Origin of the sequence: Amycolatopsis coloradensis, assembly GCF_001953865.1 — a bacterium.
Taxonomy (GTDB): Bacteria; Actinomycetota; Actinomycetes; order Mycobacteriales; family Pseudonocardiaceae; genus Amycolatopsis; species Amycolatopsis coloradensis.
Genome location: NZ_MQUQ01000017.1, coordinates 1 through 113,137, shown reverse-complemented (window position 1 = coordinate 113,137; position 113,137 = coordinate 1). Strand labels below are relative to the sequence as shown.

The following is a 113,137-nucleotide window of genomic DNA, read 5'->3' as shown; positions in this document are numbered from 1 at the left end:
AGAAGTTCGGCGGGATCGCGCCGGAACGGGAGCTGCCGACGTTCGCGAGGACGTCGTTCACCGGGCGCCGCAAGGATCTCCGGCGGTGGGCGACCGGTTCGCGGCCCGTCGTGCTGTGGCCCGACTCCTTCAACAATTACCTGACGCCGGACGTCCTCGACGCCGCGGCCGAGGTGCTCACCGCGGCGGGCTACGACGTCGTCCTGCCCGACCGCGGCGTCTGCTGCGGCCTCACCTGGGTGTCCACCGGACAGCTCGACGTGGCGAAGAAAGTGTTGCGCCGCACGCTTTCCGTGCTCGAACCGTATCTGCGGGCGGGCTATCAGGTGGCGGGGCTGGAGCCGAGCTGCACGGCTCTCTTCCGTGGCGACCTCGAGGCCTTGCTGCCGGGTGATCCGGTCGCGAAACTGCTCGCCGGGCAGACCAGGACGTTCGCCGAACTCGTCGAGGACTCGCCGCTCGAGTTCCGGTCGCTGGAGGTCGAAGCGCTCAGCCAGGTGCATTGCCACCAGCACGCTGTGCTCGGTTTCGGTGCCGACGAAGCCGTGATGCGTGCCGCGGGTATCCACAATTCCACCATGGATTCCGGCTGCTGTGGCTTGGCGGGCAACTTCGGCTTCGAACGCGGGCACTACGACGTCTCCGTCGCCTGCGCCGAAGACCGCATGCTGCCCGCGATCCGCGGCGCGGCCGAGGGTACCGAGGTGGTCGCGGACGGGTTCAGCTGCCGGACGCAGATCGAGCAGCTCGACGGACGCCGGGCACTGCACCTCGCGGAACTGCTACGGCGTGCGCTGCCCCCGTCGTGAGTGTTCGGGTCGTCAGAGCGAACCGTGCCTGTACCTACGGCGGCTGGGCCGGGACTGGGAACACTCGCCGGAAGCCTTACTGGACGGTTGATCCGTGAAAGTCACGTGAAGCTCAGCGAGGCGCTGTGGCTGTCCGTCCGCGCCGGTGCCGAGAGGGCCGGGATGTTGCTGGCCTACACGGCTTTCATCGGGTTGATCCAGGAGCTGCGGGCGAGCGGCGGAACACTGCTCTCCCCGGCCGGACGGCCGGGCTATCTGGAGTTCATGCGCGGAATTATCACGCGGTGAGAAGGATCTTCGGCTCTTCGGGGAGGTGACCGGCCGGAACCTTCCTGTGGTGCGCCGCACCGCTCATCATCGGCCCATGACAGCCACGTACCCCGCGGCCAAGAAGCACGCCGCGACCCCGATGGGCGCGATCTACGCCGAGTATCCGCCGATGTCCCGGGTCCTCTTCCCCAGCGGCTGCGAGGGCTGGCTGGTGACCCGGTACGAAGACGTCCGCCTGATCTTCTCGGACCCGCGGTTCTCCCGGAACCTGCTCGCCCCCGGCGCGCCCTGCCTCATCGAGCCGGGCGACTTCTCCACCGGCGAGCACAGCATCCTGAACATGGACCCGCCGGATCACACGCGGTTGCGGAAGCTGTCGGCACCGGCCTTCACCGTCCGCCGGATCGCCGCGCTGCGGCCGCGGATCCAGGAGATCGCCGTCGAACTCCTGCGCACGATGGTCGCGCAGGGGCCGCCGGTGGACCTCGTGGAGACGTTCGCCTTCCCCCTGCCCACCGCGGTCATGTGCGAAATCCTCGGCGTCCCGTTCGAAGGCAGGGAACGGTTCCGCCAGTGGTCGCGGGTGATCGTCACGCCGATGGCGTACACCCCGGCGGACGTGGCGCGGGCCCGGCGTGACGGTGCGGAAGACATGGCCGCGCTCGTCGCGGTCAAGCGGGCTAAGCCGGGGGAGGAGGACCTGCTGAGCGTTCTCGTGCACACCCGTGACGAAGACGGCGACCGGTTCACCGAGGCCGAGTTGATCGATCTGGCCACGCAGCTTCTGCTGGCCGGGCACGAGACCACGGTCAGCCTGATCGCGACCGGGATCGTGCTGCTGTCGGCGAATCCGGACCAGTTCGCCGCGCTGCGCGAGGATCCCGATCTGACGGCGGGAGCCGTCGAAGAGATCATGCGCTTCGACGGACCGGCCGACGCGTCGCTGCTCCGGGTCGCGCTGGAGGACGTCGAACTGAGCGGTGGCCTGGTCCGGCGCGGTGAGGCAGTCTTGGCGCACACCGGCGCGGCGAACCGTGACGAGAGCGCCTTTCCCGGCGCGTCGGAGTTCGACATCCGGCGCCGGAACGCCCCGCAACTGGGCTTCGGGCACGGCATCCACTTCTGCCTCGGCGCGGCACTCGCGCGGCTCGAAGGGGAGATCGCGTTCCGGACCCTGCTCGACGGACTGCCGGGACTGGACGTCGCCGTGCCGCTCCCGGAGATCGGGTGGCGGCCGCCGCTTTCGATCCGCGGCCCGGAAGCCGTGCCGGTGACGTGGGCTACCACCAAACGCGGCTGAGGCTCTCCAGCGTCGGCTCTCCTGGTGCCGGGAGAACCTTGAAGTACCACGTGAAATTGCTGTAGACGTGCAAAAGCGCGTACGCCAGGCAGCGCCGCGAGAACCCGTCGTCCGGATCGGCGCCGTACCCGGCGAGCAACCGCTGCAGGAAATCCTTGTCCCCACCGGAAACGAACAGGCCGACGGCGACGAAGTCGTACTCGGCCGCGCCCCGCATCGCCGGTTCGAAGTCGAAGAGCCCGGTCAGCTGCGGGCGTTCGCCGTCGTGGGTGACCATGACGTGGTCTCGCATGAACTCGGTGTGCAGCGGGACGACGGGCGGCGAGCCCAGGTCGACGGAATCAAGGAACGCCGGGATCCGGGCGATCCAAGCCTCGTCGAGGCCGGTCCGGCGGTGATGCTCGACGGCGTTCGCGCGTTGCCCGGCGACGAACGCGGCCCAGTCCGGCGGATCCAGCACGTCCAGTCGCGGGTCGCGCAGCGAATGCAGGGCGGCCAGCGCCTCGCCGAGTTCGGGAGCGAGCCGGTGTTTGTCCTCTGTGGACAGTTTCGGCCAGGCGTCCTTCAGTGTTTCGCCGCGCAGGCGCTCCATGAGCACGTAGCCCCAGCCGTCCCGCTCGCCGACGTCGTGCACGGCGGGCGTCGGGATCGGGAGCTTGCCGTGCAGGACCTCGAGCATCGTCCGCTCGGTGGGGAGTTCGTCCAGATGTACCGGTGGGAACAGCTTGAGCACCAGGTCTTCGCCGACGGCGTAGACCGGCAGCGAGCCTTCGGTGAACGGGACGACTTCACCGAGACCGAGCGACCCGGTCAGTGACGTCACCGCCGGAAGGAGGTCTTGCCTGGTCAGTGCGTCGAACTCGGCTTCGGTGCCGGCGGGCGGGAACGAGGTCACGGCGCTGACCGTAGAACAGCGGGCCGTGGACCGCGAGGTAATTACCCGCTGCGCTCCAGCAGCGTCCGTGCCGCACCGAGCACGAGACGGCAGACGTCGTCGGGATCCGCGCTGGCCAGGGGCTCCTTGCCGGTGATCTCGCGGACCAGGCCGATGCCGAGCAGCCACGCCAGAATGAGGTCGGCCCGCAGATCCGCGTCGTCGGCGTCGGTCAGCGTGGCCAGCACCTTCGCGTACTCCTGGCCGAGTTGCCGCCGGACCGTGGTCGCCGCGCTGTCGTGCCCGGTCGAGCGCAGGTAGGCGTCGAGCGTGCGATCCCGCCTGGTGTCGGACTCCAGCATGCTGCGCAACGCCGTCCCGAGCAGTTCGCCCGGTGGGGTGGTGGCGATCTGCTCGCGTCCGCCGCGCGCCAGTACCTCCTCGAAGAGCGCGTCCTTCGAGCCGAAGTAGCGGAACAGCAGCGCCTGATTGGCTCCGGCGAGCTTCGCGATGTCTCGCACGGTCGTCCGGTCGAAACCGCGTTCGGCGAACAGAGCGGCCGCCGCGTCGAGCAGGGCCGCCTTGGTCGCGGCCGCGTCGCGCTTGCGGACCTGCGGTTCTTCCGTCATCGGGCAAAGGCTAGCCGGACGTCGCACGGTAGGCGCATTGACGCTTTCCGTGCTCGTGGCTAGCGTTGTAAGCAGTTGCTTACAAACCGCCGAGCCGGGGGGTTTCCGGACAAATGACCATCGCTGACGCCGAATTCGTCGCCTATCCCTTCAACCAGGACGCGGGACTCGAACTGGACGAGGCCTACGCCGCCGCCCGTGCCACCGAGGGCATGCTCCGCGTCCGTCTCCCGCACGGTGAGCCGGCGTGGCTCGCCACCCGCTACGCCGACGCGCGTTTCGTGCTGGGCGACCGGCGGTTCTCCCGCGCGATGGCCACGGACAAGGACGAGCCGCGGATGGCGCCGGGCAGGCGGCCCGGCGGGATCCTGAGCATGGACCCGCCCGACCACACCCGGCTGCGCACGCTGGTCGCGAAGGCGTTCACCATGCGCCGTGTCGAACTGCTGCGGCCGCGGGTCGCGGACCTGGCGGCGGGCCTGATCGAGGACATGAAGGCCAAGGGACAGCCCGCCGACCTGGTCGAGGACTACGCGCTGCCGATCCCGGTCGCGGTGATCTGCGAACTGCTCGGCGTCCCCGTCGGGGACCGGCCGAAGTTCCGGGTGTGGAGCGACGCCGCGCTGTCGACCAGCCCGCTGACCACCGAAGAGATGATGGCCAATCAGGACGAGCTGCGGGCGTACATGCACGTGCTCGTCGAAGAGCACCGTGCCCGGCCCCAGGACGACCTGATGACCGCGCTGATCGAAGCGCGCGACGTCCGCGACAGGCTGAGCGAGCTGGAACTGGTCGACATGTGCATCGGCATCCTGATCGCCGGGCACGAGACCACCGCCAGCCAGATCCCCAACTTCGTCTACGCCCTGCTCGAACAGTCGGACCAGCTCGCCCGCCTGCGCGGCGACCTGGACCTGATCCCGGCCGCCGTCGAGGAACTGCTGCGGTTCATCCCCCTGGGTGCCGGAGCCGGTTTCGCCCGCTACGCCACCGAAGACGTCCAGGTGGGTGACGTGCTGGTGAAGGAAGGCGAGCCGGTGATGGTCGCGATCGGCGCCGCCAACCGGGACGCGCTCCAGTTCACCTCGGCGGAAACCCTCGAATTCGGCAGGGAAGCCAACCCGCACCTCGGTTTCGGGCACGGCGTGCACCACTGCCTCGGTGCCCCGCTGGCCAGGCTGGAACTCCAGGAGGCTTTGCGGGCTTTGTTGCGCGATCTTCCCGGACTGCGCCTCGACGGAGATATCGTGTGGAAGACGCAGATGCTGGTGCGGGGGCCCCGCTCCATGCCGATCGGATGGTGACCATGAGCTGGAAAGTCGAGGTCGATGGCGGGACGTGCATCGGCTCGGGGATGTGCGCCGCGCTACTGCCGGAGGTCTTCGAACTCGAAGGCGCCACGGCGACGGTGGTCGAAGGGGAAGTGAAGCCGGACGAGAGCGTGCTCGACGCGGCGGACTCGTGCCCCGCGATGGCGATCGAGGTGACGGAAAGAGGTGAGGTGATCGGGCCGCGGCCCTGATGTCCGCACTTTGACGCGTGGCGGTCGCCGGTGAATGGGCGTAGGACGGCTGGGTGAGCGATGACGGCTTGACCCTTCGTACCCTGACCATCGGCGACCTGCCCGCGTTCGCGGAGCTGCTCGCCCGCGCGTTCAACCTCGATGCCACGGAGAACCTGAAGCACCGTGAAGAGCTCGTGTTCGAACCCGAACGTTCGCACGGCGTCTTCGACGGTGGCGAACTGATCGGGGTGGGGGAGATCCTCACCCGGAAGATCACCGTTCCCGGCGCCGGCCAGACACCACTCGCCGCGGTGACGTCGGTCGGTGTGCTGCCGGGACACCGCAGGCGAGGCGTGCTCACCCGGGTCATGCGGGCACAGCTGGACGGCCTGCACGAGGACGGCGGCGAACCGATCGCCGCGCTGTGGGCGTCGGAATCGGTCATCTACCCCCGCTTCGGCTACGGTCTCGCGGCGCAGTTCTACCGCGCGAAGGTGCGGGCGAAGGCCGCGTATCGGCCCGGTGTCGCACTCCACGCCGAGCGGGTGCGTGAAGTCGGGCGCGAGCAGGCGCTCCCGCTGATCAAGGCGATCTACGAGAAGGAAGCGCCGCAGCGGGTCGGCGCGCTCGACAGGCTCGAATCGACCTGGGAGTTCGTTCTCGACGATCCGGAGCGCCGACGCGAGGGCGCGACCGCGGTCAAGTTCGCGGTCCTGCCCGACGGGTACGCGATGTTCCGGGTCAAGAACGACTGGCATGAAGAAGGCCCGCGCGGGACCTTGCGGGTGGAGGAACTGGTCGCGACCACTCCGGAGGCGTACGCGTCGCTGCACCGCTACCTGCTCGACTACGACCTGATCGGCACCATCGAGGTCTACGCCGCCCTCGATGAACCGCTCATCCACCTTCTCGCCGACCCCCGCAAGATGACCCGGTCCGCCGGTGACTCCCTGTGGGTCCGGCTCGTCGACGTCGATCGGGCCCTGGTCACCCGCCGCTACGGCATGCCGGTGGATCTGGTGTTCGGCGTGCGCGACGCGTTCTGTCCGTGGAACACCGGGAACTGGCGGCTCGTCACCGATGCCGACGGGAACGCCGAAGTGACCAGGGTGGAGGACGCGCCGGATCTCGAACTGGACGTGATCGACCTCGGCGCGATCTTCCTCGGCGGGACCCGGCCGAGCACACTGGCCGCGGCCGGGCGGATCGAGGAACGGACCGCCGGGGCGGTTTCGCGGGCGACCGCGGCGTTCGCCTCCGATCGTGAGCCGTCCTGCCTGGAATCCTTCTAGCGCCGCATTACCTGACGGGTAATCGACTTCGCACGGTCTTCCTTGCGAGGGTGAGCAGGTGCGAAAAATCGAGAGATTCTTTGGTGTGGCGGCGGTTCTGGTCAGTGCGACGGTGATGGGAAGCGGACCGGCGGTGGCGGAGACGAACGAGGGGTGCCCGATCCTGGAGCAGTGGGGTGACCGGGTCGAAGGGGACGTGTCGCCGGGTGCCTGCGCCTTCATCGCGAAACAGACGGAATTCGGCGCGATGCGCTCGGACACGCCTGAGGCGCGGGAAGCTCGCGTTCGGTTGTACGGCTCCATCTTCGCCGCCGACGGGACGCTCGCGGAATCGGGCAGCGCCCCGCCGGTGCGAGGCAGGGCCGCCATCGAGAACAACCTTCGGACCCTGCTGGGTGCCTTCCCGACTTTCCGGTTCACCCCGGTGAAGGTCGTGGTGAACGGCGGCACCGTCTTCTACGAGGCGGCAAACGAAGCCGTGATCAACGGACAGCTGGTGCGCTACCCGGCCGTCTACCGGGTGGTGCTCGAGAACGGCGAGGTCACCGAGGGGCGTCGCTATCACGATCGGACGGAATGGTTCCGCCCGATCGAAGCCGGTGCCCTCCGCGAATTGTTCGCCGGTGTCGCCGACGACTGCCCGAGGCGGGGGCCGTCCTTCACCGGGCCGGGGCTGACGGCGCCGGTGACCGACCCGAAGTGTCATCTCGCCTATCTCGGCAGGCTTTCGAACGCGATGACCGACGTCCGGCTGGCGGCGGATCAGGCGGCCGCGGGTCCGCGTACGAAGTTCCAGGAGTACCGCGGGACCGTGCGGGCGAAGGGGCGGAAGATCGAGTACGGGATGATCGTGGGCACCGGGCCCGGCCTGATGCGGTATTACTTCGACACGCTTCCGCTGAACTACGACGACGCCGAGACGGCCGTACTGTTCGGCAAACTGCTCACGGGCGCAGCACCCCCTGTTCGGTGACCACCGCGGTCACCAGCGCGAACGGTGTCACGTCGAAGGCCGGGTTGAAGACCTGCGCGCCTTCGGGGGCGACCTTCGCCCCGCCGAAACTCAGGATCTCGCCGGGATCGCGTTCCTCGATCACGATCCCGGCGCCGTCCGGCATCTCGGTGTCCACAGTGGACGACGGGGCGACGACCACGAACGGGATCCCGTGGTGCTTCGCCGCGATCGCCAGGCCGTAGGTGCCGATCTTGTTGGCGACGTCGCCGTTGGCGGCGATCCGGTCGGCGCCGACGAGCACGCAGTCGACCAGGCCGCGGCTCATCGCGGCGGCGGCCGCGCCGTCGGGCTGGATCCGGTACGGGACACCGGCTTCGGCCAGCTCCCATGCGGTCAGACGGGCGCCTTGCAGCAGCGGCCGGGTCTCGTCGACCAGCACGGACTCGACCAGCCCGCGGGCGTGCAGGTGCCAGACGACGCCGAGCGCGCTGCCCCAGGCGACCGTCGCCAGGTGTCCGGCGTTGCAGTGACTGAGCAGCCGCAACGGCCGCCGCGCACAGTTTTCGCGCACCACCGTGGCGGCGAGCCGGGAGGCTTCGTGGTTGATCCGCTCGTCCTCGTCGAGGATCTCCAGCGCCTCGGCGAGGACCGCTTCGGGTCCCTCCGGAAGCCTCGCGAGCGCGCGGGACACACCCCAGCTCAGGTTGACCGCGGTCGGCCTGGCCTGGGCGACGCGTTCGGCCTCGGCCTCGACGTCACCTTCCGCGCGGGTCGCGAGCACCACGCCGAGCGCCCCCGCCGCACCGAGCGCGGGCGCCCCGCGAACCGCGAGACGCTGGATGGCGTCGACCAGTTCGCCGACCGTGCGCAGTTCGAGCACGCGGTACTCGGCGGGCAGCGCGGTCTGGTCGATGATCGTGACCGCGTCGCCGGTCCAGTCGATCGTCCTGCGCATGACGCCCCCGTGAAATCCAGTTGGCCGGCCGAGTCCGGTTCGGTCAGGATGCGGTTCGTGACCATTCAACGCCACCATCCGCCTGGTCTGCACCCCACGCCCACCTATCACCACGTGACCATCGTCGAAGGACGGCGGGACATCCACCTCGCGGGCCAGTGCCCGCTCACCGAAGACGGCAAGGTCGTGGAGGGCGACGTGCTCGCCCAGGTCGACCAGGTCGTCGCGAACACCGCCGCCGCCCTCGCCTTCGCCAAGGCGACCCCTGCCGACGTCGTGCGCACGGTGCTCTACGTGGTGACGCCGGACGCGGACGTGCTTTCGGCCGTCTGGGACCGGTTCGTCGGGTCGGAGATCCGGGAGGCCTTCACGACCGCGAGCACCCTGCTCGGCGTCGCACAGCTCGGCTACCCGGGGCAGTTGGTCGAACTCGACGTCACCGCCGCCACGGCTTGAGGCGGGCGCCGCGGACTCGGGACACTCGCCGGGAGTCCCGCCGAACTCGCGTGTGCGGTCTCCAGGCACGTGAGATACGGCTCCGAGCACGTGAGTGCGGGGTTTGACCCAGGTTCCCGCTGGACGTACTTCGGACTCAGGACGCTAGGCGCAGGGCAAGGGCCTTCCGGTAGTTCGGGCGCCCAGGGCGTCGGTACCGAGAGGGTCGAGGTGTTCGTGAGTGGCGATCGGGTTCTCGGGGGTATGGCAAAGGTGTGGTGGCGGGCCGCGTCCGGCGGGACAGTGACCGCGGAGCGGTCCGTGTCCTGAAGGCCACCGTTGAGACGATCAACGTCTCAACGGTGGCCTTACCCGAAACGCCACCCACGCCCCCTGCTCACCGGGATCCTGGGAAGCCGGGTGGTCACGTGATGATCGTGACGACCGGCTCCTCGGCCTTCGCGGCATCGGCGAAGAAGGTCACGAGCACGTCGTAGTAGCTCCGCACGTAGTCCAGCGCGTCAGGCTCGTCCCAGATCGACGGGTAGATTCCCCCGGCCTCGAGGTCCGAGAGTTCGACACCCCGCGCGAGCTGATCGAACCCGGTCCGCGACAGCGCCGCGGAAACCTTCCCCACCTCGTCGGCCGTGAAGTACCGCGCCGGTCCATCGCCGCCTTCTTCCCCCAGCAGCGTCCCGCCCAAGACGAAGTCGACCTCGATCCCGGCTCGCCCGGTCAGGAACCACATCGCGTGCCACGCCTTGTCGACGTCCACCGACCGCTCGGTGTCCCTGGTCTTCTCGGCGTACTCCCAGTACCGATCCGGGTCCTCGATCAGCTCACGCAATTCACCGGACGTGACCCGGAAGTACGCACCGCACATGCCCACCGGTCAGAGCCCCGCCATGAGGTCGGTCTCGGTGATACCCGGCCCCTGGCCAGCACGGATGAACCACTCGACACCGAACGCCCACGCGAAACCCTCGTCGGGCATCGAGAGGAAGAACGAGTCCTCACTGATCTGACTGGCGTGCGCGCGCATCGCGGCTCGTTTCTGCGGCAGGTACGCGGAGACGTCGACCCTCGCGGTCAGCACCGCTTCCGGCTTGCCGAACTCGGCACCACCCTCTTCGAAATCGGGCAGGTCCTCGGCCTTCATCTGCCCGGTCCGCACCGCCTCTTCCATCCCGCGGCGCATCTCGTCACTGTTGCTCGTGGCCTCGTAGACCCGCGGCGTGCCCGCCAGCTCGGCCGCGCGCATGCCGACGCGGTGCACCTGGATGTGGTCCGGATGCCCGTAACCGCCGTTGTCGTCGTAGACGGTCAGGACGTCGGCCCGCTCCTCCCGCAGGATCTCGGCCAGCCGCTGCGCGGCCTCCTCGACGTCGGCCTGCCAGAAAGTGCCGGGCACGTCGTTGCGCGGCTCGCCCATCATGCCGGAATCCGTGTACCCCAGGAACTCCACGCGCTTGGCCCCCAGCACCTCGGCCGAAGCGTGCGTCTCCTGGACGCGGCGCTGCCACAACTCCTCTCCCTCGTCGAGGAACCCGTCGGGCACCTCGCCGACCTCGCCCCTGGTCGCGACGACGAGCACGACACGGTGACCTTCCTCGAAGGCCTTGCGCATGACGCCGCCCGCGACGATGCACTCGTCGTCGGGGTGGGCGTGAAAACTCACCAATGTGGCCATGGTGGGGAAACTACCGGGAGGCACCGACATATTCCGGCGAGGCGGTCTTCTCCGCCGGCAATCGAACAGGGTGTGGTCCGCTACGCCGGGAACACCCGCCCGAGGAACTCCAGCGTCAGAGCCCAAGCCGCCGCGGCGGGCTCCGGCTGATGGAACATCGGCGCGACATGGTTGTGGAACGCGTGCCCCGCCCCCTCGTGGATGTGGATCTCCGCGCCGTCATGTCCGGTGACAGCGGCTTCGAGCAGGCGCACGCCCTCGGCCGGGATGTAGGGGTCGGCCCCGCCGAACTGGAACTGGATCGGGCAAGTGATCTTGTCCAGCAACGAGATCTGTCCCGGAACCTGCGAGCCGTAGTACGACACCGCGACGTCCGGGTCGCCCTCGGCGGCGGCCGCGTAGGCCATCGAGCCGCCGAGGCAGAAGCCGAAGACGCCCGCGCGGCCATCGGTTTCGGGCAGGGAACGCAGCATCGCCAGTGTCGCGAGCACGTCGGTGACCGCGCGTGCCGGGTCGAGCCTGCCCGCGACCGCCATCGACGCCGAGACCCCGGCTTCGTCGTGGGTGGCCGACCAGCCGGGTTCGAGCCGCCAGAACAGTTCGGGCACGGCGACGACGTAGCCGAGCGCGGCCAGGTCGGCGGCGACGGACTTGAGGTAGTCGTCGAGGCCGAAGATCTCCTGGATCAGCACCAGTCCCGGGCCTGAGCCGGAGCCGGGCAGCCAGAGCGGGGCGTCGAACGAGCCGTCGGCGACGGTCACTTTCGTCATCGGGTTCCTTCCAGTGCGTGCACGAGGCAGTCCGTCACCAGGGCGGCCTGCGTGCCGTCGGGGTCGAGGTCGGGATCGAAGATGGTCAGCTCCAGTCCGGCCGCGCCGGGGATCGCGAGCAGACCGCGAAGAAGTTCGACCAGCTTGTCCGGGCTGAGCCCGCCGGGGTCGGGACTGTCCACAGCGGACACGAACTCCGGGTCGAGGGTGTCGATGTCGACGTGGATCCAGAAACCGTCCAGTGGCGCGAAAATCTCGCGTGCGGCGGCGAGCGCGGCGTCGGTGCCGGAGGCCATGACCTCCTGACTGGTCACGATGCGCAGCCCGGCTTCACGCGCCTCGGCGGATTCTTCCGCGCGTACGCCGAGCACGAGGACGTCTTCGTCGCGGACGTAGGGCCCGAGCCCGTCCACATCGGCCAGTTCCGGAGCGCCGCGGCCGGTCACGACGGCGAGGGCCTCACCGCCGACGGAGGCGACGTGGTCGGAGTTGCCGAGGTGCCGGAAGTCGTCGTGACCGTCGAAGTAGACGATGCCGTAGCGCCCTTCGCGGCGCAGGGTCAGCATCGCGGCGAGCGCGATGGAGCAGTCACCGCCGAGAACGACCGGGAAGCCGCCGTCCGCGCGGATCTTCGCGAGCCGCCCGGCGAGGGCCGCCGTGTAGGTCGCGATGCCTGCCGCGTTCCGGGCGCCGCCGTCCGGCGACCAGTCCGGCAGATACCGCGGTGGAGTGACCACGCCGCCGTCGGTCGCGCCCAACCGGGTGAGCAGACCGTGATCACGCAGTGCGCCCGGTGCCTTGTAGCAGCCAGGGACCGCTCCTTCGGCCGGTGGGCGCAGGCCGAGGTTGGACGGCGCGTCGAGTAGTACGAGCTTTCCCATCACCCCACCGTAGTAGTCACGCCTGGGGCCACGCTGTCCGTCCCTTCAGGGTGAAGAGATACCGAGGAGACTCAATGGCGGAGCGGACATGCCGGCGGGCGGCCTGCGCTACCACGGGATGTCGCCGCTGATCTCGCACATCTGCGAACTCGGGCTCATCGACGCGATCGCCATCGGGCAGGAGGACCGTTTCGCCGCCGGGGTGCAGTTCGCCAGGACGGAAGGTGTCTTCCCGGCGCCCGAGCCGACGCACGCGCTCGCCGCGTGTATCCAGGAAGCGTTACGGTGCAAGGAAACCGGTGAGGAGAAGGTGATATTGACCGCGCTGTGCGGCCACGCGCACCTCGACCTCCCGGCGTACGGCGCGTACCTGGCGGGCGACATCGCCGACAACGCGCTGCCCGACTCCGTCCTCGAAAAGTCCCTCGCCAGCCTCCCGTAGCTGTTATGAACGGACCGTTTATAACAGAATTTGTTATAAACGGTCCGTTCATAACACGCGCGGTCGGGTCAGCCGGTGACTTGGTAGCCGGAGGTCCGGTTCCGCCCGGTGTTCTTCGCCTCGTACAGCGCCTGGTCCGCTACGGCGATCACCGCGTCGAGGTCGGTCACGCCCGGCCGGTCGGCGAGGCCGATCGACACGGTCACGTGCTCCGGCAGGTCGTCGGCACGCGACGCCACAGTCGACCGGATCCGCTCCGCGATGGCGTGCGCGTGCACCGCGGGCGTGCCGGGCAGCAGGATCACGAACTCCTCGCCGCCGAACCGCCCGACAAGATCCGTGCCGCGCACCTCGGTACGCAGCGTTTCCGCGATGGCGGCCAGATATCGATCGCCGACGAGATGTCCGTGCCGGTCGTTGATCAGTTTGAACCGGTCGACGTCGAGCATCAGCAGGCTGGTGTGCCGTCCCGCGCGCCGCGCGCGGTCGAGTTCGTCGGCCGCGGCCTCACGCCACGCCTCGGCGTTGAGCAGCCCGGTCTTGGCGTCGCTACGGGCCTGCCGTTTCAGTTGCCGCAGCAACACCCCGCGGTGCAGCACCAGCGTGATCCCCACGACCAGCAGCAGTACCACCGGCCAGTCCCGCAGCGCCCACGCCACGATGACGCCGAGCGCGATCGTCGCCGCTTCGAGCGCGTACTCGAACGGTTTCGCCAGCGCGTCGCGCAGATGGTCGTGCGGGGTGCCGTAGTACACCGCGACGGTCATCAGCACGGTGTTGACCAGCAGGAACACCGCGCCTGCCGCGACGACCAGCCCGAACGACCGCAGGTCGCGGGGGAGGACGTCGAACGGCGCGGCGTACCGGTCGAGGAACGCCGCGGCCGCGAAACCGGAGAGCACGGTGGCCGACGCGGAGAACGTCCGCCGGAACAGCGGATTCGGCTGCCCCCGGAACCAGCGGTAGAAGAACGACACGGCGATGACGAGCGCGGCGAGCGCGGGGTGGATCAGCAGCACCGCGGCGAAGGTCCATACGCTGTCCAGCGAGATGTGGGGCGTCCCCGCGAAACGTTCCCGGACGCGCTCCACGGGGCGTGACAATTCCGTGTGCAGCACGGCGCTGACGATCAGGACCGCGAAGGGGACCGCGTCACCCGGAGTGAACGGCACGCGGAGAAAAGACCAGGCGGATCCGGCGATCGCCGCGACGTCCACCAGAAGGACGAAGCCGATCAAACCGCGGTGGGGTAGCCGCCACAGCGCCCAATTCGTTAGCGCCACGGTGACGAACGTAATCGGTTGGATACTAGGTGTCACTACGCTGTCTGGGTAGGCGTGGGTGCACCACGCGTGACCGGATCGGGATTCGGAGGGGGTGAGCTCCATGCGCGGGCAGAACTGGTGAATACCCGGTTCCGGTCAAAGGGGGTGAAGCGGGGCCACGTGGCGCCATGCCCGGGTGGCCGGAACAGCCACTACGAGACCGGCGAGTGCGACGACCGAGACCGTCGTCGCGGGTGAACCGAGCACGCCGACGAGCAGGCCGCCGGCGATCAGCCCGATTCCCTGCACGGCGATGAGTCCCGACCCGGCGAGGCCGAAAGCCTGGCCTCGTTCGGTGTCGGGTACCAACCGCATGAACGTGGTGCTCGCGGTGACCTGGTAGGCCGCGCACATCCCGGACAGCAGCAGCAGTCCGGCGGCGTAAGCCAGCGATGGCCGGTACCAGAACGCCGCAAGCGGCACGATCGCGCCGAGCGCCAGTATCCCGACCAGCCGCAGCCGGACTTCCGGCCGGACGAGGCGGCCCAGCACGAACACCCCGAGCACGATCCCCGCCGGATGCGCGGCGAGCAGCAACCCCGCCGTCACCGCCCCGCCGCCGATTTCCGCGGCGTAGGGCACGGCGAGCCCTTCCGGCACGATCACGAAACCCGCCAGCCACGCCAGGCCGACCAGGGCGCGCAACCGGCGGTCGTACCAGATCGTGCGGGCGCCCGCACGAAGCCGCCGCAGGGTCGACGTCGCCGGTCCGCCGGAACCCGAAGCGGGCCGGGCCCGGATACCCAGCCGCAGGACGATCGCGGAGATCGCGAACGTCACCGCGTCCAGCGCGAGCCCTCGCCCCGGCCCGATCGCGGCGATGATCGCGCCGCCGAGGGCGAACCCGGCGAGCTGGCCGATCTGGTTGGTGATCTTCAGCAGGGACTGGCCGAGTACGTAGTGATCCCCGCTCAGCACCGACGGCAGGACGGCGGCCTGCGCGGCGGTGAACGGGGCGTTCGCCAGTTGCACCACCACGAGTACGGCCGCGAGTACGGGCAACGGGATGCCGGGGATCGCGAGCACCGCGACCAGCGCGGCACGGACGACGTCGGAGCAGACCATCACCGCCCGGCGCGGGAACCGGTCGGCCAGCCCGCCGAGCAGCGGCCCGCCGATCAGGTCGGGCAGGTAGGTGAGCGCGTAGGTCAGCGCGGGCCAGGTCGCCGACTGGGTCCGCTGGAACACCAGCACCGACAGGGCGACCCTGGCCACCTGGTCGCCGAGGATCGACTGAAGTTCCGCGAACCAGATCGCCCGCAGTTCACCGACCGCGAGGATCTGCCGGAAGGTCGCCGTCGAGGTCACGAGGTGGCCACCCCCGTTCGAGTCGGGTCGCCACTCAGCGTACCTTTCCGGGCGCGCTTGGTGAACGCGTCCAGGTGAAAATTACTCCGTACCGCAGGTGATCTTCGGCTGCGGATTGTAGTGCACGTTCCGGGTGTGCCGCCGGACCTCGCGGCCGGACGCGGCGTCCTTGATGACCCGGGTGTCCGACGTGGTGAAGCCGGGCGCGCCGTTGCTGGGCTTGCAGTTCTCGGCGGGGCCGGGCTTCGTCGGCGGCTCGGACGGGTTGGTGCGGCCGCCCGGGATCGACTCGACGGTGTACTTCTTGGTGCCCCACAGCCGGATCGTGATGTCCGACGGCGACCAGATGGTCTGGATCGCGACGCCGGTGTCACCGTCGTTGGTGAACTTCAGGTCGATCACGCTGCCGCCGCTGTGGTTCTGGAACACGGTCGCCTCGCGGGCGGCGGGGTACCGGCTGATGTAGTAGCTGTGTTCCTTGTGCTCGGTGTCCTTCATGCCGGCGAAGTACGAGGCGTTGTACAGCGTGGTCGCGAACTGCGAGATCCCGCCGCCGACCTCGCGGCCGGGCGCGCCGTCCTTGATGACACCGGCTTCGACGTAGCCCTGTGCCGTGCCGCGCGGCCCGGTGAACCCGTTGAGGCTGAACGTCTCGTTCGGCTTCACGATGGCGCCGTTGACCTTCTGCGCCACGACCCGGATGTTCGTCCCCGAGTCCGGGGCGAAGCCGCCGGTCTTGAACTCGCTGACGACCTCCTTGATGCCGAGCTGGTTGGCCTGCTCGGTGGTCACCTTGGCCGGGGTCTTCTTGTAGGTCACCGGCAGCTCGCGGGGCGCGGCGCGCTTGAGCACGTCGAGCACCGGCTTGAGGCTCGGCTCCCAGTCGACGACGTTGGCGTCCTCGGAGGGCTGGACGGTCGGCTTGCCGCCTTCGAAGACGATCTGCGCGTCTTTGCCCTCTTTTTCGGTGGACTTCAGCTGCGGGCCCGCGGCCTCGATGATCTTGTTGTTGTCCACCTTCGGGTTCAGCACGCCGCCGTCGGCGGGCTCGAAGGTCAGCGCGGCCGCGATGGCGGCGGGTTTGACGACGGCGTCCTTGCCCTCGCCCTTGATCACCATCGGCGACGCCACGGCGGGCTTCGCGATCTGTTCGAGGGCGGCGTGGACGGCCTCCGGGGAGACCTTGACCGGGGTCTGGGTGACCGCGAGCGTGAGCGGCTCACCACTCGCCCAGCGGTCGAGGATCGTCTGCTTGGCGGCCTCGACGTCGAGCTTCTGCCCGGTCTTCGGCTCGACGGCGACCGGCTTGGCCTCCTCGAAGCGGACGGTGCCTTCGACGGGGTCGCGGTCGATCTTGTCGCGCAGGCTCGCCAGCGCGGAGGTGAGCTTCTCGTCCTCGGTGTGCGTGACGACGCCGACCTCGGTGGTCGAGAAGAACGACGCGACCCGCGTGAACGGGTTCAGCGGCTGGTCGCCCGCCTGGTCGAGGGTGGCGGGCCAGTCGAGACGCAGGCCTGCCGTGTTCGGCGCCAGCGACTCCTCGGCGTCACCCGCGACGACCTTCACCGGCCGGGTCAGGCGCGGCTCGATCTTCCCCTTGAGCTCTGTCTCGGCCACGGCGCGGTCCATCCCGCCGACGTCGATCCCGGCGACGGTGACGCCGCGGGGGACGCTGCCCTGGGAGACCAGCACGTCGAGGGCGTACGCGACGACCAGCAGGCCGAACACGCCGCCGCCGACGAAGGCGGCCTTGCGGTAACTGCGACGGCGCTTCGGTGGCGCGGGCTCCTGCGGGGTGGCAGACTCCGCGAACCCGGGCGTGACGACCGGGAGAATGTCCGTCTGCTCGGCATGGGACTCGGGCCAGCGCGGTTCCTGCGGCAACTCTCCACCCTCCACGGTCCGGCGAGCACGCCGGACGTCGTGATCGAACATCCGGGCCTTCCACGCGTTCCGGACGTACGTTCAAGATACGGGGCGGGTTTTGTGGGCCTGCAACTCGCCCGGTTGGGTGATCGGGTCACTCCGTCGGGTGGTCACTGGGCGTCAGATTTCGGGATTTTTACCCACTCCAGCGAGAAAAGCTGAAGTCACAGCCCGCGTCGGCTTGCGTGATGTGTTCGGCGTACGACGCGCCGTAACCTCGTTCGTGGCGCGGGGCGGACGGTGTCCACTGTGCCCGGCGGCATTGCAATTCCGCATCATCGATGTCGAGGCTGAGCCGTCGCGGAGGAACGTCCAAGGCGACCGGGTGGGATTCCGGCGCGACGTGCAGCACACACGCGCCCGAACTGGTGCCACTCATGCGGGCGTCGGAAGCCCGGACCTCTTTGGCCGACAGTGGTGTCTTCAACTCCCGGTAGTCGTCGAAAACCACCGCCGGTCCGGTGTGGACGAGCAGGCGGGGATCCGCGGCGATGTGCTTGATCACCGCGCCCGACGGCGCCAGATTGCCCCGAAGCACCGCGACGCCTCCTTCGGTGGCGGCCGGGTTGTCGCGGGTGCGGATGACGTCGTCGTTGTGCACTCGCGCCGTTTCTAGTGTCTCTCCAAGGGTTTCGCCGGTACCGGGACCCGGCGAGCGATCGCGTCGGCGTACGCGCGCTCGTCGAGGATCTTCGTGATCGTGAGGTCCTCCCGCACCATGTCCACCACCCGTACGCCGCTCGCCGCGGCCATCCGGTGGTGCGCCGAGTCGGCGGCGGGGATCGACGCCGCGCCGGGCAGTGTCAGCCCGAGCACTTCGGCGGCCGAGCCCACGCTCCAATTCGGACAGTTCCTCGCCGCCGATCAGCCCGGCGCGCTTGTCGTCCCGGTACTTCCCCCTGTCGGTGCCGCTGCCGGGCACCTCGTTCCGCCAGTGCCCGCGCTCGCCGCGCCGCGACGCTGTCGGAGACCTTCCAGAAGCCGACACCGATGCTCTACCGCGATCTGCTCTCGATGGAGACCGAAGAACCGGGCAGCGGGAAACCGCCCGCCTGTCACACCCCGCGCTTCACCTGTTCCGCCCGTTCGCGCAAGATGACGCATTTCCCGAGCTGATCTTCCGGGTTGTAGCCGAGTTGCCTGCTCCGGGCCCGGTGGCTGAAACCGCGCGATTCGCTGCCGCCGGACCAGCGATGGCTCCGGAGTTCTTCAGGGTTCCTCATGACCACGAGTATGGCATCTCATATATGATTGTCCGATGGCATCGACCTTCACCCTGCCCGTTTCGCGCACCGAAGTGGTGCTCGACGAGATCCGCCGCGGCATCCTCACCCGCGAGCTGAAACCCGGTCAGGCGTTGGTCGAGGCCGAACTCGCGGCCCGGCTCGGGGTGTCGAAGACGCCGGTCCGCGAGGCGCTGAAGGTGCTGTCGAACTCGGGGCTCGTGACCTTCAGTCCGTACAAGGGCGCGTCGGTGTGTGTGGTGGACGCGGAGCTGGCGAAGTCGGTCTATGACGTCTGTATGGTGCTGGAGCCCGAAGCCGTGCGCCGGTCGGTGGAACGCCGCTCACCGGACCTGATCGAAGACGCCGCCAAGGCGCTGAAGGAGGCGTCGGCGGCGATCTCGGACAAGGACCAGGCCGCGCTCAGCCTGCTCAACCGCCGGTTCCACCGCGCGCTCTACCGCGGCTGCGGCAACCCGCTGATGGTCTCGATGCTGGACGACCTCAAGGACCGCGCCGCGCTGATCAGCGTGGTCGGCTGGGAGGCGAATCCCAGCTGGCGCAAGGAATGGAACGAGCACAAGGCGGTGCTGGCGATGGCCAAGAAGGGCGACGCGGACGGCGCCGCCGGGCTGCTGCGAGCGCATATCGGGGACTTCCTGGACCGGGTCCTCGGGGCGATCGGAGCCGAGTGATGCGCCTGCTGCTTGTCGCCGACACACATCTGCCGCTGCGTGCCAGGGCGCTGCCGGACCAGGTCTGGCGTGAGGTCGAGGCGGCGGACGTCGTCGTCCACGCCGGTGACTGGGTCGACGTCGCCCTGCTGGACGAACTCGAGGCCCGGAGCAAGCGGCTCATCGGGGTCTACGGCAACAACGACGGCGCGGGTCTGCGGGCGAGGCTCCCCGAGGTCGCGCGGGCCGACCTCGACGGCGTCCGGCTCGCGGTCGTTCACGAAACCGGCGGCAAACAAGGACGCGAGCGCCGCTGTGACGATCTCTTCCCGGACGCCGACGTCCTCGTCTTCGGGCACAGTCACATCCCGTGGGACACGGTCACGCCGAAGGGGCTACGGCTGCTGAACCCGGGCTCGCCGACCGATCGGCGGCGGCAGCCGTTCTGCACGTACCAGACCGCCGAGATCCGCGACGGCGAGTTGCGCGATGTCGCTCTGCACGAGCTGCCCTTACGCCGCTGACGGGGTAGACAGGTAGCCATGGAACCGGCGCAGGCGTTGAGGGAGATCGCGTTCCGGCTGGAGCGCGCGGGCGAGCCGACCTACCGGGTGCGGGCTTTCCGGCAGGCGGCTTCGGTGATCGCCAAGGTCAAGCCGGACGAACTGCGCAAACGCGCCGAGGCGGGCACGCTGACCGCGTTGCCGAATATCGGCAAGGCGACCGCGGCCGTCGTCGAAGACGTCCTCGCCGGGCGCCGTCCCGCGTACTTCGAGAAGATCGGCGAGCCGAAACTGCCCGACGGTGGCCCGATGCGGGCGGCGTTGCGGGGCGACTGCCACACTCATTCGGACTGGTCCGACGGCGGGAGCCCGATCGAAGAGATGGCCGAGGCCGCCCGCGCGCTGGGCCACGAATGGATGGTCCTGACCGACCATTCGCCCCGGCTGACCGTCGCCAACGGCCTTTCGCCCGAACGGCTGCGGCGGCAGATGGACGTCGTCGCGGAACTGAACGAGACGATGGCGCCGTTCCGGATCCTGCACGGCATCGAGGTCGACATCCACCTCGACGGCACCCTCGACCAAGAGGAGGACCTGCTGGAGCAGCTGGACTTCGTCGTCGCGAGCGTGCATTCGAAACTGCGGATGCCCGCGAAGGAGATGACGCCGCGGATGCTCGCGGCCGTGCGACATCCCCGGGTCCGGGTGCTGGGGCACTGCACCGGGCGGCTGGTGATGGGGGCGCGCGGGAAGCGGCCGGAGTCGGAATTCGACGCCGAGGCGGTGTTCACCGCCTGCCGGGACAACGGGGTGGCCGTCGAGATCAACTCGCGCCCCGAACGCCGGGACCCGCCGACGCGGCTGCTGAACCTGGCTGTGGACCTGGGCTGCGACTTCGCGATCGACAGCGACGCGCACGCGCCGGGTCAGCTGGACTGGCTGGTCTACGGTTGCGCGCGGGCCACCGAACTGGGGATCGAGCCGGACCGGGTGATCAACACCCGCACCGCCGACGACCTGCTGGCCTCCGGCCGGGACCGCGATTAGTCCTCTACTTGCGGTAGTTCGAGGGCGAACCACCGCAACCAGTCCTCTACTTGCGGCTTTTGCGTCACCGCGTGGCAGCCGAGGCGGTGCCGCAGGGGCGATCATGCGTGCTCGGACGGCGATCATGCGTGCTTGGGCGGCGATCTCGCGTGAGGTGAGTCGCGTCGTAAGTCGGGCAGTGTCGGCCTCCCGGGAACGGGACGGGCGGGTCCATTGTGGACAGTTTCCCCGCACGTCATGCTGCGAAAGCCCGCCGAAAGCCGGTGCGGGACGCTGTCCTGGGCCAGAGTCGCCAAGTGCCGCGGTCAGCGGCGGTCACCGGTGTAGACCACGGCGGCGCCCACCGCGTCCACTCCCGTGATCAGCTCGGCCAGTGCCTTCGGCAGTTCGCGGTGGGTGGCCCCGGCCCACGCCCGCAGCCCGGCGCGGTCGAGTTCCGGTTCGCAGAGATCGTCGAGGCCGATGGTCCAGGCCAGCAGGGCCAGGCAGACCGAATGCGGATCCGGCCGTTCGGTGCCGAGTACGGCGGCCCGCGCCTTGCTGCGCGCGGCGGTCGACATCAGCAGATCGCGCGGTGGGTACCGGTGATTCTTCCGGACGAGCCCCCGGTCGGTCTCACGGTTGATCACTCCCGCGGTCAGCAGATTGTCGGCGACTGTTTCCCCGAGATCGTGACGAAGATGATCGACCCATTCCCGGACGGTGTGCCGCTTGCCTTCGCCGAGGATTTCCGAGAACACCCGATCCAGCGCGGGATGGGCGAGGCCACGCCGCGACAGCGGCCGGATTCGCTTGCGTTCCACGGTGATCCGCTCGGCGAGGAGGAGATCGCAGAGCGCGGAGCCGGCCATTCCGATGCCGAGCCCCGTGCGGCGCAGCGCGGGTTTTCCGGTGAACTCGTCGTGGGCGAGGAAGAACAGGGAATCGACCAAGGTCAGCCGACGCATGAATGCACGCCCTCCGGCGTTGTGGTGCGGGACGGCCAAAGTAGCGGTAGGCGGCGGACCACTGCGACCCGAGGTCCGTTTTTAGCCTGAACGGACGTATCTCGCCGCCTTGTCCGGCCCTAAGGTGGGATGGCCTCTCAAGATCAAGATCAAGAGCACGAACCGACCGTGTTCACCGCCATTCGACGTCCGGGGGGACGGGTCAATGGGTACGCACAGGCCGAGGCGCGTCCTCGGCCACCGGCGGCTCGGTGCCGCCCAGATCGTGTTCTTCGTCGTCGCCGCGGCGGGTCCGCTGTTCGCCATCGCGGGCGGGGTCCCGACGAACTACGCGGTCACCGGAAGCGTCGGTGTGCCGCTGTCGTTCCTCCTGCTCGCCCCGATACTGGGGCTGTTCGCGGTCGGGTACGCGGCGATGAGCCGCTACATCACCAACGCGGGCGCCTTCTATCCCTATGTCGCCAACGGTGTCGGCAAATCCACCGGCGCCGGGATCGCGTTCGTCACGTTGATCTCCTACAACGCCATCCAGATCAGCATCTACGGCCTGTTCGGCTGGTCGGTGTCGACCTGGCTCGGCACGCTCACCGGGTCCCCGCCGCCGTGGTGGCTGTGCGCGCTGGTGATGGCGCTGATCGTCGGCACGCTCGGCATCCTCCGGGTCGATCTCAACGCCAAGGTGCTCGGGGTGGCGCTGTGCCTCGAAGTCGCCGTCGTCGCGATCGTCGACATCGCGTTGTTCGCGAATCCCGCCGGCGGCAGCGTTTCCTTCGTGCCGCTGGAACCGTCGAGCCTGTTCACCACCGGCGTCGGCGCGGTGTTCGCGTTCTCCGCCGCCGCGTTCATCGGCTTCGAGGGCGCGGCGACCTATGGCGAGGAGACCCGCGAACCGAGCCGCACGGTCGGCAGGGCGACGTTCGCGGCGATCGGTCTCACGGCGGTGCTCTACGTCGTCTCGTCGCTCGCGCTGGCCGTGGGGACCGGACCCGACGTCATCGTGACCACCGCGGCCGCACAGGGGCCCGATCTGTTGTTCACCCTGGCGGGCCAGCATCTCGGCGGCACGTTCTCCGACATCGCCTACACGCTCTTCGTGACCGGTCAGTGCGCGGCGCTGCTGAGCTTCCACAACGCCGTCGCGCGATATTTCTTCGCCCTGGGCCGGGAAGGCCTGCTGCCGCGCTCGCTGGCCAAGACCAGCAAACGCACCGGGGCACCGGTGGGCGGTTCACTCACGCAGACCGCGCTCGCACTGGTCGTGGTGGCCGCGTTCGCGATCGCGGGCCGCGACCCGGTCACCGAACTGTTCGTCTGGCTCGGCGCGACGGCGTCGACCGGTGTCGTGGTGATCATGATCGCCGTCTCACTTTCGGTGATCGGCTTTTTCAAATGGCGACGCCACGCCGAAAACGCTTGGCGCCGCTGGATCGCGCCGGGACTGGCGATCCTCGCGTTGTCGGCCGTCCTCGCGCTGATCCTGCTCAACTTCGACCTGCTGCTCGGCCCGGCCGGGAGCTTCCTGTTGCGCTGGGGCTTGCCCGGCCTGATCGTCGTCGCGGCACTGGCGGGTTTCCTGCGCGCGGAGGTGCTGCGGACCCGGGATCCCGAGACGTACGCCGCGATCGGCGGCCCGCTCGAAGACGAGGGAGACGAACGCGAACCCGCACCGCTGAGGTCGGGACGATGATCGTGCGCGCCGCCGCACCGTCCGAAATGGACACGGTGGTCGACGTGCTGTCCGAGGCCTTCCGCGACGACCCGGTCAGTGTGTGGGTCTTTCCCGGCGACGAACGCCGCGCGGTGGCACTGCCGATCTTCCATCGCGCGTTCCTGCGCGAGACGCTGGCCGCGGGCGGCCACGTCGACGTCACCGGCGACCTGTCCGCCGCCGTCCTCTGGACGCCCGGCGGCGGGGAGGACGTGGACGGCGCCGCGTTCTCCGGGCTCACCGGGGAAGAACTGGGCAGGCTCGCCGCGTTGTCCGAGTTGATGACGAAGCACGCCCCGGGCGGCGAGTATCACCACGCGCGGTTCATCGGCGTTCGCGGGAGCGCGCAGCGGCAGGGGATCGGCGCGAGGCTGCTGCGGCACGGGCTCGACCGCAACGGCATCGTGCCCGCGTACCTGGAGGCCAGTAGCCCGGAGAGTGGGAAACTGTACCGGCGCTTGGGTTTCCGTGATCACGGCCCGGCTTTCGCGGCCGAGGGCGGGCCGCCGATGTGGCCGATGTGGCGTGACCAGTGACAGATCTCTCGTCGATTTGTCTATAAAGGACTGGTAAAGTGGCGGGCAGATGACGACGAACCGTGCCCCCGCCTCACGGCACCGTTCCGTCTTCTTTCTGCTGATCTTGCTCGTCTTCGCCTTCGTCACGCCGACCGTCCCCCACGGTCATGGCGGCGTCGCGAAGGAAGACCCCGTCGCCGTCTTCGCGACCCATCCGCTGCCCGCCTTCCATGGCGGCCAAGCCGTTCCCTTCGCCGACGTGCCCGCCGAAACGGCGACCGTCGACCTCCCCGACGCCGGTCTCGCCCCCGAACAGGGTGAGCCCGTCGTCGTCAACCGTGCGGTGCCGCAGGCGGCCGCACGGGCGCCTCCGCGCTGATCCGGTCCCCATTCCGCATCAGCCACCATCGGAGGTCTCATGAGTTCCGGTCATGCCCTGCTGGCCGTCGGCGGGGCGTTCCTCGCCGCCGGTGTCATCGCTAGAGCAGGCGCCCGCATCGGGCTGCCCACCATTCCCCTGTTCATGCTGGCCGGTTTCGTCTTCGGCCCCAACACCCCCGGATTGTCCCTTGTGGACGACCCGAGCGAGCTCGGGGTGCTCGCCGGTCTCGGTCTCGTCTTCCTCCTGTTCTACCTCGGCCTCGAATTCTCCCTCGACGACCTCGCCAAGGGCGGGCGCAAACTCGTCTGGTCCGGGCTGATCTACCTGGTCCTCAACATCGGCGGCGGGCTCGCCTTCGGCTTCCTGCTCGGCTGGGGGACGAGGGAAGCGCTGGTCATCGCCGGCGCCATCGGGATCTCGTCGTCGGCGATCGTCACCAAGCTCCTGCTCGAAGCCCGCCGGATGAACAACCCCGAATCCCGGCTGATCATGGGCATCATCGTGATCGAGGACCTGTTCCTCGCGCTGTACCTGGCGTTGCTGCAACCGGTGCTGTCCGGTGCCGGGAGTTTCGGCTCGGCCATGGCCGATTTCGGCAAGGCCTTCGCGTTCCTGATCGTGATGGCCGCGCTCGCCCGCTGGGGCGGCCGGGTGGTGTCGAAACTGTTCAGCTCGGCCGACGACGAACTGCTGACCGTCTGCTTCGTCGGGGTCGCCGTGATGGGTGCCGCCGTCGCCGAAGAGGTCGGGGTGTCCGACGCCATCGGCGCGTTCATGGTCGGCATGATGCTCGGCGGCTCGAAGGTCGCGCCGCGTATCCACAAGCTGGTCCTCCCGCTGCGGGACGCGTTCGGCGCCCTGTTCTTCTTCATCTTCGGCCTCAGCATCGACCCGAACGCGGTCGGTTCGGTGGTGGTGCCGGTGCTGATCGCGGTGGCGCTGACGATCGTGGCGAACCTCGGCGCGGGAGCGTTGGCCGCGCGGCTGCACGGGTTCGACCGGCAGGCCGGGGTGAACATCGGGCTGACCGTGCTCACGCGCGGCGAGTTCTCCCTGGTGCTCGCCGCGATGGCGACCGCGGCCGGGCTGGATTCGAGGGTCGCGCCGTTCGTCGCGGGTTACGTCCTGCTGCTGGCCGTGATCGGTCCAGTCGCGGTCATCCGTTCGGAGAAGCTCACCTGGTTGCTACCGGCGGGTATCGTCCGGGGCACTTCGACCCGCGAAGGCCGCGATGAGGTGGCACGGGCGACGTGACGAGGAGGCCTGGGTGACGGAACGGTTCGGCGGCTACCAGAACGAAATCTACTTGCAGGGGCTCGGCGGGACCTTCCCGCCGTGCTCCACCGACGCCACGAAGCTGGAGAAGTCGGCGAAGGAGATCCTGGAGCCCGGCCCGTTCTGGTACGTCGCGGGCTCGGCCGGTTCGGGCGCCACCGCGCGCGCCAACCGGGAGGCGTTCGACCGCTGGCGCCTGGTGCCGCGCATGCTCACCGGCTCCACCGAACGCGACCTGTCGACGACCGTCCTGGGGACGCCGGTGCCGGTGCCGGTGCTGCTGGCGCCGGTCGGCGTCCAGTCGATCGTGCACGAGGGCGCGGAACCGGCGGCCGCCCGCGCGGCGGCGTCGGTCGGCCTGCCCTACATCATGTCGACGGCGTCCTCGACGAGCATCGAGGACGTCGCGCGGGCCAGTGGTGAGGGGCCGCGCTGGTTCCAGCTGTACTGGCCGACCGACAACGATGTCTGCGCGAGCATCCTGGCACGGGCGAAGGCCGCGGGCTTCACCACACTCGTGGTCACGCTCGACACCTGGACCCTCGCGTGGCGCCCGAACGACCTCGACCACGCGTATCTGCCGTTCATCAAGGGCGAGGGACTCGGGGTCCCGCTGAGCGACCCGGTGTTCCGCGGCCTGCTGGAGAAGACGCCCGAAGAGGACGCGCCCACCGCGATCCTGCGCTGGATCTCGATGATCACCGGCACCGACAGCACGTGGGACCGGCTGCCGTTCCTGCGCGAGCACTGGGACGGGCCGATCGTCCTCAAAGGCATCCAGCACCCCGACGACGCGCGCCGCGCCGTCGAGGCCGGGATGGACGGGATCGTGGTGTCCAACCACGGCGGTCGCCAGGTCGACGGCGCCGCCGGCTCGCTCGACCTGCTCCCGGAGGTCGTGGCCGCGGTCGGCGACCGGATCGAGGTGCTGTTCGACTCGGGGATCCGCACCGGGGCCGACATCGCCAAGGCGCTGGCGCTCGGGGCGAAGGCCGTGCTGGTGGGGCGGCCGTGGGTGTACGGCCTGGCGCACGCGGGGGAGGAAGGCGTCCGGCATGTGCTGCGGAGCCTGCTCGCCGACCTCGACCTGACCATGGGCCTGTCCGGTCACCGCACCCTCGCCGACCTCACCCCGGCCTCCCTCACCCGCCCCTGACCCCCGCGTTTCGTCCTCTAGTTGCGGTAGTTGGTGGTGCCAACTACCGCAACTAGAGGACGAAACGCGGGGGGTGGTGGTGACGTGCGGGATATTCGGAGGCCCTGATCGTCACGCATGGCTATCCTGGTGCGGGTCATGACTGCTCAACCTTCCCCGCTCGGCGCCCTGCGCGCTCGCCTGCCCGAACTCATGTCGCGCGACGAGCACCGCCTCCGGCGCCGGCTCGACGGCGCCCGGAAAGCGCGGAACGCCGAGTCGATCACCGCGCAGATCGAGGCCGACATCGAGGCCGCGGAACTGCGGGTCACCCGCCGCCGCGACGGCGTCCCGAAGATCTCGTACCCCGAAGAGCTGCCCGTCAGCCAGCGCAAGGACGAGATCGCCGCCGCCATCCGCGACCACCAGGTGGTGATCGTCGCCGGTGAGACCGGTTCCGGGAAGACGACGCAGCTGCCGAAGATCTGTCTCGAACTCGGCCGCGGCGTCCGGGGCCAGATCGGGCACACGCAGCCGAGACGGCTGGCCGCGCGCACGGTCGCCGACCGGATCGCCTCCGAGCTGAACACCGAACTCGGCGAGGCCGTCGGCTACAAGGTGCGCTTCACCGATCATTCCGGTCAGGACACGCTGGTCAAGCTGATGACCGACGGCATCCTGCTCGCCGAGATCCAGACCGACCGGATGCTGCGGCAGTACGACACGCTGATCATCGACGAGGCACACGAGCGCAGCCTCAACATCGACTTCATCCTCGGCTACGTCAAACAACTCCTCCCGCGCCGCCCCGACCTCAAGGTGATCATCACTTCGGCGACCATCGACCCGGAGCGGTTCTCCAAGCACTTCGATGACGCTCCGATCGTGGAGGTCTCGGGCCGGACGTATCCGGTCGAGGTCCGCTACCGGCCGATCATCGACCCCGATGATCCGGACGCCGACTCCGATCGCGACCAGACGCAGGCCATCTGCGACGCCGTGGACGAACTCCAGCACGAGGGACCCGGCGACATCCTGGTGTTCCTGTCCGGGGAGCGGGAGATCCGCGACACCGCGGACGCCTTGTCCAAACAAGACCTGCGCGACACCGAGATCCTGCCGCTGTACGCCCGGCTCTCGTCGTCGGACCAGCATCGCGTGTTCCAGCGGCACACCGGGCGCCGCGTCGTGCTCGCCACCAACGTCGCCGAGACTTCGCTGACCGTGCCGGGCATCAAGTACGTCGTGGATCCCGGCACCGCGCGGATCTCGCGTTACAGCCACCGCACCAAGGTCCAGCGCCTGCCGATCGAGCCGGTCTCGCAGGCGTCGGCGAACCAGCGCAAGGGCCGCTGCGGCCGGACCTCGGACGGTATCTGCGTCCGGCTGTACTCCGAAGACGACTTCGACGCGCGGCCCGAGTTCACCGATCCGGAGATCCTGCGGACCAACCTCGCGTCGGTCATCCTGCAGATGACCTCACTCGGCCTCGGCGACATCGCGGCGTTCCCGTTCGTGGAGCCGCCGGACCGCCGTCAGATCACCGACGGCGTCCAGTTGCTCCAGGAACTCGGCGCTTTCGAGATGACCGACGGCAAGAAGCTCACCGAAACCGGCCGCAAACTCGCGCTGCTCCCGGTCGACCCGCGGATGGCACGGATGGTGCTGGAGGCCTCGCGCAACGGCTGTGTGCGCGAAGTGATGATCATTGCCGCCGCACTGTCCATTCAGGACCCGCGTGAGCGGCCGGCGGAAAAGCAGCAGGCGGCGGACGAGCAGCACGCGCGGTTCGCCGACAAGACGTCCGACTTCCTGGCTTACCTGAACCTGTGGGAGTACGTCAGCGAGCAGCAGAAGGCGTTGTCCACCAACCAGTTCCGCCGGTTGTGCCGCAACGAGTACCTGAACTACCTGCGCATTCGCGAATGGCAGGACATCTTCAGCCAGCTGCGTCAGCTCGCCAAACCGCTCGGCATCACCCTCAACACCTCCGGCCCGGCCGATCCGCAACGGGTGCACACGTCGCTGATCGCCGGGCTGCTGTCGCATGTGGGGCTCAAGGATCCGGCCAAGGGGGACTACCTCGGCGCGCGCGGGGCGCGGTTCTCGGTGTTCCCGGGGTCGGCGCTGTTCAAGAAGCAGCCGCGGTTCGTGATGTCGGCCGAATTGGTCGAGACCTCACGTCTGTGGGGCCGGGTCAACGCGCGGATCGAGCCGGAATGGGTCGAGCCGCTCGCCGAGCACGTGGTGAAGCGGAACTACTCCGAGCCGCACTGGGAACGCAAGCAGGGCGCGGTGATGGCCCTGGAGAAGGTGACGCTGTACGGCGTCCCGCTGGTCGCCGACCGCCGCGTCAACTACGGCCGCATCGACCCGGAGATGAGTCGCGAACTGTTCATCCGGCACGCGCTGGTCGAGGGTGACTGGGAGACCCGGCACCACTTCTTCCGCGAGAACCGCGCGCTGCTCGACGAGGTCGAGGACCTGGAGAACCGGGCCCGCCGCCGCGACATCCTGGTCGACGACGAGACGCTGTTCGAATTCTACGACCAGCGCGTCCCGGCCGACGTCGTCTCCGCGCGGCATTTCGACAGTTGGTGGAAGAAGGCGCGGCACACCGAGCCCGATCTGCTGAGCTTCGAGAAGACAATGCTCATCAACGAGACCGCGGGCGGCGTGCGCGAGGCCGACTATCCCGATTTCTGGACCCAGGGCAGCCAGACCTTCAAACTCACGTACCAGTTCGAACCGGGCGCGGACGCCGACGGCGTCACCGTGCACATCCCGCTGCCGGTGCTGAACCAGGTCACCCCCGACGGCTTCGACTGGCAGGTCCCCGGCCTGCGCGAAGAACTGGTGACGCAGCTGATCAAGTCGCTGCCCAAGGCGATCCGGCGCAACTTCGTGCCGGCCCCCGATCACGCCAAGCTGGTGTTGTCGCGGGTCGGCCCGGCCGACGGGCCGCTGCCGCACGCCGTCGCGGACGAGCTGGAAGCGCTGCGCGGGGTGGTCATCCCCGACGACGCCTGGCAGCTGTCCGCGGTACCCGAGCATCTGAAGATGACCTTCCGCGTGGTCGACGTCCGCGGTAAGAAGGTGTCCGAGGGCAAGGACATCGAGGCGCTCAAACGGGACTTGAGCGGCCAGGTGCGCGCGACGATCTCCAAGGCCGCCGACAGCATCGAGCGCCAGGGCCTGACGACGCCCGCGTTCGGCGAGCTGCCGAAGGTGTTCGCGAGCAAGCAGCGCGGGCACGACGTCAAGGCGTATCCGGCGCTGGTCGACGAGGGCGGCACGGTCGCGGTGCGGCTGCTGGACACGCCGGGGCAGCAGGAACAGTCGATGTGGGCCGGCACGCGGCGGATGCTGCGGCTGAACCTGCCGTCGCCGATGAAGTTCATCACCCGCAACCTCGGCAATTCGTCGAAGCTCGTGCTGAACCGCAATCCGCACGGCTCGGTGGCGGCACTGCTCGAAGACTGCGTCGACTGCGCTGTCGACAAACTCGTGGCCGACAACGGTGGCCCGAGCTGGGACGAGGCCGGTTTCGCCGTCCTGCGGGAAAAGGTGCGCGCCGGGTTGAACGCCGGAGTGCTCGACGTGCTGACCAATGTCGAGAAGATCCTGCGCGCGGCGAACGACGTCGAAACGCGGCTGGCCGACACCCGTGGCCCGGCGGATTCGCTCGCGGATATCCGGACACAGCTGGACGGGTTGGTGCACAAGGGTTTCGTCACCGAAACCGGGCAGGACAGGCTGAAGCACGTCGTCCGGTACCTGCGGGGGATCGAACGGCGGCTGGAGAAACTCCCGACCGAGCCGACCCGCGACATTCAGCGCACCGGCGACGTCGCCTGGCTTCGCAACGAGTACCAGGCCGCGCTCGACGCCCAGCCGCCAGGGACGAGTTCCCCCGCCCTGCGGGAGATCCGGTGGATGATCGAGGAACTGCGGGTGAGCTTCTTCGCCCAGACCCTCGGTACCGCCCACCCCGTCTCGCTGAAGCGCGTCATCAAGGCCCTGGACGACGCCGCCACCTGACCCGAGTTCCGCCTTCAATCACGCGTGTTGCGCCTCTGATCACGTGTGTTGCGCCTTCAATCACGCGTGATCGCCGCTCAATCACGCGTGTTGTTGGCCCACCGTGACGGGCGGCGGGACTCTTGTGATTGGGCGGCGCACTCGCGTGATTGAAGGCGCGACACGCGTGATTGGGCGGCGAACTCACTTGGCGTCGGCGTAGGTGTCCACGGCGGCGATGTGCAGGGGGAAACGGACCGGGCAGGCGGCGCCGAAGAGCATCCGCGCCGCCTCCGCCATGCTGTCCACAATGGACTGTGAGACCTCGTCGGCGAACTCGGCCGGGGTGTGCACCAGTACCTCGTCGTGCTGGAAGAACACCAGGTGGGCGGGGGAGGGGAGCTTGCCGCGCAGGGTCGCCAGCAGGACGGCGGTCATATCCGCCGCGCTCGCCTGCACGACGAAGTTCCGGGTGAACCGGCCCCAGCCGCGCGACGCCTGACGCGCCTTCGTCTCGGCCGCTTCGTCTTCGGTGAAGCCGCCGGTCAGCGCGCGCCAGGCCTCCGACGGCGCGGGTGAGGTCCGGCCCAGTCGGGAGCGGACGCGCTCGCCGCGTTCCCCTGCCTGCGCGGCACGCTCCACATAGGACACCGCGTCCGGGAACCTGTTCCGCAGCAACGACAGCAACGGCCCGGCCTCGCCGGACGTGCCGCCGTACATCGCCGACAGCATCGCGATCTTCGCCCGGTCGCGATCGTCCCTGTCGTCCCAGGCGGGCACCGGCACGCGGCGCACCCCGGAGAACATCGCCTCGGCGAGGCTCGCGTACAGATCCGTGGCCGCGGCGACTTCGGCCAGTTCGCGGTCCCCGGACAACGCTGTCAGCACCCGCGGCTCCAGTTGCGCGGCGTCGGCGACCACCAGTTTCCAGCCCGGATCGGCGCGGACGCAGGTCCGGAGCACCTTCGGGATCTGCAACGCGCCCCCGCCGCGGCTGGCCCAGCGGCCCGAAACGACCCCGCCGACGATGTAGTGCGGGCGGAACCGGCCGTCGTGCACCCATTCGTCGAGCCAGGTCCAGCCGTTGGCCGAATGCAGCCGCGCGAGTTCCTTGTACTCCAGCAGTGGCGGGACGGCGGGATGGTCGATGTCGCGCAGCAGGTACTTCCTGGCCGACGTGACCTCGATACCCTCCCGCCCCAGTGCCCGGACCACGCTGGCCGGAGCGTCCGGGTTGACCGGACGTCCGCCGAACGCGTCGCTGATCTTCGCCGCCAGCTCGACCAGCCGTTTCGGCCGCTGCCCGGCCGGGACGCGCGGCCCGAGCTGGTCGGCGAGCAGTTCGAGGTGCAGGTCGGCCCGCCACGGCAGCCCGTCGGCCGACATTTCCGCGGCCGCCAGCGCGCTTGCCGACTCCGCCGCGAAGAGCAGCCGAAGCCGCTCCGGATGTTCGGCGAGCGCGACCCGCTTCTCCTGCTCGGCCAGCACGCGGCGAGCGGCCTCGACGACGGTGACCCCGGCGGGCAACCGCGGGCCGCGTGTCTCGAACAGCGTCGGCTGGTCGTCTTCGGCCCACGGCGGCGGCTCGTCGGCGGGCGCCTCCTGCCCGTTCGCCCTGGCCAGTGCGCCGTGCAGGCTCCGAGACTCCTGCGGGCGGCCCTCGTGGGCCAGCAGCAGCCCCTCGGTCAGCGCCAGGTCATGACACCGCCGTACCCGGACGCCTGCCTTGATCAACGCCGGGTACGCCCGCTCGACCGACGGGAACACCCAGCGTGGCGCGTGTTCCGCCTCCAGGCGCCGCACTTCGTGGACGAACTCCGCAAACTTGAGGCCCCGCAGCGTTTCACCGGAAAACGCGATCGCGAAGTCGTCGTCTTCCTCTTGACCTGCGATCGCCTGCACGTTGCCATTGTGCTAGTTCCCTACGACATTTCTGTCACCTAGGTGTAGCTGCCAGCGCAGCTGTCCGTTAAGGGTGGTGGTGGGGCGGGGCGGGCTAGTGCGCGTGCGCGATCGGTCGGCTACTGTCGAGTAGCAACCCCATACCGCCGGTACGCGAACGACGGCGGCATGGGGTCTCGCCGCAGCAGCAACGGAGGTGCCCGGATGAGAAACCCCACCGGCCTCGCCACCCTGGTGGCGGACAAGGTGACCGAGACCGTGCGCAGCATCGACGTGATGCGCCAAGCGGGCCTGCTCCCGATCCCCCGGGTCGACGAGGGGCTGCGTTCGCTGGTCATGGTGCGGAAGTGGGGCCCGTTCGCCGGCGCAACCATGATCGCCGCCCGCCGGGACCCGGCCGCGACCGGCATCATCGACGAGCTCGGGCCGCTGACCTTCAAACAGCTCGACACCCAGTCGAACGCGCTGGCCAGGGCCTGGGCCGAACGCGGGCTCGGCCCGGGTTCGGTGATCGCCGCGCTGTGCCGCGACCACCGCGGTCTCGTGCTGACGATGCTCGCCTCCGGCAAACTCGGCGCGAAGCTGCTGCTGATGAACACCGGGTTCGCCAAACCGCAGCTCGCGGACGTCGCGAAGCGCGAAGGCGTCACCGCGCTCGTGTACGACCAGGAATTCACCGACCTGCTGGACGCGGTCGAGGGCGACGTCGACCACTACCTCGCGTGGGTCGATCCGGACACCGCGCGCTCGCAGGACATCCCGATCGTCACCGAACTGGTGGCCAGCACCGACGACCGCCCGTGGCCCGCGCCCGCGAAACCGGGCGGCTTCATCCTCCTGACCAGCGGGACCACCGGGACACCGAAGGGCGCGCCGCGGCCGCACACCTCCGCGCTCGCGTCGGCGCAGTTCCTGGACCGCATCCCGCTGCGGACCGGCGAGGCGACCTACATGGGCGCGCCGCTGTTCCACGGCACCGGGTTGTCACAGTTCATCCTGTCCTTCGCGCTCGGCTCGAAGGTCGTCATGCGGCGCAAGTTCGTCCCGGAGGAGACGTTGCGCGGCGTCGCGGAGAACCGCTGCACCACGCTGGTCCTCGTGCCGACGATGCTCCAGCGGATCGTCGACCTGCCCGAAGAGATCCGCGCCAAATACGACACCTCGTGCCTGCGGATCATCTTCGTCGCCGGCTCCGCGCTGTCCCCGGACCTCGGGAACCGTGCGACCGCCGCGTTCGGCGACGTCGTTCACAACCTCTACGGCTCGACCGAGGTCGCGGTCGCGACGGTCGCGACGCCCGAGGACTGGCGCAAGGCACCGGGCACCGTCGGCCGCGCGCCGGTCGGCTGCAAGGTCGCGCTGTACGACGAGAAGGGCGGCAGGATCACCGAGCCGCATGTCACCGGCAGGGTGTTCGTCGGCAGCGGGCTGAGCTTCCAGGGCTACACCGACGGGCGGCACAAGGAGATCATCGACGGGTTGCTCTCCAGCGGCGACGTCGGCCACTTCGATGAGGACGGTTTGCTGTTCATCGACGGCCGCGACGACGAGATGATCGTCTCCGGCGGCGAGAACGTCTTTCCGATCGAGGTGGAGAACCTCCTGGTCGAACGCGAGGACGTGATCGAGGCGGCGGTCGTCGGCGTCAACGACCCCGAGTTCGGGCAGCGGCTGAAGGCGTTCGTCGTGCGTGCCGAGAAGTCGGATCTGGACGTCGACGGCGTGCGCGAGTACGTCAAGGCGAACCTCGCCCGGTACAAGGTGCCGCGCGACGTGGAGTTCCTCGACGAGCTACCGCGCAACGCGACCGGGAAGGTGCTGCGCAACAAGCTGCACTAGTACTCCCAGTCGATGCCGAAGACCCCGGGACCGAAGTCGAGCGCGACGGCGTGGACGCCGTTGTTCTGGTCGAGCTTCAGGTCACGGCGGTCCAAGGGCGACGTCCCTTGCCGCAGGTCCGGGGTACTCGCCCCCGCCGAGGGCCCCTGTGCGCTGTATTGCCGGCACTTCGCCGGGATGGTGTCCGGGTCGAACCGGACCTCCAGCAGGTACTCCCGCACCGGCCGCCGGAACTCGCGGTAATGCGTGTTCCGGCATTCCGGATACGGCGGTCCCGGGTTCGTCAGCGAGTACTCGATCAAGTGCGTCTCGCCGCGGTCGATGGGCCGGTCGAAGAGCAGTTCGGCCACCGTGAGCCCGTGCTCGTCGTCGACCTCGGCGCGGCCGACGTGGCAGTTCCGCAGGGTGTTCAGCACCGGCGGTCCCGCCTCGGGGTCACCTTGGGCGTAGACCAGCAGCCAGCGGTCCTGTCCGTCCGCGCCCGCCTGGAACACCACCCGCGCGGTCACCGCGCGCTGTCCGCCGTCCGCGGCGATCTCGCACAGGTCGTGCAGGCCGACCAGTTTCAGCTGATGGTGTCGTTCGAGCGCGTGGGGAGCGCCGACCTTGTCCAGCAATGCCTGGAGTGCTTCGAGCGGGAAGGTCAGGGGTTGTTCGGTGGTGGCGCGGCCGCGGCGTGACGACGCCCCGCGCGGCCGAGGCGGTGGCAGCAGGCTGAGCAGGGAACCGGCGGGAATCGCCAGCACCTCCTCGAGGACCCGGACCGCGGACAGTGAACTCTGCCGTTCCGGCTGCCGTTTACCCGATTGCCAGTAACTCAACGCGGTGACACTGACCGACGCGCCGCGCGCCAGGAGCCGGGCCTGGATGCGGTCGAGACTCAGCCCGCTGGTCGCGATGGCCGACCGCAACGCGGTGGCGAACGCCGTACGCGGCCGGTCGTCCTCGTCCGTGATAGCGCTCCCCGCCGCCATATGCTGCCCGACCGCCCCCGTCTGCCGTTTCTCGACACCGCCCGGTTGATAACGACACGAATAACTTTATCAGTCTGGGGTAACACTCCAGGGGCGCCTTCTGGCAGGCGAAAACGCCTCTCCGGACGAGTGTAACTGCTCCTTTCGGCCTAGTACTGGTAACTGTGAATCATTGCCCGGCCGCCGGGGCACCGGCTTGCATGGCTTCCAGCAACGATCATCCTCCCGGGTGATCGCCCGCGGCGCGGCAGGAAGGGAACCAGTGAGCAAGTCCCGGAAGAACCTGAAGTCCCGAAAGACCCGGAACGGCTTGATGGCGGGGGTCGCCCTCGCCGGGGTGACCGCGGCGGTCGCCACCTTCGGCGCGGGTCCGGCCAACGCCGAGCAGCAGGGTGAGATTCGCGGCGCCGGTGCCGCCAACGCCGTCGGCGGCAGCTACATCGTCGTCCTCAAGCCCACCGCGGTCGGCCAGGGCGTCGCCGCGGCGAGCGAGATCACCGCGAACGTCGCCGCCAAGGCGCGGGGCCTCACCGGTCAGTACGGCACCACGCTTTCCCGCACGTTCGGCTCGGCGCTGAACGGCTTCTCGATCAAGGCCGACGAGGCCGCCGCGAAGCGGCTCGCCGCCGACCCGCAGGTCGCGTACGTCGTCCAGAACAAGACGTTCAGGATCAGTGAGACTCAGGACAACCCGCCGTCGTGGGGGCTCGACCGCGTCGACCAGACGGACCTGCCGCTCGACAGCAAGTACACGTACCCGACGAAGGCCGACAACGTCACCGCCTACGTCATCGACACCGGTGTCCGCGGCTCGCACAAGGACTTCGGTGACCGCGCGACCGGCGGCAAGGACTTCGTCGACAACGACGACACCCCCAATGACGAGCACGGCCATGGCACGCACGTCGCCGGCACCATCGGCGGCACGGAGCACGGCCTCGCCAAGGGCGTGAAGATCGTCGGCGTCCGTGTGCTGGACGCCAACGGCAGCGGCACCACCGAAGGTGTCGTCGCCGGTGTCGACTGGGTCGCGGCGAACGCCAAGGGCCCGTCGGTCGCCAACATGAGCCTGGGTGGTGGCGCGGACGACGCCCTGGACGAGTCGGTCAAGGGAGCCATCGGCAAGGGCGTGACCTTCGCGCTCGCGGCGGGCAACGAGTCCGCCGATGCCGGAACCACCTCGCCCGCCCGCGTCAAGGAGGCCATCACGGTGGCCGCCAGTGACAAGACCGACAAGCAGGCCAGCTTCTCGAACTACGGTTCGGTCGTGGACCTGTACGCGCCGGGTGTCGGCATCACGTCCACGTGGGGCACCGGTGACGACGCCACGAACACCATCAGCGGTACCTCGATGGCCGCGCCGCACGTCGCGGGCGCTGCCGCGCTCTACCTGTCGGCTCACCCCGACGCCACCCCGGCCCAGGTCTCCGAAGGCCTGGTCGCCGCGGCGGCCGACGGCAAGATCGGCAACCCGACCGGTGGCACGGCGAACAAGCTGCTCCAGGTGAAGTAAGACCCTTATCGGACAGGCTGCCCCCGGCGAACCCCAGGCGCCGGGGCAGCCGCCTGTCCAAGGGGCGCCAGACTTGTTACCAACGGGTACGCTCCGGACATGGTCCTGCGGAAGAACATCCTGATCACCGGGGCGAGCTCCGGACTCGGCGAGGGAATGGCGAGGCAGTACGCCGCCAGAGGCCGCAATCTGGCGTTGGCCGCCCGCCGTGCCGACCGGCTGGAAGCCCTCGCGGCGGAACTCAAGAAGGCGTACCCCGGTATCACCGTGGTCACCCGGAAGCTGGATGTGAACGACCATGACCAGGTCTTCGCCGTCTTCGAGGAGTTCCGCGAGGAACTCGGTTCCCTCGATCGTGTGATCGTGAACGCGGGGCTCGGCAAGGGGCAGCGAGTCGGCACCGGCCGGTTCGACGCCAACCGCCAGACGCTCCAGACGAACTTCCTCGCCGCGGCCGCCCAGATCGAGGCCGCCGTCGGCATCTTCCGCAAGCAGAAGAACGGCCATCTCGTGGTCGTTTCCTCGTTCCTCGCGCTTCGCGGTGTCCCCGGCAACACCACCGCGTACGCCGCCTCGAAGGCGGGTATCTCGGCCTTCGCCGAGGGCACCCGGATCGAGCTGATGAAGACACCGATCAAGGTCACCACGCTGCATCCCGGGTTCATCGAATCGGAGATGAACGAAGACATTTCGAAGCTTCCTGGCGCGGTCAGGGCGGAGCCCGGCGCGCAGGCGCTCGTGAAGGCGATCGAATCCGAGACGGCGAAGGCGTTCGTGCCGACGTGGCCGTGGAGCGTGCTCTCGAAGCTCTTCCCGTTCGTTCCGGCGTCGATGCTGAAGAAGTTCGGATGACCCTGGCCGCGGACAAGACCGTCGAGGTACGCGGTGAGGACTCGTTCGATCTCGCCGCGATGCACGCCTGGCTGGCCGGACAGGTACCCGGCGGGGCGCGGCCGGTCTTCCGCTTCCACGAAGGACAGACGGACAACCCGGCGCTGAAGGATCTTTGGCGGTTCGTCGGCTATCTGGACGGGCGCTGCCGCCGGATCAGCGGAGGAGGACACGCGTAGATGGGCGCGATCTACCTGGTCCGGCACGGGCAGGCGTCGTTCGGCGCGGAGAACTACGACCAGCTTTCGCCGCGCGGCTTCGAACAGTCCACTGTGGTCGGTACGGAACTGCTGCGGCGTGGCGTCGAATTCAGTCAGGTGCGCTCCGGTTCCCTTGCCCGGCAACGGGACACGGCAGCGACGGCGGTGAAGGTGCTTGGCTCCGGGGTCGCCGTCGTCGAGGACGAGCGGTGGAACGAATACGACCACGTCGACATCGCGAAGTACCACGCCGCCGGTGTCCAGCAGACCGATTCGCGGGCGTATCAGGCCGCTTTGGACGGTGCGCTGAGCGCGTGGGTCGCGGCGGGGGTGGCCGGGCCGTGCGCCGAGACCTGGCCCCGGTTCCTGGAGCGGGTCAAGGGCGCGCTGGCCGATCTCGTGGCGTCGCTGGGCAAGGGCGAGCACGCCGTCGTCTTCAGCTCCGGCGGGGTCATCGCCACGGTCTGCGGCGCGCTGCTGGGCACGCCCGAAGCCGGGCTGCTGAAACTGAACAGGGTCACCGTGAACGGGGGCATCACCAAGCTGGTGTCCGGCCGCGGCGGGGTGACCCTGCTGTCGTTCAACGAACATCCGCATTTCGAGGCAGAAGCCGCGGAACTACTCACTTATCGCTAGGAGACACGCGATGGCGTTCGGCGAGGTCACGGTCATCCCGGTCAACGGGCACGGCCCCGAAGACGTCCTGGTCGACGACCAGGGCCGGATCTACACCGGCGTCGACGACGGGCGCGTCCTGCGCGTCGCGCCGGACGGCAAGCGGATCGACGTCCTCGGCGACACCGGCGGCCGCCCGCTGGGGCTGGAGTTCTACGGCGAAGACCTCCTGATCTGCGACGCCAAGGCAGGTCTGCTGACCATGCCGCTCGCCGGTGGCGCCGTCACCACTTTGGCGACTTCGGCGGTGGGGCTCGACTTCGTGTTCTGCAACAACGCCGCCGTGGCTTCCGACGGCACGGTGTACTTCACGGACTCGTCGCGGCGCTTCGGCATCGAGAAGTGGCGCGACGACCTGATCGAGCAGACCGGCGGCGGGCGTCTTCTGCGGCGGACCCCGGACGGGAAGATCGAGCGGCTCGCCGACGGTTTCCAGTTCGCCAACGGCGTCGCGCTGCCACCCGACGAGTCCTTTGTGGCCGTTGCCGAGACCGGTGCCTGCCGGGTCGCTCGCGTGTGGCTCACCGGCGAGAAGGCGGGCACGCGGGACTATCTGGTCGACGATCTGTGGGGATACCCCGACAACATCTCGACCGGCAGCGACGGGCTGATTTGGATCACCGTGGCGAGCCCGAAGGTCCCCGCGCTTTCCCTGGTGCAGAAGCTTCCCGGGCCGTTGCGGGCCGGGGTCCGCGCGCTGCCGACGTCGCTTCAGCCCGCGCCCGCGCGGGAATGCGGGGTGCGAGGTGTCACGCCGGACGGGAAGCGGGTGCACGAACTACGCGGGGAGATCGACGGGTTCCACGTGCTCGTCGGGGTCCGTGAGCGGGCCGGAACCCTCTATTTCGGCTCCCTGGAGGACAACGCGATCGCCGTGACGACGGTCTGAGTCAGTCCAGGCAGAATTCGTTGCCCTCGGGGTCGTTCATCACGATGAAGCCGAGGCTCAGCGGCTGCTCGGGCTCGAAGCGCTGGATCCGCTTCGCCCCGAGCCCGACGAGCCTGTCGCATTCGGCTTCGAGGGCCGCCATCCGCTCGTCCCCCCGAAGCCCGGGTGCGGCGCGGATGTCGAGGTGGACGCGGTTCTTGGCGATCTTGTCCTCCGGGACCTGCTGGAAGAAGATCCGCGGCCCTTCCCCGGCCGGGTCTTTGAGCGCGGACCGGGAGTTGCGCTGATCCTCGGGCACGCCGGCACGTTCGAGGAACTCGTCCCAGGCGTCCAGCGGATCGGTGCCCTCGGGCACCTCGACCCCCGGCGGGCCGGGGTGGACGTAACCCAGGGCGTCGCGCCAGAAGGTGGACAGTGCCTTCGGGTCGAGGGCGTCGAAGGTGACCTGGATTTCGCGGCTCATGCGGTTCATGGTGACACTCTGGCATGCCTAGCGGACAGGATCGGTCCGCTATCTCTGGCAGGCTGGGACCCATGGAGGACGAGCGGGGTACGGCGGAGCGGGTGCTCATCCTGCTCGATCAGCGACTCCGGCTGCTCCAGGGCGGCGAAGTGGCCGCCTCGCGGCAGTTCCTCGGCCCAGCTGCGGCACATCCCGCGCATACGCCGGCGGTAACTCCTGTGACCAGTCGTCCACCGGCTCGGGCTCGGGCCACCGCGTCCGCCGCAACCCGTTCACGCAGATCCGCGATCTCGGCTTCGGTGACGCTGACCCTGAACGGCTCGGCGGCCATGGCGGGGCCCGGGTTGAGTTCCCACCGTCGGCAGCGGGCCTCCTTCCCCGGTACATGAAGGCCCCCTTCCTGTACCTAGGCGCAAGGAAGGGGGCCATCATGTACTTCAGGCGCCCAGGGGTGCCGTTGGCGACCGACTCACCAGAGCCCACGCCATCTCAAGCAAGTAGTCGCCTCCTTGCGGCGGTAGAGAGGCTCAGCGCCCGGTCCATTGAGGCGAGCGCCCGGCCGCCCAGGCCGCGTAGAACTCTCCATGGTCCTTCGTGGTCATCAGCAAAGCCTGCGTGATCGCCTCCAGCTCGATGGAACTCCCCAGGTCCATATCCAGCTCCCGCGTCAACAGCACCTTCGTCGTGCCGTACGCCAACGCCGGTCCATCGGCGAGACGGCGAGCCAGAGCCGAGGCCGTGGAGGCCAGCACGGAATCGTCGACGACCTGGGAAGCCAGCCCGATCGCCTCGGCCCGGGCTGCGTCGATCTTGTCGCCCAGCATCAGCAACTCCGTCGCGCGGCCCAACCCGACCAGCCGCGGCAGCAGGTACGCCGAGCCCATGTCCGCCCCGGCCAGGCCGACCTTCGTGAACAGGAAGGCGAACTTCGCCGACGACGCCAGCAGCCGGAAGTCACTCGCCAGCGCGATCACCGAACCCGCGCCCGCCGCGACGCCGTTCACCGCGGCGATCACCGGGATGGGGCATTCGCGCAGTGCTTTCACCACCGCGCCGGTCATGCGGGTGAACTCCAGCAGTTCCGCGGACTCCATTTTCTGTAGCTCGCCGATGATCTCTTCGACGTCGCCACCGGAACAGAATCCGCGGCCGCGGCCGGTGATGACCAGCACCCGGACGTCGCCGCGATGCGGCAGTTCGGCCAGCAGGTCGCGGAGGTCCGCGTAGATGTCGAAGGTGAGCGCGTTCAGCTTTTCGGGGCGGTCCAAGGTGACCGTGGCGACGCCGTCGTCCACAGTGAACTCGAAGTGCTCCCAGTTCGCCGTGATCGGCGGCGTGGCGCGGAACGGGCTCATGACTGGATCCCACCTCCATCGAGGACGAGTGTCTGTCCGTTGATCGCGGCGGCTTCCGCCGCGGCGAAGAAGGCCACCGCGTGGGCGACCTCGTCTGGTTCGAGCAGGCGGCCGAGCGGGGACGCGGCGGCGAGGGCGGCTTCCGCGTCGGCCTCGTCGCGGCCGGTCCGTTCCTGGATGCGGGCGACGGAGGCGGCCGTCATGTCCGTGCGCACGAAAGCCGGGCAGACGGCGTTCGCGGTGACGCCGGTGCCCGCCAGTTCCGCGGCGGTGGCCCGCATCAGGCCGACGGCGGCGTGCTTCGAGGCCGTATAGCCGGCGGTGTAGCGGTAGCCGATGTGCGACGCCGTCGAGGCGACGGTGACGATCCGGCCGGTGTCGCGGGACCGCATGCCGGGCAGAACCGCCCGGGTGCACAGGAAAGCGCCGGTCGCGTTGACCTCGAACTGGCTCCGCCACTGCTCCAGCGACGTCTTCGCCAGCGGCGCGCTCGCCGAGATCCCGGCGTTGTTCACCAGCACGTCCACCGGGCCGAGGCCGTCGAAGTATCGCGCGACGGCGTCTTCGTCGGTGACGTCGCAGTCGGCCCGGCCGGGCGCGTGCACCTGGTCACCCGCGGCCCGGAACCGGGCGGCGACGGCCGCGCCGATCCCGCGTGTCCCGCCGGTGACGACGACGATTCTCACTCTGCCTCCACCCGGCGCAACGCGCGCCGATCGAGTTTTCCGTTGGCAGTACGGGGGAGTTCGGTCACGAACACCACCTCGCGCGGATATTTGTGCTTCGCCAGATGCGCCCGCGCGTGGTCTTTCAGTTCTTCGGCGGTGACGGAAAAGCTCTCCGCCAGCACGACGCAAGCCCGCGGGACCACCAGGCCGTCGACGGTCGCGCCCAGCACCGCGCAGTCGGCGACGGCGGGATGGCCGATGAGGCAGTCTTCGATCTCGCTCGGCGCGACGAACACGCCGGACACCTTCAGCAGGTCGTCGGCGCGGCCGTGGTGGTGGAAGTACCCGTCGGTGTCGCGACTGAACAGGTCACCGGTGCGCAGGGTGTCGCCGTAAAACGTCCGGGAGGTCTTCTCCGCGTCGCCGTAGTACTCGCGGGCGACGGTCGGGCCGGTGACCTCCAGGGTGCCGATCTCGCCGTCCGGCAACGGATCGCCGCTCTCGTCCAGGATCCGGGCGGTGTAGCCGGGGACCTCGCGGCCGAGGCTGCCGACCCGCTGCGCACCGGGCACATTGGACAGATAGATGTGGTATGCCTCCGACGAGCCGATGCCGTCGATCACCGGGACACCGAACAGGTTGTCCCATTTGCGATGCAGCTCCGAAGGCAGCGCCTCGCCCGCGGACGTCACGAGCCGCAATGAACTCATGTCCACTGTAGACGCCGATGGATGGGCGATCATCGCGCTCATCATGGTCGGCACGTTCACCAGGATCGTCGGCCGGTAACGCTCGATCAGGGAGAACAGCAGATCGGCGGTGCTGCGTCGCGGGAACACGATCCCGGACGCGCCGACACCGAACGGGAACAACGCGGTCAGATCGCGTGCGTAGCCGAAGAACAGTTTCGGCACGGCCAGCACGCGGTCGTCTTCGCGGAGTCCGAGCACGCCGAGCGCGTACCGGTCGAAGCTCTCCAGCGCGCTGCGCGCGGGGTGCACGCAGGCCTTGGGTGAACCGGTGCTGCCGGTGGTGAACTTCCAGATCGCGATGTCGTCCAGCGTGGTCGGGGCGGCGTCCAGTTCCGGGGAGGCCGAAGCGACCAACGAGCCGAACGAATGCTCCCCGGGCTCCAGGGCGACGTCGCCGATCACGAGCAGGTTCCGCGCCCCGGCCTCGCGCAACGCGGGCAGCGTGGCGCCGTCGGCGATGACGGCCACGGCGTCGGTGTAGTTCAGGTAGTACGCGTAATCCTTGGGCTGGAGAAAGGAATAGACCTCGGCGGTGACCGCGCCGATCTTCTGTGCCGCGTACCAGACGGCCACGAACTCGACGCTGTCGTTCAGTGCCAGAAGGACCCGCTGTCCACTTCGGACACCGAGGTCACGCAGCACGTTCCCGGCACGGTTCACCAAGGCGGCCAGTTCCGCGTAGCTGACCTCCTCGTCACCGCACACCAACGCCGCCCGCTCTCCGGGGAGGCGGTCGACGAAATGGGTCGCCAGGTTGAAGGTCATACCAGCTCCCGGATCGCTTCGACCAGGATGTCGGTGAGCACCGAGAAGGTCTGCTCGCCTTCTTCGGCGGTCGCCTGGGCGGGGGTTCCGCAGTAGGCCTCCGTCATCCCGGCCGAGGCGAAGTCCGTGACCCCGCCGCGCGCCAGGTCGACGTGGACCGGTCGCAACTCACGCTGAATCGTGACATCGACCAGGTCCGGCCGGTCGGCGAGCACCAGCGACGTCTCGTACTGCCCGGCGTGGCATGCGCCGGAGCGGAACTCGTCGGTGAGCCGCGCCGCGTACCGGCGGCGGACGAGGTCGACGAAACCGGCGCCCGAGGTCTCCGCCACGCGTCGCAGCACGGCCAGCTGGGCGGGCTCGAAATGGTTGTTGACCAGCAGGATCCGCGGCAACCCCTGCTCGACGAGCGCACCGCAGATCTCGGTCAGCAGCGCGTGCAGGGTGTCCTCGCCGATCGAGACGCCGCCCGCGAACCCGGCCGCGAACCGTGTCACGCCGTAGGGCACTTCGGGCAGGATCAGCACATGCACACCAGGGTCGCCCGCCAGCCGCGCGGCGGCGCGTTCGCACATTCCCCGGGAGATCAGGGGATCGGTGCCCAGCGGCGCGTGCGGCCCGTGCGGTTCGACGGCGCCGACCGGCAGCAGCAGCACGGGAACGCGCTCACTGGACGCGAGCGCGGCCACCTGACGCGAGCTCAAATCCGCGAAGTACGTCACCCGAATCAAGCTACACCGCAGCGGCCTGAGGTGTATAGAGTTGCCCGCATGCCCGAATCGGCCGCGTCCCACGGCGACCCAAGTCCCCAGGAACTCGTGATGACGCTGCTCGGCACCTACGTGTCGCCGCGCGAGAGCCGTCGTGTCTGGTCCGGCGGCCTGGTCGGCGTGCTCGCCGGGCTGGGTTTCTCCGACGGCGCCGCGCGGATCGCCCTCGCGCGGCTCGCCCGCCGCGACCTGCTCGCGAGGCACAAGGCGGGCAGGCTCGTCCACTACTCGCTGACCCGCCGCACGATCGCGCTGCTGGAGGACGGCGATCGCCGGATCTTCTCCCTCGGCCGCGACGATCGCGAGGCAGGCCAGTGGACCGTGCTGTGGCAGAGCATCCCGGAAAGCCGACGCCAGGCGCGGGAGCGGCTGGTGCGCCGGCTGCGCTTCCTCGGCTTCGGCCCGGTGCAGGACGGCACCTGGATCGCCCCGCACGACCGCGAGGCCGAGGTGCTCGCCCTGCTGGCGGAATTGGACGTCTCCGAACACGCCGGGCTGATGCTCGGCACACCGTCGGCGGGCCTCGACGTCCGGCGGTTCGCCGGCCGGGCCTGGAACCTCGACGGCCTCGCCGCGCGTTACGACACGTTCGTCCGAGATTTCGGCGGATATTCAGGCGACCTGCCTGACGCCGAGGCGTTCCAGGTCCGAACCTGGTTGACGCACACCTTCCGCGCTTTCCCGTCGCTCGACCCGGAACTCCCGGTCGGGCTGGTGCCGGCTCCGCCGAGCCGGGCGGCCGCTGTCGAACTGTTCCACGATTTATACCAAGCGCTTGCTCCGGCAGCACAACGCCATTTCGATGAGGTGACCGAAAAATGAACGACACTCAGGCCGCATTGGGTTACACGTCCTACCTTTCTTTGGACGAAGTGCTGGACGCGCAGCATCCGCGATCCGACGAGCACGATGAAATGCTCTTCATCGTTATCCACCAAGTGTATGAACTTTGGTTCAAACAAGTTCTCCACGAGGCGCTTTACCTGCAAGAACAACTCGAGGCGGGTAATACAGCTCACGCCGTCCGGACGCTGAGGCGGATTCTGACTATCTTCAAGGTGGTGGTCGCGCAGATCGACGTGCTCGAGACGATGACTCCGAGCCAATTCACCAGTTTTCGTGCGCGACTCGACGCTTCGAGCGGGTTCCAGTCGGCTCAATTCCGGGTGCTGGAGGCCGTCCTCGGCCGCCGGGACGAACGGGTGTTCGCGCATTATCCCGAGGGCGGTGCACAGCGGGCCGAGATCGCCGGCGCGATGTCACGGCCGTCGCTCTTCGATTCCTTCGTCACGTACCTCGCGGTGAAGGAGTACGACGTCCCGACCGGGCGCGATGTCACCAAGCCACTCGAACCCTCTCCGGCGCTCCAAGAGGTTCTACTGCGGGTTTATCGCGACGACACAGGGCCGTCGGTCGTGGCGGAGCACCTGGTCGATCTGGACGAAGGGATGCAGGAGTGGCGGTATCGGCACGTGAAGATGGTCGAGCGCACCATCGGAGACAAGACCGGGACGGGGGGTTCTTCGGGCGCGCACTACCTGCGTACGACGCTTTTTTCCCCGATGTTCCCGGATCTCTGGGCGGTGCGGAGCAGGCTGTGACGAACCTCGGCGAGCTCCGCCGTGACCCCAACGCGCTCGCGGAGCACTACACGGAATTCGGTGTGGCGGACCGGATCCTGTTGACAGGGCACTCTCATCAGGCCTGGCCCGACGTCGCGCGGGAGGGCCTTCTCGAGGCCTTCGCCGACGCGGCCGAAGAGGTCGACACGAAGTGGGAGCGGGCCTTCGCGAAGGCCGACGAGATGCGGGCAGGGTTCCGTGCGCTGCTCGGTGACCCGCACGGCGGGATCGCGCTCGGCGCCAGCACCCACGACCTGGTGATCCGGTTTCTGTCGGCGATGGACCTGCGCGAGCGTCCGCGCCTGATCACCACCGACGGGGAGTTCCACACCCTGCGCCGTCAGCTGGCGCGGCTGGCCGAGGAAGGCGTCGAGGTGGTCCGCGTCCCCTCGACGCCGGTCGCCACCCTGGCCGAGCGCGTCGCGGCCGAGGTCACCGAAAACACCGCAGCGGTCCTCGTCTCGGCCGTGCTGTTCGAGACCTCGCGGCTCGTGCCGGGCCTGGCCCACCTCGCCGACGTCTGCCTGTCGAAGTCGGTGAACCTCGTCGTCGACGCCTACCACGCGCTCGGCGTCGTCCCGTTCGCGCTGCACGACCTCGGGCTCACCAACGCCTGGGTGCTCGGCGGCGGCTACAAGTACCTCCAGCTCGGAGAGGGCAACTGCTTCCTGCGGATGCCCGCGCACGCGCAGGAACTGCGGCCGGTCGTCACCGGCTGGTACGCCGAATTCGGCGCGCTCGCGGACGAGCGCCGTCCCGGCCAGGTCGCGTACGCCTCCGGACCGGACAGATTCGCCGGGGCGACCTACGACCCGACGAGCCACTACCGGGGCGCCCGCGTCTTCCGGTTCTTCGCCGAACAGGGGCTCACGCCCGAATTCCTGCGGGAGGTGTCGCGGCACCAGGTCGGCTTCCTCGCCGAGGGCTTCGACAAGCTCGGCCTGCCCGAGAACGTCGTCACGCGTGACCGGGAGACGCCGCTGGACCGCGTCGGCGGCTTCCTGTCGCTGAAGTGCGCCGACGCCGCCGGGCTGCAAGCCGCCCTCGCCGAACGCGGGGTCCGGACCGACAGCCGCGGCCAGTACCTGAGGTTCGGACCGGCGCCGTACCTGTCCGACACCCAACTCGACTCCGCACTTCGCATCCTGGACGAAATCGTCCGCTAAGTTTGCGCTGTGGCACCGTCGCCGCCGGATGACCTTCGCGCGGGGACCGTGCCTTGATCTGAGGAACTTCGCACGTCCGCCACAAGCGGCGTGCACTCCAGTGACAAGGAGTCACCACAGTGACCGAAGTGTTCGGCCGAGGTACCGGCCATGAACAGGTCGTCTTCTGCCAAGACCAGGCCACCGGCCTGAAGGCCATCATCGGGATCTACTCGACGGCGCTCGGCCCGTCGCTCGGCGGAACCCGGTTCCATCCCTACGAATCCGAAGACGCGGCGCTCGCGGACGTCCTCGCGTTGTCGAAGGGCATGGCCTACAAGAACGCGCTCGCCGGGCTCGACCTCGGCGGCGGCAAGGCCGTCATCATCGGTGACCCCCACAAGCACAAGACCGAAGCGCTGCTTCGTGCCTTCGGCCGGTTCGTCCAGACACTGGGTGGCCGGTACATCACCGCCTGCGACGTCGGCACCTATGTGCAGGACATGGACATCGTCGCCCGTGAATCGGAGTTCGTCACGGGCCGCTCGCCGGAGAACGGCGGCGCCGGCGACTCCTCGGTGCTCACCGCGTTCGGCACCTACCAGGGCATGCGGGCCTCCGCGGACACCGTCTGGGGTGTCCCGGACCTGGCGGGCCGCAAGGTCGGTGTCGCCGGGGTCGGCAAGGTCGGGCACATCCTGGTCGGGCACCTGATCGAGGCGGGCGCGCAGGTGGTCGTCACCGACGTCTCGCCCGCGGCGGTCGAGCGCACCCGCGCGGCGTACCCCGGCGTCGAGGTCGTCGACGACCTCGACACGCTGATCCGCACCGAACTCGACGTCTTCGCGCCGTGCGCGCTGGGCGGCGTGCTCACCGACGAGACCGTCTCGCTGCTGCGCAGCAAGATCGTCTGCGGCGCGGCCAACAACCAGCTCGCGCACCCCGGCGTCGACAAGCAACTCGACGACCGCGGCATCCTGTTCGCGCCGGACTACCTGGTCAACGCCGGCGGCGTGATCCAGGTCGACGACGAGCGGCACGGTTTCGACTTCGCGCGGGCGAAGCGCAAGACCACGGCGATCTTCGACACCACCAAGGCGGTGTTCGCGCTGGCCAAGGCCGACGGCGTGCCCCCGGCGGCGGCCGCGGACCGGCTGGCGGAGCGGCGGATGACCGAGGTCGGCGGGCTGCGCTCGATCCTGACGGTGTAGCTCTTGGCAGGCCCCAGAGATGAAATGAACGGACCTTTCATAACAAGATTTGTTATGAAAGGTCCGTTCATAACACTCGCGGACCAGGCGGCCGGCTACTCAGCCGCTCTTGCGACGAAAGGTGCGCTTGTTCGCGGCGGGCCCGTGGGCGTGCAGGTTCTTCCCGCCGGCGTTCTCGTGGGCCGAGCCGGAGCGGGCCTGAGCCTGCTTGCGCTCCAGCGCCTCGCGGAACTTGCGCTTGGTGTCGTCCTCTTCTCCATCCGCTGGGGACGGTGCCGGTTCAGTCATTGCTACCTCCGAGGTGACGACATGTGACAAGTCCTCAGCCTGTCAGGAACCACCCCGGTTGGCGAGTCGATTTACGTCACCTCGGCGGCACGGGCAGCTGGACGGGGCCACCGAAGCGGATCCGGTTCCGCAGCAGCGGCAGCCAGCAGTGGTCGCACAGCAGGATCGGCTTCAGCCGGTCGCCGCAGTCCACGTGGTCCAGGACGATGTCCGGCGCCTGCCCCGGAACCTCGAACCCCCTCGACCATTCGGCGATGAAGGCCAGGGCGGGGAAGAACGCGAGCCCTTTCGCCGTCAGCCGGTAGTCGTGCGCGTCGGTGCGGGTCTTCGCGACGCCTGTCCGCAGCACGCCGACATCCACGAGTTTCGACAGCCTGCCCGAGAGCACGCTCGGGCCGATCCCGAGTTCCCGTTCGAATTCCGAGAAGTGCCGCGCTCCCAGTAGCGCGCTGACCACGAGCCCGGTCGACCACCGGTCGCCGAGGAGTTCCATGGTGTCCGGGAAGAACATGAGCGGATCGCCCGCCAGGGACTCGGCGTCCTTGCGGCGGAAGCGTTTCGTCGCCGTCGCTTCGACGACGCCGGTGTCGTCGAGGCGGTGCGCGCGGATGTCGCGGGCGTCGACCCGGCGTTCGCAGGAGGCGCAGCCGAGTGGCGCCGAGGTCGCCAGCTCGCAGTCGAGGTGGATCAGGGTCGGCAGGACGGCCCGGCGGCCCTCGACCCATTCCCGTTCCCAGGCCCAGATCGAGATCAGCAGCGGCCACAGTTCGAGGCCGCGTTCGGTGAGCCGGTACTCGTGCCGGGTGCGCCGCGCGTCCCGGTACGGCGTGCGGACGAGGACGCCCGCGTCGACCATTCCGCGCAGCCGCCCGGACAGCGCGGTGGGGGAGATGCCGAGCCGCAGACGGAGTTCCTCGTAGCGGCGGAAGCGCAGGAACAGGCTCTGCAGGATCAGCAGCGTCCACTGGTCACCGAGCAGTTCGAGTGCCCGCCGCAGCGGATCGCCCGCCGGCCGGACGAGGTGCGCCGTCGCCTCTGTCACGTACTTCCTTCCGCATGGTGTCGCTGTCAGCGTACTACTGACTACAGTAAACAAAGTCTATTGACAGCTGACTACAGAAATCATAGTGTCGCACCCAATCGGTCACGCGAACCAACCGGGGAGAGCCGATGACCAGCACCTCCGAGCAACCGATCCTGGTGGCGGCGACCACCGGGAAACCCGAGGTCAATCCGTATCTGATGGGCGTCTACGCCCCGGTCGGCGAGGAGATCGACGCGAGCGATCTCGAGGTCATCGGCAAGATCCCCGCCGACCTCAACGGCGTGTACCTGCGCAACGGGCCCAACCCCCGGTTCGCCCCGGAGGGCCGCTACCACTGGTTCGACGGCGACGGCATGATCCACGCCGTCCACCTGGAGAACGGCAAGGCCCGCTACCGCAACCGCTGGGTCCGGACCAAGGCCTTCGAGGCCGAATCCGAGGCGGGCAAGGCGCTGTGGAAAGGCGTCATGGAGTCGCCGAAGGACAACCCGTTCGGCAATACGCACGGCCTGAACGTCAAGGACAGCGCCAACACCGACCTGATCTTCCACCGCGGCCAGGTGCTCTCCACCTGGTACCTGTGCGGCACGCCGTACGCGGTGGACCCGCTCTCGCTGGAGACGCTGGGCGCCGAAGACTTCCTCGGCACGCTGGTCGGCGACATGATGGCCCATCCGAAGGTCGACGAGCGCACCGGCGAGATGTTCTGGTTCGACTACGGGCCGCGGCCGCCGTTCCTGCGCTACGGCGTGATCGGCGCGGACGGAAAGGTCGTGAACACGACCGAGATCGACCTTCCCGGCCCGCGCCTGCCGCACGACATGGCGATCACCGAGAACTACGCCGTCCTCATGGACCTGCCGCTGATCCAAGACCTCGAAGCGGCCCGCAACGGGCGCCACAAGCTGCGGTTCGACCGGTCGCTGCCGAGCCGGTTCGGGGTGCTGCCTCGCTACGGCAACGGTAGCCAGATCCGCTGGTTCGAGGCCAGCCCGTGCTACATCTACCACGTCGTCAACTCGTGGGAGCAGGGCGAGGAAATCGTCCTCGACGTCTGCCGTGTGCAGCGGCCGCAGCCGCGTGCCGACGCGCACACCCCGCTCGCCAAAATGCTGTCGTACCTGCGACTGGACGCCTCACTGCACCGCTACCGGTTCAACCTGCGGACCGGACAGTGCCTGGAGAACCAGCTCGACGACGACAACACCGAATTCCCGTCCGTCGACTCGAGGGTGGTCGGCGGCCGGAACCGCTTCTCCTACGCGGTGCACATCTCGCCGGACTCGACACTCAAATTCGACGGCCTGGTGTGTTACGACAATCGTGCCGGCACCAAGACCGAACATCGCTTCGGTCCGGGCCGGTGGGGTAGTGAGGCGCCGTTCGCCCCTCGCGACGGCGCGGCCGCCGATTCCGATGACGGCTATCTGGTGACCTTTGTCCAGGACGAGCGTGAGGGGCGCTCGGAGCTGGACATCTTCGACGCCGCCGATCTCACTGCCGGACCCGTGGCCAGGGTCCTGTTGCCCCAGCGTGTCCCGCTCGGTTTTCACGCGACCTGGGTCCGGGCGGACCAGCTGGAACCTTCCCGTAAGTGAGAGATCCCCTTGTCGTCCGCCCGCCGGAGGGGTGCGGGCAGACGGAAGGGGCCGGAAAGCCGCCGTCCGAGTCGCCCCTTCCAGGGGGTGGGGCGACTCGGGCACGGCACTGGAGAAGGGGAACCGCCGGTCCCTTCAGAGCGACGGCGTACGGATCGAGCCGACCTCGAACGTCGGCGGATCCTTCATGGCCGTCGTCACCATGGCCGCCGCGCGCTGAAGCCAGCGGCCGCGTTGTGCCGCTCCGGCGAGCACGCCGGTCGCCGTCGCGCCCGTGAAGACGGCGGCGGCGAGGCCGGTCTCGGCGGTGAATTCGAGCGCGCCCAGTGTTCCGGCGGTGAATCCCGAATAGACCCCCCAAGCGATCACCGCCGTCCCGGCCGCGGCGGTCGCGGTGGTCACCACGCCGGTGACGAGGACGACCAACCCCAACGCCACCAACGAAAGGCCATGATGTCGAGCCGAACCAAGGCCGGCCACCGTCGCCGCGGCGACGACGGCGACACAACCGAACGGGAAACCGAAGCACTCGGGATTCCTCATCCGCTCAGTCAACTCCGCGTCACCGGCCGTGTCGTGCGCGTGAACGGGATTTCTACGCCACCGCCGGGACGTCTGATGAAACCCTGACGCCTCAAGCCTTCCGCGCGTGCTCGACGATCGCTTCGGCGATCGCGGGCCACAGCTGCCGCGGCAGTTCGTGCCCCATTCCGGGGAACAGCAGCAGCTCGGCGTCCGGGATCGCCGCCGCGGTCGCCTTCCCACCGCTGACGTTGATCAGCGGGTCGCTCTCGCCGTGGATGACGAGCGTCGGGACACGGACCCCGCGCAGTTTCGCCGTGCGGTCGCCCGACGCGGTGACGGCGGCGACCTGCCGCAGTCCGCCCGCCGGGTGGTTCGCCCGGTCGTAGTTGCGGGTCGCCTTCATCCGGAGGAACTCGTCGTCCGAAGGGTGACTCGGCGAGCCCACCAGCTTGAACCACGCGACGCCGTCTTCGATCGCCTGCTCACGGGTGGCGGCGGGCGGGCGCGTCAGTGCGGCGAGGGCCGCCGGCTCCGGATGCCCGACCGAGGGATCGCCGGTGGTCGACATGATCGACGTGAGGCTGAGCAGCCGCTCCGGCGAATCGATCGCGAGCTGCTGCACGATCATCCCGCCCATGGACGCGCCGACGACGTGCGCGCGTTCGAAGCCGAGCGCGTCGAACAGCCCGGTGACGTCGGACGCGAGATCGGACAGCAGATACGGCGCCGTCTCCAGGTCACCGGCCGCGAGGGCGGCCAGGTCCGGCGTGGGGAGGTCGTCCAGATACGACGAAAGGCCGATGTCGCGGTTGTCGAACCGGACGACGTGGAACCCGCCCTCGGCGAGCAGTTCGCAGAAGCCGGCCTCCCAGGCGACCATCTGGGCGCCGAGCCCCATCACCAGGACGAGCGGTGGGTTCGCCGGGGAGCCGAAGGTGTCGTACTCGAGTTCGAGGCCGTTCACACGCGCGCGGGGCATGGCACCGATCCTCCCCGGATGTCTCCCTTCGTGCCACCCTGCCGGATACGGTGAGCCGCATGCCGACTTTCCCCGAAGACGCGGGTTCCCGGTCACGGTCGCGTGTGGCTTCCGGACGGCCGGCGGTCACCAAGGAGCGGATCGTCGACGCCGCGCTGGAGCTTTCGGCCGAATCCGGCCTGGAGAACTGGACGCTGCGGCAGCTCGCGGCCGCCGTCGACGCCTATCCCGCGGTGGTCTATCACCACGTGGGCGATCGGGACACCGTCGTCGTCGCGGTGCTGGACCGGGTGGTCGGCGAGCTGACCCTGCCCGACGAGACCTTGCCTTGGCGGGCCTGGTTCGACGAGTTCCTGCCCACCGTGCGGTCCGTGCTGCGCCGCTATCCCGGTTCCGCGCGGCGGCTGGCCCTGTTCGGGCCCTCGGTCGCCGCCGCCGTGCCGACCATGAACACCGGTATCGGCCGCCTGCTCGCGGCCGGATTCGGCGCCGAGGCGCCGTTCGCCTACAACCTGCTGCTCGCCACCGCCTGCCAGTTCGTCGCGATGGAGGACGACCGCGAGGGCGCGATGGCGCTGCAACTCGACCGGTCCGAGGGCTACGCGGCGTACCGCACCCGCGAGGACCTGCCGGGGATGGCGGTGCTGGGGGAGTCGATCGCGGCGCTGGTGGCCGATCCCGATCTCGCGGCCGGTTACTACGAACGTCTCTACGCCTACGCCGTCGAGCGTTGCCTCGATGGGCTGGAGCAGCGGCTCGCCCAGTTGAAGGCACTCGAAAGTTTGACAGAGCCGGGACAGTGAATCGGCGTAGTGTGGAGGGATACCGGTGCTCGTCACCGGTCATGGAGCCCCTGGCACCAACCTCCCCCTTGAGGTGCCGGGGGCTTCTCCCTGAGCGCGAAGCGCGAGCAGACCGGCTGGACAGCGCCTAGCTCGCCGGCGCGGCGCGCTGGATCTCGGGGAACACCTCGCCGACCAAGGTGACCAGCGACTTGCTGAGCAGCGTGTGCACCTGCTCGCGATTGAGCGAACCGCGCACCAGCCATTCGCGGGCCGCCGCCTTGACCATTCCGCCGAACGCGCGGACCAGCGCGTTGAGCTCCTGACCGTGCTCGCTCTCGCGGGAGAGTCCGACCGCTTCGAGCACCCGGTCCGCTGATTCGCGATCGGCCTCTTCGAGGATCCGTTCGACTTCGAGGTCCCGGCCGATGCCTTCGGGCGCGATCGCGGCGAGCCACATCTTCTCCTGGCTGGTGACCATGTCCAGGAACCAGTCGATGGCGACGTCGGCGCGCAGGTCGAGCGGGCCGTCCGGCAGGATCTCGACCGCGAGCCGCGGCACGGTCAGCGCCCGCCGGATGATCTCCAGGTAGAGCTCGCGTTTGGTGCCGAAGTAATGGTTGATGAGACCCCTGGCCACCCCGGCCTCCGCCGCGATGTCCGATGTGGACACTTCCGAGTACGGACGGGCCCCGAAAAGGCGGGCCGCGCAGGCGAAGATCTGTTCCTTACGCTCGTCCGGTTCCAGTCTCCGCCATCTCGGCGCCGGCTCGGTGGTCATGCGCCCAATCTTCCCACGATCGATTCAGCACGGCTGGACGGTCACCGAAGTCCTGTGACACTGAAAAGCAAAGTGTCAGTTAATCCGGCGTGTACCGTCTGTTGGCCCGCTGGTCTTTACCGTCTTCTTTCAGGTGGCATGCCGTGCGCGCTGTCGGGGCGCGTTTGCCTCCTACCGGCCCGGCCTGGCGAGTAACCCCCCCTAGCTCGCCAGGCCCGGGCCTTCTTTTTCGCGAGGCGCGGGGCGCTCGGCAGGCAAGAGCAGCGTGAACGTCGTCGGCGACGGGCTGGTCAGCCGCAGGCGCCCGCCTTCCGCCTCGGACAGGCTCCGCGCCAGCCGCAGCCCGATCCCGTGGCCCTCCCGCTCCTCGGTCTCGTCCCCGGTCACGAACGGATCGTGCCCGTCCGGGATGGCGCCCTCGTCTCGCACGTCGATGGCCAGCGCGTCCCCGGCGTCGCGGGCGAGGACGGTGACCGTGCCGCGTCCGTGTGTCGCCGCGTTGTCCAGCAGTACGGCGAGCACCTGCCGCACGGCAGCGTCCGCCGCCCGGGCAGGCAGGGCCTCGCGTCCGCTGATCCGCAGTGCCCTGCCGCGTCCGGCGAGCAAGCCGTGCCAGGTCTGGCGGACCTCTTCGAAGAGTTTGCCGAGGTCGAGCAGTGCACGCGGGGCCCTGGTCTGTTTGGCCAGCGCCAGGAGGTCGTCGATGGTGCGTTCCAGCCTGTCGGCCGACGCGATGCTGTCGCGGATCGTCGCGTAGGGGTCGCGATCGGGGCTCTCCAGCGCCGCCTCGAGTTGCAGGCGTAACCCGGTCAGCGGCGTCCGCAGCTGGTGAGAGGCGTCGGAGGAGAACGTGCGCTCCCGTTCCAGCGTCTCGCCGATCCGCTCGGAGGTGACGTCGAGCGCTTCGGCGACCTGATCGATCTCGCGGACCCCGGTGCGGCGGGCGCGGACGGTGAAGTCGCCCTCGCCGAGACGTTCGGCGGTGACGGCCAGTTCCTCCAGCGGCCGCGCCAGCCGGGTGGCGATCCGGCGCCCGATCAGCCAGCTGGCCCCGATCGCGATGGCGGCCAGCCCGGCCATCTTCAGCCAGGTCAGCCGGACCCTGGCGGCCAGTTCGGCGCGGGGATGGGCGGCGCGGATCACCCCCACCAGCGACGATCCGCTGAGCACCGGGATGGCGAGGATCACTTCACCGCCGAGCGTCCCGTTCGCCATGTCGGTGTGGTGCGCTTCGCGGACGAACCGATCTTCGGTGTCAGGTCCGTTGCCTGTCAGGAGCCTGCCGGTCGGGGTGTAGACCGCGATCCTGATCCCGCGGATCCGGTCTTCGTCCTCGTCGGCCCAGGTGGGTTTGAGGTCCGGGATCCGGCCGTTGGCGAGGTCGCCGGTCACCGCGAGGGCGACGGTGTCCGCGGCGCGTTCGAGATCGTGCGTGGACATGCTCTCGTGGAACCTGGCGACCGCGACGGCCAGCGGTACCCCGAAGAGGGTGATCGCCAGCACCGCGGCCAGCACGGTGAGGGTGACGATCCGGCGGCGCACGGACAGAGTGTGGCCGACAAGGGCGAGGATCACCCGCCCGACGCGATATTTTGCCGTCCGTTGACCTGAGATCAAGGCGATGTTGACCCCGTTCGCTTTACCTTGGGGCCATGCGCCGACGTGCCGCCGTCCTGGCAGGCCCGGGGCCCGGATCCGTCCCCCTCGTCCGGTATGCCGTCCCGGGCGAGTGTGTGGCCGTGCTGCCCGCCGGAAGTGGCGACGCCCCGGTAGTCGCCGCCGGGGTCGGAGTGCTGCTCAGACGCGGAAACCTCTTCGGTCATCTCACCGTCGAGCAGAACGTGCTGCTGGCGGGACGGCTCTCCACCCGCCGTGCCCCCGAAAACGCCGCTGACCTGCTCGAACTTACCGGGCTGGGCGGTCGCGGCGCCGCCTATCCGGACACCTTGTCCGCACTGGAAGGCTCGCGGGCCGGGGTCGCCGTCGCACTGGCCGGGGCGCCCGAGGTCGTCCTCGCCGACGAACCGGCAGGCGAACTCGACGGGCTCGCCGCCCTCGAACTCATGGACCTGCTGTGCGCCGTCGCGCGCCGGGGGACGGCCGTCGTCGTGGCGACCCGCGATCCCGACATCGCGGCGGCCGCGCACCGGATCGTGAGAGTGGCGTGACGGCACCGCTGGTCCGCACCGACGAGCTGGCGCACACCTATGGCACCGGACTGACCGCGGTGGTGGCCGTGCACGGCGTGAACTGCGCGATCGGCGCGGAGACCCGCGCGGTGGTGACCGGCCGGGCCGGGGCGGGGAAGACCACGCTGCTGCATCTGCTCGCCGGGATGAAGAAACCGACGGCGGGCACCGTCGACTGGCCCGCGTTCGAACCGTCGCCGCCGGGACCCGGCCAGATCGGACTGGTCCTGCAGGACGGCGGCCTGCTGCGCGACCTCGACGTCCGGCTCAACGTCGCCTTGCCGCTGGTCCTCGCCGGCCGGACCGGCACCGCGGTCCGCGACGCCGTCGACGGCGCGCTGGAGCTGGTGGGTCTCGCCGGTTTCGCCAAGAAGGCGCCGCGTGACCTGACCGGTGAGCAGATCCGGCTGGCCATCCTGGCCAGGGCGCTCGCGCCCGAGCCGAAACTGATCCTCGCCGACGACCCGGCAGGCTGGCTGGACCGGCTGGCCGGGGAACGGCTGCTGGGCAGGCTCGTGGAAGCGGCGGACCGGCTGGCCGCCGGCCTGCTGGTGGCCACGGCCGAGCAGGCCCCGGCAGGGCTGTTCGGCGAGCGCTGGGCGATGGTCGACGGGAAGCTGGTGCGGGACCTGTGATCGCGGCGATGGCGTTGTGGGTCGGCGGGCTCGCGCGGGTGCGCCCCGCCAGGCTCGGCGTGCCCGCGGCCGGGGTCGCGATCGTGATCACGCTGCTCGCGGTGCACGGCTGGGCCGACTCCTCGGTGCCGCCGTGGGTACCGGCGACGGTGCTCGTGGTGCTGCTGGCCGCCCCTTCGGAGCGTTCACTGCGGGCGGACCAGGACCTGCTGCGCGCCCGCGGCGCGACCGGCGGGCAGGTACTCGGACTGGCCTCCGCCGAAGCCGCGGTCGCCGGGCTGACCGGCGGCGTGGCCGGGGTCGTGCTGTCACTGGCGGGTGGCTTCCTGACCGGAACCGGCGTATCGCTCATCCGGGAAATCGTTCTCTTGCTGCTCGCCGGGCCGGTCGTCGCGGCACTCGCCGTCCTGCCACCGGTGCTGCGCGAGTGGTATTTCGTCCCGGCGGACGACGGGCCACCCTGGTGGTCTCCCTACGGTCTCGACTTCGTCCTGCTCGCGCTCGCCTTCTTCTGGCCGCTGCTCGGCTGGGCAGGCGGCACGATGTTGCTGTGGCGGCTGGTGGAGCTGGGGCTGCGCAAGGGAAAGCGGGTGATCGGCGGAGTGCTCAGGCCGCTGGTCTCGGGGCTCGCGGGTGTCCTCGCGCTGTCCATTTCGTGGCGGAGCGCGTTGCTGGCGCGATCGGTGTCCCTGGTCGCGCTCGCGGTGGCCTTCGCGTTTTCGTCCGCTCTCACCAAGGACGGCTGCACGGCGGCCACCGTGGACAAGGTGGCGTCACTCGTACTGGCCGCCGCCGCGGCCGGCCCGTCGTTCGGGCTGGCGCTCAACGAACGCCGCCGCGACCTGCTGATCGTCAGCACCCTCGGCGGGAAACGCCGCCAGGTGGCGACGTTCATCGCGGGCGACGCGCTGATCGTCGGCGGCGGTGGCCTGATCGCCGGACACCTGCTGGGCGTGCTGTTCGTCCTCTTTACCCCGGCGGAGTGGGTGTCGTTCCCCCACGGGTACTTCGGGATGCTGGGGGCGGTGGTGATCGTGTCGTGCGTGGCTGCGTCGGCGTGGATCGCGCAACTCGCCGCCCGCGACGAGGTCTCCGACCTCCGCGACTACTGAGGTGTGTCGTCCGCCTGAACACACGTGATGTCCGTCCCGTCACACGTGATGTCCATCCAGTCACATGTGATGTCCATCCAGTCACACGTGGCTAGCTTTCGAAGGGCTGTTCGAGCCGGTAACCGTGGCCGCGCAGCGTCGAAATCCGGGGCGTCTGCTCGGGGGTTGGCGACGATTCGGTCAGTTTCCGCCGCAGCGCGGCGATGTGGACGTCCAGGGTCTTGGTGGAGCCGTACCAGTGCGCGTCCCACACCTCCGACATCAGCGTGTCCCGGCTGACCGCCACCCCCGGCTGCTCGGCGAGCCGCGCGAGCAGGTCGAACTCCTTGGCCCGTAACGAGATCTCCCGTCCGCCGACGCTGACCCGGCGCCCGGCGGTGTCCACCCGCAGATGCCCGATGGCGATCGCGGGCCTGCTTTCGGGCGGGGCCGTCCCGCGCCGCAGATGCGCCCGCACCCTGGCGAGCAGTTCGCCGAGACGGATGGGTTTGGTGAGGTAGTCGTCGGCGCCGGCCTCCAGGCCCACCACGACGTCCATTTCCTCCTGCCTGGCGGTCAGGATGACCAGGACGGCGCCGGGAAGCTCCGCGCGCAGCCGACGGCAGACCTCGACCCCGTCCAGATCCGGCAGGCCGAGATCGAGCAGGACGAAATCGATGCCGCCGTCCGCCGCGGCCGCGAGCGCGGTACGGCCGTCGCGCTGCCAGGAGACTTCGTAACCGTGCAGGCGGAGGGTCGATTCGAGAACGCCGCCGATCGCGTCGTCGTCTTCCACCACCAGCAGTTTCGGCATGCGGGGGAGCTTAACCGTTGAACACTGTTCTTTTCGGCCAAGACGTTACGAACGCCACCCTTTCTGTAACAGGGCGCTAACGTTTCCCTGTGCGCCCTCTGCTGTATGTCCATAAAGGACAGAAGGCGGCGAGGGCGAGGCAAAGCCAGGCGAACACGTCGCCGATCGAGCCGTACACGGTCTGTGTTCGCGGCTGTACCGGCAGATCCGCGACGAGCGTCTGCTGGTCGGTCCGGAAATAGTCGGCGTTCCCGAGTACCCGGCCCTGTCCGTCCACGGCTGTGGAATTTCCGTGGGTGGAGTGCCGGAAGACCGGGTAACCGTTTTCCACCGCGCGGAAGACCGCCTTTTCCGCGTGCAGCGAGCCGAATCCCGGCCAGTCGTTGGCGGGGACGAGCATCAGCGAGGTCCCCTTGTCCGCGGCCTGTCGCATGAGGCCGGGGTAGTCCGCGTCGTAGCAGATGACCGTCGCGAGCCGTCCGTACGGCGAATCCGCGGTGGGCACGACGCCGGGGCCGGGAGTCATCGGCTCCATCGGCGTCGGATGCGTCTTGTCGTAGGTCCACGACACCTCGCCGGCCGGTCCGACGAGCACGGCCACATTCCGGACGTAGGGAGCTTGCTTGGTGTAGAGCGCGTACGCGACTTCCACGTGGATGCCCGCCTGCTTCGCTTCAGCGCCGACTCGCTCCAGCAACGCTGCTTGATCGCGTTCCAGCACGCTCGCATGGGTTTCCGGCCAAAGCACGATCTTCGCCCCCGCCGACGCCAGCTGTCGTGTCCTGGTCACGAGATCCTCGGTGATCGGTGCGAAGGCGGCACTGATCGCGACCGGGTCGGCCGCGCTGACTTCCTCGGCGCGCCAATACTTGATGCCGATCCGCTCCAGCGCGTCGGAACTCGCCTTGTCCGCGTCGGATGATGGGCTGATCCCCGCGATCCGCACCGTGTGCGTCGTGGGCGCGTCGAACAGCAACCGCGCGCCACCGGCGGCGAACACCAGGCCCAGCAGGCAAACGTGGACGACGACCGTGCGCTTGACCCGCGGCCACCCTTCCACCCAACCGGTGTTCACCACCGAGGCGAACCACGCGAGCACGAAAGTGAGGCCGTAGACGCCGGTCACCGAAGCGGCTTGGAGCAGCGGCGGATTCCCGGACTGGGTGCTGCCGAGCGCGCCGAAGTCCCCGAATCCGGTGATGAGGGTGAAGAGATACTCACCGGCCACCAAGGTCGCCGGGAAAACCAGGGTCCTCAGCGGTCCGGCGCGTTCGGCGAACAGGCGGTCGGCCACGAACGCCGTCGTCTGCAGCACCGCGAGCAGGGTGAAGGCGAGCAGCCCGGAGAGCACGAACAGCAGTCCGGTGACACTCAGCCAGAACAGCTGCCCGATCAGCAGGGAGAGCCCGACCATCAGGGCCGCGCGCCGGACCGGCGCCCGCCTGGCGTAGCGGAGCAGGAAGACCGGGAACACCCAGGCGGCGAGGGGAACGTTCCAGTCGGTGTGGACGGCGAGCAGGAGCAGCGCTGTGCCCAGCCACCAGAGCAGCCGTTGATTCATACCGCGAACGCTAGGAAACAACGGCCGTCCCAGGCAGCCGACCTTGGGCAGGAACGCCCCTTACTTTCGTCAGGAAACGTGGTCGCGATACGCCGTGACGGTCTCCGCGAGCACTTCGCCGCCGGGACGCCGCCAGAGGTCGGCGTCGAACACCTCGACTTCGATCGGCCCGGTGTACCCGGCGGCCTCGACGCACGCCTTGAGGTGCCGGTGGTCGATCGGGCCGTCGCCGGGCAGCGCCCGGCCGAGCAGGGTGTCGGTCAGGGGTACTTTCTGGTCGCAGACATGGAAGCCGGCGATCCGCCCGGCCGCCGCGGCGATCGACTCCTCGATCCGCGGGTCCCACCACACGTGGAACTCGTCGACGATCACGCCGACCTGGCCGGCGGGGTGCTCCAGCGCGATCGCCAGCGCTTGATCCACAGTGGACAGAACCGAACGTTCGGCGCACTGCATGGGATGCAGGGGTTCCAGGCCGAGACGGACGCCGCGTTCACCGGCGTAGGGCGCCAGCTCGCCGACCGCGTCGGCGACCCGCTGCCTCGACGACGCGAGACTGCCGTTCACCCCGCCGACGACCAGGACGAGGACGTCCGCGCCCAACGCGGCCGCTTCGTCGATCGCCTCCCTGGTCTGCGCGACACCGTCCACAGGTGACCCTTCCGGGGTGATTCCGGTGAAGAAACCACCACGGCACAACGACGAGACGCCGACGTCGTACTCCTTGAGCAGCCGGGCCGTCTCCTCGACGCCGGTCTCGGCGACCTTGTCCCGCCACAGGCCGATCCAGCGGACGCCCGCCTCGGCGCAGCCCGCGACGGCCTCCGGCAGCGACCACGCCTTGGTGGTGATCTGGTTCAGGCTCAACCGGTCCATCAGGCCACCCCCGCCGCGGCCAGCAGCGGCCGCATCCGCGCGACGGCGAGATCCGGGTCGGTGAGCGCCCCGGCGGCGTCCGCCAGGCGCAGCAGTTCGGCCAGATGCGTGATGGACCGGGCCGACTCGCGGCCCGCGACCATCCGGAAATGGTCCTGGTGCCCGTTGAGGTAGGCGAGGAAGACGACGCCGGTCTTGTAGTTCCTCGTGGGAGCGCGGAAGATCGCGCGGCTGAGTGCCACCGTCGGGTCCAGCAGATGGTGGAATCCGGCCGTGTCGTCTTCGTCGAGCCGGGCGAGCGCGGCGCCGGCGACCTGCGCGACGGCGTCGAAGATGCCCAGAAGTGCCTCACTGTGGCCCTGATCGTCCCCGGCGATCAGTTCCGGGTAGTTGAAGTCGTCGCCGGTGTAGCACACGACGCCTTCGGGCAGCGCACGGCGGAACTCGGTCTCGATCGACGCGTCGAGCACCGAGACCTTGACGCCCGCGATCGCGCCGGCGTGGTCGGTGCAGAGCCTGCCCAGTTCCTTGGCGGCTTCACGGACGTCGCCGTGGCCCCAGTAGCCCGCCAAGGCCGGGTCGAACTGCTCGCCAAGCCAGTGCAGCAAGACCGGACGGTCCGCTCCGGAGAGCAGTTTCCCGTACGCGGCATGGTAATCCTCGGGGCCGGACGCCGAAGCGGCCAGTGCCCGGCTGGCCATCACGACCGGGATCGCCCCGGCCTCGCCGACCAGGTCCAGCTGCTCTCGCCATGCGTCCACAATGGACTGCGCGGTGGCGTCGCCGCCGGGAAGCTGGTCGGTGCCGACCCCGGCGACCCACGGCCGCCCGGCGGCGAGCGCGCCGGTGCGCCGGATGAGGTCCTGGGTCCTGCCCCAGTCCAGGCCCATCCCGCGCTGCGCGGTGTCCATCGCCTCGGCCACGCCGAGACCGCAGGACCACAGGTGCTCGCGGAAGGCGAGTGTCGTGTCCCAATCCAGGACCGCGCCTTCTTCGGGGTCGGCGGCGGCGAGCGGGTCGGCCACCACGTGTGCGGCCGCGTAGGCGATCCGGGAGGTCGGAGGTGATGCCGGTTTCGCGGGCGTTTCCGCCCCTCGCGGCGTCCACTCCACCAGTCCGCCGTCGGCGGTGGGCAGGGCGATCAAGGTCATCAGGTCTCCGTGGCGCGGGTCTGAGAAAGCGCTTTCTCGTGCCACGGTAAGTCACCTCACGGGCCGTACACAAGGGTTTCAGCGCGGGGGAGCGGCGGTGCTGAGGCGCAGGACGACTTCGCCGGACATCCGCACGACGCGCGGCCGGGTGCCGGGGGAGGCCTTGAGTGCCAGGTCCATGGCGCGTTCACCCAACTTCTCCAGCGGCAGCGCGACGGTGCTCAGCGACGGCGTGAGATCGCGCACTACCGGGATGTCGTCGAAACCGGCGATCGACATCTCGCCGGGCACGGAGACCCCGGCGTCGCGCAGTGCCGACATCGCGCCGATCGCCATCACGTCGGTCACCGCGAACACACACGTCGGCCACTGCTTCCGGGGCCGGGCGAGTACCTTCTCCATCGCTTCGTAACCGCCGTCGCGGGTGAACGCCGCCTCGGTGACATTGTCTTCGCGGAGTTCGACGCCTTGCTCCAGCAGCTCCGCCGCGAAGCCGTCGAGCCGGTCGACGACGGTGGTCAGGCTCCTCGGCCCGGCGAGTACGGCGAACCGCCGGTGCCCCAGGTCCAGCAGTGCCTTCGCCAGTTCGGCGCCACCACCCCGGTTGTCGGGCTGCACGGTGTCCACCTTGAGCCCTCGGTGCCTGCTGACCGCGGCGACGTGCCCGCCGCCGCGCCGGTACGGCTCGAGTTCGGCGGCCATCGCCTTCTCCCACGTCTTGTCCTCGAAGGCGGAGCCGATCAACAGGATCGCCGACGCGCGCTGGGCGCGCAGCGTGGAGACGTAGGCGACCTCCTTGGCCGGGTCGCGGAACGTGCTCGCGAGCATCACCAGGAGGTCGTTCTCACTCGCCACGCGCATGATGCCGCCCGCGATGGCGGCGAAATACGGGTCGCCGACGTCGTGGCAGATCACCCCGACGGTCGGCTGCGAGCCACCGGCCAATGCCTGAGCGTGCGCGTTGGGGGTGTAGGAGAGGTCGGCCGCCGCGGCGATCACCCGTTCGCGGAGATCCCCCCGGACGGTGGCGGTGCCGTTGAGGACGCGGGACGCGGTCGCGAGCGACACGTCCGCGCTGCGCGCCACATCTTCCAGCGTCACGTGGGGGCGGGCCTTCATCGATCCTCCAAGCTGGCGTTTGGGGCATAGTGGCGGACATGCTCGGCCTTTACCCGGAAATCGAACCTTACGTCCAAGGGATGTTGCCCGTCGGTGACGGCAATGAGATCTATTGGGAGGAATGCGGCGATCCCGCGGGCAAACCCGTGATCTTCCTCCACGGTGGCCCCGGAAGCGGAGCGAGTGCGAGACATCGCAGACTGTTCGATCCCGAGCGGTATCGGATAGTCCTTTTCGATCAGCGCGGCTGCGGGCGCAGCACGCCGAACTGCGCCACTCCGGACGCGGATCTCTCGGTCAACACGACCTGGCACCTCGTCGCCGACATCGAGCGGTTGCGCGAGCATCTCGACATCGAACACTGGATGGTCTTCGGCGGTTCATGGGGGAGTGTGCTCGGGCTGACCTACGCGGAAACACATCCCGGCCGGGTCACGGAACTCGTCCTCCGCGGCGTGGCCACGTTGCGGGCGAAGGAACTGCAATGGCTCTTCGGCGGGGGAGCGGCGTTCCTCTTCCCCGAGGCGTGGGCGCGTTTCCTGGCGCCGGTGCCGTTTCCGCGCCGCCAGGAGAACCTGATCGAGGTCTATCACGATCTGCTGCACCATCCCGACCCCGCGGTGCACGGGCCCGCCGCGATCGCGTGGAGCCGCTGGGAGGGTGAAACGGTCAAACTGCTTCCGCGGGAGGAAGTGATCGACGCGTTCAGCGATCCCTCGTTCGCCCTCGCGATCGCGAGGATCGAGAACCACTACTTCCGGCACGGCGGCTGGCTGGCCGAGGATCAGCTGCTCCGCGACGCCGGGAAGCTCCGGGGCATCCCCAGTGTTCTGGTCCAGGGACGCTACGACGTGGTCACCCCGGCCGTCACCGCCTGGGAGCTCAGCCAGGTGCTGCCCGGCGCGGAACTGGTGATGGTGGGCGACTCGGGTCACGCGTTCGACGAGCCCGGCACCCTGCACGAGTTGATCAGCGCGACCGACCGGTTCGCGTCAGACTGGCAGGGCGCCGGTACACCTCAGGACGACGAGAGGAACGCAGACATGCTTTTCGGTGACGAGCACGTCCGTCGCTACGAAGAGACCGACGGCGAGGTGGGCCACGACTGGGAGAAGGGCGCGCCCTGCCTCGTCCTCACCACCAAGGGCCGCAAGACCGGCGAGGACCGCAAGTTCGCGCTGATCTACCAGTTCGACGACGACGACGAGAAGAACCCGGTCATCGTGGCGTCGAAGGGCGGCGCGCCGGAGGACCCGGGCTGGTACAAGAACCTGCAGGCGAACCCCGAGGTCAAGGTCCAGGTCAAGGCGGACAAGTTCACCGCGCGGGCTCGCACCATCGAGGGTGAGGAGCGCGCGAAGCTCTGGGAGAAGCTGGCCGCCGTCTGGCCGGACTACAACGAGTACGCGAAGAAGACCGACCGTGAGATCCCCGTGGTGGTCCTCGAACGCGTGTGATCCGCGCCGCGTTCACGCGAGGTTTCAGCCGAACCGGGGCGCGTTCGGCTACGAATTACGTCCATGGCGCTGAGACCCCGTGAACGCTGGACCGCACTGACCCCCGTTTCGGGTGACGTGCTGACGTTTCGCCAGATGATCGCCTTCGGCCGGCGCTTCGCCCGCGCCGGCCGGGGGTTCTGGTTCAGCCTCGCGATCAACGTCGTGTGGCCGTTCCTGGTGCTGTTCACCCGGTTCCGGGTACGCGGCGGTGAGCACCTGCCCGCCACGGGTAGCTTCCTGGTGGCGTCGAACCACCTCTCGTTCGCCGATCCGACGACGGTGACGGCGTACTGCCTCGCGCACGGCCGCGTGCCGCGCTACCTGGCCAAGGCGAGCCTGTGGGACGCGCCGCTCGTCGGCTCGGTGATGCGCTCGGGCAAGCACATCCCGGTCCATCGCGGGGCACCCACCGCGTCGGGCGCGTACCGCGACGCCGTCAGCGCCGTGCGTGAGGGCGAGTGCGTCGTCATCTTCCCGGAGGCGACCTTCACGGACCACCCGGACGGGTGGCCCATGCGCGGCAAGACCGGGATCGCGCGGATCGCGCTGGAGACCGGTGCCCCGGTGATCCCGCTGGCGAACTGGGGCACGCACCACCTGCTGCCGTCCGACGCCGTCCTGCCCCGCGGTTTCCCCCGCAAGACGGTGAACCTGGTCGCGGGCCCGCCGGTCGATCTTTCGGACCTCGTGATGCCTGCGCCGTCGCGTGAGGTGCTGGAAGAGGCGACCAAGCGGATCATGGCCGCGGTGACCGAGCTGCTGGTCGAGATCCGGGGCTCTCGCCCTGAGTAGGCAGTCTCACCCTTCGGACCCTCGCGGTGAGGGGTAGGTTTCGAAGTATGAGCGCACACTATGACGTCGTTGTTCTGGGCGCCGGGGTCGGCGGTTACGTGGCGGCCATCCGGGCGTCGCAACTGGGGCTGAGCGCGGCGGTCGTGGAGGAGAAATACTGGGGCGGGGTCTGCCTCAACGTCGGCTGTATCCCCTCGAAGGCACTGCTGCGCAACGCCGAACTCGCGCACATCGTGACCAAAGAGGCGAAATCCTTCGGGATCAAGGTCGAGGGTCAGGTCACCTTCGACTACCAGGCCGCCTTCGACCGCAGCCGCAAGGTCGCGGACGGTCGCGTCAAGGGCGTGCACTTCCTGATGAAGAAGAACAAGATCACCGAGTACGACGGGCACGGCACGTTCCTCGACGCCAACACCATCGAGGTCAACGGCGAGCGGGTCACCTTCGACCACTGCGTGATCGCCACCGGCGCCACCGCGCGCCTGCTGCCGGGCACCACGCGCGGCGACCGCGTGGTCACCTACGAACAGCAGATCATGGAAAACGAACTGCCGGAGAGCATCGTCATCGCCGGCGCGGGCGCGATCGGCGTCGAATTCGCCTACGTGCTGCACAACTACGGCGTGAAGGTGACCATCGTCGAATACCTCGACCGGATGGTCCCGCTCGAAGACGCCGAGGTCTCCGCCGAACTCGCGCGCCGCTACCGGAAGCTCGGCATCGAGGTCCTGACCTCCACCAAGGTCGAGACGATCGACGACACGGGCGAGAACGTGCTCGTGACCGTGTCGAAGAACGGCGAGTCCCGCGTCCTCGAAGCGGACAAGGTGTTGCAGGCCATCGGTTTCCAGCCGCGGGTCGAGGGATACGGCCTCGACAAGACCGGCGTGGAACTGACCGACCGCGGCGCCATCGCCATCGACTCGCGCGGCCGCACCAACGTCCCGCACATCTTCGCGATCGGCGACGTCACCGCGAAACTGATGCTCGCGCACGCGTCGGAGTCCATGGGCGTCGTCGCCGCCGAAACCATCGCGGGCGCCGAGACCATGGAACTCGACTTCGTGATGATCCCGCGCGCGACCTACTGCCAGCCGCAGATCGCCAGCTTCGGCTGGACCGAGGAACAAGCCCGCGAAAAGGGATTCGACGTCCAGGTCGCGAAGTTCCCCTTCTCCGCCAACGGAAAGGCGCACGGCCTCGGTGAGGCCGTCGGTTTCGTGAAAATCCTCAGCGATGCCACGCACGGCGAGCTGCTGGGCGCGCACCTGATCGGCCCCGAGGTGACCGAACTGCTGCCCGAGCTGACTTTGGCGCAGCAGTGGGACCTTACGGTGCACGAGATTTCGCGGAACGTGCACGCTCACCCGACCTTGGGGGAAGCGGTCAAGGAGGCCGTGCACGGGCTGGCGGGACACATGATCAACATGTAGCGCGCCCTCGCGAGTGCTAAGAACGGCTTTAACCGTTCTTAGCACTCGCGAGCCCTGCTACCTCCTCCGCCTTCCGCTCCTCGTAGCCCACCCAGTACTTGAGTTCGTGGTGGTGCCCGCGGTCCACATCGGACACCGCGCGATACATACGCGCGTTCGCTCGGTGGAACCTCACCCATTCCGACATGTCCGCATCCGCCCGAGGGCGGCGGGCCGTCGCGACGGCATGCGCGTCACGCAGGGTCTGCGGCTCGTTCATCGATCACCTCCTGGTCACCGCGATTCTCCTGTTGGGCGATAGGACGTGGTCACCTCCTGGCAGGACATCTCGGGACGTCCTTGGTACGTTCAAGGACGTCCCTGCAAGTCCCTGGAGGGCGTATGCCGAATGAGCGCCTACGGGACTCTCTGCTGCGCAACGGGCTCACGTCTGCTCGGGTCGCAGACGTCACTGGGGTCGATCAGAAAACCGTCGAACGGTGGATCACCAAGGGGCGGACGCCGTACCCGAAGCATCGGCACAAGATCGCCGCCATGGTGCGTGAGTCCGAGACCTATCTTTGGCCGGACTCCGTGGCTCCCGCGCGTAAGGCCGAGACAGCCGCCGCCGAGGTCGTGCAGGTGTTCCCGCATCGCAATGTCATCCCCGTCGAACTGTGGGACCGGCTGATCAAGGACGCGTCGGACACCGTCGAGGTACTGGTCCACGCCGCGTTGTTTCTGGTGGAGCGCCCGCGATTCATCAAGGATCTGACGGCAAAGCCCAGGCCGGGACCAAGATTCGGCTGATGTTCGGAGATCCCGAAGGGGAAAGCGTCGTCCTGCGCGGGGACGAGGAGCAGCTAGGCGATGGGACGCTTCCGGCGCGCATCCGCAACGCGTTGGCTTTCTACCGACCGCTGATCGGGGTAGACGGGGTGGACATGCGCTTCCACAACACGACCCTCTACAACTCGATCTTCCGCTTCGATGACGAAATGATCATCAACACGCACGTCTACGGCTTCCAGGGAGCCCACGCCCCATCCCTGCACCTCCGCCGGCTATCCGCCGGAGACCTCTTCGAGACCTACTCGGAGAGCTTCGAAGCAGTCTGGAACCTCGCCAAGCCCGCCACCTTCTAGGAGGCCACACGTGGCACGCGTCGACTACCTCAACGACCCGAACGCTCCGAAGGCGAACAGCATCGCAGTTGCGGTGTCCGCGTTCATTCAGGACGAGGAGGGGCGGATCCTCATGATCCGGCGGACGGACAACGACCTGTACTCGATCCCCGGTGGGCAGCTTGAGCTTGGGGAGACGTTGGCGCAGGCCGCCGTGCGGGAGGTACGGGAGGAGACCGGGATTGAGTGCGAGGTGACCGGGGTCATTGGACTGTACTCGAACCCGAACCACGTCATCGCGTACGACGATGGGGAGGTGCGCCAAGAGTTCTCGATTTGTTTTCGAGCTAAGGCAACTGAAGGTATTGAACGTGTCAGCAGTGAAAGTAAGGTTGTTGGCTGGGTTGAAGTTGATCACCTTGCCTCTCTGCGGATACATGATTCAATACGGCTGCGCATCAAGCATGCCTTGGAAACGGGAAAGGCTCCCTACTTTACCTGATTCCGAGGCGGCATTCCGGGGTGGCTGACATTTGATGGACAGATTAGTGCTTGATCTTTGATAGTCGTGAAATAAAGTATAAGTCTGAAGTTTCAATCTCGCTTTTGTCGTCGAAGTATTTGTAGAGCTGGGTTAGTGACGTTGCGGCGGCCGCTACCCCGGTAGCTAACACTAGTGGCACTGCCTGAATTGCTCCCACGGTAGTCACCAGGGTGCCCAATGCTGCCGCTGAGGCCAACTTTTTCCCAAAGGCGCGTTGCTTGCTCTTCATTCGCGCTTCCATAGCTGCAATTTCTGGTTCAATGTATTCTCGAACGACGGCTGCAGCGATTGTACTTGGCGAGTCCGTCTCTCGTTTTGAGACCATCTCGCGAATCGCGGCTGAGATCGCCTGCTGGAATCGTACAAGATAATCTCTTTCCTCTTGCTTGATTCGAATTAGATCTTCAAGTGGTAGGCCGCTAAGCTGTGGTATACGGAGTTCGAGTGCGACGTCATCGGCAGATGCTTTACCTCTGCTGGAGTCGGTTGCCATCCACTTTACTTGGTAGGCGTCTAGCAGGGGCACTTTGTAATGCTGCGCGGTCGAGAGGTCGTATATCGTCGGGCGGCTCATCCCGTAGAATAGATCCCAAGCGACCTTCTTTCGGGTAGGGCGACTGCTATATGGTCGGCGTCGAGACCAAGTTCCACCTATCAAATTCGGGTGCGTAACATTCGAGATCCAGTTTCCTGTGCGATCTCGAATCGTAATGAATCTAGCTTCATTCAAGAGTTGTTCGACGATCTTCTTGGACTGCTCTTCGCTTTCTAGTGCAGATATCCCTGCTGTTTTTGCCCAATTGTGGAAGCAGGCATCGCAGTAGGCTTCAATCTTAGGTGCGTAGGTGACCGTGTCGGCTGCGCCAATCTTATTGATATGATTGATAAACTCGACCTGGCCTCTGAGGTTCCATAAGGTCTTCTCGCGGATGTTCAGGTTCTTGTGTTGCAGGCCTGATGCTACCTCTGTAACGGAAGGGCCGCTTACTATTGCTCGATCGAAAAAGTGCATCGTTCGGGCAAGTAGCATGGAAAGTTCCGTAGAGAGACATTTTGCGCATGAATGGTGGTATGCGCCCGAGAGGTCGAGAGATCTTCCGGCGAGAACGCTGTATGCGGGGAGCTTGGTGGCGTGTTCTTCAAGGGTTCGCGAACTCTTCTCTGTTGCTAACGAGAAGAGTCTCTTGATTGCGGTTGGTGACTTGGCAGCTTTCTTGAATTCGCCATTGGAGTTTATGTCGAATTCCTTGATCCAGGTTTGAAGCCAGAACTCGTTAGCATCACTCATTATAGTCCTCGAACTTCTTCTTTCTGTTGTTCAGGTCGCTGCCGAACTTGGCTCTATGGGATCAAGGCGCGCCGCCGTCGGCGGCGCGCTGGTCACCTTGCGTCCGCGTCTCGCCTGCGGACGCACCTTGCCCGACACGGCGGGCTGCCGCTTCGCTCCGCCCACCGGCCGGGCGGTGCGCCCGCTGAAGCCGTGGACAGGAGCAGCCGCCGCCAGCGGCGCGCAGGTACGCCAAAGAGCACGTCGGCCTCCTCATGCAGACGATCTTGCTCAGAGGTCGCGAACGGGTCAACGGCTGTTACGCGGAGCCATCGCCCCGATGCCAGATCGTCACAACGGCCGTCACGACGCGTCAAGGCGGGAAAGCGTGCCTTGACCCGACGCGACGGCCGCGTGGATGGCTTCGTATCGGGGAGATGGGGGAGGAGTGGGCGAGTGCCAGGCCGTCTCCAGGCCGTCAGACGTCGGGTAGGGGCGAGAACACGCGAGAAGTGTCCAGCCCTATCCGCGCAGGTCAGTGGCCAAAAGCAGTGATCATGCCCAGGTCAGAAAAGCCCTGGAACCATAAGATCAACATGTAGGACTCTCGTGGCGGGGCTCGGCTGACCTGAGCTTGATCAACGGAGGATCGGGGACACTCAACGTCCCCGATCCTCCGTTGATCAAGGTCCCGGGATCGGAGTGGCCTCGTGACGATGTAGGAATTGGGACACTGGACGTCCCGATTCCTACATCGTCAAGCCTCGGCTGATCCGGCGTAGGCGGACAAATGCAGGGTTCGCTCCACGAGCAGCAGCGCACCGACGCGAGCCGGATCGGCGCAAGGGGTCGTGTGACGAATAGGGTTAGAACCCGAATCGCCACTCACGATCCACCAGCGCCCGACCGCAGCCCGGACGACGCAAGTAGTCGACTACTTGCGAAGGGGGCTAGAGCGTGTGGGTGGCGATCAGTTGGCCGATCGCCCGGATGTCCGAGCCCCGGAACTCCAGGCGCACGTTCCCGAGCCCGCTGAACCACAGGTCCAGCTCGGCGTCGAGGTCGAACGTGCCCGCGGTTTCGATCGAGAAGGCCTGGATCCTGTTGTAGGGCAACGAAGTGAAGTCCTTCTTCTTGCCCGTCATGCCCTGGACGTTCACCGCGATCAGCCGCTTGTTCGTGAACACCACGAAATCGCGCACCGCCTTGAACGACGAGACGATCTCTTCCCCGGGGATGATGATCGGCTGCACCGTCGGCGCGATGTCCTTCGGTTTGCAGGGCGTGAGCTTGAAGACGGTGTCCTTGGAGAAGTCAATCATGCTTCCCACAGTACGGATTTCGCCGGATCAGGGCTTGGGCGTGAACTTCACGACCGCCTTGCCGTCCTTGATCGCGGTCACCGTGTAGGCGATCCCGTTCGTCCCTCCGGCGTTGCCGCTGATGGAGGTTCGCGTGCCGCTGGGGAGGGCGGCCGAGAGGGTGACGCTGTCGGCCGACACGGAATCGACTGCCAGGTAGGTGACGCGCAGCCGGGCGTCGAAGGCGATTTTGTCCTTCGGCTTCAGGATGACCTCGCAGTCGCCGTCCCGGCATGACTTGAGGTCGGTGCCGTTGGCGGCGATTAGTGGGCCATCCGGGTGGGCGACGCCCGACGACGACGGAGACGGCGAAGCGCTCGAGGACGGCGAAGACACAAGAGCGGGCGAGGACGTGGGGGCGGGCGAAGACGCAGGCGACGAAGCGGGCGGCGTCTCGGATCCGCAGCCGGTCAGGGCCGCGGCGGACACGAGCAGGAAGCCGGCCACACGCAGAGTAGACATATGCTGAACCTAAAGCGACACCACCGGGACCCCTCCCCGGCGACGGCTCGCATACTGCCCGGGATCAGGAGGAGGCACGAAATGAAGCGGCTCACCACGGCGCACGAAAGCCTGGCGCTCGGCGTGCCCCGGTCGGCTCCCGGCGCGGTCTTCGCCCTCACCCTCGCGGGTGGTGTGTCGGTCGACCCGGGCGAGGGCGGCGAGATCTCCTTCGGGCGCAACCGGCCGCAGGTCGACGTCTGTGTGGGGGAGAACGACCTCCAGGTCAGCCGCAGGCACGGCCTCCTGAACTTCAGCGGCGGGCACTGGCGGGTCAGCAACACCGGCCAGTTGCCCATCCGCCTGCCGAACTCCCGGTGGCTGTCCCAGGGTGAGGAGCCGATCCCCCTGTCGGACGGTTACACGCCGGTGTTCGTCCGCGGCTCGGGCCGCCGTGAGCATCTGCTCGAGTTGTACGTCGCCGGTCCCGACGGCGGCCAGCCCGCCACCCGGCACGGTGACGTCACCGTGCCGCCCCGCCGCTGGCGTCTCAGCGCGGACGAACGCCTGGTCCTGGTCGTCTTCGGCCAGCGCTACCTGCTGCACGACCTCAACCCGCAGCCACTGTCCCGCCAGCAGACGGCCGAGGTGCTCGCCGAACTCCGCCCCGACGAGACGTGGACCAGCCGCCGCGTCGAGCACGTCGTCATCGACGTCCGGGCGCGGTTGTCCACGGGCGGTGTCTACGGCCTGCGGCGCGAAGAAGTGGGCGAGCCGGTGGGCAACGCGTTGAACGACAACCTGTTGCGGGAGCTGGTGCTCTCCACCACGCTCGTCCCGCCGGACCTCGCCCTGCTCGACGCGCTCGACTGATCGTCCACCGAGGACGGTCAGCGGACGCCTTCCATCGCCGCTTTGGCGACATCGCTGCCCTCGTCGGCTTTGCTGGCCACTTTCACCAGTGCCGCCGTCGCTTGGTCCCGGCTCTCTTCGGCTTTGACGCGTCCCGCGGAGGCCGCGTTCACGCCGAAGAACGCTCCCACCACCGTGCCGATCACCGTTCCCGCCGCGGTGATCACCGCCGTGACGTCCGACGTGTCCGGGTATCGCATGACGGCCGCCACCGTGATGACCGCGAGCGCGCTCAGCCCAGCCAGCACCGTCATGAATCCATAGTTCTTTGACATGGCCCGCTCCCTTCAGGCTCCTTGAGGCCATGCTTCGCCCGAACGCCGCCCTTCGTTACGGCAAAAGGCCGGACTGTTACCCGCCGATGCCGAAACGAATGTCGTGCTTCTCGCCCGGCGCTACGAATTCCACCAGCCGTGCGCCTTCTTCGGCGATCGAATCCTGATCTCGCAACGGTGTCCGCGATTCGATCGTCAGCGTCGCCCCTTCGATCGACCAAACGGCCAGGAATTCGCCATCGACGAGCAGGGTGCCCCGGCGGCCGCCGGTACCCGGTGGCAGCGGCACGCGGCGGCCGTCCGGGATCACCCGCGCGCGATCGGCGTTGGAAAGCAGGACGTTGTCGTATTCGGGCAGGAATCGGGGTGAAGCGGGGGTTTCCGGGTCGGGTCGCGGTGCGTCCGGGAGGTCGAACAGTTCCTTTCCCTCGGTGTCGGTAAAAGTGCGCAGCCGTGGCCGGAGCCGTTCGAAGACCTCCTTGAGCCGGGTGAGCCCCGACCAGACCTGCGCGTCGCGCACGGTCGCCGGGCCGAACGCCGTGAGGTGGCGCAGCACCAGATCATCGAGGGCGACGCCGTCCGTGATCGGTTCGCCGACCCAGTCTTCGAGCAGGGAGAACGCGACCGGGCCGCGCTGTCCCCACAGGCCGCGCGGTGTCACGTGCGCGAGCGGAAGGAGGCTGTTGACCGCGTAGGCGAGGACGGCGGGATCGGCGCCGGGCCACCGATCCGCCAGCGCGGTCCGGATCTCGGCGCGGGTGCGGGGCCGCCCGGCCAGCAGACGCCGCCCCACTTCGGCGATCGCGGTGAGGTCGAGTCCGGCGATCTCCCGCGAGTAGTGGCCGAGGAAACCGCGCTCGATCACCGGTTTGACGGTGGGCCACAGGGCGAGGCCGTCTTCGGCCGTCACCAGGTGCACGGTTCCCCGCATCAACGTCGACCGGACGACCTCGCGGGAGACCATCGGTTTCGCCAAGTCGTCCACCCGGAAGTCCCGCAGCCGCGACCACAGTCCGACGTACGAGGAGTCGGGCGCCTGTGCCTGGAGGCCTGCCAGATGCTCGATCGCGGCGACGGCGGACAGCCCGGAGCGCTCCAGCAGGAGTTGCCGGGCCAGTGTCGCGCGGTTGAGCGCACGCCGGCTCAGAATCTCCGTCGCCATCAGCGGTGCCCGCGAAAGAAGGTGCGGAGGTCTTCGGCGAGCAGGTCCGGGACCTCCATCGCCGGGAAATGGCCACCGGTGCCGTACTCGGACCAGTGCTCCAGCGGACCGTCCTGGAGGCTCCGGATCGTGGTGTCCCCGGCGAAGACGGCGATGCCGCGCGGCGGCCCGGCCGGCGTTTCGCCGCCGTCGTCCCAGCCGCCTTGGGACAGCTGCCGGTAGACCTCCATGCCCTCGTAGGTGGCGTGCGCGGAAGAGGCGCCCGCACCGGTGAACCAGAACAGGCTGACCACGGCCAGCAGGTGGTCACGGTCGACGGCGTCATCCGGCAGGTGCTTGGCCGGATCCGTCCACTCGGCGAACTTCTCCACGATCCAGGCGAGCTGGCCGATGGGGGAGTCGTGCAGTGAGTAGGCCAGCGTCTGCGGCCGGGTCGCCTGGAGGTGCAGGTAGCCGAGGCCGTCGGACTGGAACCGGTTGAAGCGTTCGCCGCGCTCGCGGTCCTTCCCGGAAAGACCGCCGAGTTCGACGGCGGGACCGAACGGCATCCCGGCACTGGTGCCGGTGAGGTGCACGCCGGTCACCCGATGCGCGGCGATCATCGACAGGATGCCCGCGACCCCGGCGCCGGCATCGGTGCCGTGGACGCCGAAGCGCTCGTAACCCAGACGATCCATCAGCGTGGTCCACGCCTGCGCGACGCGGAACAGGTTGCCCCAGCCCGGCCCCCGCACCGGCGTCGAGAAGCCGTAGCCGGGCAGCGAGGGGATGACCAGGTGGAACTCGGCACTCAGCTCCTCGACGACGTTCCGGAATTCGAACGGCGAACTCGGCCAGCCGTGCGTGAGGAGCACCGGCAGCGCGTCCGGGGCAGTCGAGCGGACATGCAGGAAGTGGATGCTCTGGCCGTCGATCTCGGTGGTGAACTGCGGGAATTCGTTCAACTCGGCCTCTTGGGCGCGCCAGTCGAAGCCGTCGGCCCAGTATCCGGCCAGCTCCTTGAGGTAGGCGACAGGGGCGCCGCGGCTCCAGTCGCCGGTGACCTCTCGCGGCCAGCGGGTGCGGCTCAGGCGGTCCTTGAGGTCGTCCAGTTCGGCCTGGTCGATCGCGATGCGGAAGGGCTTGATCTCGGTCATGAGAGCTAAGCTAGAAGCCATTGCGGAAAGCTTCGTTCCGCGATAGCGGACAAGGTGAACTCATGGCGGAAACTTCGGCGAGGCTCCTGCGGCTCCTTTCCTTGATGCAGGCGAGACGGACCTGGACGGGACCGGAACTGGCCGGACGGCTCGGCGTCACGACCAGGACCATCCGGAACGACGTCGAGCGGCTGCGCGGGCTGGGTTATCCGGTCGACGCCACTCCCGGCGTTTCCGGTGGCTACCGCCTGGGCGCGGGCGCGGCGATGCCGCCGTTGCTGCTCGACGACGAGGAGGCCGTCGCGGTGGCGATCGGCCTGCGCACGGCCGCGGGCGGCACCATCGCGGGGATCGAGGAGATGTCAGTGCGCGCGCTGGCGAAACTGGAGCAAGTGCTGCCCTCGCGGCTGCGCCGCCGCGTGGAGGCACTGAATTCCGCGACGCTCGCGGTGCGGGGCGGCGGCCCCACGGTCGACGCCGAGGTGCTCACGGTCATCGCCAACGCCTGCCGCGACCGGGAGACCCTGCGGTTCGATTACCTGGGGCACAACGGATCCGAGACGCGGCGGCGGGTCGAACCGCATCGCGTCGTGCACATGAGCCGCCGGTGGTACCTCGTCGGCTGGGACGTCGACAGGCAGGACTGGCGCACCTTCCGCGCGGACCGGATGCGGCCGCGTACGCCCAACGGGCGACGGTTCGAGCAGCGTGAACCACCCGAAGGCGGCGTTGTCGCGTACCTCCAGCGTGGGGTCGGCGCGGCGCTGTGGCGGCACCACGCGACGATCCGGCTGCACGCCCCGGCCGCCGAAGTCGCCGCCAAGGTGCCGCCCGCCGTCGTGGTCGAAGCCGTCGACGAACAGACCTGCCTGCTCAAGGCGGGTGCGGACACCCTGGAGTACCTGGCGCTCTACCTTGGCCTGCTCGACGCCGACTTCGAGATCGTGGACTCTCCGGAATTCGCCGGGCACCTGCGCAAACTGATCGGCCGGTTCAGCCGCGCGGTGGACGTTTGACGTCGAAGACCAGCTCCGGGCGCTCCCAGGTGATCTTCGGCGGCTGGGGCGGCACGACGCCGACGCGGCGAGCGCCCATCCGCTCGTAGAAACCGGCGGCGGGCGGATGGGAAACGACGCGGATCTCGGTCATGCCGAGGTCCGCGGCCTGCCCGAGCATATGCTCGACCAGCCAGGCCCCGATGCCGGTGCCCTGTGCGGAATCGGCGACGAACAGCAGGTCCAGCTCGGCCGGGTACTCGATGAGGCTGTAGAAGCCGACCACCTCGCGCTGCGCGTGGGCGACGAACGCGGGATGAGTGGCGAGGTAGTCCTCGGTGACCTGATAACCCTCGAGAATTCGCGCGTACTCCCCGAGGTATGCGTCGGATTCGTGCATCAGCGTGGTCAACCGGCCTGCGTCGGAAGCGTTTGCCCTGGAGATGCGGTAGCTCGTCACGTCGGCAGCTTAGAACGTCACACCGACAACTCTTGACCTCCAGTTAACTTGAGGTATCAGGCTGGGTCCCGACAGCTGGGGAACGGACTGGAGGAACAAGATGAAAGCGGCCGCGTTCACGGAAGCCGGTGGTCCGGAGGTACTCCGGGTGCTGGAGCTGGAGGAGCCGCACGCCGGGGCGGGGGAGGTCCGGGTGCGCGTGAAGGCGGCGGGAGTGCAACCGTACGACGCGGCCGTGCGGGCGGGCTGGGAACCCGCCGGGCTGGAGCCGCGTTGGCCGCGTGTCCCGGGGAACGAGTTCGCCGGGGTCGTCGACGAGGCCGGTTCCGGGGTTACCGGCCTCGTCGCGGGGACCGAGGTGCTCGGCTTCACCGCCGTGCAGGCCTACGCCGAGTACGTCGTGGTGCCCGCGGAGAACGTCACCCCGAAGCCGCCGGAGATGCCGTGGGAGGTCGCGGGCGGTTTCACGGCGGGGACGCAGACCGCGTACCTGGCGTTGGACGCCTTGCGGGTCGCCCGCGGCGAGACGCTGCTGATCCACGGGGCGGCGGGCTCGGTGGGCACGGCCGCCGTCCAGCTCGCCGTGCTGCGCGGCGCGCGGGTGATCGGGACCGCGAGCGAGGCGAACCAGGACTATGTCCGTTCGCTCGGCGCCGAACCGCTGGTCTACGGCGAAGGCCTCGCCGACCGGGTGCGGGCCCTCGCGCCGTCCGGCATCGACGCGGCGCTCGACGGGGCCGGCGGGGTGGCGTTCGACCTCTCGCTGGAACTGGTCGGGAATCCGGACCGCGTGCTCACCCTGGTCGATCACGCCCGCGCACCCGAGGCCGGGGCGCGACTGGTCACCGGGACGCGGTCGGCCGAGCGGCTGGGGATGCTGGCGTCGTTGTATGCCAAGGGGGAGCTGCGGTTCCTGGTGCGGCGGACGTACCCCTTCAGCGAGGCCGCCGAGGCGCATCGGGAGATCGAGACGGGGCACGGCCGGGGGAAGGTCGTGCTGACGTTCCCGTAGGGGCGGGACCGGGGAAGGGCAGGGGCGCGGCGGCGCGGGAGGAAGCCGCCGCGCCTTTTGCCTATGATGACAACGATGGCAGGAGGGACCCGATGAGTCTTCGCCAGTACGAGTACGCCTTGGCTGTCGCCGAAGAGGGGTCGGTGACGGCGGCCGCCGAGCGGCTGCACGTCGCCCAGCCGTCGGTGTCCCAGCAGATCCGCGGCCTGGAGCGGGAACTCGGCGTGAAACTGTTCGCCCGCACGCCTGCCGGGCTGGTGCCCACCGTGGTCGGCCGCGCGTTCCTGCGTGAGGCCGAGGTCGCGGTGAGGGCGTCGCGGCGGGCGCGGGCGACGGCTCGTGCCGGTGCCGAAGATTTGGTGGGCGAGCTGGTGGTCTCGGTGCAGATGGGCTTCGGCACCCGGCAGCTGCCGGGTGCGCTGAGTGCGCTGCGCCGCCGCTTCCCGAAGCTGGAGGTCACCCTCTTCGAGGAGCCGAGTGCCGCCGAAATGGAGCGGCTGTCGCGCAAGGGCGTCCTGGACCTCGCCTTGATGGCGGCGTGCGAGCGGAGCCCCGAAGACGCCCACCGCCTCGGCCACGAGGAGTTCGTCGTGGTGCTGGGCGCCGGGCACCGGCTGCTCGCGGCGGACCGGGTCGAGTTGCGCGAGCTGACGGATGAGCCGTGGGTGCGGTTCGACCGTGACAGCGCGCTCGACAGCGTGCTGCTGTCCGTTCTGCGGGACGCCGAGCAGACCCCCACCACGGCCGCCCGCGTGTCCCAGACGGCGACGGCCGCGCGCTGGGCCGCACACGGACTGGGAGTGGCCCTCGTCCCGGCCTCCGCAGTGCCCCACGGCCAGGAACACCTCGCGCGCCCGGTGTTCCCGGCCGTGTCCCAGCCCGTCATCGCCGTGCTCCGGCCCGCCGCGGGCCCGGCGGAGACCGCGCTGCTCGAACTCCTGAGCCAGGAGACCTGGCACGAAACCGTTTCCCTCTCAAGGGTTTCCTGACCGTTCAGCGCCGGTTGGCGGAGCTGAGGACGGACTCTCAAACCGGACACGACGCGTGAACCCGCCACGTCCTGCCGACGTCGATCGCGGTGCGGGTTCACCACCAGAAACTCAGAGCTGAGTGGCGCCTCCGTCCACGACGAGCTCGACACCGGTGCTGAAGGTGGCGTCGAAGGCGAGGAACGCGGCCGCCCTGGCGATCTCGCCAGGGGTGCCGAACCGTCCCATGGGATTGTCCGCGATCAGGGCCGCCTTGAACTGCTCGAACTCCGCTTCGGTCATCCCTTCCAGCACGATTCCCGTGTCGATGGGGCCGGGACTGACCGCGTTGACCCGGATTCCGCGCGGCAGCAGTTCGGTGGCGAGGGTGCGGGCCATCGACCGCAGCGCCGCCTTGCCCGCCGCGTACGCACTGGTCCCCGGCATGCCGATGGTGTTCGCGACCGACGTCGTGAGGACGACGCCGGCACCCGGGCTCAGCAACGGGGCGAGCTTCTGCACGGTGAAGTAGGCACCCTTGACGTTGACCGCGAACAGCTCGTCGTACACCTCCGCTGTCATCGACTCGAAGGGCAGCGAGCGGGCGATCCCCGCGTTGACGAACAGGGCTTCGACCGTGCCGAGTTCGCTTTTCACCCGGCCGGCCAGTGCGTCCAGGTCGGAGAGCGACGCCACATCGCCTCGGACCGTTATCGCGTTCTCGCCGAGCCTCTCGCGAGCCTTGTCGAGCGTTGCCTGGGAACGGCCGGTGATCGCCACCCGCGCGCCGCGGTCGATCAGCAGTTCCGCCATGGCGAAACCCATTCCGCTACCGCCGCCGGTGATCACCGCGTTCTTTCCGCTGAATTCGTTCATGTTTCGCCTCAGCCCCGGGGGAATTCGCCGCCGTCGACGACGAGCGTGCTCGCGGTCAGCCAGCTCGCCCGCTCGGACACGAGGAACGACACCGTGTCGGCGATGTCACCGGGCAGGCCGTCGCGCCCCAGCGGCACGGCGGGGATGTCGCTCTGGTCCGGCGTCCCGCCCATGCTCGCCCACTGCTCCCGCGTCGCCTCGCCACCGGGAGTCGCCGTCCGGCCGGGGGACACGGTGTTGACCCGGATCCCGAACGGGGCCAGCTCCAGAGCCAGCCCCCGGCTGTAGTTCTCCAGCGCCGCCTTCGCCGCGGTGTAGTGCAGGAACGGTCCGACCGGGGTGGTGACCGCCGCCGAGGAGATGTGCACGATCGCCCCCGACCGCCGTTCCCGCATTTCCGGCGCCAGCAACGAATCCAGCCGCACCGACGCCAGGTAGTTCAGGTCCAGCGCGTCCTGCCACTCCTCGTCGGGGATGGCCGAAGCGCCCTGATGCGGTCGCGCCCCGCCCGCGTTGTGGACCAGGATGTCCACCCCGCCGAGTGTCTCCCGCGCGGCCGCGGCGAGTGCCTCCGCTCCGGCCTTCGACCGCACGTCGGCCGCCACGAAGGAGGCTCCCTCCGGCACCGTGTCCGTCGCCGACCTCGCGGTCGTGAGCACCTCGGCGCCCGCGTCGAGGAGCTGGCGCACGATGGCCGCCCCGATTCCGCGAGAGCCACCCGTGACCAGGGCTCGCTTTCCCGCGAGTTCCCGTGTCCCGTTTTCGGGTGTGGTCATGCCAATGTTCCTTTCGATCCCGAGAATTGTCCGCTCGATGGAAAAAGCGTATGTCCGGGAAAGAACGAAAGGCAAAGACGAAATGTCAGTGGCTGCCATAGGGGATTCCTATGGCGTGGGGCGGGTCTCGCCGTCCTGGATCGCCTGGTGGTTGGTGGGGGCCGAGCGGGCGGTCTGATCGAGCTTCAAGACCGGCACGACCTCGTGACGATGTGGGAATCAGGACACTGAAGGTCCCAATTTCCACATCGTCAGCCTTCGGCCCGCTCTACCACTCACGACACTTGCACCGAACGGTCAATTCGCGTGACTAAACGGACGGCACGTGTGCCTGGACGGACGGCACGTGTGATCCGGCGGACGGCACGTGTGACTGGGCGGACGGCACGTGTGACTGGACGGACGGCACGCGCGCGGCAGGGGTTCCGCCACGTGTCGCCCGTACCGGTCACGTCCCGCGCACCTTCCGGATCACCCCGCGTACCACCAAAGGCGCCACGATCGCCACGAACAGCACCAGCGCCGCCCACCCGCCGAACCCGCCGAACCCGCCTTCGTCATAGGCGGCCGGAGCGGCTTCCCGCCAGTTCTTCGAGCCGCCGCCAGCGGACTCCTCGTCCGGGCCGGCCGCCGTGGTCGAGGTTTTGTCGCCGCTGGCGGGACCCGCGCTCGGGGCGGCCGAAGGACCTGCGGTCGCCCCTGGCCCCGAAGCAGGTTTGCCGTTCGGGGTGATGATTCCGGCGGTCACCAGCGGGTCGGGCGGGCTGGCGGCACCGGCGCCGAGGCTGCCGTGGAAGGTCGGGTTGCCGCAGTTGCCGGGGTTCAGCTGTTTCGCCGGTTTCCCGGTGAGCCGCGCGTTGGAGTTCATGATCTCCTGCGACAGGTTCGGCGGCAGCGGCGAATAGCCGATCCGGGCCATGTTGACCTGGCCGTCGCAGGCGACGTGCTCGAGGAACGCGGTGATCGTGTCGGTCTTGCCCTGGTCGCCGTAGCCGCCGCGGCAGGTGTCGCGGCCGCTGGTGCACGGCATCATGACGTACGAGTAGGCCGAGATCGGGTACGACTTCGGGTCGGTGTTCGAGTAGACCTTGTCCAGTTTCTGGCTCAGGTCCGGGCGGAGCTCCGCGTGCTTCAAGGCGGCCGCGATGTTCTCCGCGTAGGGCTGCGTGTACTGGCCGGCCCCGTTCCGCACCCACGCCGCCGGGACCTTGTAGAGCTGCGCGTAGGCGAATTCGTCGTAGGCGATGGAGAACGGGATACTGCCGGACGCCACGGACTTCGCGATCTGGTCCGAGTCCGCGAGCAGCCGGTACCACTCGGCGTCCGGTCCCTGCCCGGGAAGCTGGATGGGACGCACGCCCGCGGGCAGGTTCCCCATTCCGTTGCCGACGTTGCGGGAGACGAACCGGCTGTAGGCGTCGGGGGCCGCGTGCGCGATGAAGTCGTAGAACAGCGCCGTCGTCCCGGACTGCCCGGTCCGGCCGACCAGCGTGATGGGCTGATCCGGCAGCGGCTTCCCGCCGTTGGTCGCGGTGATGGCCTGATCGTTCCAGCGGGTGATGTCCCGGGTGAAGATGCGGCCGATCACCTCGCGGGTGAGGTGCAGGTAGTCGACCCGCTTCCCGCCCTGGTCCTTGACGTTGTACATGACGGCGACCGCGCCCGCGACGTCCGGGACGTACTGGTAGCCGCGGGTCTGCGCGGACAGGCCGCCACCGCCCGCGGCGATGAGCGAGGACACCTCGGCCTCGGTCCCGCCGAAGTCCACCGTCCGGTCGCCGTACTGGTTGACCCCGGCGGGGGAGTTGGTGGCCGAGTAGTTGACCGGGATACCGCGTGACGTCGCGCCGTTCTGCCAGTCGTTCATCGCCGGGCCGACGTAACTCGATCCGGAGCCGGTGATCCTGGTGAGCGCCGCGGCGCCGGGAGTGATCACCAGCGACAGCAACACCGTGACCCCGCCCAGCGCGGCCAGCCTGCGGATCATCCGAATCGCCCGTTCACGTAGTCGAAGGTGCGCTCGTCCGACGGGGCGTTGAAGATGGTGTCCGTCGGGCCGTGCTCGATGACCCGGCCGGGTTCGTTCTCGGCCGCGAGGAAGAACGCGCAGTGATCCGAAACCCGTTGGGCCTGCTGCATGTTGTGCGTGACGATGACGACCGTCACCTCGTGCCCGATCTCGGCGATGGTCTGCTCGATCCGCCGGGTCGACGTCGGGTCGAGCGCGGAGCACGGCTCGTCCATCAGCAGCACGTTCGGCTGCACGGCCAGCGATCGCGCGATGCAGAGCCGCTGCTGCTGCCCGCCGGACAGCGCACCGCCGGGCGAGTTCAGCCGGTCGCGGACCTCACGCCACAGCCCCGCCCGTTCCAGGCTCTGCTCGACGAGCGCGTCCTTGTCACGGCATTTGACGCCGGCGAGTTTCAGCCCGGCCAGCACGTTGTCGCGAATGGACATCGCCGGGAACGGGTTCGGCTTCTGGAACACCATGCCGATCCGCAGCCGGACCTGCTGCGGGCGGGTTCCGTCGGCGTAGATGTCCTTGCCGTCCAACAGGACCTCACCGGTCAGCGACGCCGACGGCACCAGTTCGTGCATCCGGTTGAGGATGCGCAGGAAGGTCGACTTGCCGCAGCCGGAGGGGCCGATGAGCGCGGTCACCTCTTTGGCGGGCATCCGCAGCGACACCCCTTCGAGGACCAGCCGGTCACCGAACCAGGCGCCGATTTCACGCGACTCGAGGTCCGCCGCGCCGGGAGGCGGCCCTCCGGTCAGCTCGACCAGCGGGCGCGCCGGACTGTCCACAAGGGACACTTCAGTGTCGGTCACCGGTTCTCCTGTTTTTTGACGGTGGTTCTCTTCGCCTTGCGCTGGGACCGGTCGCGGCCCACCACGCGGGCGATCGCGAACAGGCCGAAGATGAGCAGGATCAGCACGAGCGCGCCGACGTAGCCACGCTGCTGGACGTTCTCCAGCGGCTGTTTGATGAAGCGGTAGATGAACAGCGGGATGCTCTCCTGCGGATCGGAGAACGGGTTGGCGTTCATCCCGAGTGTGCCGAACGAGGTGAACAGCAGCGGCGCGGTCTCACCCGCCACCCGGGCGATGCCGAGGATCACGGCGGTCGTCACCCCGGTCCGCGCGGTCGGCAGTACCACCGACCACACCGTGCGGGCCCGGCTCGCGCCGAGCGCCAGTGACGCCTCGCGCAGGCCGTCCGGTACGAGACGGAGCACCACGTCCACCGTGCGGGTCACGGTCGGCAGCATGACCATCGTCAAAGCGAGCGTGGCCATCATGCCGTTGTAGCTGAACAATCCCACGCCTGCTTGAATGCCGGGAATGATCAGTGCCGCGTAGACGAACAGACCGGCCACAATGGACGGAAGTCCGCTCATCGCGTCGACCATGATCCGCACCGGGCGGCGGAACCTGGACCGGGTCTCGTTCAGGAAGACGGCGGTGAGCACGCCCAGCGGGACGACGAGGACCAAGGTCAGCGCGGTCTGCTGCAAGGTGCCGACGACCGCGTGCAGACCACCCGTGTCGGTGACCGGATCGGTCGGCGCGACCGTGGACATGTCGTGGGTGAAGAAGCCCAGGCGCAGGTACGGTGCGCCTTCGGCGACGATGTAGATCAGCAGTGACAGCAGCGGCGCGAGCAGGACGAGCGCCCCGGTGACGACGATGGTGGACACGAGCCGGTCCGACGCGGCGAGTTTGCCCAGCCTGTCGCGGGTCACCAGGTAGAGCATCGTCAGGTAGAGCAGGTACGCGACGATCAGGTCGGCCAGCCAGCCGGGCGAGTCCATCAGCAGATGCGTGACGAACCAGGTGAGCAGCGTGGCCGACAGCGCGCAGCCGAGTGCCGCGAGCCGATCCTGCCTGGTGGTCTCGGAGGGGCGGCGTTTGACGAGTTTGCGCGGGGAAGGGGTGATCGGGGGAGTCATGGTCGCACTCACGCGTCCACCCCCGCACCGGAGCGGCTCTTGGAGATGATCACCGAAGCGGTGAAGTTCGTCGCCAGGGTGAAGAGGAACAGCACCAGACCCGCCGCCATCAGACCGGACAGTGCCAGCCCGGACGCGCCGGAGTTGTTGGCGATGAACCCGGAGATCGTCGCACCGCCGAACTGCAGGACGTGCTTCGTGATCTCCGGAACCTGGGGCAGCAGCAGGGAAACGGCGATCGTCTCGCCGAGCGCGCGCCCGAGCCCGAGCATCGAACCGCCGATGATCCCGCCACGGCCGAAGGGCAGCATGACGGTTTTCACCATGCCCCAGCGTGTGCTGCCCAGTGCGAGCGCCGCCTCCTTCTCGCCGGGCGGCGTCTGCGCGAACACCTCTCGGATCACCGAGGTGGTGATCGGGAGGACCATCAGCGACACCACCAGGCCCGCGATGAACATCGACTGGATGTACAGCGCGTTCTCCTTGGACGAGAACGGCGGGAACCAGCCGAGGTTTTCGGTGAGCCACAGCGAGACCGGCACGATCTGCGGGCCGAGGAAGGCGAAGCCCCACAGGCCGTAGAGCAGGCTCGGGATCGCGGCGAGCAGGTCGACCAATCCGGTCAGGAACCCGCGGATCTTCCCACTGGAGTACTCGGTGATGAACAGTGCGGCCAGGATGCTCAGCGGCACCGCGATCAGGACCGCGATCAGCGCCACCACGATGGTGCCGTAGAGCAGACCGAGCACGCCGAGGACACCCGAGGCCGGATCGAACCGGATCGTGGTGAAGAACCCGAAGCCACTGGCGTCGAAGGCCGGACCGGACCGGTAGACGAGGAAGAAGCCGATGACCACGAGGATCGCCAGCATGGTCAGCCCGGCACCGGTGGTGACCCGGCGGAACGCCCGGTCGGCCCGCGAGAGGACTTCGGTGATCGCGCGCCGCACCGGTGCTCCGGGTGGGGACGGATCGGGCCGGGGTGGCGCGATGGTCACGAGCGGCCTTCCTTCGTGTTGGCAAGTAAAGGAGTTCAGGGCACACCACGTCGCCCCTCGATGCGGCCAGTATGTGGTTCCCGCGCCCGGGAAAGGTGTCCACGCGGAGAACGCCCGACGGGGCGTTTGTGAATCAGTGCGGGCAGACGGTCCGAGCCGGTTGACCCCAAACAGGTGACTCGGGGACGTTGGGTCCGGTGCGGCGCCGGGAGGGCGCCGCACCGTCCGCCGCGTGCCCGTGAAATCTGGGGAGTCGTCCGTGTTCCTGGTCCGAGCAAGACGAGTCGGGGTCGTGCTGATCTGCGGGATGCTGGCGGTCGCGGGAGTGTCCGTTCCCGCCGCGCAGGCGCAGCCCGCCGACCCGCCGTACCGACTCAAAACCGAACCCGCCGATCTCTCGGCGGTTCAGAACGGCGACCCGGTCCGGATCACCCTTTCCGGCCTGCCCAAGGGGGCGAGGGCGAAGCTCGTCATCTGTCCGAAGGACGTGCCGGACAACCTGATGAAAAGGGTGTTCGTGCCGCCATGGCCGCGGGATCACACCCTGCTCACCAGAGTGCAGGCCTACTGCCAGGACGAATTCGGTGACGAATTCGCCGGTAAGAACGCGGGCATGCAGCAGATGGAAAGGGTGCGGAGCAGCACGACCGGCGACATCGTTTTCGACACCACGATCCCGCGCGGCACCTTGCGGCCGCATCCCGTGTCCTGGGATCCGCTCTACACCACGTACGAAAAAGCGGTGAACCCCGGGGACAAATTCCCCAAGGTCCCGTGGGCGGACAATCCCGTGATCGTCGATCCGGCGACCGGCGCGAAGACCAGGAGGCAGTTCTCCTTCACGTGCGACGAGAACAATCCCTGCAGCGTCACGGTCCAGATCACCGCGCAGGACGCCACGGGCAAGTCGGTGACCTGGGTCGACGACTCGATCAAGTTCACCCCGTACCTGCCGGGGATCGGGGTCAAGGGCTGCAAGGGGATCGGCAGGCATACGCTCAACGCCAGCATGCCGGAGCGGCTCGGGCGGGCCGCGGTCGCCTGGAACCAGGCGTTGTGCGCTCCCACCCAGGCCGACCAGCCCGCCAACATCGTGAGTGAGACCGAAGACACCGGGCTGGTCGCGTTCGACAAGGGCGCTTCCGATCTCATGATCACCGGCAGCGGGAACGCGCTTGCCGCCCAGACCGTCCGGTCAAGGGAGTACGTACCCGTCGGGGTCAACGCGGCGGTGATCGCCGCGGTCGGGTGGTCCCCGACCGATGTCAACGACGAAGGGAACCCTCTCGGTTCGAAGCTCGCCAGCACGACGTCGTTCACCTACGAAGAACTGGCGAACATGTTCACGAAGGGCGGGCAGAACCCCGACGCCGCCGGTCGGGGCGGTATCTTCAAAAACGGTTCCCCGCTGGTCGACCGCAACGCCGTGCTTTCGGCCATCAAAGACGGCCAGCCCGACGGGGTGGTCGCGGCGAACCGCCGGTCCGGCTACAACGGAAGCGCCGACTTCTTCGGGGTGACCGGGGAGTCGGGGCCGGGGACGATCCCGTTCGCCTTGAGCAAGGTTCTCGCCGGGACCGCGCCGAAAGCCTGGGTCTTCCCGGTGATGGGCAAGGACTACTTCGGTGACCTGGACGGGAAAACCCCCGGTGTGATTTCCGATCTGAGCGCGCTCGATCCCGGCAGGTCGCAGGTACACAACGTCGACGCGAAGACGGGCCAACTGTCGGTGCGCAAGACCGTGGACAACGCCGTCGCCGGGCGGGGCAGCGACTGCGACGGCGGCTGTGTGAACTGGGTGATCACGGATCTCGCGACGGCGACGATCAACCGCTGGACACCGGTGGCGCTTCCGGACGGCAAGGGGAACTTCGTCGCTCCGACCGAGCAGAGCCTGCAGCTGGCGGCCGACTCGATGAAACTCGGCCCCGACGGCACGGCCGAGGTCGGCACCGTGACCAAGGACGGTGCGTACCCGCTCACCTTCGTCGAATACATGGCCGTACCGGTCAACCCGCTGATCGACGCGACCTGCAAGCCGATGAAGGAGAAGCAGGCTCAGCTGAAGTCCTTCACCAACTTGGCGGTCGGCTTCGGACAGGCACTGCTTCCTTCCGGAATGGTCCGGTTGAGCCCGGCGCTGGCCTCCACCGCCGCCGAGCGGGCGGCCAAGATCGGTACCGGAACGGTCGAAAAGGCTTGCCAGGAAAAGGAAGAAGCGAAGAACCCGCCGCCGCCGGGAGCCTCCGGCGCGACGCAGGCTTCCCACACGTTGCCGGACAACGCCTCCGGTGGCCCCGGTTCGGCAGCCGGCGCACCGCCCGCCGCCGCCGCCGGACCCGCTCCCGCGGTCGCGCCGACGCCGGAAAGCGTGGCGGCGGCGAAAAACCTCGCCGAGTCGATCGACATCCCCAAGTTCGCGGGTGCGGGGGCGCTGGGTGCCCTCATTCCCTTGGTGGCGCTGGTGATCCTGGCGACGCTCCCGTCCGCGACGGCGTATCTCGCGGCGGGCAGGCCGGTTCCGGCCTGGCTGACCAGGGCGATGGCCGAGATCGGCGCGGCGTTCGCGATGCTGTTCGGTCTCCTGCGGCGTAAGTCTTCGGGCGGCGCCGCGTGAGCATTTCCGTGGAAGACCGGCGGTCCGCGCCGGAAGAAGTCGAGGAGAAGCAGTTCCTGCGGTTCGGTCCCGGCTGGATCGGGGCCGTCGTGTTCGCGTGGCTGGTCACCACCCTGGTGGCACTGGCGCTGGTCGTCTACGCGCTGGGCCCGATGTTGCAGTCGGGTGATCAGCGGAAGGCACTGACCGGGATCCGGGGCGAGATGGACGTGGCACTGGGTGCCAGCCAGAGCCTGTTCGGGGCCGCGCCGCCCGCCAAACCGGTCGAGTTCGGCAAACCGGTCGCCGTACTGGAGATCCCCGTCCTGAAGGTGCGGCAGGTCGTCATCGAGGGTGCGTCGAGCGGCGAGACCGCTTCCGGCCCCGGCCATGTGCCGGGGACGGCCGGGCCGGGACAGCCGGGCAACGCCGTGATCGCCGGTCGCAACGCCGGTTTCGGCGGCCCGTTCGGGTCACTCGGCACCCTGGAAAGGGGTGACGAAATCGTCGTCGCGACGACGCAGGGCAAGTCCGTCTACCGGGTGACCGAGAAGGCCACCCGGCCCCTCGACGAGGGGGCCGACTACGGCAAGACCGAGAACGACCGACTGACGCTGGTGACGTCGGCGTCGTGGTGGCCACTGGCCTCGGAAGAAGCGACCGTGGTGACCGCCGTCCTGGAGGGCAGGCCGTTCAAGCCGACCCCGCAGAACGGCCGGGCTGACGCGCAGGACGGCCGGACCGGTGACGGGGACGCGTGGGCCGGGCTGGTGCTGGCCTTCGGCGGATTCGTGGCGGCGGCGGCCGGGGCGACTTTCCTTTATCGCCGCTGGCGTCCCGTTTCGACCTACGTCATCACCGGGCCGGTTCTGCTCACTCTCGGCGCGCTCGCGGCGCTGGCGCTTTGGCGGCTGTTCCCGGCTTGGGCTTAGGTTCGGCGAAAAGCGAAGCCGTGCCGCCGTAGGTGACATTCGAACCGGCCGCGGTCGCGCCGAAAAGCGGTGAAAGACGCTCAATCTCTCCCCGGAAATCAGAGCGCGAAGAACACGTAGGACGCAGGTGCGGAACCTTGTCGGCAGGCCGACGAACGGAATCCGAACATCAGCCGATTCCTTCGTTGAATCGGCCGAGCCGAGGCGGAAGCGGCCGGATGTCCGAATTGTTCCCCTGACCTGCCGGCGGGTGACCCTCTCATCATGTGGATCTTCGCCCGTTCCCGACTTTGGTCGGTGGACTGATCACCGACAGCTGCTTAGATTCTCTCCGTTACACCCAGTCAGGGGTAGTTCGTTCGGGTAGTCTGTGCCGTTCTCGTGGCGGGGTGTGACACGCCGCCAGCGCGCTTTTAGCCGGAGCGCGACTGGATTGCTGAACACAGGGAGAGTTCGATGAGCAGATTCAGCCGAGTGGTCACATGCTCGGTTCCGGTCGCGGTCGGCGCGTTGCTGCTGTCGACCGCGGTGTCCGGTGCCCAGCCGTCGGAGGAGGTCCGCACGCAGGCCGGGATCTCCGCACTGCAGAGCATCAAGCAGAGCCTCACCCCGGCTGAGCGCAAGCAGTCGAGCCAACTCGTCGTCGAGAAGCGCCTCCGCGCCGACAAGGGTCTGGCGGGCAAGCTTCCCGAGTACAAGACCGGGCTGGGCGTGAGCGACGCCGGCACCGTCGCGGTGGACATCAAGGGCGCGGGCCAGCCGCTCGTGGACGCCGTCAAGGCGGCCGGTGGCACCGTGCGCTACGCCTCGCCCGCCGGTGCCGTCCGCGCGGACCTGCCGCTGAACGCCGTCGACGCGATCGCCGGTCGCGGCGACGTCGCCGAGGTCAAGGCCGCCTCGCAGGCGATGACCTGGAACGAGCCGGCGCCGCAGGACCGCCGTCGGGCCACCGCCGCCAACGCGGCCGCCGCGCTCCAGGTCGCCGAGGGCGACAAGGCGCACGGCTCCGACACCGCCCGCACCAAGTACGGCGTGACCGGCGCGGGCCAGAAGGTCTGCGTGCTCTCGGACGGCGTCAAGTCGCTCCAGTCGTCGCAGACCGCCGGTGAGCTCCCGGCCGTCGACGTCCTGCCCGGCCAGGCGGGCAGTGGTGACGAGGGCACCGCGATGCTGGAGATCATCCACGACATGGCGCCCGGCGCCGCGCTCGGTTTCGCGACCGCGTTCACCAGCGAGCAGAGTTTCGCCGACAACATCCGCGCGCTGCGCGCAGGCGGCAAGTGCACGATCATCGTCGACGACGTCTCCTACTTCGACGAGTCGCCGTTCGAGGACGGCCCGGTCGCGAAGGCCGTCAACGACGTGACCGCCGCGGGCGCGCTCTACTTCTCCTCCGCGGGGAACTCGGGCAACTTCACCGACGGCACCAGCGGCTACTACGAAGGCGATTTCCGCGGGTCCAGCACCAAGATCCCCGGGATCACCGGCACGCCGCACGACTTCGACCCGAGCGGCACGACCCAGCTGTACAACGCGCTTTCGCCCGGTTCGCTCGGCCGTTACGTCACGCTGTTCTGGTCCGACCCGTGGGGCAAGGCCACCAGCGACTACGACCTGTTCGTCCTGAACTCGTCCGGTTCGGTCGTCGCCTCCAGCGAGGGCTCGCAGAACGGCACGCAGAACCCGTACGAGATCGCCCAGGTCCCGGCCACCGGCTCGGGCTTCAAGGTCGCCGTGGTGAAGTACAGCGGTGCCGATCGGTTCATCGCGCTCAACGTGATCCGCGGCCGCTTCGTCGCCTCGGGCTCGATGAAGGCGTTCAGCACCAACGGTGTCACCTCCGGCCACTCGGCCGCCGTCAACGCCTTCAGTGTCGCGGCCGCGCCTGCCGCCGGTGCCTTCGGCCGCGCGCTCGAGACCGGTGACCCGGCGAACCCGACCGGCCCGTTCCCGGGGCTGTTCACCGGCGCCAGCAAGTGGGAGCGGTTCACTTCGGACGGTCTTCGCCATCAGTTCTACCACCCGGACGGGTCGGCGATCACCCCCGGCAACGTGTCCTCGACCGGTGGTGCGACGCGGAACAAGCCGGACATCACCGCGGCCGACGGCGTCGCGACCTCGGTGAGCGGCTTCCAGCCGTTCTTCGGGACCTCCGCCGCCGCGCCGAGTGCCGCCGCCATCGCGGCGCTGCTGGCGCAGGGCAAGCCGACCGCCACCCCGGCGCAGATCCGGACGGCGCTGACGTCGTCCGCGATCGACCTCGGTGCCCCGGGCTTCGACCCGGTGACCGGTGCCGGCGTGATCATGACCGGCCCGGCGCTCGACGCGCTGGGTGTCGCCCCGAAGAAGTAGTACGGCAGCGAGAAGAACGGCCCGGTGAGCGCGAGGCGCACCGGGCCGTTCTCATTGCTGTTTCAGCAGAGTCAGGACTTGACGCAGGACAGGCCGTTCGGGCCCGAGACGGTCAGGAAGCCGTACTGCTTGATCTTGGCGGCGTAGGCGCCACCGCAGAGGCGGCTGGCGGTCGAGGCCGAGTCACCGTTGTCGAAACCGACGGCGCGCTTGGCCTGGTCGTAGCTCGGGGTGCGGCTGTCGACGACGTTGAAGACGCTGCGCGAGCCCAGGAACGCGGTGGTGAACGCCGGGGTGTAATTACCGGCGGAACCGGCGACCGGGGAGCCGTTGAAGCCGGCGCCGGTCAGCGGGTTGACGGTGAAGCCCGCGCGCTTGTCCGGGGTCACCGCGTTGCCCTGAGCGATCCACTGCGCGATGGAGAACGGCGCGATCGCCCGGGAGCGGTCGGCGGCGGCGATGGAGTTGCCGTCGTGCTCCTGGAAACGCTTGATGGCGACCGGCTTGGTGGTCGGGTCGAAGCCGAGGACGGTGCCGGTGAAGAAGCTCAGCGTGCCGGAACCGGTCTGCGGCAGGTAGACGACGATGGCGGCGTTGGCGCCACCGACCTGGTTCCAGTTGGTGATGGTGCCGGAGTAGATGCCGCGCAGCTGCGCCAGCGTCAGGGACAGGCCCGCGCCCGAACCGGTGGCCGAGGAGGCCCAGGTGACACCGTCGGTGGCGAAGGCGAAGAACTCGAAGGTCGACGGGTCGGACGAGCTACGGGCCGAGGACGACCGCGCGATGTCGATCTTGCCGTCGAGCGCCTCGGCCGAAGCCTTCAGCGCCGCCTTGCCCTGCGAGGAGCCGTTCGGGGCCGGGTTGCCCGTGCTGTAGACGACCTGGTCGGCGAACGGGTCGGCCGGGACGGTGAACGTCTGGGTGCCGGTGAGCAGCGGCGGCACGTTGACGTAGTTGTCGGGGTCGGTGTTCCAGGCGGCCCGGGACGCCGCGGTGTTCGCGTCGGCGAGGATCGCGCCGGTGATGTCGGTGGTGGTGTCCGAGCCGGCCGCGGCGATGACCTCTTCGAGGCCGTTGGCCGGGGCGACCGCCGAGGCGGTGCCGGTCAGGGTGAGGCAGGCACACGCGGCGATCGCGGTGGCGCCGAGAAACCGAGTGGTACGAGCACGCATCTTGTTTGCACTCTTTCTCTAGTCCCCAAGTCGTCACGGGATTCCGTGACTTGCCGCAATCCTCGCTCCGCAACACTGTCCGGCGACGGTGCTTCGCGTTCCCGCCCGACGTCATGGTGGTTAATCTCCGGGGAACGCACTTTCCGTGATCGGCCGTCACGGAAAAGGATTCGGTGATTGTCCGGGGGAATTGTGGCGGTATTTCCGGCGCCAATCGGCTATGGTCTCGATCCCTTCGCCGATCGCCGCCTCGGTGGTGGCCGACCGGAACCGGTCGAGCCCGCGCTGCGCCTCGATACGCCGTCCGTACGCATGACTGGCGATCGCCACGATCCGGTCGTCCGTATGCAGGCGCCAGCGCCAGCGGCCCCCGCTGAGGTGACTGAAATCGCTGGTCAGATCGGTGATGTGCGTGCTGAGCCAGGTGATCGCGGCAAGGCATTCCTCGGCCCGCGGATAGTCGGCCGGCGCCGAGCCCAGCGACACGTTGTTGCCGCCGAGCAAACGCCATCGGATGGTCTCTTCGCCGGTTCGGACCAGCTGGAAGCGTGGATTCTTCTTCACTGTTCACCGCTCCGGCGACGAGGTGAACGGCGTGAATTCCCCCTGGGCACATCTGTGGAATCGCCTCGATATGGTGAAGGGGTTACCGGTTTTCGTGAAGGCGCGACGGCCGCCGGGTGAACGTTTCCCTTCGGCGGATGCCCGCTAGCCTGAACGGACGCGGGTAATCGGAAAACAAGCACCGAGCCGGATCGGTCCGGCACGGTCTGCGAGGAGGATCGATGGGCAACGGCAAGACCGCGGTCGTCACCGGGGCGGGCTCCGGGCTGGGCCGGGAGATCTCCCGCGCGTTACTCGGCGCCGGCTACCGGGTCGCGCTCGCGGGCCGCCGCGCGGACGCGCTGGCCGAGACCGCGGGCGGGGAAGCGAAAGCCCTTCCCGTGCCCGCCGATGTCAGCGATCCCGATTCCGTCGCCGCCCTGTTCGAGGCGGTGCGCGCGGAGTGGGGACGGCTGGATCTGCTGGTGAACAACGCGGGTGTGTCGGTGGGCGGGACGGTCGACGAACTGTCCTTCGTGGACTGGAAACGCGTCGTGGACACCAACCTGACCGGAATGTTCCTGTGCGCGCAGCAGGCCGTGCGGCTGATGAAGGAGCAGGACCCGCGCGGTGGCCGGATCGTCAACAACGGTTCGATCTCCGCGTACGCCCCGCGGCCCGCGAGCATCGCCTACACCGCGACGAAACACGCGGTCACCGGACTGACGAAGTCGATCTCCCTCGACGGCCGGGCCTGGAATGTCGCTTGTGGACAGATCGACATCGGCAACGCCGCCACCGAGATGACGCTGCGGATGGCCGACGGCGTCCCGCAGGCCGACGGGAGTGTCAAGGCCGAACCGACGTTCGACGCACGGCACGTCGCGGACGCCGTGCTGTACATGGCCGGGCTGCCGCTGGAGGCGAACGTCCAGTTCCTGACCGTCACGGCGACCACGATGCCGTACATCGGGCGGGGCTGAAGGGGGCTTTCCCCGCATGTCGCGTGGTGAAGGCCTCCTTCCCTGCCTTCACGGACCAATCTGGCCCCTCGAAATCAAGGGATCACCTTCGCCTTCCGGAACTCGTCGAACAGCCGGAAGAACATCGCCGAAGTCTCGGCGTATTCGTGGAAACCGGCCCGCCGGGCCTTCGAGCCGTCCGCGAACATGTCGTAGTCCCAGCCGAACACGAAGTCGGCGAAGCCCCACGACGACGAGACAGCGCTGTACGGCACCTCCAGCCCGTACTTCGCGGCGATGGAGGTCCAGAGTTCTTCCTTGTCCGCCATGACGACGTCCAGCGACATCGGCAGCGGCGGCGCGACCTCCAGGTCGAAGTACGCGGCGATCCGCGGCCAGAGTTCGCTCCACCGGAACAGATCGCCGTTCGCGATGTTGTACGCCTCGTTCATCGAGTCGGTGGCCCACGTCGTGGCCTTCGCCAGCAGCCCGGCGTCGGTCATCTCCAGGAGGCTGTCGTACGCGCCGGGTTTGCCGGGGAAGCGCAGCGGCAGGCCGAGTTCCTTCGAGATCGACGCGTAGACGGCGATGGCCAGCGCGAGGTTCATCGGGTTGCCCAGTGCGGTACCACCGACCACCGACGGCCGGATCGCCGACCACGTCCAGGTCTTCCCGGCCTGACGCCGTTCCAGGAATTGCTGCTGGTCGACGTTGAACTCGGGCGGCATGTGCCCGGCGTCGGATTCGCGCGCCGGGGTCTTGAACGGGCCGAGGTGGGCGCCGTAGACCTTGTAGCCCTGCATGAGGCTGATGTGGCGCAGGCCGGGCGCGGCGGGCTCGATCGCGTCGACGAGGTTGGTCAGCATCGCCAGGTTCGGCGGGACCAGCTCGGCCCAGGTCGGCTTGTCGACATAGGCCGCGTAGAACACGTGCGTGACGTCGTCCAGGCCGCCGAGCTTCGCCCGGGTGTCTTCCACGTCGAGCAGGTCGACGGCGATCTGGCCGGGGCCGCCGCGCCGCGAGAGGCCGATGACCCGCCAGCCGGGCTGGGTCTCCAGGTGCTCGATCAGGTTCTTGCCGATGACCCCGTTGGCCCCGGCGACCAGGGCGACCTTGCGTTCTTCGTTCATGTCACCGAGCCTGGACCCGGCACAAGGATAAGTCCAAGGCATAGATATCACCGCTCCGATAAACTCTCTTTATGACCAGCTTGCGGCAACTCGAGTACCTGGTGACCGTCATCGACACCGGCTCCTTCACCCGGGCCGCGGAACTGCTGCACGTGACGCAGCCCGCGCTGTCGCATCAGGTGCGGGCGCTGGAGAAGGGCGTCGGCGGCCCGCTGCTCGAACGGCTGCCGCGCGGGGTCCGGCTCACCCCGATGGGCCGCGCCATGCTGCCGCACGCCCGCGCCGCCCTCGCCGACGCCGATCGCGCGCGCTGCGCGGCCCGGCAGGCGTCCGGGCTGGAAGCAGGCGAACTCCAGATCGCGACGGTCTACTCGGTCGGCCTCGGCGTCCTGCCGTCGGCGTTGCGGGTGTGGCGCCGGGAGCGGCCGGACGTCGACGTCCGCCTGGTGGAGTTCCGGCACGCCGACGAACTCCGGGACGCGATGGCTGCGGGAAAGGCCGACGTCGCGGTCGGCCCGGTCCCGCCCGGCTGGGACGGGCCGGTGCGCGAACTCGGCATCGAGGAGTTCGTCGTCGTCCTGCCGATCGACGGCCCACGCGAGGACGATGGCACCGGCGTCGTCGACCTCGCGACCCTCGCCGACTGCGCTTGGGTGCATTACGCGCCGGGCAACGGCCTGGCCGACCTCGTCGACCAGGCCTGCGCCGCGGCGGGATTCCAGCCGAGGGCCGCGGTCCGGACCGAGCAGACCGCGGCGGCCCCGGTGCTCGCGGCGGCGGGGCTCGGTCCGGCGCTGGTGCCCGCCAACGTGCTGCCCGAAGGTTTCCCCGGCCGTGTCCTGCGGCCCGAGCCGGCGATCCGGCGCACGCTGGCCGCCTACTGCCGGAGCACGCCCGATCCGCTGACCTCGGCGTTCATCGACGTCGTGGCGGGCAAGTGCACCCTCGGGTCAGCGCAAGGAAGCCGCTGACAGGTCCACGCCCCCGAACGCCGTCGCCTTCACGTCGGCGACCCGCTCGGCCCAGACGGCGTGCCCGTGCCCGGACCACAGCGGAGCGACCGGGAGATCCCGCAGCAACTGGTTCTCCGCCAGCCGGTAGATCTCGCCGCTGTCGGCGGATTCGGTTTCCCCGGCCGATTTCAGCAGGTCGGCGAACCCGTCGCTGGAGTAGCCGGTGGCCTTCACGATCTCGGCCAGCACTTCCTGCGGGCTCGGCGTCACCAGGTCCAGGTCGATCGCGAACGGTCCCGTGCCCGCCTCCGGGGCGAGCGGGACGCCGACCGCCCCGGAGGCCTGTTCCGCCAGCGGTCGCAGCCAGTTCGCCCGCGACTGTCCGAAGTGGACCGGAGTGGCGGGGAACTCCGCCTGGGTCAACAGGGATTTCCCGGCCCCGGCGTCGAAAGTGCAGGGACGGCAGGTGCTGCTGCGCTCGCCGGGTGCGACAGCGGGCGGCAGAAGCGACTTCGCCGGGTCCACCTGCTTGCCGAGAACGCCGGCCTCCAGCGCGGCGCGATCGATCCCGAGCGCGAAGCCGTGCCGCACGGTCGCGTCGGAGAAGAGCCGCTCGGTCAAGGGGAATCCGAGGTAGGCGACCTTGGGCAGCGCCCACATCACGTGCCGCTGTGAGAAATCCGTGTGCATGGCCTCGTGGCGATCACCGGGGACCACCGTGGAGAGATCGAGCTTCCCGGCCTTGACCTCGTCGTACTGCGCCGCCGCGTCCCCGGTCTTCAGTTCGATCACGCGTGCCTTGCCCGGCGCGTCCGCCACCCGGACCAGTTTGCCGCCGGTGGGCTGCCAATCCCCGTCCAGGCGGAACGGCCCGTTGCCGACGGGCCGCCGCGCGAACCCCGCCCAATCGCGCGAAGCCAGCGCGGACGCGGGCAACGGGACCAGCGCGGGTGACGACAGCAGCGCCGGGACCTGTCCGGACGGCCGGTCGAGGACGAGCTTGATGGTCAGGGGATCCGGTGCGGTGATCTCCTTGGCCCGCAAAAGGTCCTTGACCACTGGTGACGCTCGCCAGTGCTCCTGGCCGATCGCCTTCCAGGTGTCCACATAGGACTGTGACGTCACCGGGGTGCCGTCGTGGAACTTCCCGCCGTCCTTGAGTTTGACCGTCCACGTCGTCCGGTCGGCGCTGGTGACCGATTCGGCCGCCCGCGGGGCCAGCTTCCCCGCCGCGGGGTCGTAATCACCCAGCGGCGTCCACAGCGCACCGGTGAGCATCCACCCGGACTGGTCGTGGACGTCGGCGGGAAGCAGGGTCGCCGGGGTGGCCAGCCCGACGCGAAGAACGTCCGGTGCGGGCGGTTCGCCGGATTCCGTGCAGCTCGTCGCGACCAGGGCGGCGGCGAGGAGCGGGGCCAGAAGACGCAAGCGCATGGTCATGTCATAGCAGTCCCACACGACCAACGACGGTTGTGCCGGGCAAAGCGATGATCCTAGGGTGAGGGGACCGGCCTGGGAGGTTTGCGTGCGAGGAAAGTGGTTGCTCCGTTCATGCCTGGCGATCACCACGGTCACCGCGACCCTGATCGCCACCGGCCTGCCCGCCGCGGCCTGCGGCGAGGAGGACAAACCCGCCAGTGAGAAGGCCCGGATCGCGGGCGCGCCCGGCGCGGTGAAGAACGTCAAGGCCGTCGGCAACGTGCCCGACGCGCAAGGCGCCATCGCCATGGGGTTCCTGCAGTACGGCAACCGCGACGTCATGGCGGTTTCCGGCGAATTCGGCCTGAAGGTCTACGACCTCACGAAGAACCCCACCGCGCCGAAGCTGATCGGCGAGGTCAGCCTGCCCGGCCTGTGGGAGACCGAGGACACCGAGGTCGACGTCAAACGCAAGCTCGTCTTCCTCGCGCGGGATCCGCGTGCCTACGGTGGCACCACGCAGACCGGCGAGTCCGGCATCTACATCATCGACCTCAAGAACCCGGACAAACCGGCCCTCCTGAGCTACACCAAGGTGCCCGCCGGTCACACGACCAGTTGCGTCGACGACTGCCGCTACCTCTGGACCGGCGGCCCGGCGAAGGCCGCGAACCAGCCCGCCGACTGGGGCGGCCGCCCGATCTGGGTGACCGACATCCGCGATCCGCGCAACCCCAAGACGTTCCCGAACCCGATCGAACTCGCGCGCAACGACGGCAAGACCGACTACGTGCACGACGTCCAGGTCGACGACGAGGGGGTGGCCTGGGTGTCCGGACGTGGTGGCGTCCGCGGCTACTGGACCAACGGCCATCACCGCGATCCCGTGCAGGGCAAGGTCCGCCGCGCGACCGCGCTGAACCCGGTCCCCTACGCGGGCGGCGGGGTCGAGGAGACGGCGGCGCCGTCGAAGTTCATGCACAACAGCTTCCACCCGGCGGGCCGTCGTTCGGCCGACGGCGCGGACTCGAACCGCTGGCACGGCCGCGATCTCATCTACGCCACCGAGGAGAGCTTCCTCGACGGCTGCGCCGGTGACGGCGTGCTGACGATCTCGTCGCTGCGGAACTCCTACAACGGCGAGGGCTGGCGATCGACGCCGGAGAAGCCGTTCCGCCTCGAGTCCGTCGGCACCTGGAGCGTCGCCGGGCAGGAAGGCAGCGACCCGGCGTCGGGCGACTGCTCCGCGCACTACTTCGACGTTCGCGGCAAGGTGCTCGTGCAGTCGTTCTACTCGCAGGGCACGCGGTTCCTCGACGTCAGCGACCCGACCGACCCGAAGCAGATCGCCTACTTCCGGCCCGCCGACGCCGCCGCGTGGGCGCCCTACTGGCACAAGGGTTACGTCTATGTCGCCGACAACACTCGCGGAATCGACATCCTGAAGCTCACCGCCTGAGCGAAGATGTCCCCATGCGCACCATGGGGAAGATGTCGGTCGTGGCCGCGGTCGTCCTGACCGCGGCCTGCACCTCGCCGCCGCCACCACCCAAGGAACCGGTCGTGTCCACCGATGCGGCGGCGGTCGCCGAGGACTTCCCGGACCTCGGCGAGATCGTCGAGGCGTCCTGGGTCGAGGAGAGACAGGGCGAGTCCAAGGACCGGATCGAGGCACCAGGGCCGTCCGTCTTCCGGCTGTCCGCGGTGGTGAAGCTGCGTCCCGAAGCCGTGGCGAAGGTGATGACCGGCAAGAACTGCCACCCCGGTGCTCCGGTCGCACCGGAACCGCTGAAGGCGCTCCTGCCCACCGGTGTGGCGTGGGTCTCCTGCGAGCTCCCCACGACCACCAAGGCACGGACCGCGTTCGTGGCCGCCGGTTCCGAGAAGGCCTTCCTGACGTCCTCGACGATGTAGCGAAGCTGTGACGGAACTGTCGAGCGACGACCACGGGAACCGCATGATCCGTTCCTAGCTTGGCGCTATGACCACCTTGCTCGAACGGGCCCCGGTCCCCGTCGCCGGGAAGACTCCGCGGCGAAGGGTCACAGCACTGTTCGCGATCGCCGTCCTCGTCGCCGGATATACCGGGTTCCGGTTGCCGGGGGACTGGGCGGCGACCCTGCAAGCCGTCTCCCTCGCCGACGGTTTCCACCGGCGTTTCCTCGTCGGCACGCTCCTGAAGCCGTTCGGGCACGATTACCTGGTCTTCGCGGTCGCGAGTTTCGCCGTCCTTGGCGCGCTGCTGGCGGCGGTGACGGTCGTGTTCTTCCGCAGCCGTACCGAGAGCAGGCGACTGTTGATCGTCGCCTGGCTCCTGCTGCCGACGGGCGGCTACCTGTTCCACGAGGTCGGCTATTTCGACCAGGTGCTGTATCTCCTGCTGTTCGGCGCTTTGTGGGCGCTGCATCGTGGCAGGCCGGTACTCGCGAGCGCGGTGATGGCGCTTTCCGTGACGGGGCACGAAATCGCGCTGCTCACCGTGCTGCCGGTGTTCGGTTTCGTCCTGCTGCGGCGGTTTCCGTTCCGGCGTGCCTGCGCGCTGCTCACCCCGCCCACGGTGCTCGGGCTGGGGCTCCTCGCGCTGCCGCCGTCCGCCCCCGGCGCCGTCGAAAAGCTCCGGCAGGCACTGGCTGGAGCGAACTTCGCCTATCGCGCCGACGCGCTGAACCTGTTCGGCCGCACGCAGGCCGAGAGCTGGCGGATGTACTCGATCACCGACGTGCTGCTGTACCTGGTGCCGATCGCGCTCGTGGTGGCCGGCGGATTCCTGTTCCTGCACCGGCCTTCGCTCGCGGCCGCGGTGCCCGTCGCCGCCATCACGGCGCCGGTGCTGCTCGCGTTCGGCGGCTGGGACGACGCCCGCTGGGGCTTCCTGCTGGTGACCAACTTCGTCGTCGTGCTGTGGCTGTGGCTCGGTGACCGGGAACTCACGGTGTCCCGAATCGGCGTGCTGACCGCGCTCTTTCTGGTGCTCACGCACGTCCCGATGCCGTACTTCGACGGCTACGCGCCACGCGGGCTCACGCTGGTGACACCCGTGGAAGACTTACGGTGAAGACGGCGCCGCGATCGTTGTGGACTTCCAGGGAACCGCCGTGGATCAGCGCGTTCTCCCTGGCGATCGCCAAGCCGAGTCCGTTGCCTTCGGTCGCCTGACGTGCGTGATCGCCGCGGACGAACCGGTCGAACAGGATCGGCAGCAGATCCTCGGGGATCCCCGGTCCGGAATCGGAAACCTTGATCGTCACGGTGTCCCCGAAACCGTCGACGGACACGGTGATCGGCGTCCGGCCGTGCCGGGCGGCGTTGGCCAGCAGGTTGCCCACGATGGTGTGGACGCGGCGCGGGTCGGCGACGACGGTGGTGTCACCGGTGCTCGCGACCTCGACGGCCGTTCCCGGCACACTGACCTCGATCGCGTCCTCGACCAGCGCGGGCAACTCGACCGGTTCGGGCCGGAAATCGGTGGAACCCGCGTCGAACCGGGAGATCTCCATCAGATCCTCGACGAGCCGCGCCAGCCGCCGGGTCTGCGTGCCGAGCAGTTCGGTCGCGCGGGTCCGGGTCTCGGGGGTGGCGCTGTCGAGCGTGCCGACCGTGGCGACCATCGAGGCGAGCGGAGTCCGGAGGTCGTGGGCGACGTCGGCGACGAACCGCTGCTGCTGGCGGTCCTTGGCGCGCAGGTCCTCGATCGACTCGCTGACCCGCTGGGCCATGACGTTGAACGCCTCGGCGAGATCGGCGAGTTCGTCCCGGCCTTTCACCGGGACGCGCACCTCGAACGCGCCGTCGCCCAGGTCGCGGGCGGCGGAGGCGACGCGGCGCACCGGCCGCTGGATGTTCCAGGCGGCGAACACCGCCGCGAGGACGCCGAGCGCGGTCACGCCGAGCGCGATGTACACCAGCTTCCACCGTTGCGCGGCCAGATCCATGTCCAGCGGGGTGAGGTCGAAGAACTGCACCACCCAGTAGTCGACGAAGTTCCCGCTGATCACGAGGAGCCGCCTGCCGGTTTCCGGGTCCACGGTGATCGCCGTCAGCAGGTCCATCGTCTTCGACGTCCGGACCAGCACCCGCTCCTCGACCGACGCCACGAGCCCCTGCCGGTCGCCGACCCGGACCGGCACGGGCTGCGGCCGGTACCAGAGGTCGGTCGAGGCGGAGTTCACCATCTCCGCCGAGCCGTCGGGCCGCTTGGTGAACAGCGCCCACTCGTGCGTCCGGTCGGACATCCTCACGGCGAACTCTTCCAGGGTGATTCTGTTGTCCATCACCGCTTCGAGCCCGCGCCACGACTGCTCGAACATCGCGCCGAACGTCGTCTCGGCGCTGTAGACGAAGCTGTTGACAGCGTCGTCTTCCTGCAGTTTCGACGCGGAGAAGGCCATCACCGCGGTCGCCGTCGTCGTCACCAGCACGACCGCCGCCGTCACCTTCGTCCGCAGCCCGAACGACGGCCGTCTCACTGGTCCACCAGCCGGTAACCGAGGCCGCGCACCGTCTTCAGCACCACGGGATTCGCCGGATCGTCCTCGATCTTGGCCCGCAACCGCGCGACCGCCGCGTCGACGATCCGCGAGTCACCGACGTAGCCGTAGTCCCAGACCCGTTTCAGCAACGTCTGCCTGCTCAGCACCTGGTTCGGATGCTCGGCGAACTCGACGAGCAGGCGGATCTCGGTCGCGGTGAGCGCCAGTTCGACGCCGTCACGGGTCACGCTCATCGCGGCGGCGTCGATCTCCAGGCGGCCCACCCGCGGCACCCCCGACGACGGGCCGGGCGCGGTGACCGCGCGACGGCCGATCGCCTTGATCCGCGCGTCGATCACCCGCGGTTCGGCGGGTTTGACCACGTAGTCGTCGGCGCCGCATTCCAGCCCGGCGACGATGTCGATCGGGTCGCCGCGCGCGGTCAACAGGACCAGCGGCAGTCTGCTACGCGCGCGGATCCGGCGGCAGACCTCGAAACCGTCCATCCCGGGCAGCATCACGTCGAGCAACACGAAGTCGAGTTCGAGCCGGTCGGTGAACAGCGCCTCCAGTGCCCGCTCCCCGGTCGGGGCGACGACGACGTCGTGCCCGAGTGCCTTCAGCGCCAGCGTGAGCGCTTCGGCCAGGGCTTCGTCATCTTCGATGAGCAGGATGCGCGGCATGGGTCTCCCAAGATCGAAAATTTCACCGATCGTAAGGGCGCTCCACCGTGCTCGGGGTGAACCGGTGCGGAACCGTCGCAGAGCCGTGCGGTCTCGTCACAAACGTCAGTGCTCGAGTTCCCGGGTTCCCAGCCGTCAGCGTGAGCTTGCCCGCGGCGACCACTAGTCACGCGTGTCGTCCCCTCACTCACGCGAACCCGCCAATCCGACCCGCGGCTTGGTGAGTGGTGAAGGGTCCCTTCCCTGCTCTCAAGGCAGAGAAGGGACCCTTCACGGACCTACGCGGCGAGCGGCACGCCGTAGGAACCTCAAGCACGGCCTGTACCCAGGGCCACCTTCTACGCCAGCAGCTCCTGCAACTCCGTGATCGCCGTGGCGAGTTCCGCCGCGAACAGCTCCATCTCGTGTGCCACGTGCTTCGGCGTGCAGAGGTAGACGTTCAGCCGATCCGGCAGCAGCACGTACGCGATGCCGATGCACTGCGGGCTGGTCGACCCGAAACCGAAGTACCGGATGTTCACCGACGGCGCCGAGCTGGTGCTCAGGTAGTCGTTACGCATCTTCAGCCAGCCCGGCGACGAGTACAGCGCCGGGGAATCCTCGACGCCACGCCGTTTCTGGATCAGTTGCAGCTCCCACAGGTGCTGCTCCGGCGCGTCGCCCGCCTGGCATTCCTTCGCCCGCGTGACATGCTTCGCGGCCGCCGCGCGGAATGCCGCCTGACGTGTCTGCCGATCCGCGTTCGAGTCGTCCATCACGTGGGCGAACCACAGCACCTCGGGCGTCACCACACGCATCGCTTCGGTGCGCCCGTTCTGGTACTGCCGTGTCGCGATCGACTCGTACGTCGTGCCGGTGATCCCCTTCGCGCGCTTATGCGCGAGCTGATACGCCATCTGCGCGAAGCCGTCGGGGGACATCCCCAACTCCTTCGCTCGCGTCGCGCCGAAGTCGGTGAAGGACACCGTCTTCGTAGCGGTCGCGTCGGCGTACGCGGCGAAGGCCGCCGCTGCGGCACGGGCGTCTTCGCGAAGCGCGTCACCCAGGACGAACTCGATGACCTCGGACGCCGGGACGCCGTCGGCGGGCGGACGGTCCAGCCGCGTCCCGCTCAGCAGCGCGTCGGTGAACCCGAGGATCGTGGTCCCGTCCAGTTCGCAGTGCTCGACGTTGATCCCCGCCGTGCCGTCCTCGAACACGATCAGCGAGACGGCCTTGTCGAACCAGCGGTTGCCGCTGTCGCCGTGCAGCAGTTTGTCACACGCCTCCTGCGTGTCCGCCGGGGTGAAATCCTCCAGGCACAGGCAGAACAACGCGGTCTCGATGTCGTCGAGCGCCGCCGCGTTCCCGGCGGCGAGCAACGCCTCGCGCGTCGCCGCCCATTCCGCCCTCGCCTTGGTGGTGAAATGCCCGGCGGCGGTGAGCGGATCCCCGATGAAAGTCTCGGACTTCACGATCGCCCGCAACCCCATGGCCAGCTGTTCGGGGGAATACGGGCGGCCGTCCGGCGCGATGACGTCCATCCGGAACGGGGTGTCGCGGTGGAACACCACGATGTGCCGCGCCCTCGACGGCCCCGGCCATTCCTCCCGGTACGGCGTGCGCGCGGTGTCCTGCACGGCACCGGGGATTCGCGTCGCCGAGAACAGGTATTTGTGCTGCACCATCGACTGCGGCTGCCCGCGCAGCACGATCGGCGGCACCAGTTCCTCGTCGAGCTTCAGTTTGTAGTCCACCGCCGACGCGGCCAGCTCGGCCGCTCGCTCCAGCTGTCCCAGCGGGGACTCGGAGAACAGGAAGAAGAAGTTCGCGTTGAGCGCGATCCGGTCGCGGCGGCCGAGGTAGCGGTACGGCCAGAAGGTGTCGAGCCAGCTTCGGACGCCTTCGCGGCTGTCGTAGGCCTCGAGCGCGCTCTGGAGTTCGTGCGCAGGGCTCTTCTCCGAGAGGAACTCCGCGACGGCGCCTTCGGTCTCCGCGAGCTCACCGGGGGTGAGCAGCGGCGAGCACCACTCGAGAAACCGGCGGCAGGTGTCCTCCAGGCTGGGCACGGGGACCCGCGGCAGGACGTCCTCGTTGCCGAAGGTGCGGGTGGACAGTTCCGGACTGCTCACGATCATCCTTGATCTCGAAGGGGCAGGGCGTTCAGCGCGGAGGCGAGCCCGCCCGCCGCGCCGTTCGGCCGGGAGACGAACAGCCGCGCGAACAGCCGGCCTTCGGCTTCCAACCCACGCGGGTCGACACCCGCGACGGACAGATTGTCCAAGATCTGCGTTCGTTCCTCGGGCGAAGCGAACCTTCGCTGCGGGAAGACGCCGTTGACCCCGGCCGTGTCGTACTCCAGATCGGCGAGGCTCGCGGCGACGGGTTCGTAGGAGAACATCCGGAGCACGAAATGCGCCATCCACGGCCGGTTTTCCCGCGCGATCCGCACGAGGGTCTTCTCCGTGACGTAGCCGATGCAGCCCGTCGAGATGACGATGTCGACGCCGGCCAGCAGCGCGCGGTGCTCGTCCGTCGGGTCTTCGCTCTCCAGATCGGCGTGGATCGCTTCGTCGATGAAGCCCGCGTCGAGCGCGTAGTCCAGCGCGGGCGCGGAGGTGTCGAGGCCGATGAAGCGGACTCCGTCGCCGATGGTGAGCCTCTCGACCATCCGCCGGTCGTGCGCGATCAGGTCGTCCCGGCTCAGTGGCTCGCCGTCCGCGTAGTGGTCGTACAACTGCTCCATCGAGGTGTCACACCGGTACAACGCCGCGTTGACCCCGTAGGAACAGCCGAGGTCGAGCACCGTCGGGACCTTGACGCCGGTCTCGGCGCGGTACTCGTCGATCAGTTTCGCGAAATAGGCTTTGGCCTGCTGCGGGATGTCGTAATCGAGCCTGCGCAAGGTGCCGAAGAAGGCACGCGGATCGGGCTCGGTGTAAATGTGGTCGAAGGAGATCTTGCCGGTCGAATCCAAAGGCACGGGCCGGGCTCCTGACTTAGTCGAGCAGCTGATCGCCCCGGACGGCCGCTGAAGCGACGTGTTCGGGCAGGACCCGGCCGAACAGCTGTCTGGTCCGCTCCGGACTGCCGATGACCCCAGGACGCTCGCTGTAGGCGAAGATCGCGGAATGGCGTGCTGTTGCTCCTTGAACACTACTCACGCGGTGCAGGGCGAAGCGTCCGCGAAACAGCTGAAGATCGCCGGGACGCAGAGTGAGCCGTCGGATCAGGTGCTCGCCTTCGCCAGCCAGGACCGCGCGGACGTCGTCGAAGTTCTCCGCCTTCTCCGAGCGGATGTTCGGACAGTATTCGAAGACACCGCCGTCGGCGGCCTCCTGCGTGAGCATGCTGACGGTGAACTCGTTGGTGTCGAAATGCCACGGGTGCGAGCGGCCCGGTTCGATCACGTTGAGCACCAGACTGGACAGCGGATCGGCGAGTTCGTGGAGGGCGGGGAGTTCGAAACAGTCGGCCACGAACCGCTGGAACTCGTGGCTCGCGTACAGCTGCTGGATGATCGCGGTCGCCGGGATCTGGTCGCGCGCCACGAAGGCGTTGCCGCGTTCCATGACCGTGCGGCCGGGATGGCCTTCCGGTAGCGGAATGTCGATGGCGGTGTTGTACGCGTTGACGCGTTCGATCCTCGCGTACGCCTCCGGAGCGATCTGCGCGCCTTCTTGGCGAAGGGCGTCACGCAACTCCGGGCGGATGAAGTCGGCGAGCACACTGCATCCCGTTTGCCGCAGTTCGGCGCGGGTGCGGGAAACAATCTCGCGCCAGGCCGGGCTTCCCGGTTCGGACAACGGATAGCGGGCGGTGTCGGCCACCTGGACTGCGCTCGCGATCATCGTCGTCCTCTCGGCTGCCCGGAAGTGATTCTCGGGTTTAGCACAGAAAACGCCGAGGGTCCCCGCTCCTTGTGATCGGTGACACACGCAAAGTGAAGGCCCCTTCCGCACGCTGTACGTGGAGAAGGGGGCCTTCGCGGATTATTCGTCAGGAAGTGACAAGCGGCAGCAGCGGCCGCCGGACCGCGGTCGCGACACCGTCCGACTCGGCGGCCGCGGCGATCCGTTCCGGCGTCGGCGTGCCGTACTCGGTGGTCCGCTGCCGCAGCGGACGTCCCAGCGGCTCGACCATCGCGCGCATGTCGCTGATCGTCTTGTACGACCCGTTCGCCGCACCGGCCATCCGGCTGATCGTCTCCTCCATCAGCGTCCCGCCGATGTCGTTGACCCCGCCCTGAAGTACGGCGCGGCTGCCTTCTTCACCGAGTTTCACCCAGGAACTCTGGATGTTGTCGATCGTCCCGTGCAGCAACAGCCGGGCCAGCGCGTGCACCGCGCGGTTCTCGCGCAGCGTCGTCCCGGCCCTGGCGAGCCCGGCGAGGTAGATCGGCGAACTCTGGTGGATGAACGGCAGCAGCACGAACTCGCTGAACCCGCGCCGCCCGTTGCGCTCCAGGCCTTCCCGCTGCAGTTTCGCCAGCAGCTTCAGATGCCCGACCCAGTGCGCCGGGGTGTCGACGTGGCCGTACATCATCGTCGACGTCGTCGTGATGCCGAGTTTGTGCGCGGTGGTGACGACGTTGATCCACTCGGACGTCGGCAGCTTGCCCTTCGTCAGCACCCAGCGGACGTCGTCGTCGAGGATCTCCGCGGCCGTGCCCGGCAGCGAGTCGACACCGGCTTCCTTCGCACGGGCGAGCCAGTCCTCGATCGAGAGGTTCGTCCGCGAGGCGCCGTTGACGACCTCCATCGGGCTGTACGAGTGCAGGTGGATGTCCGGCTGACGGCGCTTCACCTCGGCCGCGAGATCGAAGTACGCGGTCCCCGGCAGATCCGGGTGGATACCGCCCTGCATGCAGATCTCGGTCGCGCCGGCGGCCCACGCCTCGTCGACCCGGTCGCCGACCTGCTCCAGCGAAAGGGTGTACGCGTCGGCGTCGGTGCGCCGCTGGGCGAACGCGCAGAACCGGCAGCCGGTGTAGCAGACGTTGGTGAAGTTGATGTTCCGCGTGACCACGAAGGTGACGTCGTCGCCGTTCACCTCGCGACGCAGGTCGTCGGCGATCTTGGTGAAGGCGTCGAGCTCCGGTCCGTCGGCGTGCAGCAGCGCCAGAGCCTCGTCGTCCGAAAGCCCGGCGGGGTTCTTTTCCGCGCTGCGCAAGGCATCCCGGACGTCAAGGTCGAACCGCTGCGGCGCGGTCTTGATGTTGCCCTTGATCTCCGCCCAGTCGCCGTAGACCGAGTCGAAGTCACTGCGCCGGTCTTCGGTCCGGCCGATGGTGTCGACCTCGACGTGCAGATCGGTGCGCCCGGCCTCCTTCCAGCCGCCGTCCGGCTCCTGCCACGGGATGCCCACCGGGATGGCCTCTTCGATCGCGAGCCCGGTCTCGGCGTCGGTCAACGGCGCGAGGTGCGCGTTCATCCGCGGGTCCAGCCACGGTTCGCCCGTCTTGACGTACTCCGGGTAGATCGGAAGCCGCTCGCGCACGGTGAACCCGAGTGCCTCGGTGCGGCGCTTGAGTTCGTCGATCCGCGGCCACGCGCGCTCGGGGTTCACGTGGTCGGGGGTCAGCGGGGAGACGCCGCCCCAGTCGTCGATGCCCGCGTTCAGCATCAGTTCGTACTGCTGGCCGATCAGGTTCGGCGGCGCCTGGATGCGCATCTTCGGCCCGAGCACGAGCCGCGCGACGGCGATGGTCGCGGCGAGTTCTTCGAGGTCGGCGTCCGGGGTCGCGCGCATCTTCGTGTCCGGCTTCGCGCGGAAGTTCTGCACGATGACTTCCTGGATGCCGCCGTAGGTCTTCGCGACCTTGCGGATCGCGAACAGTGAGTCGGCGCGTTCCTCGAAGTTTTCGCCGATGCCGATCAGGATGCCCGTCGTGAACGGCACCGAACTGCGGCCGGCGTCTTCGAGCACGCGCAGGCGGACGTCAGGGTCCTTGTCGGGCGAGCCGTAGTGCGGGCCGCCCTTCTCGGTGTAGAGCCGTTTCGCCGTCGTCTCCAGCATCATGCCCATCGACGCCGACACCGGCTTGAGCCGCTGGAAGTCCTGCCAGGTCAGCACGCCCGGGTTGAGATGCGGCAGGACGCCGGTCTCCTCCAGCACCCGGATCGCCATCGCCCGGACGTAGGACAGCGTGTCGTCGTACCCGTGCGCGTCGAGCCAGTCCTTCGCCGCCTTCCAGCGGTCCTCCGGACGGTCGCCGAGGGTGAACAGCGCTTCCTTGACGCCCATCGCGGCACCCTTGCGGGCGATGTCGAGTACTTCGTCGGGGGAGAGGAACGGCGATTCGACCCGGCCCGGGACGGTCGCGAAAGTGCAGTAACCACACCGGTCCCGGCACAACCGGGTCAGCGGGATGAACACCGAACGGCTGTAGGTGACCACGCCGGGGCGACCGGCCGCGACCAGACCGGCGTCACGGACGCGGGAGGCGTGCTCGGACAGGGTCTTGAGGTCGTCGCCACGCGCCTGGAGCAGGATCGAGGCCTCGGTGAGGTCGAGGGTCTTCCCGTCGCGCGCCCTGGCGAGCGACCGGCGCATCGCGGAGGTGGTGGGGGCGTTCACGTCAGCAGCGGATGCCATTCCCGCACGCTATGGCCGGACCTGCTCCAGCTGCCAGTGTGCATCCCGCCACCAGCCGACCCACGTGGGTGTCGTCACTGTTTCCGCTGGTCAAGGCATGATCTCGGTTGCTGATCAGTGGGCCGGGGTGTATTACCTAAAGTGTGGCTTCGGTGATCGGCAAGAAGGTCGGCGGGCGGACGTACTACTACCTCGTCACCTCCGCGCGGGTCGGCGGCGAGCCCCGCGTGGTGTCCCAGCGCTACCTCGGCACGGCCGAGGAGATCGGGCGCGCGATGGACGGCGACGTCTCCGCGCCCGGCGAAGCGCGGCACCGGACCTTCGGCGACGTCGCGGCCGTATGGGCGACGCTCGAGCGGCTCGATTTCGTGCGGCGGGTCGATGACGCCGTCGGAGTCCAGCGCGCCACGACCACCTTGGGGACGCATCTCGCGCTCGCCGTCCTGCACCGGGCGACAGCGCCGGACACGGATCTCGCCTCGTGGTGGGAGGACGGTGCCGCGCGGGAGTTCCTGAAGGCCGATCTGGCGAATCACTGGCGGGCGCTGCACCGCCTCACCCCGGAACGGCTCACGCGGATCGAGTCCGCCGTCGCCGACGCGGTGCTGTCCTGGCTGGGCACGGGGAACACCGCGCTCGCCGTCGATGTGCCGCAGTTCGCCGCCTTCACCACGGCCGATCCCCGCCGCTGCGAACTCGCCGGACTCGGGCTGGTGGTGACCAAGGACGGCGCGATCCCGCTTGCTTCGCACGTGTACCCGCGGGAAGGCGCGCCGCCGTTCGCCGCGCTCGCCGAGGATCTCCGCTCGCGGTACCCCGTCACGCTGATCTTCACCGCGGGTCAGGCCGCGCAACTCGACCTCGGACGGCATTTCGTCGGCGCGCTGCCGCTCTCGGAACACCCGGACCTGCTGGCGAAACCGGCGTCCGCGCGTGAGCCCGTCGACCCCGAGCGCTTCGCCGGGCTGACGGCCTTCGACACCAGAGCCGTGGTCGCGGGCGTGCGGCGGCGCGTGATCCTGACCCATTCGGAGACCCTGCACAACGCGCAGGCCCGCGCTTTCGGCGACGAACTCGGCACCGCGACCCGCGAACTCGCCGGGCTCGACGCCGCACTGGCCGCGAGCACCTACCGGGGTGACCGCGGCCAGGTGAACGCCGAAATCGCGCGGATCACCCGCGGCCGCCGGGTCGAACGGGTGCTCTCACCGTCGCTGACCGGCACCAGGCCGGGGGAGATCCGGCTGACCTGGAAGATCGACGACGCCGCCGTGTCGAGGCTGCATGACGAGTTCTTCGGCAAACAGGTGCTGGTCACCGACCACGACTGGCCGGTCGCCGAGGTCGTCACCGCCTACCGCGCCCGGACCCATCTCGATTCGACGTTCCGCTGGCTGACCGGCTCCGCCGTCGCCGGTCCGACCCCGCGCTGGGACTGGAGCCCGCATCGGATCGCCGTGCACACGCTGGTCACGGTGCTGGCGTCGACGGTCACGCACCTCATGCGGCGCGAGGCCGACCGCGCGGGGATGAACCTCTCGGTCCGCGAGCTGATGGACAGCCTGGCCGGGATCGGGGAGACGGTGCTGCGTTACCCGTCCACCGGCGGCCGCCCGCGGACGCGGCGCCTGCTGACCGAGCGGAGCCCGGAGCAGCAAGCGCTCTTCGACCTTTTCGGTCTCACCTCTCTCGGTCAATCGGCAACGCGGAGAAGCTCTGCACCACCGGCATCAACTCGATGACGTTGATGTTCACGTGCTCCGGCTGCGAAGCCGCCCAGAAGACGGACTCGGCCACGTCGGCGGCCGTGAGCGGCGTCGTCCCCTTGTAGACGTCGTCGGCCTTGCTCTGGTCGCCTTCGAAACGGACGACGGAGAACTCCGTCCCGCCGACCAGGCCGGGCTCGACGTTGGTCACCCGGACGCCGGTGCCCTGCAGATCCGCGCGCAGGTTCAGGCTGAACTGGTGCACGAACGCCTTGGTCGCGCCATAGGCGTTGCCGCCGGGGTAGGGATAGGTGCCCGCGACCGACCCGATGTTGATCACGTGCCCGCGGCCGCGTTCGACCATGCCGGGCAGCAGCGCGCGGGTGAGGTGCGCGAGACCCTTGATGTTCGTGTCGATCATCTGGTCCCAGTCGTCGAGCTTCGCCCGGTGGGCGGGTTCGAGGCCCTTCGCGAGGCCGGCGTTGTTGACCAGCAGGTCGACCTCGGCGAACTCGGCGGGAAGCGTTCCGGGGAGGGCCGCCACCGCGTCGGCGTCCCGAACGTCCAGCTCGATCGGCAGGACGTTCTCGCCCAGCTCGACGGCCAGCTTGTCGAGGCGGTCCTTGCTGCGCGCGGCCGCGACGACTTTCGCACCGTCCGCGGCGAACCGGCGGGCGATCTCGACGCCGAAACCCGCGCTGGCGCCGGTCACGAAGACGGTCTTCTGGGACATGGAGACGATCACCCAATCTCTTTCAAGAACCGTGCGAACACGGCGTCGAACTCGGCCTCGCGTTCCAGGTTAGGCATGTGAGCGGCGCCTTCGATCACCGCCAGGGTGGAGCCGGGGATGAGGTCGTGCATCAACTCCGCGTCCGAGACCGGCGTGAACTCGTCCTCGGTGCCGACGACGATCAGGCTCGGCACTGTCACCCGTTTGAGGCTTTCCCGGTAGTCGGGCCGCTCGGCCCGGCCCCGCAGCGCGGCGGCTGCCCCTTCCGCGGGCGTCGTGCGCATCATCCGCAGTACGTGCGCCGCCACGTCGGGCCGGGTGCGGACGTTCTCCGGCGAGACCATCTTCGTCAGCACCTCGTCGGCGTACCAGCCGATGCCCTCGGCGAGGATCCGGTCCGCCGTCTCGTTGCGGACGCGCTTGCCCTCCTCGGTCTCCTCCTGGGGAGAGGTGTCGGCGAGCAGGAGCCCGGCGACGCGGCCGGGATAGGCGCGCTGGAACTCCATGACGATCTGCCCGCCCATGGAGAGGCCTCCGAGCACGAAGCGCTCGATGCCCAGGTGATCGGCGAGACGGGCGATGTCGGCCGCGAAGACGTCGAGCCCGGTCCTCTCGCTCTGTTCCGGCTTGGTCGTCTCGCCGTACCCGCGAAGGTCCGCGGTGATGACCCGGTAGCCCTCCCGGCTGAAGCGTTCGGCCTGGGGACGCCACATCGAACGGTTGAAGGGATGGCCGTGGACGAGGACGACGGGCAACCCGGTGCCGAGGTCGTCGTAGGCGACGGTGATGCCGTCGAGTTCCGCAGTGCTCATGGCTCGAAGCTAATCGGAGCAATCAGCGAGATCAATACGGTGCAATGTACTCGGAGCAATGTTCTTCCGGGTGTTCACTTGGGGTGCCCTTGGAGCGATCACCGGGTGAACGACGGGAGTCGGCCCGTTTCCGGCCGCTGACCTGCGGAAACGCAGTTAAGGTACCCCCCTGTTTCGGGCCCCTGCGGGCCATGTAAAGTTCTCCAAGTCGCCAGGGAAACCGGGTGGCCGCGGGACACGAACCAAGCTCTCACCTCTGGGTGATTGAGTGGGT

Annotated in this window: 104 protein-coding genes and 5 pseudogenes (1 of these 109 cut by a window edge); 52 read left to right on the top strand and 57 right to left on the bottom strand. The window is 68.7% G+C overall.

Features of this window, described 5'->3' with window-relative positions:
- From BS329_RS29815 to BS329_RS29805, 3 genes are all read left to right on the top strand, one after another.
- Positions 1-809, top strand: partial view of an FAD-binding and (Fe-S)-binding domain-containing protein gene (locus BS329_RS29815; protein ID WP_244197344.1) — the final stretch only. Its footprint begins 1,972 nt before the window's first position; 809 of the gene's 2,781 nt are visible here — the last part of the coding sequence; its start codon lies off the left edge, out of view; the stop codon is at positions 807-809.
- Positions 810-914: 105 nt separating this feature from the next.
- Positions 915-1,097, top strand: a complete 183-nt coding sequence (locus tag BS329_RS29810; RefSeq protein ID WP_076164754.1) for a hypothetical protein — start codon at positions 915-917, stop codon at positions 1,095-1,097.
- A 76-nt stretch (positions 1,098-1,173) separates the two neighbouring features.
- Complete coding sequence (locus BS329_RS29805; RefSeq protein WP_076165017.1) at positions 1,174-2,379, top strand: cytochrome P450; 1,206 nt, start codon at positions 1,174-1,176, stop codon at positions 2,377-2,379.
- Here BS329_RS29805 and BS329_RS29800 read toward each other — a convergent pair.
- Positions 2,360-3,274: a phosphotransferase family protein gene (locus BS329_RS29800; RefSeq protein ID WP_076164752.1), complete on the bottom strand. Its 915-nt coding sequence runs from the start codon at positions 3,272-3,274 to the stop codon at positions 2,360-2,362. The genes BS329_RS29805 and BS329_RS29800 overlap by 20 nt on opposite strands.
- 41 nt (positions 3,275-3,315) lie before the next feature.
- Positions 3,316-3,882 carry a TetR/AcrR family transcriptional regulator gene (locus BS329_RS29795; protein ID WP_076164751.1) on the bottom strand — a complete coding sequence of 189 codons (567 nt, stop codon included), beginning with the start codon at positions 3,880-3,882 and terminating at the stop codon, positions 3,316-3,318.
- A gap of 113 nt (positions 3,883-3,995) precedes the next feature.
- Between BS329_RS29795 and BS329_RS29790 the strand changes: the two genes are divergently transcribed.
- The 4 genes from BS329_RS29790 to BS329_RS44780 all read left to right on the top strand — a co-directional run bounded on the left by BS329_RS29790 (position 3,996) and on the right by BS329_RS44780 (position 7,651).
- The gene (locus BS329_RS29790) at positions 3,996-5,186 is read left to right on the top strand and encodes a cytochrome P450 (protein ID WP_076164749.1); all 1,191 of its coding nucleotides are present in this window, start codon (positions 3,996-3,998) and stop codon (positions 5,184-5,186) included.
- Between the two features lie 2 nt (positions 5,187-5,188).
- A complete protein-coding gene (locus BS329_RS29785) occupies positions 5,189-5,404 on the top strand; it encodes a ferredoxin (RefSeq protein ID WP_084750333.1) in 216 nt (71 codons plus the stop codon).
- Positions 5,405-5,472: 68 nt separating this feature from the next.
- Entirely contained in the window at positions 5,473-6,678 is a 1,206-nt protein-coding gene (locus BS329_RS29780; RefSeq protein WP_244197343.1) for a GNAT family N-acetyltransferase, read from the top strand.
- Positions 6,679-6,763: 85 nt separating this feature from the next.
- Positions 6,764-7,651, top strand: coding sequence for a nuclear transport factor 2 family protein (locus BS329_RS44780; protein WP_244197342.1), 888 nt, complete (start codon positions 6,764-6,766; stop codon positions 7,649-7,651).
- Here the strand turns inward: BS329_RS44780 and mtnA are convergent.
- Positions 7,623-8,588, bottom strand: coding sequence for an S-methyl-5-thioribose-1-phosphate isomerase (mtnA, locus tag BS329_RS29765; protein ID WP_076164743.1), 966 nt, complete (start codon positions 8,586-8,588; stop codon positions 7,623-7,625). The genes BS329_RS44780 and mtnA overlap by 29 nt on opposite strands.
- Positions 8,589-8,645: 57 nt before the next feature.
- Between mtnA and BS329_RS29760 the strand changes: the two genes are divergently transcribed.
- Positions 8,646-9,044: a RidA family protein gene (locus BS329_RS29760; RefSeq protein ID WP_076165015.1), complete on the top strand. Its 399-nt coding sequence runs from the start codon at positions 8,646-8,648 to the stop codon at positions 9,042-9,044.
- A 403-nt stretch (positions 9,045-9,447) separates the two neighbouring features.
- Here BS329_RS29760 and BS329_RS29755 read toward each other — a convergent pair whose 3' ends face one another.
- The 4 genes from BS329_RS29755 to BS329_RS29740 form a co-directional block, all read right to left on the bottom strand.
- The gene (locus BS329_RS29755) at positions 9,448-9,906 is read right to left on the bottom strand and encodes a YfbM family protein (protein WP_244197341.1); all 459 of its coding nucleotides are present in this window, start codon (positions 9,904-9,906) and stop codon (positions 9,448-9,450) included.
- Positions 9,907-9,915: 9 nt separating this feature from the next.
- Positions 9,916-10,713, bottom strand: coding sequence for a PIG-L family deacetylase (locus BS329_RS29750; RefSeq protein ID WP_076164740.1), 798 nt, complete (start codon positions 10,711-10,713; stop codon positions 9,916-9,918).
- A gap of 80 nt (positions 10,714-10,793) precedes the next feature.
- Entirely contained in the window at positions 10,794-11,483 is a 690-nt protein-coding gene (locus tag BS329_RS29745) for a dienelactone hydrolase family protein (protein WP_076164738.1), read from the bottom strand.
- On the bottom strand, positions 11,480-12,364 hold the full coding sequence (locus BS329_RS29740; RefSeq protein WP_076164736.1) for an arginase family protein: 885 nt from the start codon (positions 12,362-12,364) through the stop codon (positions 11,480-11,482). Before BS329_RS29740 ends, BS329_RS29745 begins: the two co-directional genes overlap by 4 nt.
- Positions 12,365-12,458: 94 nt before the next feature.
- On the opposite strand from BS329_RS29740, the pseudogene BS329_RS29735 reads away from it, so the two are divergent.
- Positions 12,459-12,806: pseudogene (locus BS329_RS29735) on the top strand (TrpB-like pyridoxal phosphate-dependent enzyme); the annotation flags it as partial.
- Between the two features lie 68 nt (positions 12,807-12,874).
- Here the strand turns inward: BS329_RS29735 and BS329_RS29730 are convergent.
- From BS329_RS29730 to BS329_RS45570, 4 genes and pseudogenes are all read right to left on the bottom strand, one after another.
- Positions 12,875-14,089 (bottom strand): GGDEF domain-containing protein, encoded by a 1,215-nt coding sequence (locus BS329_RS29730; RefSeq protein ID WP_244197340.1) that lies wholly within the window; start codon positions 14,087-14,089, stop codon positions 12,875-12,877.
- Positions 14,090-14,227: 138 nt separating this feature from the next.
- The gene (locus BS329_RS29725) at positions 14,228-15,439 is read right to left on the bottom strand and encodes an MFS transporter (RefSeq protein WP_076164732.1); all 1,212 of its coding nucleotides are present in this window, start codon (positions 15,437-15,439) and stop codon (positions 14,228-14,230) included.
- An 81-nt stretch (positions 15,440-15,520) separates the two neighbouring features.
- Positions 15,521-17,374, bottom strand: coding sequence for a VanW family protein (locus BS329_RS29720; protein WP_084750330.1), 1,854 nt, complete (start codon positions 17,372-17,374; stop codon positions 15,521-15,523).
- A 111-nt stretch (positions 17,375-17,485) separates the two neighbouring features.
- Positions 17,486-18,588 (bottom strand): annotated as a pseudogene (locus BS329_RS45570) (dihydroxy-acid dehydratase domain-containing protein).
- A gap of 35 nt (positions 18,589-18,623) precedes the next feature.
- On the opposite strand from BS329_RS45570, the gene BS329_RS29710 reads away from it, so the two are divergent.
- The 3 genes from BS329_RS29710 to BS329_RS29700 are packed head-to-tail and all read left to right on the top strand — an operon-like array spanning position 18,624 to position 20,812.
- A complete protein-coding gene (locus tag BS329_RS29710) occupies positions 18,624-19,283 on the top strand; it encodes a GntR family transcriptional regulator (protein WP_076164731.1) in 660 nt (219 codons plus the stop codon).
- On the top strand, positions 19,283-19,786 hold the full coding sequence (locus BS329_RS29705) for a metallophosphoesterase family protein (protein ID WP_076164729.1): 504 nt from the start codon (positions 19,283-19,285) through the stop codon (positions 19,784-19,786). Before BS329_RS29710 ends, BS329_RS29705 begins: the two co-directional genes overlap by 1 nt.
- Positions 19,787-19,804: 18 nt before the next feature.
- Positions 19,805-20,812, top strand: a complete 1,008-nt coding sequence (locus BS329_RS29700) for a PHP domain-containing protein (protein WP_076164727.1) — start codon at positions 19,805-19,807, stop codon at positions 20,810-20,812.
- Positions 20,813-21,117: 305 nt separating this feature from the next.
- Here the strand turns inward: BS329_RS29700 and BS329_RS29695 are convergent, their stop codons facing one another.
- Entirely contained in the window at positions 21,118-21,759 is a 642-nt protein-coding gene (locus BS329_RS29695; RefSeq protein WP_076164725.1) for a GOLPH3/VPS74 family protein, read from the bottom strand.
- 205 nt (positions 21,760-21,964) lie between these two features.
- On the opposite strand from BS329_RS29695, the gene BS329_RS29690 reads away from it, so the two are divergent.
- The 6 genes from BS329_RS29690 (at position 21,965) to hrpA (ending at position 30,818) form a co-directional block, all read left to right on the top strand.
- Positions 21,965-23,446: an APC family permease gene (locus BS329_RS29690; RefSeq protein ID WP_076164723.1), complete on the top strand. Its 1,482-nt coding sequence runs from the start codon at positions 21,965-21,967 to the stop codon at positions 23,444-23,446.
- Positions 23,443-24,003 (top strand): GNAT family N-acetyltransferase, encoded by a 561-nt coding sequence (locus BS329_RS29685; RefSeq protein WP_076164721.1) that lies wholly within the window; start codon positions 23,443-23,445, stop codon positions 24,001-24,003. The genes BS329_RS29690 and BS329_RS29685 overlap by 4 nt, the downstream gene beginning before the upstream one ends.
- A 49-nt stretch (positions 24,004-24,052) precedes the next feature.
- Positions 24,053-24,364 (top strand): hypothetical protein, encoded by a 312-nt coding sequence (locus tag BS329_RS29680; RefSeq protein ID WP_076164719.1) that lies wholly within the window; start codon positions 24,053-24,055, stop codon positions 24,362-24,364.
- 39 nt (positions 24,365-24,403) lie between these two features.
- Positions 24,404-25,621 (top strand): cation:proton antiporter, encoded by a 1,218-nt coding sequence (locus BS329_RS29675; RefSeq protein ID WP_076164717.1) that lies wholly within the window; start codon positions 24,404-24,406, stop codon positions 25,619-25,621.
- A gap of 13 nt (positions 25,622-25,634) precedes the next feature.
- Positions 25,635-26,798 carry a lactate 2-monooxygenase gene (locus BS329_RS29670; protein WP_076165012.1) on the top strand — a complete coding sequence of 388 codons (1,164 nt, stop codon included), beginning with the start codon at positions 25,635-25,637 and terminating at the stop codon, positions 26,796-26,798.
- Between the two features lie 138 nt (positions 26,799-26,936).
- A complete protein-coding gene (hrpA, locus tag BS329_RS29665) occupies positions 26,937-30,818 on the top strand; it encodes an ATP-dependent RNA helicase HrpA (protein ID WP_076165010.1) in 3,882 nt (1,293 codons plus the stop codon).
- A 183-nt stretch (positions 30,819-31,001) separates the two neighbouring features.
- Here hrpA and BS329_RS29660 read toward each other — a convergent pair whose 3' ends face one another.
- On the bottom strand, positions 31,002-32,699 hold the full coding sequence (locus BS329_RS29660) for a bifunctional 3'-5' exonuclease/DNA polymerase (protein WP_076164715.1): 1,698 nt from the start codon (positions 32,697-32,699) through the stop codon (positions 31,002-31,004).
- 204 nt (positions 32,700-32,903) lie between these two features.
- On the opposite strand from BS329_RS29660, the gene BS329_RS29655 reads away from it, so the two are divergent.
- Positions 32,904-34,538 carry an acyl-CoA synthetase gene (locus BS329_RS29655; protein ID WP_076164713.1) on the top strand — a complete coding sequence of 545 codons (1,635 nt, stop codon included), beginning with the start codon at positions 32,904-32,906 and terminating at the stop codon, positions 34,536-34,538.
- On the opposite strand, the gene BS329_RS29650 is transcribed toward BS329_RS29655, so the two are convergent.
- Positions 34,535-35,512 (bottom strand): hypothetical protein, encoded by a 978-nt coding sequence (locus BS329_RS29650; protein ID WP_076164711.1) that lies wholly within the window; start codon positions 35,510-35,512, stop codon positions 34,535-34,537. The two genes, BS329_RS29655 and BS329_RS29650, sit on opposite strands and share 4 nt — an antisense overlap.
- Before the next feature lie 262 nt (positions 35,513-35,774).
- Between BS329_RS29650 and BS329_RS29645 the strand changes: the two genes are divergently transcribed.
- The 5 genes from BS329_RS29645 to BS329_RS29625 all read left to right on the top strand — a co-directional run bounded on the left by BS329_RS29645 (position 35,775) and on the right by BS329_RS29625 (position 39,680).
- Positions 35,775-37,025, top strand: a complete 1,251-nt coding sequence (locus BS329_RS29645) for a S8 family peptidase (protein ID WP_084750327.1) — start codon at positions 35,775-35,777, stop codon at positions 37,023-37,025.
- A 99-nt stretch (positions 37,026-37,124) separates the two neighbouring features.
- A complete protein-coding gene (locus BS329_RS29640; RefSeq protein ID WP_076164709.1) occupies positions 37,125-37,877 on the top strand; it encodes an SDR family oxidoreductase in 753 nt (250 codons plus the stop codon).
- Entirely contained in the window at positions 37,874-38,095 is a 222-nt protein-coding gene (locus tag BS329_RS44760; protein WP_076164707.1) for a hypothetical protein, read from the top strand. Before BS329_RS29640 ends, BS329_RS44760 begins: the two co-directional genes overlap by 4 nt.
- Positions 38,096-38,752, top strand: a complete 657-nt coding sequence (locus tag BS329_RS29630) for a histidine phosphatase family protein (RefSeq protein ID WP_076164705.1) — start codon at positions 38,096-38,098, stop codon at positions 38,750-38,752.
- Positions 38,753-38,762: 10 nt separating this feature from the next.
- On the top strand, positions 38,763-39,680 hold the full coding sequence (locus tag BS329_RS29625; protein ID WP_076164703.1) for an SMP-30/gluconolactonase/LRE family protein: 918 nt from the start codon (positions 38,763-38,765) through the stop codon (positions 39,678-39,680).
- Between the two features lies 1 nt (position 39,681).
- On the opposite strand, the gene BS329_RS29620 is transcribed toward BS329_RS29625, so the two are convergent.
- The 6 genes and pseudogenes from BS329_RS29620 to BS329_RS29595 all read right to left on the bottom strand — a co-directional run bounded on the left by BS329_RS29620 (position 39,682) and on the right by BS329_RS29595 (position 44,405).
- Positions 39,682-40,143, bottom strand: coding sequence for a VOC family protein (locus BS329_RS29620; RefSeq protein WP_076165006.1), 462 nt, complete (start codon positions 40,141-40,143; stop codon positions 39,682-39,684).
- Positions 40,144-40,298: 155 nt separating this feature from the next.
- Positions 40,299-40,474 (bottom strand): annotated as a pseudogene (locus BS329_RS44755) (epoxide hydrolase N-terminal domain-containing protein); the annotation flags it as partial.
- A gap of 196 nt (positions 40,475-40,670) precedes the next feature.
- Positions 40,671-41,498 (bottom strand): enoyl-CoA hydratase family protein, encoded by an 828-nt coding sequence (locus tag BS329_RS29610; protein WP_076164701.1) that lies wholly within the window; start codon positions 41,496-41,498, stop codon positions 40,671-40,673.
- Positions 41,495-42,184, bottom strand: coding sequence for an SDR family NAD(P)-dependent oxidoreductase (locus tag BS329_RS29605; protein ID WP_076164700.1), 690 nt, complete (start codon positions 42,182-42,184; stop codon positions 41,495-41,497). Before BS329_RS29605 ends, BS329_RS29610 begins: the two co-directional genes overlap by 4 nt.
- Positions 42,181-43,683 carry a benzoate-CoA ligase family protein gene (locus tag BS329_RS29600; RefSeq protein WP_076164698.1) on the bottom strand — a complete coding sequence of 501 codons (1,503 nt, stop codon included), beginning with the start codon at positions 43,681-43,683 and terminating at the stop codon, positions 42,181-42,183. The genes BS329_RS29605 and BS329_RS29600 overlap by 4 nt, the downstream gene beginning before the upstream one ends.
- Complete coding sequence (locus tag BS329_RS29595; RefSeq protein ID WP_076164697.1) at positions 43,680-44,405, bottom strand: creatininase family protein; 726 nt, start codon at positions 44,403-44,405, stop codon at positions 43,680-43,682. Before BS329_RS29595 ends, BS329_RS29600 begins: the two co-directional genes overlap by 4 nt.
- Before the next feature lie 48 nt (positions 44,406-44,453).
- Here BS329_RS29595 and BS329_RS29590 point away from each other — a divergent pair, with 48 nt between their 5' ends.
- The 4 genes from BS329_RS29590 to BS329_RS29575 all read left to right on the top strand — a co-directional run bounded on the left by BS329_RS29590 (position 44,454) and on the right by BS329_RS29575 (position 48,431).
- Complete coding sequence (locus tag BS329_RS29590; protein ID WP_076164695.1) at positions 44,454-45,275, top strand: PaaX family transcriptional regulator; 822 nt, start codon at positions 44,454-44,456, stop codon at positions 45,273-45,275.
- A complete protein-coding gene (locus tag BS329_RS29585) occupies positions 45,272-46,054 on the top strand; it encodes a tryptophan 2,3-dioxygenase (protein WP_076164693.1) in 783 nt (260 codons plus the stop codon). The genes BS329_RS29590 and BS329_RS29585 overlap by 4 nt, the downstream gene beginning before the upstream one ends.
- Positions 46,051-47,241: a DegT/DnrJ/EryC1/StrS family aminotransferase gene (locus tag BS329_RS29580; RefSeq protein WP_076164691.1), complete on the top strand. Its 1,191-nt coding sequence runs from the start codon at positions 46,051-46,053 to the stop codon at positions 47,239-47,241. The genes BS329_RS29585 and BS329_RS29580 overlap by 4 nt, the downstream gene beginning before the upstream one ends.
- A 119-nt stretch (positions 47,242-47,360) precedes the next feature.
- Positions 47,361-48,431, top strand: coding sequence for a Glu/Leu/Phe/Val family dehydrogenase (locus BS329_RS29575; RefSeq protein ID WP_076164689.1), 1,071 nt, complete (start codon positions 47,361-47,363; stop codon positions 48,429-48,431).
- Positions 48,432-48,530: 99 nt separating this feature from the next.
- On the opposite strand, the gene BS329_RS29570 is transcribed toward BS329_RS29575, so the two are convergent.
- On the bottom strand, positions 48,531-48,719 hold the full coding sequence (locus tag BS329_RS29570) for a DUF5302 domain-containing protein (protein WP_076164687.1): 189 nt from the start codon (positions 48,717-48,719) through the stop codon (positions 48,531-48,533).
- A gap of 76 nt (positions 48,720-48,795) precedes the next feature.
- Positions 48,796-49,761, bottom strand: a complete 966-nt coding sequence (locus tag BS329_RS29565; RefSeq protein WP_076164685.1) for a winged helix-turn-helix transcriptional regulator — start codon at positions 49,759-49,761, stop codon at positions 48,796-48,798.
- Positions 49,762-49,889: 128 nt separating this feature from the next.
- Between BS329_RS29565 and BS329_RS29560 the strand changes: the two genes are divergently transcribed.
- Positions 49,890-51,362 (top strand): carotenoid oxygenase family protein, encoded by a 1,473-nt coding sequence (locus BS329_RS29560; RefSeq protein ID WP_076164684.1) that lies wholly within the window; start codon positions 49,890-49,892, stop codon positions 51,360-51,362.
- A 135-nt stretch (positions 51,363-51,497) separates the two neighbouring features.
- Here BS329_RS29560 and BS329_RS29555 read toward each other — a convergent pair whose 3' ends face one another.
- The gene (locus BS329_RS29555) at positions 51,498-51,905 is read right to left on the bottom strand and encodes a hypothetical protein (protein ID WP_076164682.1); all 408 of its coding nucleotides are present in this window, start codon (positions 51,903-51,905) and stop codon (positions 51,498-51,500) included.
- A 91-nt stretch (positions 51,906-51,996) separates the two neighbouring features.
- Complete coding sequence (locus BS329_RS29550; RefSeq protein WP_076164680.1) at positions 51,997-52,866, bottom strand: alpha/beta fold hydrolase; 870 nt, start codon at positions 52,864-52,866, stop codon at positions 51,997-51,999.
- Positions 52,867-52,925: 59 nt separating this feature from the next.
- On the opposite strand from BS329_RS29550, the gene BS329_RS29545 reads away from it, so the two are divergent.
- Positions 52,926-53,669, top strand: a complete 744-nt coding sequence (locus tag BS329_RS29545) for a TetR/AcrR family transcriptional regulator (protein WP_076164678.1) — start codon at positions 52,926-52,928, stop codon at positions 53,667-53,669.
- Between the two features lie 127 nt (positions 53,670-53,796).
- On the opposite strand, the gene BS329_RS29540 is transcribed toward BS329_RS29545, so the two are convergent.
- The gene (locus BS329_RS29540) at positions 53,797-54,429 is read right to left on the bottom strand and encodes a TetR/AcrR family transcriptional regulator (protein ID WP_076164677.1); all 633 of its coding nucleotides are present in this window, start codon (positions 54,427-54,429) and stop codon (positions 53,797-53,799) included.
- Positions 54,430-54,630: 201 nt separating this feature from the next.
- On the bottom strand, positions 54,631-56,004 hold the full coding sequence (locus BS329_RS29535) for a sensor histidine kinase (RefSeq protein WP_076164675.1): 1,374 nt from the start codon (positions 56,002-56,004) through the stop codon (positions 54,631-54,633).
- A gap of 77 nt (positions 56,005-56,081) precedes the next feature.
- On the opposite strand from BS329_RS29535, the gene BS329_RS29530 reads away from it, so the two are divergent.
- From BS329_RS29530 to BS329_RS29520, 3 genes are read left to right on the top strand one after another with little or no spacing between them, the layout of a single operon-like run.
- Positions 56,082-56,597 carry a P-loop NTPase family protein gene (locus BS329_RS29530; RefSeq protein WP_076164673.1) on the top strand — a complete coding sequence of 172 codons (516 nt, stop codon included), beginning with the start codon at positions 56,082-56,084 and terminating at the stop codon, positions 56,595-56,597.
- Positions 56,594-57,253, top strand: coding sequence for an ATP-binding cassette domain-containing protein (locus BS329_RS29525; protein ID WP_076164671.1), 660 nt, complete (start codon positions 56,594-56,596; stop codon positions 57,251-57,253). The genes BS329_RS29530 and BS329_RS29525 overlap by 4 nt, the downstream gene beginning before the upstream one ends.
- Positions 57,254-57,261: 8 nt before the next feature.
- A complete protein-coding gene (locus BS329_RS29520; protein WP_244197336.1) occupies positions 57,262-58,365 on the top strand; it encodes an FtsX-like permease family protein in 1,104 nt (367 codons plus the stop codon).
- 91 nt (positions 58,366-58,456) lie between these two features.
- Here BS329_RS29520 and BS329_RS29515 read toward each other — a convergent pair whose 3' ends face one another.
- The 5 genes from BS329_RS29515 to BS329_RS29495 form a co-directional block, all read right to left on the bottom strand.
- Positions 58,457-59,158 (bottom strand): response regulator transcription factor, encoded by a 702-nt coding sequence (locus BS329_RS29515; RefSeq protein WP_076164668.1) that lies wholly within the window; start codon positions 59,156-59,158, stop codon positions 58,457-58,459.
- Positions 59,159-59,234: 76 nt separating this feature from the next.
- The gene (locus tag BS329_RS29510; protein WP_076164666.1) at positions 59,235-60,719 is read right to left on the bottom strand and encodes an apolipoprotein N-acyltransferase; all 1,485 of its coding nucleotides are present in this window, start codon (positions 60,717-60,719) and stop codon (positions 59,235-59,237) included.
- Positions 60,720-60,788: 69 nt separating this feature from the next.
- Positions 60,789-61,595: a sugar phosphate isomerase/epimerase family protein gene (locus BS329_RS29505; protein WP_076164664.1), complete on the bottom strand. Its 807-nt coding sequence runs from the start codon at positions 61,593-61,595 to the stop codon at positions 60,789-60,791.
- On the bottom strand, positions 61,595-62,746 hold the full coding sequence (locus BS329_RS29500; protein WP_076164662.1) for a dihydrodipicolinate synthase family protein: 1,152 nt from the start codon (positions 62,744-62,746) through the stop codon (positions 61,595-61,597). Before BS329_RS29500 ends, BS329_RS29505 begins: the two co-directional genes overlap by 1 nt.
- Positions 62,747-62,824: 78 nt before the next feature.
- Positions 62,825-63,865 (bottom strand): LacI family DNA-binding transcriptional regulator, encoded by a 1,041-nt coding sequence (locus tag BS329_RS29495; RefSeq protein ID WP_076164660.1) that lies wholly within the window; start codon positions 63,863-63,865, stop codon positions 62,825-62,827.
- 38 nt (positions 63,866-63,903) lie between these two features.
- Between BS329_RS29495 and pip the strand changes: the two are divergent.
- The 4 genes and pseudogenes from pip to lpdA form a co-directional block, all read left to right on the top strand.
- Positions 63,904-64,842, top strand: a pseudogene (pip, locus tag BS329_RS29490) (prolyl aminopeptidase); the annotation flags it as partial.
- 66 nt (positions 64,843-64,908) lie between these two features.
- Complete coding sequence (locus tag BS329_RS45565) at positions 64,909-65,322, top strand: nitroreductase family deazaflavin-dependent oxidoreductase (protein WP_425266386.1); 414 nt, start codon at positions 64,909-64,911, stop codon at positions 65,320-65,322.
- Between the two features lie 63 nt (positions 65,323-65,385).
- Positions 65,386-66,156 carry a lysophospholipid acyltransferase family protein gene (locus BS329_RS29485; RefSeq protein WP_076164658.1) on the top strand — a complete coding sequence of 257 codons (771 nt, stop codon included), beginning with the start codon at positions 65,386-65,388 and terminating at the stop codon, positions 66,154-66,156.
- A 47-nt stretch (positions 66,157-66,203) separates the two neighbouring features.
- Entirely contained in the window at positions 66,204-67,589 is a 1,386-nt protein-coding gene (gene lpdA, locus BS329_RS29480) for a dihydrolipoyl dehydrogenase (RefSeq protein WP_076164656.1), read from the top strand.
- Positions 67,590-67,617: 28 nt separating this feature from the next.
- On the opposite strand, the gene BS329_RS29475 is transcribed toward lpdA, so the two are convergent.
- Positions 67,618-67,848: an AMED_5909 family protein gene (locus BS329_RS29475; RefSeq protein ID WP_076164655.1), complete on the bottom strand. Its 231-nt coding sequence runs from the start codon at positions 67,846-67,848 to the stop codon at positions 67,618-67,620.
- Between the two features lie 122 nt (positions 67,849-67,970).
- On the opposite strand from BS329_RS29475, the pseudogene BS329_RS29470 reads away from it, so the two are divergent.
- Positions 67,971-68,713 (top strand): annotated as a pseudogene (locus tag BS329_RS29470) (XRE family transcriptional regulator).
- A gap of 10 nt (positions 68,714-68,723) precedes the next feature.
- The gene (locus BS329_RS29465) at positions 68,724-69,194 is read left to right on the top strand and encodes an NUDIX hydrolase (RefSeq protein ID WP_076164653.1); all 471 of its coding nucleotides are present in this window, start codon (positions 68,724-68,726) and stop codon (positions 69,192-69,194) included.
- A 43-nt stretch (positions 69,195-69,237) separates the two neighbouring features.
- On the opposite strand, the gene BS329_RS42845 is transcribed toward BS329_RS29465, so the two are convergent.
- The 3 genes from BS329_RS42845 to BS329_RS29455 all read right to left on the bottom strand — a co-directional run bounded on the left by BS329_RS42845 (position 69,238) and on the right by BS329_RS29455 (position 72,326).
- A complete protein-coding gene (locus BS329_RS42845) occupies positions 69,238-70,524 on the bottom strand; it encodes a hypothetical protein (RefSeq protein WP_143253256.1) in 1,287 nt (428 codons plus the stop codon).
- A 929-nt stretch (positions 70,525-71,453) separates the two neighbouring features.
- Positions 71,454-71,825 (bottom strand): PH domain-containing protein, encoded by a 372-nt coding sequence (locus BS329_RS29460; protein WP_076164651.1) that lies wholly within the window; start codon positions 71,823-71,825, stop codon positions 71,454-71,456.
- A 27-nt stretch (positions 71,826-71,852) separates the two neighbouring features.
- Complete coding sequence (locus BS329_RS29455) at positions 71,853-72,326, bottom strand: hypothetical protein (protein WP_143253255.1); 474 nt, start codon at positions 72,324-72,326, stop codon at positions 71,853-71,855.
- Positions 72,327-72,407: 81 nt separating this feature from the next.
- On the opposite strand from BS329_RS29455, the gene BS329_RS29450 reads away from it, so the two are divergent.
- Positions 72,408-73,178, top strand: coding sequence for an FHA domain-containing protein (locus BS329_RS29450; RefSeq protein WP_076164648.1), 771 nt, complete (start codon positions 72,408-72,410; stop codon positions 73,176-73,178).
- Positions 73,179-73,195: 17 nt separating this feature from the next.
- Here the strand turns inward: BS329_RS29450 and BS329_RS29445 are convergent, their stop codons facing one another.
- From BS329_RS29445 to BS329_RS29435, 3 genes are all read right to left on the bottom strand, one after another.
- Entirely contained in the window at positions 73,196-73,492 is a 297-nt protein-coding gene (locus BS329_RS29445; protein WP_076164646.1) for a hypothetical protein, read from the bottom strand.
- A gap of 76 nt (positions 73,493-73,568) precedes the next feature.
- The gene (locus BS329_RS29440) at positions 73,569-74,654 is read right to left on the bottom strand and encodes a winged helix DNA-binding domain-containing protein (RefSeq protein WP_076164644.1); all 1,086 of its coding nucleotides are present in this window, start codon (positions 74,652-74,654) and stop codon (positions 73,569-73,571) included.
- A complete protein-coding gene (locus tag BS329_RS29435) occupies positions 74,654-75,790 on the bottom strand; it encodes an epoxide hydrolase family protein (protein ID WP_076164642.1) in 1,137 nt (378 codons plus the stop codon). The genes BS329_RS29440 and BS329_RS29435 overlap by 1 nt, the downstream gene beginning before the upstream one ends.
- A 62-nt stretch (positions 75,791-75,852) precedes the next feature.
- Here BS329_RS29435 and BS329_RS29430 point away from each other — a divergent pair, with 62 nt between their 5' ends.
- Complete coding sequence (locus BS329_RS29430; RefSeq protein ID WP_076164641.1) at positions 75,853-76,806, top strand: helix-turn-helix transcriptional regulator; 954 nt, start codon at positions 75,853-75,855, stop codon at positions 76,804-76,806.
- On the opposite strand, the gene BS329_RS29425 is transcribed toward BS329_RS29430, so the two are convergent.
- Entirely contained in the window at positions 76,784-77,245 is a 462-nt protein-coding gene (locus BS329_RS29425; RefSeq protein WP_076164639.1) for a GNAT family N-acetyltransferase, read from the bottom strand. The genes BS329_RS29430 and BS329_RS29425 overlap by 23 nt on opposite strands.
- 100 nt (positions 77,246-77,345) lie before the next feature.
- On the opposite strand from BS329_RS29425, the gene BS329_RS29420 reads away from it, so the two are divergent.
- Positions 77,346-78,257, top strand: a complete 912-nt coding sequence (locus BS329_RS29420; protein WP_076164637.1) for an NADP-dependent oxidoreductase — start codon at positions 77,346-77,348, stop codon at positions 78,255-78,257.
- A 92-nt stretch (positions 78,258-78,349) separates the two neighbouring features.
- On the top strand, positions 78,350-79,246 hold the full coding sequence (locus BS329_RS29415; RefSeq protein WP_076164636.1) for a LysR family transcriptional regulator: 897 nt from the start codon (positions 78,350-78,352) through the stop codon (positions 79,244-79,246).
- Positions 79,247-79,357: 111 nt separating this feature from the next.
- Here BS329_RS29415 and BS329_RS29410 read toward each other — a convergent pair whose 3' ends face one another.
- The 6 genes from BS329_RS29410 to pstC form a co-directional block, all read right to left on the bottom strand.
- Positions 79,358-80,101: an SDR family oxidoreductase gene (locus tag BS329_RS29410; RefSeq protein WP_076164634.1), complete on the bottom strand. Its 744-nt coding sequence runs from the start codon at positions 80,099-80,101 to the stop codon at positions 79,358-79,360.
- Positions 80,102-80,109: 8 nt separating this feature from the next.
- Positions 80,110-80,877 carry an SDR family oxidoreductase gene (locus tag BS329_RS29405; RefSeq protein ID WP_076164633.1) on the bottom strand — a complete coding sequence of 256 codons (768 nt, stop codon included), beginning with the start codon at positions 80,875-80,877 and terminating at the stop codon, positions 80,110-80,112.
- Between the two features lie 448 nt (positions 80,878-81,325).
- Complete coding sequence (locus BS329_RS29400; RefSeq protein ID WP_076164631.1) at positions 81,326-82,864, bottom strand: substrate-binding domain-containing protein; 1,539 nt, start codon at positions 82,862-82,864, stop codon at positions 81,326-81,328.
- Entirely contained in the window at positions 82,861-83,661 is an 801-nt protein-coding gene (locus tag BS329_RS29395; RefSeq protein ID WP_425266385.1) for a phosphate ABC transporter ATP-binding protein, read from the bottom strand. The genes BS329_RS29400 and BS329_RS29395 overlap by 4 nt, the downstream gene beginning before the upstream one ends.
- A 41-nt stretch (positions 83,662-83,702) precedes the next feature.
- Entirely contained in the window at positions 83,703-84,839 is a 1,137-nt protein-coding gene (gene pstA / locus BS329_RS29390; protein WP_208619295.1) for a phosphate ABC transporter permease PstA, read from the bottom strand.
- Positions 84,836-85,825, bottom strand: a complete 990-nt coding sequence (gene pstC, locus BS329_RS29385) for a phosphate ABC transporter permease subunit PstC (RefSeq protein WP_076164627.1) — start codon at positions 85,823-85,825, stop codon at positions 84,836-84,838. Before pstC ends, pstA begins: the two co-directional genes overlap by 4 nt.
- Positions 85,826-86,057: 232 nt before the next feature.
- Here pstC and BS329_RS29380 point away from each other — a divergent pair, with 232 nt between their 5' ends.
- From BS329_RS29380 to BS329_RS29370, 3 genes are all read left to right on the top strand, one after another.
- Complete coding sequence (locus tag BS329_RS29380; protein WP_244197335.1) at positions 86,058-88,442, top strand: hypothetical protein; 2,385 nt, start codon at positions 86,058-86,060, stop codon at positions 88,440-88,442.
- Positions 88,443-88,444: 2 nt separating this feature from the next.
- The gene (locus BS329_RS29375) at positions 88,445-89,353 is read left to right on the top strand and encodes a sortase (RefSeq protein ID WP_425266384.1); all 909 of its coding nucleotides are present in this window, start codon (positions 88,445-88,447) and stop codon (positions 89,351-89,353) included.
- A gap of 456 nt (positions 89,354-89,809) precedes the next feature.
- Positions 89,810-91,705, top strand: a complete 1,896-nt coding sequence (locus BS329_RS29370) for a S8 family peptidase (RefSeq protein ID WP_076164622.1) — start codon at positions 89,810-89,812, stop codon at positions 91,703-91,705.
- Positions 91,706-91,776: 71 nt separating this feature from the next.
- Here the strand turns inward: BS329_RS29370 and BS329_RS29365 are convergent, their stop codons facing one another.
- Complete coding sequence (locus tag BS329_RS29365) at positions 91,777-92,877, bottom strand: substrate-binding domain-containing protein (RefSeq protein WP_076164620.1); 1,101 nt, start codon at positions 92,875-92,877, stop codon at positions 91,777-91,779.
- 156 nt (positions 92,878-93,033) lie between these two features.
- Positions 93,034-93,381: a DUF1508 domain-containing protein gene (locus BS329_RS29360; RefSeq protein WP_244197334.1), complete on the bottom strand. Its 348-nt coding sequence runs from the start codon at positions 93,379-93,381 to the stop codon at positions 93,034-93,036.
- A gap of 281 nt (positions 93,382-93,662) precedes the next feature.
- Here BS329_RS29360 and BS329_RS29355 point away from each other — a divergent pair, with 281 nt between their 5' ends.
- A complete protein-coding gene (locus tag BS329_RS29355; RefSeq protein ID WP_076164617.1) occupies positions 93,663-94,403 on the top strand; it encodes an SDR family oxidoreductase in 741 nt (246 codons plus the stop codon).
- 74 nt (positions 94,404-94,477) lie between these two features.
- Here the strand turns inward: BS329_RS29355 and BS329_RS29350 are convergent, their stop codons facing one another.
- Positions 94,478-95,512 (bottom strand): SDR family oxidoreductase, encoded by a 1,035-nt coding sequence (locus BS329_RS29350; protein WP_076164615.1) that lies wholly within the window; start codon positions 95,510-95,512, stop codon positions 94,478-94,480.
- A 71-nt stretch (positions 95,513-95,583) separates the two neighbouring features.
- On the opposite strand from BS329_RS29350, the gene BS329_RS29345 reads away from it, so the two are divergent.
- Complete coding sequence (locus BS329_RS29345) at positions 95,584-96,483, top strand: LysR family transcriptional regulator (protein ID WP_076164613.1); 900 nt, start codon at positions 95,584-95,586, stop codon at positions 96,481-96,483.
- Here the strand turns inward: BS329_RS29345 and BS329_RS29340 are convergent.
- On the bottom strand, positions 96,463-97,905 hold the full coding sequence (locus BS329_RS29340; protein ID WP_084750322.1) for a peptide ABC transporter substrate-binding protein: 1,443 nt from the start codon (positions 97,903-97,905) through the stop codon (positions 96,463-96,465). The genes BS329_RS29345 and BS329_RS29340 overlap by 21 nt on opposite strands.
- 100 nt (positions 97,906-98,005) lie before the next feature.
- Between BS329_RS29340 and BS329_RS29335 the strand changes: the two genes are divergently transcribed.
- The 3 genes from BS329_RS29335 (at position 98,006) to BS329_RS29325 (ending at position 100,939) form a co-directional block, all read left to right on the top strand.
- Positions 98,006-99,343, top strand: coding sequence for an LVIVD repeat-containing protein (locus tag BS329_RS29335; protein WP_076164612.1), 1,338 nt, complete (start codon positions 98,006-98,008; stop codon positions 99,341-99,343).
- Positions 99,344-99,357: 14 nt separating this feature from the next.
- The gene (locus BS329_RS29330; protein ID WP_076164610.1) at positions 99,358-99,798 is read left to right on the top strand and encodes a hypothetical protein; all 441 of its coding nucleotides are present in this window, start codon (positions 99,358-99,360) and stop codon (positions 99,796-99,798) included.
- A gap of 67 nt (positions 99,799-99,865) precedes the next feature.
- Entirely contained in the window at positions 99,866-100,939 is a 1,074-nt protein-coding gene (locus BS329_RS29325) for a hypothetical protein (RefSeq protein ID WP_076164608.1), read from the top strand.
- Here BS329_RS29325 and BS329_RS29320 read toward each other — a convergent pair.
- The 6 genes from BS329_RS29320 to BS329_RS29295 form a co-directional block, all read right to left on the bottom strand.
- A complete protein-coding gene (locus BS329_RS29320) occupies positions 100,905-102,350 on the bottom strand; it encodes a sensor histidine kinase (RefSeq protein ID WP_076164607.1) in 1,446 nt (481 codons plus the stop codon). The two genes, BS329_RS29325 and BS329_RS29320, sit on opposite strands and share 35 nt — an antisense overlap.
- Positions 102,347-103,036, bottom strand: coding sequence for a response regulator transcription factor (locus tag BS329_RS29315; protein WP_076164605.1), 690 nt, complete (start codon positions 103,034-103,036; stop codon positions 102,347-102,349). Before BS329_RS29315 ends, BS329_RS29320 begins: the two co-directional genes overlap by 4 nt.
- A gap of 338 nt (positions 103,037-103,374) precedes the next feature.
- Positions 103,375-105,153, bottom strand: a complete 1,779-nt coding sequence (locus BS329_RS29310) for a choline/carnitine O-acyltransferase (protein WP_076164603.1) — start codon at positions 105,151-105,153, stop codon at positions 103,375-103,377.
- Positions 105,150-105,998 carry a class I SAM-dependent methyltransferase gene (locus BS329_RS29305; RefSeq protein ID WP_076164601.1) on the bottom strand — a complete coding sequence of 283 codons (849 nt, stop codon included), beginning with the start codon at positions 105,996-105,998 and terminating at the stop codon, positions 105,150-105,152. Before BS329_RS29305 ends, BS329_RS29310 begins: the two co-directional genes overlap by 4 nt.
- Before the next feature lie 16 nt (positions 105,999-106,014).
- On the bottom strand, positions 106,015-106,866 hold the full coding sequence (locus tag BS329_RS29300) for a HalD/BesD family halogenase (protein WP_076164599.1): 852 nt from the start codon (positions 106,864-106,866) through the stop codon (positions 106,015-106,017).
- A 148-nt stretch (positions 106,867-107,014) separates the two neighbouring features.
- On the bottom strand, positions 107,015-109,612 hold the full coding sequence (locus tag BS329_RS29295; protein WP_076164597.1) for a bifunctional FO biosynthesis protein CofGH: 2,598 nt from the start codon (positions 109,610-109,612) through the stop codon (positions 107,015-107,017).
- Between the two features lie 143 nt (positions 109,613-109,755).
- Between BS329_RS29295 and BS329_RS29290 the strand changes: the two genes are divergently transcribed.
- Positions 109,756-111,354 carry an IS1634 family transposase gene (locus BS329_RS29290; RefSeq protein ID WP_084750321.1) on the top strand — a complete coding sequence of 533 codons (1,599 nt, stop codon included), beginning with the start codon at positions 109,756-109,758 and terminating at the stop codon, positions 111,352-111,354.
- Here the strand turns inward: BS329_RS29290 and BS329_RS29285 are convergent.
- Together BS329_RS29285 and BS329_RS29280 are read right to left on the bottom strand one after the other, a co-directional pair.
- Positions 111,293-112,051, bottom strand: a complete 759-nt coding sequence (locus tag BS329_RS29285) for an SDR family oxidoreductase (RefSeq protein ID WP_076164997.1) — start codon at positions 112,049-112,051, stop codon at positions 111,293-111,295. The genes BS329_RS29290 and BS329_RS29285 overlap by 62 nt on opposite strands.
- An 8-nt stretch (positions 112,052-112,059) precedes the next feature.
- Entirely contained in the window at positions 112,060-112,863 is an 804-nt protein-coding gene (locus BS329_RS29280; protein ID WP_076164595.1) for an alpha/beta fold hydrolase, read from the bottom strand.
- Between the last annotated feature and the right edge of the window lie 274 nt (positions 112,864-113,137).

Excerpts from the sequence above, each read along its gene's own strand:
- BS329_RS29805 (WP_076165017.1), top strand. The coding sequence starts at position 1,174 with ATGACAGCCACGTACCCCGCGGCCAAGAAGCACGCCGCGACCCCGATG.
- BS329_RS29795 (WP_076164751.1), bottom strand. The coding sequence starts at position 3,882 with ATGACGGAAGAACCGCAGGTCCGCAAGCGCGACGCGGCCGCGACCAAG.
- BS329_RS29790 (WP_076164749.1), top strand. The coding sequence starts at position 3,996 with ATGACCATCGCTGACGCCGAATTCGTCGCCTATCCCTTCAACCAGGAC.
- BS329_RS29785 (WP_084750333.1), top strand. The coding sequence starts at position 5,189 with ATGAGCTGGAAAGTCGAGGTCGATGGCGGGACGTGCATCGGCTCGGGG.
- mtnA (WP_076164743.1), bottom strand. The coding sequence starts at position 8,588 with ATGCGCAGGACGATCGACTGGACCGGCGACGCGGTCACGATCATCGAC.
- BS329_RS29755 (WP_244197341.1), bottom strand. The coding sequence starts at position 9,906 with ATGTGCGGTGCGTACTTCCGGGTCACGTCCGGTGAATTGCGTGAGCTG.
- BS329_RS29750 (WP_076164740.1), bottom strand. The coding sequence starts at position 10,713 with ATGGCCACATTGGTGAGTTTTCACGCCCACCCCGACGACGAGTGCATC.
- BS329_RS29745 (WP_076164738.1), bottom strand. The coding sequence starts at position 11,483 with ATGACGAAAGTGACCGTCGCCGACGGCTCGTTCGACGCCCCGCTCTGG.
- BS329_RS29740 (WP_076164736.1), bottom strand. The coding sequence starts at position 12,364 with ATGGGAAAGCTCGTACTACTCGACGCGCCGTCCAACCTCGGCCTGCGC.
- BS329_RS29720 (WP_084750330.1), bottom strand. The coding sequence starts at position 17,374 with ATGTTCGATCACGACGTCCGGCGTGCTCGCCGGACCGTGGAGGGTGGA.
- BS329_RS29710 (WP_076164731.1), top strand. The coding sequence starts at position 18,624 with ATGGCATCGACCTTCACCCTGCCCGTTTCGCGCACCGAAGTGGTGCTC.
- BS329_RS29705 (WP_076164729.1), top strand. The coding sequence starts at position 19,283 with ATGCGCCTGCTGCTTGTCGCCGACACACATCTGCCGCTGCGTGCCAGG.
- BS329_RS29700 (WP_076164727.1), top strand. The coding sequence starts at position 19,805 with ATGGAACCGGCGCAGGCGTTGAGGGAGATCGCGTTCCGGCTGGAGCGC.
- BS329_RS29695 (WP_076164725.1), bottom strand. The coding sequence starts at position 21,759 with ATGCGTCGGCTGACCTTGGTCGATTCCCTGTTCTTCCTCGCCCACGAC.
- BS329_RS29690 (WP_076164723.1), top strand. The coding sequence starts at position 21,965 with ATGGGTACGCACAGGCCGAGGCGCGTCCTCGGCCACCGGCGGCTCGGT.
- BS329_RS29685 (WP_076164721.1), top strand. The coding sequence starts at position 23,443 with ATGATCGTGCGCGCCGCCGCACCGTCCGAAATGGACACGGTGGTCGAC.
- BS329_RS29680 (WP_076164719.1), top strand. The coding sequence starts at position 24,053 with ATGACGACGAACCGTGCCCCCGCCTCACGGCACCGTTCCGTCTTCTTT.
- BS329_RS29675 (WP_076164717.1), top strand. The coding sequence starts at position 24,404 with ATGAGTTCCGGTCATGCCCTGCTGGCCGTCGGCGGGGCGTTCCTCGCC.
- hrpA (WP_076165010.1), top strand. The coding sequence starts at position 26,937 with ATGACTGCTCAACCTTCCCCGCTCGGCGCCCTGCGCGCTCGCCTGCCC.
- BS329_RS29655 (WP_076164713.1), top strand. The coding sequence starts at position 32,904 with ATGAGAAACCCCACCGGCCTCGCCACCCTGGTGGCGGACAAGGTGACC.
- BS329_RS29650 (WP_076164711.1), bottom strand. The coding sequence starts at position 35,512 with ATGGCGGCGGGGAGCGCTATCACGGACGAGGACGACCGGCCGCGTACG.
- BS329_RS29640 (WP_076164709.1), top strand. The coding sequence starts at position 37,125 with ATGGTCCTGCGGAAGAACATCCTGATCACCGGGGCGAGCTCCGGACTC.
- BS329_RS44760 (WP_076164707.1), top strand. The coding sequence starts at position 37,874 with ATGACCCTGGCCGCGGACAAGACCGTCGAGGTACGCGGTGAGGACTCG.
- BS329_RS29630 (WP_076164705.1), top strand. The coding sequence starts at position 38,096 with ATGGGCGCGATCTACCTGGTCCGGCACGGGCAGGCGTCGTTCGGCGCG.
- BS329_RS29625 (WP_076164703.1), top strand. The coding sequence starts at position 38,763 with ATGGCGTTCGGCGAGGTCACGGTCATCCCGGTCAACGGGCACGGCCCC.
- BS329_RS29620 (WP_076165006.1), bottom strand. The coding sequence starts at position 40,143 with ATGAGCCGCGAAATCCAGGTCACCTTCGACGCCCTCGACCCGAAGGCA.
- BS329_RS29610 (WP_076164701.1), bottom strand. The coding sequence starts at position 41,498 with ATGAGCCCGTTCCGCGCCACGCCGCCGATCACGGCGAACTGGGAGCAC.
- BS329_RS29600 (WP_076164698.1), bottom strand. The coding sequence starts at position 43,683 with ATGACCTTCAACCTGGCGACCCATTTCGTCGACCGCCTCCCCGGAGAG.
- BS329_RS29590 (WP_076164695.1), top strand. The coding sequence starts at position 44,454 with ATGCCCGAATCGGCCGCGTCCCACGGCGACCCAAGTCCCCAGGAACTC.
- BS329_RS29585 (WP_076164693.1), top strand. The coding sequence starts at position 45,272 with ATGAACGACACTCAGGCCGCATTGGGTTACACGTCCTACCTTTCTTTG.
- BS329_RS29570 (WP_076164687.1), bottom strand. The coding sequence starts at position 48,719 with ATGACTGAACCGGCACCGTCCCCAGCGGATGGAGAAGAGGACGACACC.
- BS329_RS29560 (WP_076164684.1), top strand. The coding sequence starts at position 49,890 with ATGACCAGCACCTCCGAGCAACCGATCCTGGTGGCGGCGACCACCGGG.
- BS329_RS29555 (WP_076164682.1), bottom strand. The coding sequence starts at position 51,905 with ATGAGGAATCCCGAGTGCTTCGGTTTCCCGTTCGGTTGTGTCGCCGTC.
- BS329_RS29550 (WP_076164680.1), bottom strand. The coding sequence starts at position 52,866 with ATGCCCCGCGCGCGTGTGAACGGCCTCGAACTCGAGTACGACACCTTC.
- BS329_RS29545 (WP_076164678.1), top strand. The coding sequence starts at position 52,926 with ATGCCGACTTTCCCCGAAGACGCGGGTTCCCGGTCACGGTCGCGTGTG.
- BS329_RS29540 (WP_076164677.1), bottom strand. The coding sequence starts at position 54,429 with ATGACCACCGAGCCGGCGCCGAGATGGCGGAGACTGGAACCGGACGAG.
- BS329_RS29530 (WP_076164673.1), top strand. The coding sequence starts at position 56,082 with ATGCGCCGACGTGCCGCCGTCCTGGCAGGCCCGGGGCCCGGATCCGTC.
- BS329_RS29520 (WP_244197336.1), top strand. The coding sequence starts at position 57,262 with ATGGCGTTGTGGGTCGGCGGGCTCGCGCGGGTGCGCCCCGCCAGGCTC.
- BS329_RS29515 (WP_076164668.1), bottom strand. The coding sequence starts at position 59,158 with ATGCCGAAACTGCTGGTGGTGGAAGACGACGACGCGATCGGCGGCGTT.
- BS329_RS29510 (WP_076164666.1), bottom strand. The coding sequence starts at position 60,719 with ATGAATCAACGGCTGCTCTGGTGGCTGGGCACAGCGCTGCTCCTGCTC.
- BS329_RS29505 (WP_076164664.1), bottom strand. The coding sequence starts at position 61,595 with ATGGACCGGTTGAGCCTGAACCAGATCACCACCAAGGCGTGGTCGCTG.
- BS329_RS29500 (WP_076164662.1), bottom strand. The coding sequence starts at position 62,746 with ATGACCTTGATCGCCCTGCCCACCGCCGACGGCGGACTGGTGGAGTGG.
- BS329_RS29495 (WP_076164660.1), bottom strand. The coding sequence starts at position 63,865 with ATGAAGGCCCGCCCCCACGTGACGCTGGAAGATGTGGCGCGCAGCGCG.
- BS329_RS45565 (WP_425266386.1), top strand. The coding sequence starts at position 64,909 with ATGCTTTTCGGTGACGAGCACGTCCGTCGCTACGAAGAGACCGACGGC.
- BS329_RS29485 (WP_076164658.1), top strand. The coding sequence starts at position 65,386 with ATGGCGCTGAGACCCCGTGAACGCTGGACCGCACTGACCCCCGTTTCG.
- lpdA (WP_076164656.1), top strand. The coding sequence starts at position 66,204 with ATGAGCGCACACTATGACGTCGTTGTTCTGGGCGCCGGGGTCGGCGGT.
- BS329_RS29475 (WP_076164655.1), bottom strand. The coding sequence starts at position 67,848 with ATGAACGAGCCGCAGACCCTGCGTGACGCGCATGCCGTCGCGACGGCC.
- BS329_RS42845 (WP_143253256.1), bottom strand. The coding sequence starts at position 70,524 with ATGAGTGATGCTAACGAGTTCTGGCTTCAAACCTGGATCAAGGAATTC.
- BS329_RS29460 (WP_076164651.1), bottom strand. The coding sequence starts at position 71,825 with ATGATTGACTTCTCCAAGGACACCGTCTTCAAGCTCACGCCCTGCAAA.
- BS329_RS29455 (WP_143253255.1), bottom strand. The coding sequence starts at position 72,326 with ATGTCTACTCTGCGTGTGGCCGGCTTCCTGCTCGTGTCCGCCGCGGCC.
- BS329_RS29450 (WP_076164648.1), top strand. The coding sequence starts at position 72,408 with ATGAAGCGGCTCACCACGGCGCACGAAAGCCTGGCGCTCGGCGTGCCC.
- BS329_RS29445 (WP_076164646.1), bottom strand. The coding sequence starts at position 73,492 with ATGTCAAAGAACTATGGATTCATGACGGTGCTGGCTGGGCTGAGCGCG.
- BS329_RS29440 (WP_076164644.1), bottom strand. The coding sequence starts at position 74,654 with ATGGCGACGGAGATTCTGAGCCGGCGTGCGCTCAACCGCGCGACACTG.
- BS329_RS29435 (WP_076164642.1), bottom strand. The coding sequence starts at position 75,790 with ATGACCGAGATCAAGCCCTTCCGCATCGCGATCGACCAGGCCGAACTG.
- BS329_RS29430 (WP_076164641.1), top strand. The coding sequence starts at position 75,853 with ATGGCGGAAACTTCGGCGAGGCTCCTGCGGCTCCTTTCCTTGATGCAG.
- BS329_RS29420 (WP_076164637.1), top strand. The coding sequence starts at position 77,346 with ATGAAAGCGGCCGCGTTCACGGAAGCCGGTGGTCCGGAGGTACTCCGG.
- BS329_RS29415 (WP_076164636.1), top strand. The coding sequence starts at position 78,350 with ATGAGTCTTCGCCAGTACGAGTACGCCTTGGCTGTCGCCGAAGAGGGG.
- BS329_RS29410 (WP_076164634.1), bottom strand. The coding sequence starts at position 80,101 with ATGAACGAATTCAGCGGAAAGAACGCGGTGATCACCGGCGGCGGTAGC.
- BS329_RS29405 (WP_076164633.1), bottom strand. The coding sequence starts at position 80,877 with ATGACCACACCCGAAAACGGGACACGGGAACTCGCGGGAAAGCGAGCC.
- BS329_RS29400 (WP_076164631.1), bottom strand. The coding sequence starts at position 82,864 with ATGATCCGCAGGCTGGCCGCGCTGGGCGGGGTCACGGTGTTGCTGTCG.
- BS329_RS29370 (WP_076164622.1), top strand. The coding sequence starts at position 89,810 with ATGAGCAGATTCAGCCGAGTGGTCACATGCTCGGTTCCGGTCGCGGTC.
- BS329_RS29365 (WP_076164620.1), bottom strand. The coding sequence starts at position 92,877 with ATGCGTGCTCGTACCACTCGGTTTCTCGGCGCCACCGCGATCGCCGCG.
- BS329_RS29355 (WP_076164617.1), top strand. The coding sequence starts at position 93,663 with ATGGGCAACGGCAAGACCGCGGTCGTCACCGGGGCGGGCTCCGGGCTG.
- BS329_RS29350 (WP_076164615.1), bottom strand. The coding sequence starts at position 95,512 with ATGAACGAAGAACGCAAGGTCGCCCTGGTCGCCGGGGCCAACGGGGTC.
- BS329_RS29345 (WP_076164613.1), top strand. The coding sequence starts at position 95,584 with ATGACCAGCTTGCGGCAACTCGAGTACCTGGTGACCGTCATCGACACC.
- BS329_RS29340 (WP_084750322.1), bottom strand. The coding sequence starts at position 97,905 with ATGACCATGCGCTTGCGTCTTCTGGCCCCGCTCCTCGCCGCCGCCCTG.
- BS329_RS29330 (WP_076164610.1), top strand. The coding sequence starts at position 99,358 with ATGCGCACCATGGGGAAGATGTCGGTCGTGGCCGCGGTCGTCCTGACC.
- BS329_RS29325 (WP_076164608.1), top strand. The coding sequence starts at position 99,866 with ATGACCACCTTGCTCGAACGGGCCCCGGTCCCCGTCGCCGGGAAGACT.
- BS329_RS29315 (WP_076164605.1), bottom strand. The coding sequence starts at position 103,036 with ATGCCGCGCATCCTGCTCATCGAAGATGACGAAGCCCTGGCCGAAGCG.
- BS329_RS29310 (WP_076164603.1), bottom strand. The coding sequence starts at position 105,153 with ATGATCGTGAGCAGTCCGGAACTGTCCACCCGCACCTTCGGCAACGAG.
- BS329_RS29300 (WP_076164599.1), bottom strand. The coding sequence starts at position 106,866 with ATGATCGCGAGCGCAGTCCAGGTGGCCGACACCGCCCGCTATCCGTTG.
- BS329_RS29295 (WP_076164597.1), bottom strand. The coding sequence starts at position 109,612 with ATGGCATCCGCTGCTGACGTGAACGCCCCCACCACCTCCGCGATGCGC.
- BS329_RS29285 (WP_076164997.1), bottom strand. The coding sequence starts at position 112,051 with ATGTCCCAGAAGACCGTCTTCGTGACCGGCGCCAGCGCGGGTTTCGGC.
- BS329_RS29280 (WP_076164595.1), bottom strand. The coding sequence starts at position 112,863 with ATGAGCACTGCGGAACTCGACGGCATCACCGTCGCCTACGACGACCTC.